This window comes from Rhizobium sp. M1 (genome assembly GCF_002531805.1).
GTDB lineage: Bacteria > Pseudomonadota > Alphaproteobacteria > Rhizobiales > Rhizobiaceae > Rhizobium > Rhizobium etli_C.
The window spans coordinates 1-115,343 of the sequence record NZ_NWSW01000010.1 but is presented as its reverse complement, the minus strand read 5'-3'; the positions used below and the strand labels follow the sequence as shown (position 1 = coordinate 115,343).

Here is a 115,343-nt window from a genome sequence, read left to right as displayed (position 1 = left end):
GACGACGATATCGGGCTGATATGCACACATAGACAAGCGCAAACGGAGGATTGCGCGGGCAATGTCCGGCTTCTATGCTCAAGCTATCGAAGCAACGGTCTCGGCCATCATGCAGCCCAAGCCTCTGCCGACGTCCGGAACACCCGTCGTCGCCATCATCGGCGGTGGCGTCTCCGGCGCGGGCGTCGCCTATCATCTCGCCCGGGCGGTGGACGACGCGCACGCCGTCATCGTCGTCTTCGAGCCGCGCGCCGAGCTCGGTCGCGGCCTGGCCTATGACACGGACGACCCGGCCCATCGCATCAATGTTCCGGCCGCCAAGATGAGCCTGCAGCCTGACGACCAGGGCGAATTCCAGACCTGGATCGACGCCCGCGACGCCGTCGCCTGCGACCCCGAGGCAAGACGTTCCGACGGCCAGATCTTTCCTCGGCGTCGGCTCTTCGGCGACTATGTCGCCTCCCTGCTGAAATCGTTCCTGGACGACGGCAGCGTGCACCATTGCCGCGCGGCCGTGACCCATGTCGAGCGCCGGGCCGGACGCTGGTCGATCCGCGACGACAAAGGCGGCGTGACGGAAGCCGATATCGTCGCGATCGCCACCAGCCATCCGCCGCCGGTCGCTCCCGGCCGGCTTACAACCCTTCTGGCCGCCCATCCCCGCTTCGTCGCCGACACCACGAAGCCGGGCGCGCTCGACGTCATCCGTCCCCACGACCGGGTGCTGGTCATCGGCAACGGCCTGACCGCCGCCGACGTCATTGCCTCGCTTGCCGGGCGCGGACATGATGGTCCGGTGACGGCGATCTCGCGCCGTGGCCTGCGCTCGCGCGGGCATGCGTCGGTGCCGCAGCCGCTCTATGGCGATTTCGTTGCCGATGCGGCTCCCACCGCCGTTTCGCTGCTGGCGGGAATCCGCGCCGCCATAGACGCGGCGAAGGCGCAGGGCATAAGCTGGCATGGGGTGATCGATCAGGTGCGGGCGCAGGGATTTGATCTCTGGCAGGCGCTGCCGATGCCCGAACGGCGCCGTGTCGTCCGCCATCTGCGTGCCTATTGGGATGTGCATCGTTTCCGCATCGCGCCGCAGGTGAAAGCCGTGCTCGACGCGGCGATCGTAGCCGGTCGTCTCGAAATCCTCGCCGGCTCCGTCGCCGATGCGCGTATCGAAGGCGAACGCATTGCGTGCACCCTGCAGCCGCGCCACCGGCGCCAGCCGTTGGAGCGCAGCTACGACGCCGTCGTCGTCACCACCGGGCCGGCCCATGGCGGCATTCTCGAAACTCAGCCCTGGCTCGCGGCGCTCGCGGCAAGCGGCCACTTGTCGCTCGATCCCGCAGGCCTCGGCCTTGCCTGCACCGAGCGCTCGGAGGCGATCGGCCCGTCGGGGACCGCGGACCCTTCGCTATTGATCTCCGGTCCCTTGGCGCGCGGCACCTTCGGTGAACTGATGGGGCTGCCGCAGGTGACCGAGCATGCTTTCTTCGTCGCGACCGAAATCGCCGCAAAGCTGCGGCTGGCCGCGCCGAATACGCATCCCGCCTGATTTTCCATTTCGATGTCGCTCATCGGCTGTCCCCGGCGGTCGACTTCTGCTACGCACTCGGCAATCAGTGGCCCGCTGCCGGTGTTCGGGCGGCGATCGGAAATATCGAGATCATGTCGCAGACCGCTTCCACCCTTTCCGAAGCCTCGCCTTCCAATCGTCTCGCTCTTGCGGCCCTCGTTCTCGGCGGCGCGGCAATCGGCGGCTCGCCGATCTTCGTGCGGCTGTCCGAGGTCGGGCCGATGGCCACCGCCTTCTGGCGCGTGGCGCTGGCGCTGATCCCGATCTTCATCGTCTCGCTGCTGAAGAAGAATGTCGGACCCAGACCGCAAAGCCTTGCCGACTCCGGCATGCTGGTTCTGCCGGGCGTCATGCTGGCGCTCGACCTTGCCGCCTGGCACCTTTCGCTCACCATGACCTCGGTCGCCAACGCGACGCTGCTTGCCAATCTCGCGCCCGTTTTCGTCACGCTGATCGCCGTCCTGTTTTTCAGGGCGAGAACCAGCGGCGTCTTCCTGTTGGGGCTGCTTCTGGCGCTTGCCGGGGTCGTTATTCTGAAAGGCGGTCCGGCAGGGCTCGGCAATGGCGATTTGAGCGGCGACGGCGCCGCGATGATCGCCGCCTTCTTCTATGCCTGCTATATCCTGGCGATCGGCAGGCTGCGCAGTCGGTTCGATACGATCCGCATCATGCTGTGGAGCACGGCATCGGCTGCCGTCTGCATCTTTCCGATAGCCTTCTTCTTCGAAGGCCAGATGCTGCCGGCCACCCTTTACGGCTGGTCGATGCTCTTCGGCCTCGCCTTCATCAGCCATGCCGGCGGCCAGGTGGCGATCACCTATGCGCTGGCCTATCTGCCGCCCGCCTTTTCATCGCTGACGCTGCTGCTTCAGCCGGTCGTCGCCGCGATCCTCGCCTGGGCGCTGCTCAATGAGGCGATCGGGACGATGCAGGCGCTCGGCGCCGCAGTGGTGCTTGCCGGCATCATGGTCGCCCGAGCGTCTCGCTCGTCGGCTTGACCGCTTGCTGCTCCAGTGGCGGGGGATCATCGCCCATACTCTGGAGCAGCCACTTCTGGATGATCGGCACATCGGCATCACCGAGGTCGTGACCGCCGGGGATGACGTCGGAATCGACAGTGGCGCCCGAGCTCTTCAGCCTCTCTTCCAGTTCGCTCGCATATTTGCCGTAAGCATCCGTCTTGCCGCTGATGACGAGCAGGTCCGTGCCCTTGAGATCGGCATGCGGATAGTCGCTGAGGACAGGCATGGAGCGCAGCAGCACCGCCTTGTGAACGAGGTTCGGATGCAGATAGAGCAGCGAGTTCAGAAGGTTCGCGCCATTCGAATAGCCGACATAGACGACCTTCTTCGGATCGAGCCCATAAGATTTGACGGCGCCTTCGATGAAGGCCGCGAAGGCCTCTGCCTCGGTCTTGATGTCGTTCTGGTCGAAGGAGAAGGGCGTGATGCGCTTGTACCAGCGCGGAAAACCCTCTTCCGTCGCACGGCCCCGTACGCCCATGAGGGTTGCGCGCGGCGCCGCCTTGTTCAGCAGCGGCATCAAGGTCGTCTCATTGCCGCCTGAGCCGTGCAGCAGCACGAAGACACTGCCGTCGGGATTCGGCGGCGTGTAGAAGCGATGGACGAAGGGCAGCTCGCGGTAATTGATGCGCGGTTGGCCGGGCATCGAAAATTGCGGCAGAATCACCTTCAGGTCGTCGAGATTAGTGATCGCTTCCGGCGGCGCGAACAGCTTGCTGCCGAGGGCCGCATGCTCTTCGTCAACAATCATGCCGGGCTTGTCGGTTGCCAGCTCCACCAGCGTGCCGCCCGGCTCGCGGGCATAGAGCGAGCGGAAATACTTGCGGTCGTGCATGTTGGTCGGCGATGCATCGGTCTTCTCCAGCGCCTTGGATACCGAACGCAGCGTCTCCTCGTCGGGGGCGCGGAAGGCGACATGATCGACGATGCCGGTGCCCGGCGCCCCCGACCAGAAGCCGCGCGCATCGCGTACGTCGATGACGTCGCCGGATTGCGAAACCAGCCTGTCGATCGTGCCGCGGCTGGCCTGGAAGCGATAACCGAAATGCCGCTCGAGAAAGCCGCGGCTGTCGGCGGGTTTTTCCGTCAACATGGTCGCGCCGCGCACGCGTTGGACGGCATGTTCGACCGGGATCGAGGCGCCGTCCCAGGCTGCCGGCGATGTGAGGTTCTTGGCGCCTGCGAGCTTGAGGATGATATTGTCGGGGTCTTTCAGCCGGAGAACAGGCTCGCCGAATTCGTCGGCCGGCCCCTCGGAGCGCAGGCCGAAGCTCATGGCGCGCGTCAGCCAGTAGCCGATGCTCGCCGGATCGATCGCCAGCGAAATCTCGCTGATCTGGCCGTAGCCTGCCCGGCCGGGGGCGCCGTCCTCCCAGACGAGGAAGCTGACGAGCGAACCCGGCGTCCCCGCCGCATCGCCGTAGAAGATATGGAGTTGCGTCGCGTCCTCGTAACCGGCCGTCTGCTTGACGAGCCGCATGCCGAGGAAGCCGGCGTAAAAGTCCACGTTTGCCTGCACCTTTCGGGTGATGGCCGTCACGTGATGTATGCCTGATACCATCGAGAGCAGTCCTGATTGAAGCGGCGTCGTCAGGAGCGCGAGTATGAAAGTTGCGAAGATCATACCGTTGCCAATGACCACCGCTTAGTTTTGTTCCGCACAAAGCGCAAGCAAATCGCCGCGCTGCAGCAGTTCCAAATGATCGACATCTTCGAGGGCCTCTTCCAGTTGCTGCAGGGTCGGCGGCTTGACCATATAGGCGCGCGCGCCGAGATTTCTGGCCCGCTGCATGTCGGTCTCGTCGCTCGAGGTGCTGAGAATGCAGACGGGAATCCGTTTCAGACGGGCGTCGGCCGACAGTGCGTTCAGCACCTCGAAGCCGTCCATGATCGGCATGTTGATGTCGAGCAGCATCAGGTCGATCTGCGGCACGTCGGCGATGCCGGCGCGCTCTTCGAGCAGCCGCATCGCCTCGCGTCCGTTGGTGGCGACATGCAGGTTGAAGGTCACCTTCTCCCGCCGCATCAGCTTGATCTTCAGAATCTGGATGTCGGCCGGGCTGTCTTCGACGAGCAGCACTTCGGCAAGCCTGCCGGAACCTTCGCCCGGCTGCTCCGCAGGCTTTGCGCTGGGCGGAACGGCCGATGCGGCCGGCGGCGCGGGCCGCGCCGCGGCGAGCGGTATTTCGACGATGAAGGTGGCGCCAGGCCCCTTGTCCGGTTCGCACCAGATCGCGCCGCCATGCAGCTGCGCGATGCGGCGGCAGATGGCAAGGCCGAGCCCGGTGCCCTCGATGCCGCGGCCGACCAGCCGCTTGAACGGCTGGAAGATCAGCTCGCGGTGCTGGGGATCGATGCCCGGTCCGTTGTCACGCACCGTCAGGCGGCAGCTATCTCCCTGCGCTTCGCCCGAGATCGTCACCTCCGGAGCTTTTTGATCGCAATAGCGGATGGCATTCGACACCAGGTTCTGCAGAAGCTGGGTCAGCAGCGTCGCATCGCCCATGACCTCCGGCAGCGCCCCGCGAATGATCGCGGCGCCGCGGCTCTCCATCTGCTGGCGCAGATTGTCCTCCACCTGGTTGAGTACATCGGACAGCGCGACCGGCGTCAGCTCCGGCCCGCCATAGGCTTCGAGCTTGGTGAAACCCGAGACCTTGACGATCAGGTCTTCCATATGGTCGGCGGCGCTCAGCACATAGTCGAGCAGTTCCCGGTCTTCGGCCGGAAGTGCCGCGGAACCGTGCAGGATGCGGCTGAAGGATTTGATCGTCCGGAGCGGCTCCTTCAGATCATGGGCCATGGCGCGCGTGAAGATCTCGAGCGATTGCCGCTTCTGCTCCAGCTGTGCTTCCAGCATGCCGTGCATGATGGCGTTCTGGATGCAGCGATGCAGCGTTTCCGGCGAAAGCGAATCTTTGGTGAGATAGTCGCGCGCGCCGGCTTTCATCACTTCGACGGCGACGGTCTCGCTGCCCTGGCCGGTCAGCATGATGACATTGGCGGCAGGGTCGTCCTCCAATAGATCGGCAAGCACGCCGAGCCCGTCGCGCCCCGGCAGCGAATAGTCGAGCAGGATGCAGTCCGGCCGCTTGCGTCCGTTCAGCGCAAGGCCCTCTTGGCCGGTCTCCGCCTCGACGACGGTGTAGGCGGTGCTGGAGACGCGGCCCAATATGCGACGATAGACCTCGCGATCGTCGATATTGTCGTCGATGATGAGAATGCAGCAGTCTTCCGCCAAAGCGTCAGTCCTCGAGCGGCAGGATCGCGATTTCGAACCAGTATTCCTTCAGCCGCTGGATCGCGGCGAAGAGGCCGTCGAGATCGACCGGCTTCTGCACATAGGTATTGGCGCCGAGCGCATAGCAGCCTTCGATGTCGCGCTCGTCATCGGAGGTCGTCAGGATCACCACCGGAATCTTGCGCCAGCCGTCATTCGACTTGATCGCCTCCAGGGTCTTGCGGCCGTCAAGGCCGGGCATGTTGAGATCGAGCAGGATCAGCCCGGGTTTCGGCACCATCGTCGCGAGCATGTCGAGCGCTTCCTGCCCGGAGGCTGCCCAGCGGATCGAGTTGCGCAGGTTGGTGCGCTTGAAGGCGCGCATCGTCGCTTCGAAATCGTCTTCGCTGTCTTCGACGATGAGGATCGGTTGCGTGTCACGCTGCTGCATTCTGCCCCTCGCGCTTTTTTCCCAGGGTGAAATAGAATGTGGTGCCGGCGCCGACTTCGGATTCCAGCCAGATATCGCCGTTGTGCCGCGCGATGATCTTGCGGACGAAGGTGAGGCCTGCTCCGGTCCCGTCGTCGGAATCCTGCGACTTTTCGAGACGTTTGAAAATGCGGAAAATATCCTCATGGAATTCCTGGGGTATGCCTTTGCCGTTATCCCTAACGAAAAACACGTTGCGGGCAACCGTGCCGTCCTGGCCGACATAGCGTTCGAGATAGCCGATCGAGACCAGCGGCGCCGACTTGTCGTTGTATTTGATCGCGTTGGTGATGAGATTGCGGAACACTTCGGTCAGCCGCGGCGCGTCGCAGACCACGTCCGGCAGCCGGCCGTCGATGACGACCTTGGCATGCCGCTCCTCCAGCAGGAGCTCCATCGTCGCGACCACATCCTTGACGATCAGGCCGATATCGGCGCGTTTGACCGCCAGCTGCTGTCGCCCGAGCCGGGAGAAGTAAAGCAGGTCGTTGACCAGTTTCTCCATGCGTTGGCTGAGGCGCACCAGACGGTTCAGCCGGCGCACGCCGTCATCGTCGAGCTTGTCCTCATAGTCCTCGAGGAGAAAGCGGGAATGGTTGTGCAGGCCGCGCAGCGGCTCCTTCAGATCATGCGAGGCGATGTAGGCGAATTCATCGAGGTCGTGGTTGCTGCGCTCGAGTTCGGCGGTATAGGCCTCGAGCTGGGCAAGCGTCGTTTTCATCCGCTCTTCCTGCCGGGCGCGCTCGCTGATGTCGCGAACGATGCCGACGAAGGTCTTGGTCTGGCCGCTGACGACGACGCTGATGGACACGTCGATCGGAAAGACGATGCCGTTCTTGCGCCGTCCGGAGACCATGCGCGTCGTGCCGATGATGCGCTCCTCGCCGGTCTGCCGGTAATGGGTGAGATAGCCGTCGTGCTCGGAATGATAGGGCTCCGGCATCAGCATCTTGATGTTCCGGCCGATCGTCTCTTGCGGGGAATAGCCGAACATGCTTTCGGCCGCCGGATTGAAACTCTTGATCGTTCCACGTGCGTCGATGACGATGACAGCATCGGGCGTGCTGCGCACCAATGCGCCGAAACGGATGCGCTCGGCCTCGAGATTGTGGTGGTTGCGCAGGAAATAGAAGACGAGGATCGCGATCAGCCACAGCGTGGCGGCGGTGATCGTGCGGTTGGCGATTTCCTGCCAGAAGCCCTCTTCGTCGTGCCGGACGGCGAGGAAGCCGAGCATCAGCAGCACGGTGCAGGCAAAGGCGAAGAAGAGCGGCGCATTCCTGTTGCCGAACCAGAGGGCCGTCAACACCAGCGGCACGTAGAGAATGCCGTTGGCAAGGCCAAGCGGCGTATAGAGATCGACAAGAAGGCCGGTGAAGCAGACCGCCGCCGGGATCCAGAGCGGGATCTGCGCCCGGTTTGCCGGCTGCAGCCACCAGGAGCGGGCAAGAAGGCCCGAGCCGAAGAGCACCAGGCCGATCGCCGTATGCAGCGCCATCGCCGCATAGGGGCCCCAGCGGTAGCCCTGTTCGGCATAGGTGACATAGCCGGCGAGCGCGATCATGCCGAGCGTGATGACGACGTAGCTGGTCAGCTCCTGTACCACCTGGCTTTTCGACGTCTCGAGGTAGAGGGAGAGCAGCAGCGAAAAATTGGCGATCAGGAAGATCAATGCCGTGTTGGGGCCCATGCCGCCGCCGATCTCGGCGATGAAGTCGGGCGGTACCAAGAGCTGCGAGATCAGCATGTCGACATTGTGGAAGCGCCGCCCGAGCGTGGCGATTTCCACGAGCCGGGCCGCCGCGATCGCCGCTGCAAACCCCGCCATAACAGTTGCCGCCATGCGAAAGCGGCGGCCTGCCAGCGTCGAGGCGGCAAGCCCGACGCCGGAAAGCACGAAACAAAGGGCGGTATTGAAAGCCATCGACGGGAAGCCGGGGATCAGCGAGGTGACGATCGCGATCTGCAACAACCAGCCGGCCAGAGCGCTGGCGCCGAGAAGCAACATCAGGCAGCCGACAGCAATCGCGAAGGCGCGGTAGCGCCGCCTTCGCTGATCCTGCAGGTCCACGTTGCCCTTATCCTGCACCCGTGTATCCTCCTTCGGTTCGCGCGGCCATTTTTTCCGAAATCGAGGAATACTCAATAGGCAGGCGAAGCCGCCGCGGCGCTTTTTGCGAAATGATTTTTCGATAAGATAGATCGAATTTTCGTGAAATCGCGATATCGTGAGGGCGAAGGACGGCGAGGTTCATCGAACAATATCCAAATCATGGTGCTGGATGCCTACCATCGTGTACGTCGACGACAGCAGGGATGATCTCTTCTATCTCGACTATATCCGCAAGAAGCAGCAGATAGACGTCGATCTGTTCTGTTTTTCGACGGCCGAGACAGCGCTCGAGGCGCTGAAGCAGCGCGTGGCCGAAGGCTGGGCTCCGCCGGAGCTGCTGATCGCCGATCTCTACATGCCGCTCGACAGCGGCATCGGTCTGGTGAGCAGGCTGCGCGGCGACAATCGGTTCAGCGCGATGCGGCTTGCGATCTGCAGCGGATCGGATGCCGATGAGGATCGCGCCCGCGCGCTCGAGGCCGGCGCCGATTTTTACCTCGAGAAGCCGCTTGACCTCGCCGCGATCGTTCTCAATCTTGAAGTGTAGGAAACGGCAAAAACCGATGGTGCGTTTCCTGGCGTTCGTCCGGGCGATATGACAAACCGCAATTGACAAGGCCGAGTGTGCATCCCAAGATGCAACCGAAACGAAGCGGACGGAATTAAAAATAAGCGCTGAGAGAACCGAATGGACCCGCGTTCGCCGCCACGAACTTCAGCCAACCCCTTAGCTAAATGGGCCTATCGGCTCTCTCGCGCTTACGTCTGGCACTGCCTTCTCGCATTCATGGATGTTGAACGCGTGAAGATTTACGATACCCAGGTAAGAACTACTGCCCCTCAGTATAACCTGCCCGTGCATCACCTGTAGTTGAGATAACTGATGATTTCCGCCTTGCGTACCGAAAGTCCCCGTTTCGATATCTCTCATCAACCGTCTCGCAATTTTTGTAGCTCTTCGCGTTTAGGACGTATATCCCAAGATTTGGGGATCGGGGGAGGAGAGGAAGATTGGGAATGAGCAATGCCGCGGCAACTCCTTTTCATGCCGGGCCGGAGCTGAGCCGGGCGATCAACCGCACCGATTTTTTCCGTCTGCTGAAAGCGGCGGCACAGCATTATCACTTCGACAATTTCGCGCTTGCCCGCATTTCCGAAGCTTCGGCTCCTTTCGGTGAACGCGATGTCGTCATCACCAATGTCCACGAGCGCCGCGTCGGCCTTTTCATCACGACGTTGAGAGAGGCGCTCGGGACTGTCCGGGCAAAGAGCGCCCAGTTTCTGGCAACGCCGGTCCATGGCAGAAGTGCCGAGCCGGTTACCTATCCCTCCGATCGCCTGTTCAACGAGTTCCGCAACGGCGTCTTCCTTTTCATTCCGCTGTTCACGCCGGAAGGGCGGCGATATTGCCTGGTGCTGAGCGGCGAGCGTGAAGAGCCGGATCAGGGCGAGATCGCCGACCTGCTTCTCGACGCCATGCGGATTTTCGATAAGCTCTACGAGGAAATCCTGACGCACGAAATGTCCGGGCGGCTGACCCAGCGCGAATCGGAAATCGTCAAATGGACGAGCGAAGGCAAAACCTCGGCGGAAATTGCCATCATTCTTGGTCTGTCTGAGCACACGGTCAATTCGCATATCACCGCGGCCGCGCGCAAACTCGACGCGGTGAATCGCGTCCACATGGTGGCGATCGCCCTGAGAAACGGTTTGGTGTCGTGAAAATGGACTTCGGGACTGGGGAAAATGAGATGACCAGCGAAACGGTCCGAAAGAATGCGGTAAAGGTTCTCTTTGTCGACGACGAGTTCATCGAATTCCGCGCGCTCAAGAAGAAGATCGCCGATCTCTCCGAGCCGCTGGTCGAAGTCGAATATTCGCCGTCGATCGGCGACGCGCTGGAAAAGATCCGCGCGGCGCGCTTCGATCTCATCCTGCTCGACAACCGCCTTCTGCCAAATGCCGATTTCCGCGAAACGGTGCCCGAGCTGCGCGGCATCGGCTATACCGGCCCGATCGGCGTCGTCTCGACCGATATATCTGGCGGCTATTTCCAGGAGTTTCCCGATTACGGCGTCGACTTCCGCATCGGCAAGGATGAAATCGACGCCCAGACGCTGCAGCACATTATCCGCGAATATGTGACCTACGACGTCCCGGATTTCTGGAAGGACGATTACAGCATTTAATGCATGTCGCCCAGAAGCGTGCAGCGGTTCCGGGACAACGACATGCATAAAAACAAAGGGCTTTAGCCTCAGGCAATCGGGAGGCGGATGGTGAAGCGGCTGCCGCTTTCGTCCGAACGTTCGAGGCTGATATCCCCGCCAAGCGCCTTCAGAAGCTCCTGCGCCGTCGTCAGGCCGAGGCCGGCGCCGGGGGCTGTCCCCGCCTTCGGCAGTTTCCAGAACGGCTCGAAGATCCGCTCCCGATAGGCGGGATCGATGCCGGTTCCGTTGTCGGAAATCCGGATCAACCAGTTTTCTCCCTGCTGTTCCGCCGCGATCGCCACATGCGGCGGCGATGAACCGCGATAGGTGAGGGCGTTGGAAATGAGCTGCCTCAGCACCAGACCGAACAGGGCAGGGTCGGTGCGGATGGAGGGCAGCCCCCGGCAGGCAAGCGTCGCGTCGTGCGCCCCTGTTTCATCGACCAGTTCGGGCCAGACATGTTCGGCCAGCGCCTGCAGGTTGACCTCTTCGGGCGTGACCTGAGGCGCTCCACCGGCAAGGCTCATCAATGCCTTGGTGAGCCGCTGCGCGGCCTGCGCCTTTTCCATGATCGTCCTGAGGCTCTGAAGCTGTTCGCCGTCGAGCGTCTCGCCGAGATCGTCGAGCAGCAGTTCGGCATACATGGCGATATGGCGTAGCGGCGATTGCAGGTCGTGCGAGGCGGTGGCGAGAAAACGCTTGATGCGCTCTTCGTTGTCGCCGGTGGTCTCAAGCGGTCGCGTCGGGTTGGGTGACATCTGGCGGTTTCCCCGATCTCTGCTGCGTCCGTCAGGCCTTTTTCAAGGGCGCGGCGGACGCTGTAATATCTTGAATTGCTGCATAATTTTATCCTGGCAATAGGCAACAATAAAAACAGGGCGCCGGTTCTGCAACCGGCGCCCTGTTCAAGGATGCGTTAACGACCCGTTTCAGCTCGCCGACTTGCGCGAGCGGCCCTCTTCCGGCGGGATGATATCGACGCCCGCATCGGTTGCCGGCGCCTTGGCGTGGCGGCGGCGCCAGTCGCCGAGGAAGAGCAGGATCGGGGCGGCGATGAAGATCGACGAGGCGCCGGCCACCAGAATGCCGAACACCATCGGGATCGCGAAGCTCGAGACGGCGCTGCCGCCCCAGATTGCCATCGGCACCAGCGCGAGGAAGGCCGTCGCATTGGTGTAAAGGCTTCGCGCCAGGGTCTCGTTGATCGACTTGTCGATGATCTCGCGCAGCGGCATCGACTTGTAGAGCCGCATGTTTTCGCGCATGCGGTCATAGACGACGACCTTGTCGTTCACCGAATAGCCGACCAGCGTCAGGATGGCGGCGATAGCCGTCAGGTTGAAGTCGAGGCCGGTGATCGCGAAGAAGCCGATCGCCTTGGTGACGTCGAGCACCAGCGTGACGATGGCGCCGACGGCAAACGGCCATTCGAACCGCACCCAGATATAGATCAGCATCGCCAAGCTTGCGATCACCACCGACAGAATGCCGGCCGAGGCAAGCTCGCCGCTGACCTTCGGACCGATGACGTCGGTGCCTTCGACAGTGGCGGTCGGATCGATCCTGGCGACTTCGGCCTTCAGCTTGGTGACCGCCGCCGTCTGCGCCTCTTCGCCGCCCTCCTGGCGCTGCGCGCGCACGAGAATGCTGTTGTTGCCGCCGAAGGACTGCAGCGTGATTTCGCCGAGGCCGAGACTGTCCAGGCCTTCGCGGAACTTCGCCAGATCGGCCGTCCCCTGGGTCTTGACGGACATCTGGATGCCGCCGCGGAAGTCGACGCCGTAGTTGAGGCCGGGATAGATGAAGAGTGCGACGGAGGCGATCGAAAGCAGCGCCGAAACGGTAACGCCGAAGAAACGCGCCTTCATGAACTGGATATGCTTGTCGTAAGGGCTGAACGGGATCAGCGGCCGGATGTTCAGCACCTTGAACTTGCGGCGGCGGGTGATCTCGATCATGGCGACGCGCACGAAGGCGACCGAGGTGAACATTGAGATGATCAGGCCGAGCGCCATGGTCACCGCAAAGCCGCGAACCGGCCCGGAACCGAAAAAGAACAGGATGCTCGCGGCGATCAGGGCCGTCATATTGCCGTCGATAATGGTCGAATAGGCACGGTTGAAACCCGTATCGATGGCGGCAAAGGCGCTCCTGCCCTTGCGGGTCTCTTCACGGATACGCTCATTGATCAGAACGTTCGCGTCGACCGCAAGGCCGATGCCGAGAACGACACCCGCAATGCCCGGCAGCGTCAGCGTTGCGCCGACCAGCGTCAGGGCCGAGAGGGTCAGGATCGTGTGGATCAATAGCGCCACATTCGCCAGGATGCCCCAGGTGCCGTAGAGCACGAAGATGAAGGCTGCGACGAGAACAAAGCCGACGATACCGGAATAGAGGCCCATCCTGATGGCGTCGGCGCCGAGGTCGGCGCCGACCGTGCGCTCTTCGATGACAGTCAGCTTGGCGGGCAAGGCGCCGGCGCGCAGCATGGCGGCAAGCGTCGTGGCGCTGTCGGCCGAGAAGTTGCCGGAGATCTGGCCGGAACCGCCGGTGATCGGCTCGCGGATGACGGGGGCGCTCAGCACCTTGTCGTCGAGGACAATGGCGAAGGGATTGCCGACGTTCTGACGGGTAATCTCGGCAAAGCGGGTGGAGCCGGCGCTGTCGAAGCGGAAGCTGACGATCGGTTCGCGCGTGTTCGGGTCGAAGCTGACGCGGGCATCCGAAAGGCGGTCGCCGGAGATTTCGACGCGGTCGAGAACAGCATGGGTTCGGCCTTCGTCGTCCTGCATCATCGTCACGCCGGGGCCGGGCTGGTTGTTCGGCGCCAGCATGTGGAACGACATCTTGGCCGTGGAGCCGAGAAGTTGGCGCAGCCGCGTCGGATCCTGTGCGCCGGGAAGCTGCACGAGCACGCGGTTGGCACCGATGCGCTGGATGGTCGGCTCGGAGACGCCGACCTGGTCGACGCGCTGGCGGATGACTTCCAGGCTCTGCTGGACGGCATTATCGACATTGGCGGAGATGCCGGCCGGCGAGAAGCCGACGGTGATGGTGGCGCCGTTGGCGGTGACGGCGAGATCCGCCTGGCCGGCGCTGAGGCCGGTGCTGATCGGGTTGGCGAGCGTCTTGAGTTCGGTGACGGCCGCATCGCTCTGCGCGGCATCGGCGAGCGTTACGACGACCTGGTTCTGGCTGCGCACGACGGCCTTCGGCTGGATGCCCTTTTCGCGCAGCACGCGGCGCGCGTCCTGAAGCAGCGATTGCAGCCGCTCCTTGGTCAGGTCGGCTTCGTCGACTTCCAGGACGAGGTGGGAACCGCCGCGAAGATCGAGGCCGAGCGACACCTGCTCATGCGGCAGCCATGCGGGGATGCGCTGGAGGACGGACTGCGGCAGGGCGTTCGGCAGGGCGATCAATAGGCCGATCACGATGATCACCGAATAGGTGAACACCAGCCAGGGTGAATTGCGCATGTTGTATTCCTTAGATAATCGAGGGCCGGCGCTCGGGCGCTGGCGGCATGTCGTCAATGCTCGGATGCGCCGCTCGGCGCAATGTCAGGCGGCGGCCGGCGGTGCGCGCGGCTGATGGGCCCTGAAAACTGAATCATGAAGCGGAGCTTCGAATGCCGGGAGAGGGGAGGCGCTGTTCCAGCCGGCGAAATCGAGAGCCGGGGCAGCGGCAAGGGCAGGCGACCCGGCGTCGTAGGCGGCCTGTTTCGGCGTAAGCTTGCGCTCGGCGGCAAGCACCCCGCGCACCGCATCGCGCGCGCTCAGTTGCGGCGGCTGCGGATCGCGGCCGGACGAGGAAAGCGTGTTGACGGCGGTGGCCGGCGCGATAATGAGATTGCCGCCGAAAAGCAGGCCGATATAGGCAAGGACGGCGAAGAGCAGGGAAGCAGCGATACGGCTCGTTAGACGGCGCTGGTCCAGCTCCATCTCCTCCGTCCCGGCGATGTCACTTCCGTATCGGCTCAAAAGCGCGCCAATCTTTCATTCTCTTTCCGGCGGAGGATCATCCGTCGGGACAATTGTATCAGGCCCATGATCGTCTTCATAGGCCACACTCTCATGATGCACTTGAGCGAGCCGGTCAACCATGCCCAGTGCGATTTCGCGTTCGCCCATGATGACGGTGTCGGCGCCATATTGCTTCAGCGCATCGACTTCGGCGTCGGAATGGGCGCGGGCGACGATGAGAATGGATGGATTGGCGCTACGCGCCTGCTCGGCGATGCGGCAGGCTTCGAAGGCATTCGGGATGGCGATGGCAATGCTGCGCGCCGCCGGCAGATTGGCGAGATCGAGCGTCTCCGTGGCCGCGGCATTGCCCATGAAAGCTTCGATGCCCTGGGCTTTCAGCTCGCCGATCGGCTTGTCGGAATCCTCGATGACGAGGAAGGGCGTGCCCGCCGATTTCAGGTTCTGCCCGACGATTCTGCCGACCCGCCCGTAACCGACGACAATGGCGTGGCCGTGAAGGCTGCTCGGATGCACCTCGTCATCTTCAGTCGGCACCGCTTCTTCAGCGGGTGCGTCAGCGGGCTCGGCTGCGCTCTCCTGACGTTTTGCCCGTTCGAGCAACGGGCGCATGCGGTCGCAGAGGAAGAACAGCAGCGGATTGAGGATGATCGAGATGATGGCGCCGGCCAGGATCAGGTCGCGGCCTTCCTCCGGCAACAGTCCGAGGTCGACGCCGAGGGCGGCGAGGATGAAGGAGAATTCGCCGATCTGGCCGAGGCTCGCCGAAATCGTCAGCGCCGTGCCGAGCGGCCTCTTGAAGGCGAGCACGATCAGCAGGGCGGCGACCGATTTGCCGATAACGATGATGAAGAGGGTAGCAAGGATCAGCAGCGGCCTGTCGATCAGGATGTTCGGATCGAACAGCATGCCGACCGAGACGAAGAAGAGCACGGCGAAGGCGTCGCGTAGCGGCAGGCTTTCCTGCGCGGCGCGATGGCTGAGCTCGCTTTCGGCCAGCACCATGCCGGCGAAGAAGGCGCCGAGCGCCAGCGACACGCCGAAGAGCTTGGCCGCGCCGAAAGCGACGCCAAGCGCGATCGCCAGCACGCCGAGCCGGAAGAGTTCGCGCGAGCCGGTATGGGCGATGCGATGCATCGCCCAGGGAATGAGCTTGCGACCGAAGACCAGCATCAGCGCCACGAACAGCGCCACCTTCACCAGCGTCATGGCGATCATGCCGCCAATGCCGAGATCGAGGCCGAACAGGCGGTTCAGCCCGGCCGAAAGCGGCTCGACCGGAGCATGACCTTCGCCGCCGATGCCGGCTGCCGCCGGGATCAGCACCAGCGCCAGAACCATGGCAAGGTCCTCGACGATCAGCCAGCCGACGGCGATCCGGCCGCGCTCCGTCTCGACGAGGCGCCGCTCCTGCAGCGCCTTCAGCAGCACGACGGTGGAGGCAACCGAAAGCGCCAGGCCGAACACCAGGCTGCCGCCGGTCGGCCACCCCATGAGGGCGCCGAGCCCCCAGCCGAGCAATGTCGCAAAGGCGATCTGTGCGATGGCGCCGGGTAGCGCGATGCCGCGCACCGACATCAGGTCTTTCAGCGAGAAATGCAGTCCGACGCCGAACATCAGCAGGATAACGCCGATTTCGGCGAGCTCCGGCGCAAGGTTCTGGTCGGCCACGTAACCCGGCGTATGCGGCCCGACCAGCACGCCGGCGATGAGATAACCGACGAGCGGCGGCATGCGCAGCCGATGGGCAAGTGCGCCGAAGATGAAAGCCAGCACAAGGCCGCCGACGATTGTCGAGATCAAGGGCGTATCGTGTGGCATCACTGTCTCCTGATCTGGAAATCCCGCGCTGAATATGACATATATGGTCTATATCAACCAATATGGGTGACTTAAAATCATGGGTCAAGGCGCAAGGGCGACAATTCTCACGCCCGCTCTCTGCCGCGCGGCGCGTGGCCTGCTCGACTGGACCCAGACCGACCTGGCCGAAAGGGCTGCCGTCTCGCGCAGCACCATTCGCGATTACGAGGGACGCCACCACGACATCCACCGCGCGACGGAGGCGCAGCTGCGCCTCGCCTTCGAAGAGGGTGGCGTCAGGTTCGTCGAAATCGAAGGCGCGGGCACCGGCCTCTGCCTTCCCGATCGGCCGGCTTGGCCGTAGGACTGGGCTACGACGCGCGCCGGCCGGTCGACCATCCGACTCCGTTTGAGCCAACAGAATGCTTCAATCTAACCAGGAAAGGCTCTAAACCGGACTCAGGGCGCCAGGCAGGTGGCCGAGACTTTGTAGATATAGAGCGTCTTGCCCTTGTAGTAGCCTGCGGTCGGCTGCCAGCTCTTCAGCACCTCGGGCGTTTCGGCCGCGCAGGCGAAGGGACCGTCCGTCAGGAAAAGCACCTTGCCGGCGGTCTCGGCGGGCAGGGCGAATTCCTGCTCGTAATAGCTCTCCGGAAGGCCTGCCGGCGCCCGCGCATAGATCCGGTAGGATGCGTCGCGCAGCGTATAGAAAAGATCGGCGACCATGTCGCGGTTGTTGGTGACGATGATGTCGGTGCCGGCCTGATCGGCGAGCGCTGCGGCCTCGCGGCTGACCTCGGCGCGGCCGAGATAACGCTTCATCAATTCGTCGCCGTTCGGCAGCAGCACCTGCTGCGGAAAGATCGTCGCCAGCGGAAAGAGCAGGCTTGCGACGCCGTTGATGGTGAGCGACAGCCTGAGCCCCTTCGGCCACAGCCGATAAAGCAGCCAGACGGCGAGGATCGTCCCCGCGACATAGGCGGTCACGGCCCAGTTGGCATAGGCCTTGGCGACCGTCGCCTGCAGGGTGATCAGCGCCACCACCGGCATCGACAGCCAGACCAGCATCTTCTCGCGGTCGTCGCTCCGGCCCTTGATCATCCGGTAGACCGCCCAGAGGATCGCGAAGAAGATGATCGGCCCGACGACGCCGAACTGCGCGGCGAAGAATTCAAGCCCGCGGCGGAAATTGATGCCGAGGTCGCTCCAATGGGCGATATCCTGCGTATGACGCACCGTCGTATTGTCGTGCTGCAGATTCCACCAGAGGTTCGGCAAGGCAACGATCGCCGCGACCGCGACGGCGATGATGAAATCCCGGATGGCGATGCGCGCCGCCGGAATAAGAAGCAGGGCGAGTGCGCCGCCCGGAACGACGAACAGCACGGCATATTTCGTCAGGAAGGCGAGGCCGACCCCGAGGCCCATGACGAGCGCCAGCCCGACCGAGCGCCGCTGCGTCAGGCCGAAATAGGCAAGCAGGGCGATGGCGATGAAGAACAGCAGGATGACGTCGGTCGAGAAGAACACCGAGGAAAGCGCCACCCCTGGCAGCGTGATATAGGTGGCGCCCGTCCAGCCTTCGATCTCCGGCCCGACGAAACGCTTCGCCACCTTCATCAGCACCAGTGCCGCCGCCATGTGGATCAATGGCCCGAGCAGCCTGATGAAGTAGATGGCGTTGGAGCCGGAAAGCTCGGTCATCGCCCGGATCACCCAGGCGATCATCGGCGGCTTGGAGTAATAGCCGAGATCGAGATTCTGCGCCCAGAACCAGTATTGCGCCTCATCGACGAAAAGGTCCGTCGCATCGAAATTGAGCGTGACGACGCGCCAGAGCGTGAAGCCGAGAACGATGAGAAGACCAGATCTGGGGGACATGAACTTAGTGTTCCGCTGACATGAAAGGCGCGAGTGCGATTACACCAAAGGCGCCGGACTGCCAACGGGGAAGGGAAGTCAGAACACGCGAAGCATGCGGATGTCGCGGTTTGCGGCGAGGGAATCGAGCCGGGCGATGGCTGCAAGCACGCCCATTGCGATCAAGCAGGAACCCAATCCGAGAACAATCATTGCTCTGTCCTTGTCGACGTCATGTCTTGGTTGTCGACCGGCATATAACACGGAGCTTGCGTGTGCCTTGTAGCAGCCGTGCAACTCTCCGGCAGTATTTCTCGCGAACTGCCTTGAATTGCTTCAAAAGCCGGCGCCTGGACAGGCTTATTAACCTTCAGGCAAGGAATTAACCATAAACATTGGGTTACACGTCGGAATGGGAAGATGCACTCGTTCCCACCAGGCATGACGCCGTACCGCCGTACCGGGTCGATCCGGTATCCATCTCTTCAGACAGCTCCGAAACATGGCTGATCAGGGGGTTTTGAGCCGCCGGTTGTACCGGAGGCCAGGGACCGTCTCCACGCTTTGCGTTCATCGGATGCAGCGAAAGTTTTAGCCGGGCATTCGCCTGGAAAAGTGGGTTGGGGACAGGCGTTGAGGCAGGACATGCCATCAGATCAGGCTCGTGGAGCGCAGGCAGGCAGCTTGCGCGACCGCCTGCGTTTTGCCGGTCTCGATGCCGAGCAGTGCGAGCTGGTGCGCCGCAACCGGCCGGCCCTCGAAGCCTATCTGAAGGCCGGGCTGCGTGACCTCTTCCACCGGTTCCAGTCATTCCCCGACGCCTCGCGCAATTTCGAGAGCGAGCGCCAGGTCGAACGCCTGCATGATCTCCAGTCCTCGCATTGGGACGTGCTGACGGATGCCCGCTTCGACAGCCTCTATGCCGAGCGCGTCAAGGTTCTCTCCGATACCGAAAACAAGATGGGTCTCGACCCGCGCTGGCACGTCGCCGGTCACGGCGTCATGCTGGAGCACGTCCTTTCCGGCCTCGCCGAGGAGATCGCCGGCCGGCCGCTGCTGCCGTCGGCCAAGCGCCGCACCCGCGAAATCTCCGAACTGATGACGGCGATCATCCGCATCGTCATGGTCGATGCGGAAATCGCCGTGTCGCTCCGCTTCAATGCGCTGCGCGCCGCCCAACACCGCGCGCTTGCCGATCAGCGCGCCGATAATGAGGCCGAGATCGTCAGGATCTTCGGCGATGTCATTGAAGGCCTGGCCGCCCGCGATCTGACCCGGCGCGCTCCCGTCGATGCCGACGGCGCCTATGCCGGGATCGCCGCCGCGCTGAACGGCGCCTTGGATGGTCTCCAGGCCGAATTCGCCGACATCACCGGACGCACGGTCAAGGCTGAAGCGGCAACGGCGTCGCTTGCCGACCTGTCGCGGCAGTTCGCCGGCAGTGCGTCCGGCCAGGCCGACCGGCTGCAGCTTTCCGCCACCGCCCTTGCCGGCATTGCCGGCAGCGTGCGTGACGGCGCCGCCGACAGCCGCGCCGCCGAACAGGCGGCCGCATCGACGCGCGCAGCCGTCGAGGAAAGCGGCGAGGTCGTCGGCCGCGCGATCAGCGCCATGGCCGATATCGAGCAGTCGGCCGAAAAGATCGGCCAGATCATCGGCGCGATCGACGAGATCGCCTTCCAGACCAATCTTCTGGCGCTGAATGCCGGCATCGAGGCGGCGCGCGCCGGTGATTCCGGCCGCGGTTTTGCCGTCGTCGCCCAGGAAGTCCGGGCACTGGCCCAGCGCTCGGCCGAAGCCGCCCGCGAGATCAAGACGCTGGTGACGACCACCAAGGCGCAGGTCGACGCCGGCGTGCAGATGGTCGGCCGTACGCAGGATTCGATCGGCAGCATCGTGCGCCAGGTCACCGACATCAATGCCGCCATCTCAGGCATCGCCACAAGGACCGGCGAACATGCCGCAAGCCTCGACGGCGTGGTCGCGGACGTCAAGGGCCTGGGCGCCGAGGTGGCCGATAGCGCCGGCCTTGCGGAGCGTTCGACGCAAGGCGCCGACCATCTCCACACCGTCATTCTCGAGCTCGGCCGCACGGTGCGCGAATTCCGCATCGCCCGCGAAAACGCCCATGCCGGTCGCCCAGTGCCGGTCCGCGTGGCGCCGTCGCGTGTCATCGACGCCGCCGCCCGCACCGCAGCGGTCGAGGACGCATATGAAAATGACGATTTTGGCCTTCCCCAGTCGCTCGCAAGCGTCGGAGGTGGGCGGAATGTTTACTAACCTATCGGATTATCGCCTCGGCTCATCTTTTCGGGCCGGGGACAAGGGGACAAGGACAAGCTGATGGTAGCAAAGAAGAGTGGCAAGACGCTGAATTTGACAGCGGTGCTCGACCTCAACGAGGCTTCCGCCTTGCGTGAAAAACTCCTCTCGTTCAGGGGCAGCGGTCTTTCGATCGACGCGTCCGGCGTTGAGCGGATCGGTGCTCTTTGCGCACAGGTCCTGATGTCCGCCGAGAAGACCTGGGCGCAGGACCAGCAGCCGTTCACCTTCTCCAAGGTGTCCGACGCATTTCAAAAAACCATGCAGCTGGTTGGCGTCAATATTGACCACCTGCTTGCCAAGGAGATTCGGCAATGAAGAAAAAAGTACTGACCGTGGATGATTCCCGCACCATCCGAAACATGCTGCTCGTGACGCTGAACAATGCCGGCTTCGAGACCATCCAGGCGGAAGACGGCGTCGAGGGCCTCGAGGTTCTCGAAGAGTCCAATCCTGACGTCATCGTCACCGACATCAACATGCCGCGCCTCGACGGTTTCGGCTTCATCGAAGGTGTCCGCCGCAACGAGAAATATCGGGCGATCCCGATCCTGGTCCTGACGACCGAGAGCGACGCGGAAAAGAAGAACCGCGCCCGCCAGGCCGGCGCCACGGGCTGGATCGTCAAGCCTTTCGACCCGGCCAAGCTGATCGATGCAATTGAGCGTGTAACCGCTTAAACCCAGGATTTGCTCCTATGGATATGAACGAAATCAAAGAGATCTTTTTCCAGGAGTGCGAGGAACAGCTCGCCGAGCTGGAATCCGGTCTTCTGAAAATGAACGATGGCGATCGCGATCCGGAAACCGTCAATGCGGTGTTCCGTGCCGTGCATTCGATCAAGGGGGGCGCCGGCGCCTTCGGCCTTGATGATCTGGTTGCCTTCGCCCATGTGTTCGAGACCACTCTCGATTGCGTTCGTTCCAACAAGCTCGAGCCGACCCAGGACGTCCTGAAGGTGATGCTGAAGTCGGCCGACGTGCTCGCCGACCTGACCAATGCCGCGCGCGACGGCGGCAGCGTCGATGAGAGCCGCAGCCGCGGCCTCGTCAAGGAGTTGGAAGCGCTGGCCAACGGTGAATTGCCGTCTCCCTCGGCCGCCGCTGAGGCACCTGCGCCGAAGGCCGCGGCAAAGGCGGCCCCGGCTGCTCCGGCGCCGACCCCCAAACCGACCGATGACAGCGGCTTCCAGCCGATCCCCTTTTCCTTCGACGATTTCGGCGGCGACGAAGCGGGCTCCGACCTGCCGGCCTATGAAGTCACCTTCAAGCCGCGTTACGAGCTCTATTCCAAGGGCAATGACGCCACCCTTCTGCTGCGCGATCTCTCGCGTCTTGGCGAGATGACCATCTATTGCAATATGGATGAGCTGCCGGGTCTCGAGGAGCTCGATCCGGAAGGCGCCTATTTCTTCTGGAACGTCACGATCAAGACGGACAAGGGCGAAGACGCCATCCGTACCGTCTTCGAATTCGCCGAATGGGATTGCGACCTGACGGTGAAGCCGGTCGAGGCAGCAAGCGCCGGCGCGGCCGGCAATGAGGAACTGCCGATGGTGCCGGTTCCCTTCGACCTGTCGATCCTCGACGAGACGGACGCCACGGAACAGGTTTCCGCTACGCGGTCCGAAGATGCGGCGGCCGCCGTTGCCGCTGCCGAGACCGCATCCAACGTCACGCAGATGGCGGCAGCCGCCGCCCGCGTCGAGAAGAAGGAATCGGCCGCTGCCGCGGCCGCCGCGGCAAATGCCGCCGCCCAGAACAATGCCGCCGGCGCCGGCCAGACGATCCGCGTCGATCTCGACCGTGTCGACCGCCTCATCAACCTCGTCGGCGAACTGGTCATCAACCAGGCGATGCTGTCGCAGAGCGTCATCGAGAACGACACGACCGGCACCTCCTCGATCAACATGGGCCTCGAGGAGCTGCAGCAGCTCACCCGCGAGATCCAGGACTCGGTGATGGCGATCCGCGCCCAGCCGGTGAAGCCGGTGTTCCAGCGCATGTCGCGCATCGTCCGCGAAATCGCCGACATGACCGGCAAGTCGATCCGCCTGATCACCGAAGGTGAAAACACCGAAGTCGACAAGACGGTCATCGACAAGCTGGCCGAGCCGCTGACCCACATGATCCGCAACGCCGTCGACCACGGCATCGAGACGCCGGAAAAGCGCGCGGCCGCCGGCAAGAACACCGAAGGCACCGTCCGCCTCACCGCCAAGCATCGTTCGGGTCGCATCCTGATCGAGCTTGCCGACGACGGCGCCGGCATCAACCGCGAGAAGGTTCGCCAGAAGGCGATCGACAACGACCTGATCCCGGCCGACGCCAACCTGTCGGACGAGGAGATCGACAACCTGATCTTCCTGCCGGGCTTCTCGACCGCCGACAAGATCTCCGACATCTCCGGCCGCGGCGTCGGCATGGACGTCGTCAAGCGTTCGATCCAGGCACTCGGCGGCCGCATCAACATCACGTCGAAGCCCGGCCACGGCTCAGTCTTCACCATGAGCCTGCCGCTGACGCTCGCCGTCCTCGACGGCATGGTGGTCACCGTTGCCGGCCAGACGCTGGTCGTGCCGCTGACCGCGATCGTCGAAACCCTGCAGCCGGAAGCTGCCGCGATCCACTCCTTCGGCGCCAACCACCGGCTGATCTCGATCCGCAACTCCTTCTGCCCGCTGGTCGATGTCGGCCGCATCCTGAACTTCCGCGCGACCCAGGCCAATCCTGTGGAAGGCGTGGCGCTTCTTGTGGAATCCGAAGGCGGCGGCCAGCGCGCCCTGATGGTCGATGCCATCCAGGGGCAGCGTCAGGTGGTCATCAAGAGCCTGGAAGCCAACTACACCCACGTGCCGGGCATTGCCGCCGCCACCATCCTCGGCGACGGCCGCGTGGCTCTGATCCTCGATGTCGACGCGGTTGTCGGCGCTTCGCGCGGCCAGTCGCTGAAAGCGGAAATGTCGTTAGCAGCGGTAGGGTAAGGCAATGTCGTACACCGTAAAAAGTCTGAGCGAAGGGGACCGCGAGCTGATCGCGTTCCGTATCGGCGATCAGGAATTTTGCGTGAACATCATGTCGGTTCGCGAAATCCGGGGCTGGACCCCGGCGACCGCGATGCCGCACTCGCCTGCCTATATGCTTGGTGTCATCAACTTGCGCGGCGCGGTGCTGCCGATCATCGATCTTGCCGCCCGCCTCGGCATGAAGCCGGCCGATCCGACCGCCCGTCATGTCATCATCGTCGCCCAGGTCCACCGCAAGGTCGTCGGCCTCCTGGTCGATGCCGTCTCCGACATTCTGACGGTGACCGACGAGATCGTTCAGCCGACACCCGAAATCTCCTCCGACCTCGAGCGCCAATTTGCCCGAGGCGTTCTCGCCATCGACAAGCGCATGATCTGCCTGATCGAACTTGAAGCCCTCTTTTCCGAGACCGAAAGCGAAGCCGCATGAGTGCAATGGGTGCAAAGGATCAGAGGCAGGGAGCCGACGAGGTGCTGGCGAGCGGAGAATATCCGCTGACGCGCCGCGACCTCACGGAAATCGCCGCCATGATCTACTCGGATGCCGGCATCTTCCTCAACGAGACGAAGGCCTCGCTGGTCTATTCGCGTCTGTCGAAGCATATCCGCAATCTCGGCCTGTCCGGCTTCCGGGAATATTGCGAACTCGTCGCCTCGCCGGCGGGTGCGGCGGAGCGCCGCGAAATGCTGTCGCATCTGACGACCAATTTCACCCGCTTCTTCCGCGAAAACCATCATTTCGAGCATCTGCGCGATCATGTGCTGCCGGAGCTTCTGCAGCGGGCGAGAGCCGGCGGCAGGGTGCGCATCTGGTCGGCCGCTTCCTCCGACGGGCAGGAACCCTATTCGATCGCGCTCACCGTGCTGTCGCTGATGCCGAATGTCGCCGATTATGACTTCAAGATCCTGGCGACCGACATCGACCCGAAGATTCTGGCGATCGCCCGCGCCGGCGCCTATGACGAAACCGCGCTCGAAACCGTGTCGCCCGCCATGCGCAAGCAATGGTTCAGCGAAGTAGAGGTGCAGGGCCGCCGGAAATTCCAGGTCGACGACCGCGTCAAGCGGCTGATCACCTATAACGAGCTGAACCTGATGGCGCAGTGGCCGTTCAAGGGCAAGTTCGACGTCATCTTCTGCCGCAACGTCGTCATCTATTTCGACGAGCCGACGCAGATGAAGATCTGGCAGCGTTTCGCCGGCCTGCTGCCGGAAGGCGGCCATCTCTATATCGGCCATTCCGAGCGCGTGTCCGGCGAGGCGAAACACGTCTTCGACAATATCGGCATCACGACCTATCGCTACACGACCAAGGGTCTCGGGAGGAAGGCATGAGCGCGCCGGCAAGGGTTCTCGTTGTTGACGACTCGCCGACGATGCGCGGTCTGATCACCGCCGTCCTGAGTTCGGATCCCGAAGTCAACGTCATCGGCCAGGCCGGCGACGCGCTGGAAGCGCGCGAGGCGATCAAGCGGCTGAACCCCGACGTCGTGACGCTCGACATCGAGATGCCGAACATGAACGGCCTCGATTTCCTTGAAAAGATCATGACGCTGCGGCCGATGCCCGTCATCATGGTGTCCACGATGACCCATCGCGGCGCCGAGGCGACGCTTGCAGCACTTGAGATCGGAGCTTTCGATTGCGTCGGCAAGCCGGGTCCCGGCGAACCCAGGCCCTTCGGCGACCTCGCCGAGAAGGTCAAGGCGGCCGCCCGCACGCAGCGCCAGTTCTCCCAGCCGGCGGCTGCCGCCGCGCCGCCGCCCTCCGTTGCCGATTTCCGCGTCGGCCGCAAGATCGTCGCGATCGGCTCGTCGACCGGCGGCGTCGAGGCGCTGATTGCCGTGCTCCAGAAATTCCCGGCCAATTGCCCGCCGACGGTCATCACCCAGCACATGCCGCCGACCTTCACCAAGAGCTTCGCCGAACGGCTGAACCGCCTCTGCGCGCCGGTGGTGCAGGAGGCGACCGACGGCGCCCGTCTGGAAATCGGCAAGATCTATCTGGCCCCCGGAGGCGAACGTCATCTCCAGGTCACCGGCGCTTCGGCGCCGTGCTGCCGCCTCGTCGACCGCGCCCCGGTCAACGGTCACCGCCCCTCGGTGGACGTGCTCTTTGATTCGGTTGCGGAACTGGCCGGCCGCAACGCCGTTGGCGTGATTCTGACCGGAATGGGCCGCGATGGCGCCGCCGGATTGTTGAAAATGCGTCACGCCGGCGCCAGAACCCTCGGCCAGAACGAAAAAACCTGTGTCGTTTACGGAATGCCAAGGGTTGCTCATGAACTTGGCGCCGTTGAGCAGCAGCTGCCACTGTCTGCCATCGGTGAGGAAATATTGAAAATGACAGCCGCCCGAAAGGAAGGGACCGAATAAAATGTCGATCGCGGAGAAAATCAAAGTTCTGATCGTCGATGATCAGGTAACAAGCCGGTTGCTGCTCAGCGACGCGCTGACACAGCTCGGTTTCAAGCAGATCACGTCGGCCGGCGACGGCGAACAGGGCATGAAGATCATGACCGAGCAGCCGCACCATCTGGTGATCTCGGACTTCAACATGCCGAAGATGGATGGCATCGGTTTCCTTCAGGCCGTGCGCACCAACCCGAACACCAAGAAGGCAGCCTTCATCATCCTCACCGCCCAGGGCGATCGCGCGCTGGTGCAGAAGGCCGCCCAGCTCGGCGCCAACAACGTGCTCGCCAAGCCGTTCACGATCGAGAAGATGAAAGCGGCCATCGAAGCCGTGTTTGGAGCCCTGAAATGATCACTGAGGGGGCAGCCCGCCGCGTGCACATCATTCAAGGCGAGTATAAGGTTCTGAGCGATCCGAATGCGGTCCTCTCGACCATTCTCGGCTCGTGCGTGGCTGCGTGCCTCAGAGATCCTGTCGCCGGCATCGGCGGCATGAACCACTTTCTGCTGCCCGGTTCGGCGACGTCGCCGACCTCAGGCGGGGATGCCACGCGCTACGGCGTGCATCTGATGGAATTGCTGATCAACGGTCTCCTGAAGCAGGGCGCCCGGCGCGACCGGCTGGAGGCAAAGATCTTCGGCGGCGCTAAGACGATCTCGACCTTCTCCAACGTCGGTGAGCAGAACGCGGCCTTCGCCATGCAGTTCCTGAGGGATGAAGGCATTCCGGTGGTCGGCTCCTCCACAGGTGGAGAGCATGGGCGCAAGCTCGAATTTTGGCCGGTCTCCGGTCGTGCCCGGCAATATCCATTGACCGGCGCCGAAACCCAGAGAACCGTCGCTCTCGAGCAGCGCCCCGCCGCTCCGCAGAAGCCCGCCGAAACCAGTATCGAATTTTTTTGATGGCGAGGATTTTGATATGACATTTACCCCGGTAATGGAGCCGCCCGCGCCTGTGGAAGCGCTGAGCGACATCCTGATGCGCATCGTGTCCGAACTGCACGATGTCGCTTACCTGATCGAGCGCATCGAACCACAGCTCCTCGACCTCGGCGGCGCCGAAGTTCTGAATTCGCCTGACGCCATGAAGGTCATGCAGGGCATCGATCTGGCGGTGCAGAAATCGCGCGGCCTTGCCGAATTCATCGACACCATCACTGGCGAAATCCCGCTCGGCTGGACCGTCGACGTCGCAACTGCGCTGAGCCTCGTCAAGCTGGCCGAGATGCAGAAGGCGCTGGGCGGCGCCACCCGCCACGGCCATTCCCAGCCGCTGAGCAAGGCGGCCGGCGACTTCGATTTCTTCTAGCGCGCGCACTCCTTCAGCGTCGCTTCTCCCGCCTTGGGCCTTCGTTTAACCGAGGTCGTTCCCGCAAAATCGCTGCATGACGGGCTTGAGTCTTTCGCTCTCGCGCGCTCTTCACGAAACGCTCGCACAAGTTTCGCCGATTATTCGTCAGATGAGGCAATAAGCCTGCTTTGTCTTTGACGGATTGTGCGAGAACAGAATGAATCTGTTAAATCAATTAGTTCAGATCTTTAAGAACTTTGGTGCCCTGGGCCGGACGCGCCTGATGATTCTGGGTGGCGTCGGCGCCGTTTCCATCGCAATCGTCCTTGCGGCTGCCCTTTTCGTCAACAAACCGGCACAGGAAACGCTCTACGTCGGTCTCGACGCTCCCGATCTCAACCAGATCAGCATGGCGCTTGCCGAAGCCAACGTCGATTTCCAGGTCGGCACGGACGGCGCCAGCATCAGCGTCCCGGCAGGCATGACGGGTAAGGCCCGCCTGTTGCTTGCCGAGCGCGGCCTGCCGAACAGCGCCAATGCCGGTTATGAACTCTTCGACAATGTCGGCTCGCTCGGCCTGACCTCCTTCATGCAGGAAGTGACGCGGGTTCGCGCGCTGGAAGGCGAAATCGCACGCACCATCCAGTCGATCTCGGGCATAACAGCCGCGCGCGTCCATATCGTCATGCCGGAGGTCGGGAACTTCCGCAAGGCGGAGCAGAAACCGACGGCTTCCGTGATGATTCGCGCCAGTGCGGCCACCGGGCGCGGCGCGGCGACTTCGATCCGCCATCTCGTCGCCTCGGCCGTGCCGGGGCTCGACGTCGATGACGTGACGATCCTCGATTCCGCCGGCCAGCTGCTTGCGTCCGGCGACGAGGCGAGCAACAGCTCGCTGAACCGCTCGCTCAACATCGTCCAGAACGTTCAGCAGGAAGTCGAATCCAACATTGACAAGGCGCTGGCGCCGTTCCTCGGCATGGACAACTTCCGCTCCAGCGTCACCGCCGACTTGAATACCGACGCCCAGCAGATCCAGGAAACGACCTACGACCCCGAATCCAAGGTCGAACGCTCGGTGCGCTCGACGAAGGAAGCCCAGCAGTCGCAGCAGAAGCAGTCCGACAACGCGACGACGGTCGAACAGAACATTCCGCAGGCAGCCCCCGACGCCGGCGGCGCCAGTGGCCCGGAATCGCAGGACAAGTCCGACAAGCGCGAAGAGCAGACCAACTACGAAATCAACAGCAAGACGACGGCGACGACCCGCAACAGCTATAAGGTCGAAAAGCTGTCGATCGCCGTGGTGGTCAACAAGGGCCGCATCGCCAAGATGGTCGGCGAGCCTGCCGATCAGGCCAAGGTCGACGCCTATCTCGCCGAAATGCAGAAGATCGTCGCTTCGGCCGCCGGCATCGACGCCAAGCGCGGCGACGTCGTCACCGTCACGGCCATGGACTTCCTCGAAAATCAGCTGCTCGAAGACGCCACCGGCGGTGTCCGGGTCATGGACATGCTGAGCCGCAATCTTGCCGGCATCATCAACTCGCTCGCCTTCGTCGCGGTCGCCTTCGTGGTGGTCTGGATGGGCCTGCGTCCCCTGGTCCGCAGCGTCAACGGCAACGGTGCAGGCGCGGTTCTCGGCGACGCCACGCCGGAAGCGGCCGGCCTCGAGCTCCCGGACTTCGCGCCGGCGGCAGGTGCGCCCGGAGGCGCTCTCATGGACGGCTTCGGATCCGACTTCGGCTTCGACAGCACCGAGGATCTGCTCAGCCTCGGCGACGACGACGGCAACTTCAACCGCCGCGTCAAGGAAGGCCCGGAACGCAAGCTCTCCCGCATGGTCGAGATCAACGAGGAACGCGCCGCGAAAATCCTCCGAAAATGGGCGATCGACGAGGCAGCATAAGAAAGGGCCGGGAAACCGGCCTTTTTCACGTTCGTGCCGGGCTTTCCCGTCAGGGGGCTTGCCGGTTCCCGCAAAGGCCGGTAAGGCGCGTTCAGCGAGGTGGATAAAGCCGCGAGCGCACTCGCGTAAAACGCGAATCAAGTTGCGGTACAGCCAGAATCACCGTAGCCTCGACCGTGTCTGGAGAGGCATGATCGGCATTCGAATCAGTGCATGGACGGCGGCGAAAGTAAATCCCCAGAAGTCGGAGATGGTACTTTACATCGGCTGGCTTACCCTTGGGTGATTCGAAATGGGATTCCCGCGGGACTTGAATTGAATCCTTTACAGAAAAATTGCCGTTGCACCGAGTGTGATCGTTTCTCAGCCGCAGGACGTTGCCAATGGATATGAACATATTTCAGGCGAGCAAAGGCGAGAGGCAGATGATAAATTTCGCAAGCGCAGTGGCGCCGGCTCTGTTGCCGCGCGATGAGCTGATCCAGCGGCTGCACAGTGTCGCCAGCACTGGCAGGTTGCAGTCCGGTTTGCGCGCCCTGACGGAATATGTCGGCGCCTCGCACTATCTCCTGGCGCGTTGTGATCTCATTCAGGAAAGCGGCCTCGATTTCGTCGTCGCCTCGGATTGGCCCTTCGACCTGGTCAAGGACATCGCCAACAATCTCGTCAGCGGCTATGCCCGCTCCACCGAGCTGGAAAAATGCATGCAGGTCTTCCAGCCGAATTTTGCGCTGCTGCCCGAGAGCGCCGACGTGCCGGAGGGCGCCAGCCGCCAATATTGTTCATTGACCTTCAATGTCGGCCGCTCGCGGCTGGCCTTGATGTTCCTGTTCGGCGAAGGGTTCATCCTGTCGCCGGAGCGGCTGCGGGATGTCGGCCTGCTTGCCGGCTATGTCGCGAGCTTCCTGCGCTGCGGCGGCGCCAGAGTCGACCGCGATTTCGAACTGACCGACCGCGAGCTGGAATGCCTGTTCTGGATCGCCGAGGGCAAGACCAGCGACGAGATCGCGATGATCCTCGGAATCTCCCGCAACACGATCAACAACTACATCACCAGCGTGATGCGCAAGACGGCGACCAAGACCCGGTCGGAGGCCATTGCCTTCGCGGTCCGCAACAATCTCGTATAGGGGGAATCCATGGGGCATCCATCAAGCAGGCTGATGAATGGCGCCGATCCGCTGCGCATGGTGCGGGTGAACAGGATTTCCAGCCGGTCCGATCTTTTTCCGCGGCTGATCGCGATGCAGAAACTCGCCGATGCTCAAGGCTTCGCCATCTATCGCGTCAGCGGCTCCGGCCTGCCGGCAAAGCAGCGCCTCGTCTGCGAGCTCGAGAACTGGGGATCTTCCAATGCCGGTTTCGGCAAGGCCTTCACGGATGCCTATGGCGATATCCTTCTCGATCATATCGAAAAGTCGCTGCTGCCGCTTTCATGGGCCGGTGCTCACGACCGGGCGGCCCCTGGCCCGGCCGACTTCGCGCCGTTCATGACGCGCCTGAAGGACGGCATCCTGCCTTTTTCCGGTCTTGCCTTTCCGGTGCGGCTCGGCGCCGTCGGCAATGGCTTCATCCTGTTTACCGGCGATGATATCGATCTTTCGAGCGACATGATCGTCGAGCTGCACGGCCGCTGCTGCCATATCATGATGGACCTGCTCTCGCTCGACGAACGCCGCACGGGCGCCGCCGAGGCGCTGAGCGAGCGCGAGATCGCCTGTCTTCAGCTTGCCGGTGATGGTCGCATCAGCGAAGAGATCGCCGAGAAGCTCGGCCTGTCCGTGCACACGGTCAACGCCTATCTCGGCTCGGCGACGATCAAGCTCGATTCCGTCAACCGCATTCAGGCGATCGCCAAGGCGATCCGGCTCGGCTACATCAGCTGAGGCAGCGCCTGCCGCCTTTCATGAAAGACAGCGCAAAGCTTGATTGATTGAGGGCGGTCAGCTGGCGAATGCGCGCGGTGGTTTCACGCTGTAGCGGGCTTGCCGAAGGCTCCTTTCCAGGAAGACGGTATTCTCGTCGGGGTCGGGAGAGGGGTCCTGGAAGGCGATGTGGTTGATTTCGATGCCGGCATGATCCTCGGCAAGGGTGAGCTGGGCATAGACGGTGACGCCGCGCGGCTTGATTTCCAGGTCGAGAACGACTTCCGGCTTGCCGCCCCATTCCAGCGTATAGTTGCCGCCCAGGCCGAAATTGACCGTGCCCGGATGAAAGAAAAGCTCCGCCGCCGACGCGACGAGATCGGAAAGATTGCCGTAATACTCGAAGCGCAGCAGTGAAATGAGGTCAGAGGCATCCAGAAGGCGCAGTTCTGTGGCGACCGGGCTGATCGCGTCTGCGAGGATCTTTTCACGCTGGGTAGAGTGGGGGCATTTTTTCATTCGGCTTATCTTACCCGTTTGTTCTTGGCGTCTGCGGCGTAAACCCTGTGGATGAGCTCCGCAACGGCCTTATAAAACACTGACGGTATGACACTATCGACCGAGACTTGCGCAAACATGGAGCGCGCAAGCGGCGGATCCTCGAACACCGGGATGCCGTTTTTCTCGGCAATCTCCCTGATTTTCAGCGCAATGAGGTCCTGGCCCTTTGCCAGCACCACCGGCGCGTCGTTTTCCTCACGCGCGTACCGCAGCGCCACGGCGTAGTGCGTCGGGTTGGCGATGACGAGTGTGGCGCGGTGCACGTTGGCGATCATGCGCCGGCGCGCGCGGTCGCGCATCAGCGAACGCTGCCGGCTTTTGACGAAGGGATCGCCCTGCGCCTGCTTGTTTTCTTCCTTCACTTCGTGGCGCGTCATCTTGAGTTCGGTGAACCAGTGATGGCGCGTCCAGAAAAAATCGGCGATCGCAACGATCGCGGTGGCGATCAGCATGACGATGATGATCTTGCGCATCGCCGTCATCATCCTGACGAGGATCGTCTGCGGATCGGAAAACATCGCGTCGATCGAGCCGAAATATTCGCTCCTCAGCACGAAGAACAGAATCACTCCGACGACGACGACCTTGAACAGCGACTTTCCGAACTCGACGAGGCCGGGCAGGCTGAAGAGCCGTGACCAGCCCTTGATCGGCGAGATGCGCGAGGCCTGTGGCCTGATGCGTTCCAGCACAGGCGTCGGCAGGTTCTGGAAGATCGAGGAGGCGACGCCGAACACCATCAGGAGGATGAAGGCAGGCGCCAGCAGCGCAGCGATTGCCCAGCCGAGCCGCACGAAGAGCGCCAGGACATCCGGCCCCGTTTCGATCTTCCATTGATCGGGCTGCTCGAAGATATCGCGCAGCATTTCGCTCATGCGCCCGACGCTTTCGGGAAGGAAGAACACCAGATAGATGAAGGTGGCAAGGATGGTCGCGAAGATCGACAGCTCGCGCGAAAACGGCACATTGCCCTTTTCCGCGGCATCGCTTTGCTTTTTCGCGGTCGGGGCTTCTGTTTTGCTGTCCTTGTCATCGTCTGCCAAGTCGCGGCCCTCCGTCAAAGTACAGGCCGCAGCGAATGCATGCCACCCAAGGGCAGCGGCTTTGGGATGACGACATGCACCAAAACAAAGAGCTGTAGCGCGTCGCGAAAACCGGGTTTTCTGCGACACGCTATAGAGCGCGGCCTATCGATGAAGGGTAGTCGCCTGTTGCACGGTGATCAACAGCCGCCTTTCGGGCGGCCGGATTTGTCAACAGTCTCGGAAGATCAGGCCGCTGCCGAAGCGTCGCCTTCCTTCTCCTTGAGCTCGATCTGGCCTGAATTGGCCAGGCGAATCGCTTCCTGCGCCACGGCGCGCCGGGCAATGGCGATCTCGCGCGGATTGACGCCGCCCATGCCGCTCTGCAGATCCGATTCGATCATGCGGCGCTGACGCGGACTGATGGCCGAGAGAACCGATTCGCGGATCTCGGGCGGCGAACCGCGCAGCGAGACGGTGAGCACATCCGTCGAGATGTCGTTGAGCAGCAGGACGCGGCTGCGCTGCGGCATGTACATGAGGTCCTCGAACAGGAAGATCTTCGGGCGGACCTTGTTGACGGATTCGCGGCTGATCGATTCGAGCGAGGTGAGCAGCGTGTCGACCTGCGGCTTGTCGAGCTCGTTCATGAGGTCGGCGACCTTCGTCGAGCCGGCTGCGTTGCGTTCCGCCTCGACCTCGGCAAGCAGCGTCATCACCTGGTTTTCGATGATCTGCGCAGCCTTCGGGCTGACGGTCTTCATGTTGACCGTGCGGTTCATGATGTCGGCGCGACGGTTGTCGGGAAGCTGCAGCAGCACCTTGGCGCCGAAGGAGGAAGGCATCATCGAAAGGATATAGGCGACGGTCTGCGGATGTTCGCGCAGCAGGAACTGTGCCACGAATGCCGGCTCGGCCTCGCTGAGGCGATCCCAGATCGAGGTCTCGTAGGCCTGGAATGCCGTGCGGCGGCCGAGCAGGCTGTCGACCTCGTCCGGCGTCAGGCCCTCTTCCAGAATGGCCTCGATCGCCTTGGCATTGTCCATCAGTCCGGCGCCCTCGGTAAAGAGGTCTTCGAATTCGCCGACGAGCATCAAAAGCTCGTCCGGCGGAATGGCGCGCAGCGACTGGGCAGATGCGATAATGGTCTGCAGCTCGGCCTGGGTGAAATATTTCAACAGCCGGCCGGCGACGCCCTTTCCCATGGCGAGAAGGACCGCCGCCGCCTTTTCAGCCTGGGTCAACGGTTTCCCGGCTAGCGCGCCGCCGAAATCGTCAAAGTCCATCATGGTCTAACCTCTCCGTCCCCACAGGGATCAGGCTTTTTTTGTACTCAAAACTTCTATCAGTTTCACGCCGAATCGGGTGTCGTCATTATCAAGCACCGTGATCTCGCCGCGTGCAATCCTGCGGCCGTTCACCATGATCTCGACAGGTTCGCCGATTTTCTTGTCGAGAGCGATCGTCGCTCCTTCGTTGAGATTCATCAGGCCGGAGACCTGCATCCGGCTGGTGCCGAGCATGATCTGGACATCGATCGGAATGTCCATGATCATTTCGAAGTTCGAAGTCAGCGCGCTGCCGAGCGGCGCCGGCTCCGCCTCGAACGAAGAGCTGCCGCCGAAATCCATGCCTGCCGCCGGGCTGGCATTGCCAGCGCCGAAATCGCCGCCGAAATCGTCGCCGCCGAAAGGGGAATCCGAAATCTCGCCGCCAAAGGCGGCCAGATCCGTTCCTGCTCCGAAGGCATCGTTCTCCAGGTCGCCGCCAAACTGCGACAGGTCGCCATCGGCATCCTGCTTCAGCACGCCGCGCAGATCGTCGATCGCCTGGTCGAGATCCGCTTCGCTGCCCGGCACATCCAGGGAGAGGTCACTGTTCTGCTGTGTTTTCTTCGTAGCCATGAAATCACTATTCCAGTTGAAACTTGCCTCAAACTGCCTTTGCAGCCCAAAAGCCAGAGAACCGACTAATTCATTAAATGACGGATGAGTTCGTCATCCGAGTTCATCGTATCCTTGACGCGGACCATGTAGTTTTCGCCTGAGCGCCCGAACTCGCAGATATACAATTCCTTGCTGTTGGCGCTGACCTCGACGCGTACCTCGCCGGTGTCGCGGAAGGGGATGACGTCGCCGACCATCAGCTTCGATATCGTACGCAGCGTCAGGTCCTGCAGCCTGATTCTGGCCTCGAGCGTGACATGCGAGCGGCGGACCTGATCGCCGAGCTGTTCGGTCCATTCCGGAGAGGCGCCGCCGGCCTGACGCTTCGGCTTCGGCGGCGTCACCTGGGTCTTCAGCAGCGCCGTTTGCGGAACGATCAACGAGAATTCCGAAACGATGCCGGCGAGCGTGATCGACATGTTGATGGCGGCGGCGAATTCGTCCGGCTTGTCTTCCGCCGGCCGGGGGCGCGTGTCATGGGCGTGCGGGGCCGAAAGGCTTGGTTCGAAACCGCCCGGCGCGTTGACCGCCGAGCGCAGCACCTTGGCGATCTTGTCGAAGACCATGACCGCCAGATCGAGCTCGATGATCGAAAGCAGCCGGTCGGCCGGTTCCTCGATCGTATCGGCGGTGGCGCCGAGCAGGTGCTCCATCAGCGTGATGACGAAACCATTGCCGCAGGCAAGCGTGACGTTCTGCGACCAGTTGCGCAAGGTCGCATCGACGAGGGTGACGTTGGCGCTGAGGTCGTCGATCAGGTGGTTCTTGTAGCCGATCTCGCAGCCGAGATAGTTGACCGTCACATCGAGGCCGGTCTCGCTTTTGATGACGTCGGGAAAGAACTCGCTGTAGACCTCTCCGAAGGCGCTGCAGATCTTGGATACTCTGCCCCTGTCGCCAAGCCCGCCGGTCAGCTTGGCGAGAAGGGCAGGATCCATTGCCGGTTTGTCATGCGAAGCATCGCTCATGGTCATTTAAGCCGCCTTGTTTTCGCCGCCTGGGTTCATCATTTCCTGTTCGACTGCGTCGATGGACGGACGCTCGTAGGCCGAGATCGTCTTGCGGCCGTATTCGAGAGCCACCTGCGGCACCGAACCGTTCATATAGGCCAGCAGAGTCTGCTTGACGATGACGTAGAGGCGGTGCTGCTTGTTGCGGACGACCTTGATCTGGGAGACCAGCGGCGAGCAGAGGCAGTAGGACAAGAGAATGCCGAGGAAGGTGCCGACGAGCGCCGAGCCGATCAGGTGGCCGAGCACTTCGGGCGAATCGTTGATGTGGGCCATCGCCTTGATGACGCCGAGAACGGCCGCGACGATACCGATCGCCGGGAAAGAGTCGCCCATGATCTGGATCGCATGGTAGGGCTTCATCTTGTCGTGCATGATGGTGTTGAGCTCTTCATCCATCAGCGCCTCGATTTCGTGGCTGCGCGCATTGCCGATGATGATCAGGCGGACGTAATCGCAGATGAACGCCGTCAGCTCCTTGTTCTTCAGAACCGTGGGTGCCTGCTGGAAGATCGTCGATTCGGCCGGATTGTCGATATGGGCTTCGATTTCGTTTCGCGACTTGGTGCGCAGGTCACGCATCAGCGAATAGAGCACGCCGAGCGTGTCGAGATAATTGCGCTCCTTCGGCACGGCGTGCTTGAAGGCCTCCCCGAGCGCCTTGCCGGAATCCTTCACCACCTTCATCGGGTTTGCCATGATGAAGCTGCCGAGACCCGCGCCGCCGATGATGACGAATTCGAACGGCTGGAACAGTGCTTCCACGTGACCGCCCATCGCCATGAAGCTGCCGATGACACAGCCGCAAGTCACTATAAATCCGATAATGATGTTCATCGTCAGCCCAATCTGAACGTTGCTTTTCTTTGAGACGGATAGGGTTTCTGCCTTGCGTGAGGCTGATGAAACGGCCGCATGCGGGCATTTCAGCGTGCCAGCTTCGCGCAAGCATCTGCCGTCAATCTGAAGGAGACGAATGGGCGTTCGCGCCCGTTTCTGAGATGCCGCCTCAGCGAAATTCCGGCCGAACCAGATCAGACGACGCCCGGCTTTTCGTTCCGTTCATCGCCAATGCTTGGAGCTTTCCGACATGCAATCCGGTCTTTACGTTTCTCTGTCGTCGCAGATGGCGCTCGAAAAGCGCCTGAACACCATCGCCGACAACATGGCCAACGTGAACACGACCGGCTTTCGCGCCACCGAGGTGAAGTTCGACGAGATGGTGGCGGCCACCAAGAACAAGCTGAACACCAAGGTTGCCTTCGTCTCCCAGGGCAATGATTATCTGAACGAGCAGAGCGGCGAGTTACAACATACCGGCAACATGCTCGATTTCGCCGTCAAGGGCGATGCCTGGTTCTCGCTCGATACGCCGGCCGGCCGCGTGCTGACGCGCGACGGCCGCTTCACGATCAAGGAGACCGGCGAGCTCGTCTCGATCCGGGGATATCCGGTTCTCGACGCTGGCGGCGCGCCGATCCAGCTCGATACGAAAGCCGGCGAGCCGGCGGTCGGCACCGACGGCGTCATCTATCAGGCCGGCCGTCAGGTCGGATCGCTCGGGCTGTTCGAGGCCGATATCAGCAAGGGTTACCTGCGCTACGAAAACAGCGGCATCATGACCACCGATCAGCCGCGCGCCGTCGTCGACCGCTTCAATGTCGGCGTCGAGCAGGGATATCTGGAAAATTCCAACGTCAACGCCATGCGCGAGATTACCCAGCTGATCGAAGTCAACCGCGCCTTTGAAAGCATCTCGTCGCTGATGCGCGACAGCGAGGATTCGTTCAAGGAAGCCGTCCAGACGCTTGGGGGCAGCCGCTAATGCATGTCGCCCAAAAGTGTGCAGCGGTTTTGGGAGGACGCCATGCATAGGAACAAAGACCGAAAATGCGTCGCATCTTCCGGTGGGATTGAAGCATGAGCACGCTACTGTCCGAGGATGGCCTCTCCCCGAAGCTGGCACATCTGGCAGGTCTCGTCGAGCAATATGCATTGCCGGAGTTCGCGATTGCCCATGGCGGTCGCGTGCAGACCATCGCCGCCGGCCACTACACCGTTCGCGGTCTTTCCCGCCATGTTCGTCTCGGCGAGTTCGTGGCGCATAAATCCGCCTCCGGCGTCCATCTCGGCGAGGTCGTTCGTGTCGAGCCGGAGCTGATCTACGTCTGCCCGATCGAACCCGGCGAGCCGATCGGCATCGATGATACCGTCATCCGCAAGGGCGCCTTCCGCATTTCGCCGTCCGACAGCTGGTGCGGGCGCACCATCAACTCGCTTTGCGAGCCGATCGACGGGCTCGGTCCGATCGTCGAGGGCCTCGATCGCCGCTCGATCTCCAATACCGCGCCGCCGTCGATGACCCGCCAGCGGGTCGGGACCGGCTTCAAGACCGGCGTGCGCGCGATCGACATCTTCTCGCCGCTCTGCCTCGGGCAGCGCCTCGGCATTTTCGCCGGATCGGGTGTCGGCAAGTCGACGCTTCTGTCCATGCTCGCCCGCGCCGACGCCTTCGACAAGGTCGTCATCGCGCTCGTCGGCGAACGCGGCCGCGAGGTGCGCGAATTCATCGAGGATACGCTCGGCAGCAATATGAAGAAGGCGATCGCCATCGTCGCGACCAGCGACGAGAGCCCGATGCTGCGCAAGATGGCGCCGCTGACGGCGATCACCATTGCCGAGCATTTCCGCGACAAGGGCGAGAATGTCCTCTTCATCGTCGACAGCGTCACCCGTTTCGCCCACGCGATCCGCGAGGTGGCAACCGCCTCCGGCGAGCCGCCGATCGCGCGCGGCTATCCCGCGTCGGTCTTCACCGAACTGCCGCGCCTGCTCGAACGCGCCGGTCCAGGCCCCGAGGGCGCCGGCACGATCACCGCGATCATCTCGATCCTCGTCGACGGCGACAACCACAACGACCCGATCGCCGATTCGACGCGCGGCATCCTCGACGGCCATATCGTCCTGCAGCGCAGCCTCGCCGAAGAAGGGCGTTATCCGCCGATCGATCCGCTCGCCTCGATCTCGCGTCTTGCCCGCAAGGCCTGGACGCCGGACCAGGAAAAGCTGGTGTCGCGGCTGAAAGTGTTGATCCACCGCTTCGAGGAAACGCGAGACCTGCGCCTGATCGGCGGTTACCGCCAGGGCGCCGATCCCGATCTCGACATGGCGGTCAAGCAGGTCCCCATCATTTACGACGTCCTGAAACAGGCGCCGGGCGATCGTCAGTCGGTCGACGCCTTTGCCGATCTCGCCGGCGCGCTGAAGGCCGCAGCCGGCATGGGCAATCCGGGCGCACCCATCCAGAGGAGATAGACGTGGCTGAATTCGACGACGAACGCATCGCTTCGCTGAAGCAGCGCAGGAAGGGCGCCATGCTGGATCGGTTTCTCACCTACACCGGCCTGGCGCTTGCCGGCGCTTCGGCCTTTTTCCCCTGGTACGTCTTCTTCAACGCCGACAAGTTCGGCATCAACGTCGCCGCCAGCAGCAATTCGCGCGAACTGCCGGATTGGCCGGCCCGCAACGTATTCAGCGTCTCGCCGCTGGCCATGGTCAACAAGAACGAGGCGGCCAAGAAGGTTCCGCCGGTCGATCCGCTGACGACGGCAACGGTCTCCGATCTCGGCAAAGCGCGTGATGGCGGCGACTTGCTGGAGGAGCAACCTTTCCCCGGCAAGTCTTCCTTCCGTCTGCTGCATGTCTCCAACGGCCGGGCGCTGATCGAGGATCCCTCGGGCATGTATGTGGTGCGCATCGGCTCGGTCCTGCCCGACGAAAGCCGCCTTGCGACGCTGGAGCAGCGGGACGGCAAGTGGGTGATCATCACCTCCAAGGGTGAGATCTACAAGAACGACTGAACCGCTTCGCAAAGGCCGAAGGCAACAGGGGCTCCGCCGCAGACCGGCAGGAGCCCTTTCTCTTATGCGGCCCCTCTTATGCGACCTCGCCGAAAGCGCCTCCAAGCCCGATTTCCGGTAAGTCCCACGCAAGATTACCGCACTAGGTTCGGGCTAGTAAAAACGGAGAGTTCTCATGCAACCGATCCAACTTTTCGACTTGGCTTCGCGACAGGCGGAATGGCTGACGATCCGTCAGCAGGTTGTTGCCGGCAATATCGCGAATGCCAATACCCCGAAATTCCGCGCCAAGGACGTCACGCCGTTTGACGCTGTCCTGGACAAGTCCGACATCGCCATGGCGCGCACCAATCCGGCGCACTTCAGCGGCAACGATCTCAGCGACAGCGCCGATATCGATGTCAAGGACGCTGCGCTCGACCAGGAGATCGGCATCCAGGAATCCGGCAACACCGTCGGACTGGCCGAGGAGCTTTCGAAGTCGGGCGACATCAAACGCCAGTACGATCTGAACACCTCGCTGGTCAGCTCCTTCAACCGCATGATGCTGATGACCGTCAGGAGGTAATTGTCATGGATCCGCTTTCCGCCGCTATGAAAATTGCCGGTTCGGGGCTCGAGGCGCAATCGACGCGTCTGCGCATCGTCTCGGAAAACATCGCCAACGCCCGTTCGACCGGCGACACGCCCGGCGCCGATCCCTATCGCCGCAAGACGATCACCTTCGGTCAGCAGATGGACCGCGCAAGCGGCGTCGAGACGGTCAACGTCAAGAAGGTCGGCGTCGACGAAGGTGATTTCAGCACCGAATTCGACCCCAGCAACCCGGCTGCGGACCAGAAGGGCGTTGTCAAGCTGCCGAACGTCAACATCCTGGTCGAGATGGCCGACATGCGTGAAGCCAACCGCTCCTACGACGCCAACCTGCAGACCATCAAGCAGACCCGCGACCTCATTTCGTCCACGATCGATCTTCTGAAGAGCCAATAATAAATGATCAGCAGCGTCCAGAATGTCAGCAACCTTTCGATGACCCGTGCGCTCGGCGCCGTCGACACCGAAAATTCCGCCTCATCGTCCGCAACGACCATGCCGGGCACCGCGGGTGCGGCCAACGGCATGAGCTTCGCCTCCGTCATGGGCAACATGGCGACCGAGGCTGTCAACAGCCTGAAGGGCGCCGAAAGCATGTCCTTTGCCGGCATCAAGGGCACGGCGACGACCCGTGAAGTCGTCGATTCCATGCTCCAGGCCGAGCAGACGCTGCAGACTGCGATTGCCATCCGCGACAAGGTCGTCTCGGCCTTTCTCGAAGTCACCAAGATGCAGATGTAACTGATTTGAGGACGAACACATGAGAGCGCTCGCCATTGCAGCAACGGGCATGGATGCCCAGCAGACCAATCTGGAAGTCATCGCGAACAACATCGCAAACATCAACACCACAGGCTTCAAGCGCGCTCGCGCCGAGTTCACGGATCTGCTCTATCAGACCGAACGCGCCAAGGGCGTCGCCAACCGCGCCAACCAGGCCGTCGTTCCCGAAGGCGCCAATATCGGTCTCGGCGTCCAGACGTCTGCGGTGCGCAATCTGCATCTCCAGGGCGAACTCACCCAGACCGGCAACGATCTCGACATAGCGCTGATCGGCAAGGGCTTCTTCCAGATCCAGTCGACCGACGGCACCACGCTCTATACCCGCGCCGGCGCCTTCAACAAGAACGACCAGGGCCAGCTCGTCACGATCGATGGCTACGAAGTCCTCCCCGGCATCACCATTCCGCAGGGTTCGACCGAGCTGACCGTCAGCCGCTCCGGCGAGGTCTCGGTCAAGCTGCCGGGCGCCACCGATACGACCGTGCTCGGCCAGCTGACCCTTGCCGACTTCGTCAACGAAGCGGGCCTGCAGCCGATCGGCGACAACCTCTTCCAGGAAACCGCCGCCTCCGGCGAGGCCGTCGTCGGCAATCCCGACGAGGAAGGCTTCGGCTACATGAAGCAGGGCTATCTGGAGTCCTCGAACGTCGATCCGGTGAAGGAAATCACCGAGCTGATATCGGCCCAGCGCGCTTACGAAATGAACTCCAAGGTGATCACCACCGCTGATGAAATGGCCTCCATCGTCAGCAAGAACCTGAAGTAAAGGGAAGGGCCGAAACATGATGTTTTGCCGGGCAGGACACATCTCGGGATGGGTGGCGGCAGCCATGATCGCAGTCGCGGGCATCGTCATGCCCGCAGGCGCCGACGCCGGCATGGGTTATGCCGTCGTCCCGACGACAATCATCTACCCCGGCGATACATTGTCGGCCAGCCAGCTCCAGGAGGTTGAGGTCACCAACCCCAACCTTGCCGGCGATTTTGCCAAATCCATCTCCCAGGTCGAAGGCCTGGTCTCCAAGCGCACGCTGCTGCCGGGCCGCACGATCGCGGTTTCGGGTCTGCGCGAACCCTATACGGTGACGCGCGGCTCTTCGATCCGCCTGGTCTTCTCGCTCGGCGCGATGACGATCTCGGCCGCCGGCACGCCGCTCGAAGACGGCGCCACCGGGCAGCTCATCCGCGCGCGCAATATGGATTCCGGCGTCATCGTCAGCGGCACGGTGCTTGCCGACGGCACGGTCCATGTGAGGGCAAAATGAGATTGTTGTTCCGTTTCCTGACCCTTGCCGCGGTTCTCGCCATGAGCATGGCCGACGTCGCGCCCGCCTGGGCGCTGACTTCGCGCATCAAGGATATTGCATCCCTCCAGGCCGGCCGCGACAATCAGCTGATCGGTTATGGCCTCATCGTCGGCCTGCAGGGCACCGGCGACGGATTCCGGTCGTCGCCCTTCACCGAGCAGTCGATGCGGGCGATGCTGCAGAATCTCGGCATCTCGACGCAGGGCGGCCAGTCCAGCGCCAAGAACACCGCCGCCGTGATGGTCACCGCCAACCTGCCGCCTTTCGCAAGCCCCGGCAGCCGTATCGACGTGACGGTGAGCTCGCTCGGCGACGCGACGTCGCTGCGCGGCGGCACGCTCGTCATGACCTCGCTTTCCGGTGCCGACGGCCAGATCTACGCCGTCGCGCAGGGCTCCGTCATCGTCTCCGGCTTTCAGGCGCAGGGCCAGGCGGCGACCGTGACCGAAGGTGTGACCACCGCCGGCCGCGTGCCGGGCGGCGCCATCATCGAACGCGAGCTGCCCTCCCGCTTCAAGGATTCGGTCAATCTCGTCCTGCAGCTGCGCAATCCCGACTTCTCGACGGCGATCCGCATCGCCGACATCGTCAACGGTTATGCCTCGGCCCGTTTTGGGGGCCCGGTCGCCGAAGCCAAGGATTCGCAGGAAGTGGTGATTCAGAAGCCGCGCCAGGCCGATCTCACCCGGCTGATGGCCGATGTCGAAAACCTCATCGTCGAAACCGATACGCCGGCCAAGGTTGTCATCAACGAGCGCACCGGAACGATCGTCATCGGCTCCGACGTCCGCGTCTCGCCGGTCGCCGTCAGCTACGGCACTCTGACGGTCCAGGTCACCGAGACGCCGCAGATCATCCAGCCGGAACCCTTCTCACGCGGTCGGACCGCGGTCCAGCCGCAGACCGATATCGCGGCTGAGCAGACCGGAGGACGCGTCGCCATCATCGACGGTCCCGACCTCAGGACCCTTGTCGCCGGCCTCAACAATATCGGCGTGAAACCGGATGGCATCATCGCCATTCTCCAGGGCATCAAATCGGCAGGCGCCCTGCAGGCGGAGCTTGTGCTGCAATGAAGATGATCCTGAACCCCGACCTGACGGTCCTGCAACTGCTGCGCCGGCTGGCGCTGCCGGCAGCAGGCCTCATCCTTCTGTCGATTCCCGGCGCCTTCGCGCAGCAGCACCCGGAGGGGGACATCACGTCCGAGGACGAGATCAAGCAATTTTGCACCAACATCGCCGATCCCGCCCGCGACCAGCGTTACCTCCTGCAGAAGCAGGAACTGGAAAGGCTTCGCGCCGACATCGACGCCCGCATGGCGGAGATGGACAAGCGCAAAGCCGAATATCAGGATTGGCTGAAGCGGCGCGACGACTTCCTCAAGCAGGCGGAAGCCGGTCTCACCGAAATCTACAGGAAGATGAAGCCGGATGCGGCCGCACTCCAGCTGCAGGATATGAAGATCGAGGTGGCCTCCGCCGTGATCATGCGGCTCGGCCCGCGCCAGTCGAGCCTCATCCTCAACGAGATGGACCCGCAGAAAGCCGCCGTCATCGCCAGCGTCATCGCCAGTGCGTCCGATCCCAATACGTCGAAGGATCCTTCATGAACATGCGTTTTTCGGCCGCGATCGCCGCCCTCGCACTCCTTGCAGGCTGCCAGTCCCCGACGGCGGTCAGCGAGATCGGCCGCGCGCCCGCCATGAGCCCGATCGGCAGCGGTCTTGCCTATGGTCAGACGCCGCAGATGGCGCTCTATCCGAAGCAGCCGCGCGCCGTCGCGCAGGGCTATTCGCTGTGGAGCGATTCGCAGGCCGCCCTGTTCAAGGATGCGCGCGCGCTCAACGTCGGCGACATCCTGACCGTCGACATCCAGATCAACGACAAGGCCTCCTTCGACAACGAGACCAACCGCAGCCGCACGAATTCGAGCGGCATGAACTGGGACATCAACGCCCAGATCTTTGGCTGGACGCCCGAATCCAAGACCGACCTGACCTACGGTTCCGACACCAGCACCGACGGCAAGGGCAAGATCGAGCGCACCGACAAGCTCACCCTTCTGGTCGCGGCCGTCGTCACCGGCATTCTCGAAAACGGCAACCTCGTCATATCGGGCTCGCAGGAGGTGCGCCTGAACCAGGAGCTGCGCATCCTGAACGTCGCCGGTATCGTGCGTCCGCAGGACGTCAACGCCGACAACCAGATCTCCTATGACAAGATCGCCGAAGCCCGCATCTCCTATGGCGGCCGCGGCCGCCTGATGGAAGTGCAGCAGCCTCCGCGCGGCCAGCAGGCCGTCGACCTTTTCTCGCCGCTTTGAGGCCGAACGACGATGGCAGACGCAGACTTAGGCGCAGGTCAACCGAAGAAGAAATCCGGCCCGCTGATGACGATCATCGGCGTCGCCATCCTGACCTTGCTCGGCGCCGGCGGCGGCTGGGCGGTCGGCACGATTGTCGCACCCGAGATCAAGGGCGCCAAGGAGGCCGAACAGGCCAAGGACGCCGAGGCCAAGAAGAAGGCCGAGGAAGGCCTGGCGCGCATCTCGACCGAGGCCAACAACGTCGTCCAGCTCGAGCCGATCACCTCGAACCTCGCCTACCCCTCGGAAAACTGGGTGCGGCTGGAAGTCGCGCTGCTGTTCAACGGGCCGCCTGACGTCAAAGTTTCGGAGGATATTCACCAGGATATCCTCGCTTATATCAGGACCGTTTCCCTGCAGCAGATCGAGGGCCCGCGGGGCTTTCAATATCTCAAGGATGACATTCAGGAACGAGTTGACCTTCGCTCGCAAGGGCGGGTATCGAAGGTCATGTTCAGGACATTTGTCATCGAATGATTCGATTTATAATTTTCCTTGCCGCCATGATGGCGGTACCGGAACTGGCGGTGGCACAGCAGCTGCCGACTGATTTGTTGAATGTGCCGGTCGATGGCTCCGTCGCCGCGTGGATCATCCGCACTTTCGGCCTGCTGACCATCCTTTCGGTCGCGCCGGGCATCCTGATCATGGTGACGAGCTTCCCGCGCTTCATCATCGCCTTCTCGATCTTGCGCTCCGGCATTGGCCTCTCCTCGACGCCTTCCAACATGATCCTCTTGTCGCTGTCGCTGTTCATGACCTTCTACGTCATGTCGCCGACCTTCGATCAGGCCTGGCAGAACGGCGTGCAGCCGCTGCTGGCCAACCAGATCAACGAGACCGAGGCGGTCCAGCGTATCGGCGAACCCTTCCGCACCTTCATGGCGGCCAATACCCGCGACAAGGACCTGGCGCTGTTCGTCGATCTGGCGCGCGAACGCGGCCAGAATATCCAGACATCAGATCCGATCGATTACCGGGTGCTGATTCCGGCCTTCATGATTTCCGAGATCCGCCGCGGCTTCGAGATCGGCTTTCTCGTCGTGCTGCCGTTCCTCGTCATCGACCTCATCGTCGCAACCATCACCATGGCGATGGGCATGATGATGCTGCCGCCGACCTCGATCTCGCTGCCGTTCAAGATTCTCTTTTTCGTGCTGATCGACGGCTGGAACCTGCTCGTCGGCAGCCTGGTGCGCTCGTTCAGCTGATACGCCGCCGCCCATCATTGGCCACAAAAACCCCGCCGGAGCGATCCGGCGGGGTTTTTCATGCAAGTCGAACCTTACTCGGAAGCGAACGGGGCGGTGCGCGGCGGCAGCGCCGGAATGTCCATGTGCTCGGGGGCGAGATGCTGTTTGGCGCGGTCGGCCATGATTTCGTAGGCCTGCTCCAGATGATTGCAGAAACGTTCGGCGTCAAAGAGCGGCGCGATATAACGCTGCTCCTTCAGGCGCGCCTTGTATTCGGCGATCCGCCCGGGATTCTGCGCCAGCTCGACGGCAAGATCCTCGTAGGCCTGCAAGTCGCCGGCGACGAGCTCGGGCAGATCGATTGCTCTCAGCAGGCTCTCGCTGACGCGTGAGGCGAAATTGGTGCCCTTGACGGTCAGAACCGGCAGGCCGCCCCAAAGCTGCTCAGAGGTGGTCGTGTGGCCGTTGACGGGGAAAGTGTCGATGCCGAGGTCAGCCGCCTGCTGGCGGTCGATGTGCTCTTCATAGGGCGCGCGCGGGCAGAAGATGATCCGCTTGGGGGAAATGCCCGCGGCCTGGAACTGCTTCAACAGGTTCGCCTGGTTGCGCGGCGTATTCGCCATCAGCCAGAGCACGCTGTTCGGCGCCCGCTTGAGAATCCGGCACCAGCTGTTGATCGTTTCCGGTGTGATTTTGCGGTTGCCGTTGAACGAGGCGAAGATGAACGCCTCTTCCGGCAGGCCGAGCTGCTCGCGGCTGACCGGACGCGGCTTCGGACGATGCGTCGGGTCGTTCGGCTGGTAGCTCTCCGGCAGCCGGCAGAATTTCTCGTGATAGAAAGGCTTTGCAACCTCGGGCAGGACGGAATGGTCGCCGATGACGTAGTCGAGGTCGATGTTGACCGTGCTGCCGGGAAAGCCGAGCCAGCCGACGTGCACGGGTGCCAGCGGCAGGTTGAAGGCTGCCGCGCGGCTGCCTGACGTATGGCCCTTCAGATCGACCATGATGTCGATATTATGCTCGCGCACGACTGCCAGCACCGCCTGGTCGGAGAAGCCGTGAATGTCGACGATCCTGCCCCAGCGGCTGCGATCGGTGTCATTGTGCTTCAGATATTCCGGGCCGGTATGGCAGAAGAGCGTCACCTCGAACCGGTCCTTGTCATGCAGCTCGAGGATGCGCTGCAACAGCTTCATCGTCGCGTGGCGATCCCAGAAGTCCGACGACATGTAGCCGATCCGGATCTTGTCTGACCATGTGTGCGGCTGGTTGCGGCGGAAAGCTATCCGTTCCTGGTTGAGCGGCGTGGTGCCGATCGTTGCATACCGGTTGAAATCCTCGTTGCCGCACCAGTGCAGATGATAGAAGGGGTTGTCCTTGCGCAGGACCTCGAGATCGCCCTTTGCCAGGGCCCCATCGATCACCGCCTGATGCTTGGCCGCCTCTTCGAAATCGTTGAATTCGCGGGCGAAAACAAGATGGAGAAAGCGGAAGGCGTGATTGCCCGGAAAACGCTTGAAGAGGTTGCGCGCAAGCGTCTGGTTGGTCGCGTCGTTGAGATCGTCGCTGAGCAGCAGGGCCGCCAGGCGCATGTGATCGGGATTCATGCTTTCCGACAGCACCGTCTTGAACGGGCGGATGATATCCCGCTGCTGGCGCTTCAGATAGATCGCGGTGATGATGAAGGCGAGTTCGGCATCTTCCTGCGCCCTGCTGAGGTTGCGCATGGCAATCAGCAGCGCTTCGTCCTCGTTGCCGGTCTCGTAATAGAGCTTGGCAGCCTGCTTCTGATATTCGTAGGCGTTCGGTCCTTCGCAATTGCCGGCCAGGCCATAGGCTTTCGCGGCATCGGCTTTGAAGCCGAGCTGCACGAGGTTCTTGGCCAGCAGCGCGTAGGTCTTGGCGTCCTGCTGGATATCCATGAGCTGGTTGAGCGTCGCCAAGGACTGTGTGTAGCGGCCCGCCTGATAATCTCTGGATGCCGCAGAGAACGAAACTTTGCTGTTCAAAACCCAACTCCGTGAAGGAAATGTTCTGGCATGGCTGTCGATCGCCCGGCGTAGGCACGGGCCCTCCTCCCCGAAAACGGGTGGATGATCCGATGGTGCTATCCCGGCACCTGCCACATTGCCATCCGAAGCTTGCTTGAAACCGGTGCGTCTGATGAAGCCGCGTCCTTTCCCAAGGGAAAACCCCTTCTTTCCCGGTCGGTTAGCATGCGAGCGAATAGATTCAGCCAGCATTAACTATGCGAGGTAAGGAGCCGGCACGGCGCCTCGATTTTTAAGAAGTTGGCAAGCATTGGCTGCGAGATTGCCCTGGACATGACGGGTTTGGGCCAAACAAGCAGGCGCCGAGTAGCATGAAGCTGGTCCGTCATCGCCGGTACTACAGTCCGGTATGTCCTCCTTTTTGTATCTAGTTTCCAGGGGACAGATTTATGACAAGCATTAACACCAATTCTTCCGCACAGGCCGCTCTCCAGACGCTGCGCAACGTCAACCAGAACCTCAACAGCACGCAGAACCACGTTTCGTCGGGTTACCGCGTCGAAAAGGCTTCAGACAATGCTGCGTACTGGTCGATCGCAACGACTATGCGTTCGGACAACAAGGCACTCTCCGCCGTTTCCGACGCTCTCGGCGTAGGCGCTGCCAAGGTCGACACCGCTTACACGGCAATGGATAGCGCCATCGACGTCGTCGGCGAAATCAAGGCCAAGCTGGTTGCCGCAACGGAAAGCGGCGTTGACAAGGCCAAGGTCCAGGAAGAAATCGGCCAGCTGCAGCAGCAGCTGCTCAGCATCGCTCAGTCGGCTTCCTTCAACGGCGAAAACTGGGTTGCCGGCGCTGCCGGCACCAAGAGCGTCGTTTCCTCCTTCGTCCGCGACGGTTCCAACGCCGTTTCTGTCAAGACGACCGACTATGTTCTCTCCAGCACCTCCATGGGTAACGTTCTGTTCGGCATGAGCGCTGGCGCGGTTGAAACCTCGTCGGGTATCCTCGGTACCTCGTCGGGTGCGACCGGTTCGATCTACTCGATGAGCATCACCAACTTCACCGCCGGCCAGATCCAGACGGCTCTGACCAACGTTGAATCTGCTCTGAAGGCCATGACCAGCGCTGGCGCTGCTCTCGGCTCGCTCTCCAAGCGTATCGACCTGCAGGACAACTTCGTCAACGCGCTCAGCGACTCGATCGACTCCGGTGTCGGCCGCCTCGTCGATGCCAACATGGAAGAAGAGTCCTCCAGGCTCAGCGCCCTGCAGACCCAGCAGCAGCTGGCGATCCAGTCGCTGTCGATCGCGAACTCCTCTTCGCAGAACATCCTGTCGCTCTTCCGTTAAGATCGGTTGGCACAAGGTTTCCAAGTTTCGCGGCCGGGTCGTCCCCGGCCGCGAAATGTTTTAAAATAAGGTTAATGAAAACTCTCCTAAGTATCAGATATTTTTAGGCTATTTTCGATTTTGGTTTAGCTTTCCTTAACCATCTTGCTGTTTTCTAGGCCCATCGAAACGGCGAGTTAACCCTAACAAAGACGGTTAACAGGCATGATGCTGATCGCTGTGGGCCGGCCAAAATCCGGAATGTCCCTTTTTAAGATCTGCCAACAAGGGGCAAGCAAATTATGACGAGCATCAACACCAATAACGCTGCAATGGCAGCCCTCCAGACTCTCCGCGGCATCAACCAGGGTCTCCAGGAAACCCAGGCTCACGTTTCGTCCGGCTACCGCGTCGGCAAGGCTTCCGACAACGCTGCTTACTGGTCGATCGCAACGACCATGCGTTCGGACAACAAGGCCCTTTCGGCCGTTTCCGACGCTCTCGGTCTCGGCGCCGCAAAGGTTGACACCGCCTACGCTGCCATGGACAGCGCCATCGACGTCGTCGGCAACATCAAGGCCAAGCTCGTTGCCGCAACGGAAAACGGCGTTGACAAGGCCAAGGTCCAGGAAGAAATCAGCCAGCTCCAGGCCCAGCTGCTCAGCATCGCTCAGTCGGCTTCCTTCTCCGGCGAAAACTGGGTTGCTGGCGCTAACGGCACCAAGAGCGTCGTCTCCACCTTCGTCCGCGACGGCTCCAACGCCGTTTCTGTCAAGATGACCGACTACGTTCTCTCCAACACTTCCATGGGTAACGTTCTGTTCGGCATGAGCGGTGGCGCGGTTGAAACCTCCACGGGTATCCTCGGTACCTCGACGGGTGCGACCGGCTCGATCTACTCGATGAGCATCACCACCTTCACGCTCGGCCAGATCCAGTCGGCTCTGACCAACGTCGAATCGGCTCTGAAGGCCATGACCAGCGCCGGCGCGGCCCTCGGCTCGGTCTCCACCCGCATCGGCCTGCAGGAAGACTTCGTCAACGCGCTCAGCGACTCGATCGACTCCGGTGTCGGCCGCCTCGTCGATGCCAACATGGAAGAAGAGTCCTCCAGGCTCAGCGCCCTGCAGACCCAGCAGCAGCTGGCGATCCAGTCGCTGTCGATCGCGAACTCCTCTTCGCAGAACATCCTGTCGCTCTTCCGCGGCTAATAACCCGCAGAAAACATCGGTCCGCCGGCCTCGGCGGACCCCCGGGATTCGAGCCGCGCTTCGATGAAGCGCGGCTTTTTAATTTCCGTTAACGGTTGATTAACCATAATGCTGTTTTCTCAGGTCAACGAGACGGCGGGTTAACCGAAATTAAGAGCCGGTTAACAGGCATGAGGCTGATCCCCGTTCCCGGTGGCTTTCCGGAATGTCCCTTTTTCCCACCTGCCGACAAGGGGCAATCATTTCATGACCAGCATTTTGACCAACGTCGCGGCGATGGCCGCTCTTCAGACGCTCCGCGGCATCAACGACAGCCTCGAAAGCACGCAGAACCGCGTATCCTCGGGTTACCGCGTCGAAAAGGCCGCCGACAACGCCGCCTACTGGTCGATCGCAACGACCATGCGTTCGGACAACAAGGCACTTTCCGCCGTTTCCGACGCTCTCGGCCTCGGCGCCGCCAAGGTCGACACCGCTTACTCCGCCATGGACAGCGCCATCGATGTGATCAGCGAAATCAAGGCGAAGATCGTCGCGGCAACAGAAAAGGGCGTCGACAAGACCAAGGTCCAGGAAGAAATCGGCCAGTTGCAGCAGCAGCTCCTGAGCATCGCGCAGTCGGCTTCCTTCTCCGGCGAAAACTGGGTTGCCGGCTCTAACGGCACCAAGAGCGTCGTGTCGACCTTCGTGCGCGACGGCAACGGCAATGTCTCGGTCAAGACGACGGACTACGTCCTGGACACGAGTTCCACGGGCAACGTTCTCTTCGGCATGACCTCGACCGGCACGATCGAGACGAGCTCCGGCATTATCGGCACATCATACGGTACGATCGGCTCGATCTACTCGATGGATATCAGCACCTTCGGTACGGTTGAGATCTCCATGGCGCTGACCTCGATCGAGGCCGGCCTCGAAGCCATGACCAAGGCTGCCTCGCAGCTCGGTTCGATCTCCACGCGTATCGAACTCCAGGAAAACTTCGTTGGAGCGCTGAGCGATTCGATCGACTCGGGCGTCGGCCGCCTCGTCGACGCCGATATGGAAGAGGAATCGAGCAAGCTGACGGCGTTGCAGACCCAGCAGCAGCTGGCGATCCAGTCGCTGTCGATCGCCAACTCCAGCGCGCAGAACATCCTCACCTTGTTCCGCAGCTAAAGCGGCCGCTGAAGCTGGACCGAATCTTGCGCCGCCATCCGGCCGCAAGCAGAAAACCATCTGGACCGCGCCCGAAATGGCGCGGTTCTTTCTTTTATATCAATGACTTGCCAGGATGCGTGCTTCGCTGGTCGCGCTTGCCGCTGCGCTCTTGCCGAACAGGTTGATATCGAGTTAACTTCACCTTGAGTTGATTTGCTTTTGCGACACCCGGTGGAAATTTCGCCGGAGGCATGACGCCACTTCAGTCGCCGCCGGCAACCCGGCCTGCCCTTTCATCTTATTCCGAGACCCTGTCGATGACCGTAAAGATTACCAGCGCGGCCGCGGTGAATGCACTTGCGGTGCTGCGCAGCATCAACAAAGAAGCCAGTCAGACCCAGCAGCAAGTTTCGTCGGGATATCGGATCGAGACGGCGGCCGATGATGCCTCTTACTGGTCGGTCGCGACTGTCATGCGCTCGGACAGCACCAATCTCGGCACGATCGGCGACGCGCTCGGTCTCGGCGCCGCCAAGGTGGATGCGACCTATACGGCGATGACTTCGGCGATCGATCTCGTCACCCAGATTCGCGCCAAGCTCGTTGCGGCAAGAGAGCCCGGCACCGACAAGGACAAGATCAACGCCGAGATCAGCGAATACAAGGACCAGCTGAGGACCGTCGTCGAATCGACGTCCTTTGCCGGGGAAAACTGGCTGCTGAATAGTGACAAGGCGGCGCCGCCGACATGGTCGGTCATTTCGGGCTTCGTGCGCGCTTCGAGCGGCGAATACCAGGCTCAGAGCATCGACTTCCCGTCGTCGCAGACCATCCTCATCGACAAGAACAATGCGAGCGGCGGCCTGTTCACCAAGGCAATTGACGCCCAGGCGATCAACAACAGCGGCACGGGACCGCGGAACTATTACCTGCTGGACGCCGATTCGACGACGCCGGCGACGGGCACGGAAGTCGCGATCAGCAAAAGCACCACCGACGCCCAACTCGCCGACATGCTTGATGTGACCGACTCTCTGCTCTCCTCGCTGACGACGACGGCCGCCTCGATCGGCGTGATGAAGGCGCGTATCGACAATCAGATCGATTACACTGCCGATCTGTCCGATTCGATCGACAAGAGTGTCGGCGCGCTCGTCGATACCGATATGGACGAGGCTTCGATCCGGCAGAAGGCGATCGAAACCCAGAAGCAGATGGCCGTCGAAGCGATTTCGATCCTGAACACGGCTGCAAGCAAGATCCTCATTCTGCTGGAATAGAGCTGGGCGCGATCGTCGATGGCGGCGGCGCCATTCATCCTCGCGCAAGTTTGACTTCCTAGTTTCCGGCATGAAGGCATCGTCCGAAATCATGCCGGCGCAAGGTCAAGCCCTTGTTCGCTGCGAAGGACATGTCGCGCGCAAGGTCATTTTGAACGGGAGGCAGCATGCCGCATGTCTCCCGGATGCTGGATGGTTTCTATGAGCATTTCGCTTTCTCGGTATTTGAAGGATTTCGGCGAACCGAAACCGTCAGCGCCGATCATCGACATCGACGATTTCCCCGGCGATGCTTTTCCCGAAACGCCGGGCGAACCGCCGGTCGATGTCGAGGCGGAGCGTCGCGATGCCTACGCGCAAGGCCATGCTGCGGCGACCGCTGATTTGACCGAGAAATACGAAAGCGAGGCGCGCGCTCTGGCCGAGGTCCATGCGCGCGAGCTGGAAGAGCTGAAGCTTCGCTATGAAGTCGAGGCGGCCGCGGTCATCGCATCCCGCGTCCGCGATATCGCCGAAGAAGTCGCGCAGCTGGTCAGCGCCGGCGCGGCCACGGCCATTGCGCCCGTCATGACGGAAGCGCTTGCGGCCAAGGCTGCTAGAGACCTCGCCGCATTGCTGCGTGACGCGATTCTCGAGGGGGCTGCCGGGCCGATCGTCGTCAGGGGGCCGACCAGGCTCTTCGACATTTTGAAGACCGAGCTCGGTGAACATGCCGCGGCCGTTCGCCACCTCGAGGCCGACGATATCGATCTTGCCGTCGAAATCGGTGAATCCGTCATCGTCACCCGTATGTCCGCCTGGGCGGCCAGCTTGAAGAAAGTTCTCGAATGAGCGAAGGCGAAAACCATCACCACGGCAGGAACGAGATCATCATCGTCAAGCGGCATGGCGGCGGTGATCACGATGGTGCCCATGGCGGTGCGTGGAAAATTGCCTATGCCGACTTCATGACGGCGATGATGGCGTTCTTCCTGGTCATGTGGCTGGTCAACGCCGCCAACGAGGAAACCAAGGCCGCAGTCGCGACCTATTTCAATCCGATCAAGCTCGCCGACGAAAAGCCGACGGAGAAGGGCCTGAAGAAGCCTGTCGACGATGCCGAGGGCGAGGAGAAGAAGGAAAAGTCGAAACAGAAGGAAGACAATCCGACCGAGGGCAAATCCGCCGCGGATGGTGACGACCAGACGTCGACTTCAGGCGACCAGACCAATTATTCCGAAGCCGACTTCTTCGAAAATCCCTATTCGGTTCTCGCCGAGATCGCACAGGAAGTCGGCCAGCAGGCCAATGTCAGCGCCAAGGGCGATGGCGGCGCGGCCGATTCCGGCCCGGCGACTGGCGCCGATGGCGGCGAAGCCTATCGCGATCCCTTCGATCCGGATTTCTGGACGAAGCAGGTCGAAGTGACAACCGCCGGAAAAGCCCTGCCGCCCGGCAAGAGCGAGCAGCAGCCGGCCGAGAACGAGGCGACCGAGGTCGCCAAGGCCGAGGATATGAAGCCGGTGCCTTTGGCGACCGACCAGAAGCCCGCCAAAGACGCCAAGGAGAGCAAGGAAACCAAGGGCGCCGCCGAGACCAAAGAGGCCAAGGCGGACGGCAAGGTGCCTGACGAGAAGAAGGCGGAAGCTCAGACGGACGCCGATCATCAGAAGGATGCCGACAAGAGCGCGGCCGGGACCGAACAGCTGAAGAAGGAAGCGGATGCGCTTCAGGCGCAGATCGCCCAACAGATCGGCGGCGTTGCCGGCAAGCTTGCCGAAGGCCTGACGGTGACGGCGGCCGAAGGCGGCCTGCTGGTCAGCATCTCCGACCAGAACGACGATTCGATGTTCAATATCGGTTCCGCGGTTCCGCGCCAGGAGATGGTGCTCGCCATGGAAAGGATCGGTACGATTCTGAAGGAGAGGGGCGGCGCCGTTGCCATCCGTGGTCATACGGACGGGCGTCAGTACAAGGGCGCGCAGAACGAGAACTGGCGGCTTTCGATGGACCGCGCCCAGAGTGCCTACTACATGCTCGTGCGCGGCGGGCTGGACGAAAAGCGCATCTCGCAGGTCTCTGGTTTCGCCGACCGTCGGTTGAAGCTGCCTGCCGATCCCTTCAACGCGGCCAACCGCCGGATCGAGATCCTGGTGCAGGCGGATTAAGGATAGTCGGATGGCGCGTCGGCAGCATCGTTACGTCGGATTTATGGCCCTCGGCCTGGTGATGCTTTCGCCTGTCGCAGGCAATGCGCAGGATCCGGACGATCTCTCGCCGTACAAGATGCTGCGGTCGCTGCAGTTCGTGCAGGATTCCGTTGTCGCCGGCGATCATTCGGCCGGCGAGATGCAGCGCTTCATGCTGGGCACGATCGACGAGCGGCTGCGCACCGCCGATACGTCGATCTACGACGACGACCGCAATGTCGATGCGGCGCTGATCTATGCGATGAGCGGCGGCAATCCCCAGACACTCGAATATCTGATCGCCCATGACGTCAACGGCTATTTCGACAACCGCGTCACCGACGTGCTGCGCAAATATCTGACCGGCAAAGGGCTCCTCGTCGCCAAGACGCTGGAGGAAACCGCCAGGGAATATCGCGACAAGAAGATCGGTCCCTACCTGGCGCTGATCGGCGGCAACGTGCTGATCGCCACGAAGCCGACAGATGCGCTGGATCTCTACGACCAGGCGCGTCTTGCCGCGCCGGGCACGATCCTCGAGGAGGCGGCTTTGCGGCGTTCCGTTGCCATCTGCGTCGACAAGGGAATGCTCGACAAGGGGCTGGCCTATTCGCAGCGTTATGCTCGCCGTTTCCTGCATTCGCCCTATGCCAGCCAGTTTGCCGATCTGTTCGTCAAGCTCGTCGTCGCCCATGATCGCGACGTGAAACCGCAGGATGTCGTCGACATCCTGTCCTTCATGGATGCGCCGCGCCAGCGTGAGGTCTATCTGCGCATCGCCCGTGCTGCCGCGATATCGGGCAAGCCGGAGCTGGCGCGCATGGCGGTCGACCGTGTGCAGGCGCTTGGCGCAGGCACCGACAACGCCTTCGGCCCGCTCGCCGATTTTTACGGCGGCATGGCCGGCCTTCCCACACAGGATATCGATCAGGCGGCGAAGAATGTCAGCGGCATCGACGGCAATGCACTGTCGCCGCGGGATCAGGCGCTGCAGGCGGCGGCGCGATCCGTCGCCGAGCAGATCCTGCGCGCGCCGGATCCGGCAAGCCTGACGCAAGCCTCCGATCCTAATACTTCTCATCAAGAAATCACTTCTGACAAGGCTGCGGCGATAGCCATGCAAGCGGGAGCGCCAGGCGCGCATCCCGAGCCTGTTCCGGGAGGTGTGGCATCGACTGGCCAGAGCCAGGATACCGACCCCTCATTCAACGCATTTGTGACGACCAGCCGATCCAAGCTCGACGAGATCGATGGTCTTCTGGCGCAGGAAGGCAACGAACAATGATGGATTTGAGCGTCTCGGGCGGAGCCTCTGGTGCGGAGGCGGCCGCGGCCGCGAAATCCGCCAAGGCGGTTGGTAAGGGTGACGCCGCCGGTCAGAAGGGCGACTTCTCCGATGTGCTTGCCAAGGCGAGCGGCAGCGCCGCCAACGACGCGCCCGACGGTGCGGAGCTGGATCAGGGCGCGGTTGCCGATGGCGACGCGGCGAAGGTCGCGCGGACGATCCGCAGCCGCGCCAAACCGTTGATCGATCTCAGCGACGCCGCGCTGAAGGCGCAGGCCGAGGTGCAGCCGGAAACGATCGCCAATGGCGAAAAGACCGCCGCAAAACCTGCAAAGGATCAGCGCAAATTGCCGGCCGATCTCGGCAAGCTCGATGCCAAGGAGCCGCCCGCCGACGAGGCAGGGCAGGTGGTCAAGGGCGTCAAGCACGCCAAGATCGATCTCTCGAAGACAGATGCGGATGCGGACAGCGAGGCCGATGACGGCGGCATTTCCGATGTACTCGGCCTGCTGAAGCAGGAGCCCGCCGGCGTGGCGGTCGCCTTGCCGGCCGCCGCAGCCGCTGCACATCTCGCCGTCGCCAAGGCCGGGGAGGCCGGGCCTGTCGACAAGAAGACCGCGGCCGACGCCAAAACGAGCGGCCACGCATCCGACGCCCTGGCCGCCGTCAGCGGCAAGGTCGAAGACGTCAAGACGGATGAGATCGGGGCTCCAGGTGCGGAGAACGCCGACGCCGCTGACGGCAGAACCTTCCGGCTCAGCCGCGCCGACGGCCGCGGTGTATCGATGGATGTTCACATCGGTGCGGATCAGGCCGGGCGGCAGGACGGCTCGAAGAAGGCCGATGTCGAAAACGTCTCGGTCCTCGAATCGCGCCGCTATATCGGCCTGGCGCAGAATACCAATTCCGCTGCCGTCACCGTAGCCCTCGCCGGCGATTCCGAATGGGCGCGCGCCATGGAGCCGAGTTCGGCGCTTTCCAACGCGGCGGAATGGACGAGCACCGGCAAGGTGGTCAATACGCTGAAGATCCAGATGAACCCGATCGATCTTGGCCTGGTGACGGCGACCATGCGCCTGTCCGGCGACGCCTTGAACGTCGACCTCAAGGTCGAAACCGGCGCAGCCTATCGGCAGCTGAAGGAAGATCACGGCAAGATTCTCGAAGCGCTGCGCAGCCAGGGCTACGCGGTCGACAATATCACCATCAGCATGGCTCCCGTCGAGCGTGCCGACGCCGGCAACCAGGCAGGCAGCCAGGGGCAGGCCTCCCAGCAGCAGTCGCTTGCCCAGCAGGGGCAGGGCGGCGAGGCGCGCGAGCGCCACAATCAGACGGCGCAGCGGACGGATGGAGGCTTCAATGGCGCAGGTGAGACCGGTATTGAAGATGCTTCTGTTGGCGGGGCTCGCAGCAGCAGCGCCGGCGGCGTTTACCTCTGAGGCGGCTGCCTCTACCGGCGCCTGCGAACGCGAAATCCAGTCGGCTGCCGCCAAATACGGGATCCCGGAAGGCATCCTCTATTCGGTCGGTCTGACGGAGACCGGCCGCAAGGGTTCACTTTATCCCTATGCCATGAACGTCGAAGGCAAGGCGATCTTCCCGCCCTCGGAAGAGGACGCGATGAGGCAGTTCGATGTCGCGCGCAGAAGCGGCGCGAAGCTCATCGACATCGGATGCATGCAGATCAACCACTATTATCACAGCGAGAATTTCGCCTCCGCCGAGGATATGTTCGATCCGCATCGCAACGTCGAATATGCGGCGAGGTTCCTCCGCAACCTGCATGACCGCCACGAGACGTGGACCATGGCGGTAGCCAGATACCATGCCGGCCCGAACAACGACCCCGCGCAGAAGCAATATGTCTGCCGCGTCATCGCCAATCTGGTGGCCACGGGGTACGGCAAGTGGACTCCCAATGCGAGTAACTTCTGCCGAAATTAATTCAACCAAAAATAGAAGAGGCATATTGTGACGAAAATGTGTCATAATATGGCAGGATTCCGGCGGGAATTGCATGCGCAAGCCATAATTAAAGGGCCGTTAACTTTTCCACGAAATTTTTGTGTGCATGATTTTGTGTGCCCACTATATATAGATCAAATCGCCACGCAGATCTTAATCAATTATTAATTTCTGCCATTAACTTTAACGAGTTGTCGCCGATTCGTGCGATTCGTACCCATAGATCATCGAAGTGCCACACTGATTCGGAGGCGGACGAATGATCGTAGTGGTTGATGAGCGTGAGCTCGTAAAAGACGGATATACATCTCTGTTTGGCCGGGAGGGCATTCCCTCTACCGGTTTTGATCCATCGGAATTCGGCGACTGGGTGCAGACCGCCGCCGATTCGGATATTGCGGCTGTCGAGGCCTTCCTGATCGGTCAGGGCCAGCGCAGCTTGGAGCTGCCCCGGGCGATCCGGGATCGCTCGATGGCGCCGGTGATCGCGGTCAGCGACCAGCCCTCGCTGGAAAACACGCTTGCGCTTTTCGATTGCGGCGTCGATGACGTGGTGCGCAAGCCGGTCCACCCCCGCGAAATCCTCGCCAGGGCGGCTGCGATCCGACGCCGGCTGAAGGCGATCGCCAACTACACCGATATCGGCGGCATTCGCGTCTTCTCGGATGGTCGCGACCCCGAGATCAACGGCGAAGTCTTCGCACTGCCCCGGCGCGAGCGCCGCATCCTCGAATATTTGATCGCCAATCGCGGTCGCCGGGTCACCAAGACCCAGATCTTCAACGCCATCTACGGCATCTTCGATGAAGAGGTCGAGGAAAACGTCGTCGAAAGCCACATCTCGAAGCTGCGCAAGAAGCTGCGCAAGAAGCTCGGCGTCGATCCGGTCGATTCCAAGCGCTTCCTTGGCTACTGCATCGATTGGACCTGATTTTCTCGGCCGGGTGGCGGCGCCCGGCTGGACCTCGATATTGACCTCGCCTCGCCACGACAGACAGCTTCACGCAAGGCCCGACAAATACTCTCGAGTTTAACAGGTAAAACGAGGTTTTCAGATGAGCATTTTCGGCAGCATGAAGACGGCAGTATCGGGGATGAACGCGCAGGCGAACCGCCTCAGCACCGTCGCCGACAACATCGCCAATGTTAACACGTCCGGCTACAAGGCCGTGTCGACGAGCTTCTCGTCGCTGGTTCTGCCTTCCTCGGGCGGCAACTACAATTCCGGCGGCGTTCAGACCTCGGTCCGCCAGGCCGTCTCCGACCAGGGCGATATTTCCTACACCACATCCACCACCGATCTTGCGATCTCGGGCGACGGCTTCTTCATCGTTCAGGGCGCCGACGGCACGCCGGTCCTGACCCGCGCCGGCGACTTCCAAAAGGACGACGAGGGCAACCTCGTCAATTCCGCCGGTTTCCAACTGATGGGTTATTCCTACGACTCCGGCGCTCCGGCAGTCGTCGTCAACGGTTTTGATGGCCTAGTTCCCGTCAACGTCAACCAGGAAGGCCTGACCGCCATCGCCTCGACATCCGGGGTCTTCAAGGGCAATCTCGATTCCGGCGCCAACGTCGTTGCGACCGCCGCGACGCGGCCGAGCGCCAACCCCGCCACCCCGACAGCCGACACCAAGAAGTTCTCGATGGTCGCCTACGACCATCTGGGCAACAAGGTGATGTACGACTTCTACTTCACAAAAACCTCGGTCGTGACACCGGTGCCGGTCGCCGACGGTGTTACGGCCAGCAGCTGGGAGGTTGCGGTCTTCCGCAACGCCGATGCGGCGGTAGGCGGCACGACCTCCTTCCCATACACCGGCGGTGCCGGCGCCGTTGTGGGCTCCGGAGCGCTCACCTTCGACCGCACCGGCAAGATGCTCACGGGCGGCGCCGTCACGATCGGCGATACGAGGAACGCTCTGTCGATCAGCATGGATCTCTCTGGCTTCACGCAGCTTGGCGCCGACTTTGCCGGCACCGGTACGCCGAACGGCCAGGCTGCGAGCCCGGTCAAGGACGTCACGATCGACGGCGACGGCACCGTCTACGCCAAGTACGAAGATGGCTCCACCAAGCCGCTTTATCGCATTCCGCTGGCAAACGTCGCCAGCCCCGACAAGCTGACGCTGATGAGCGGCAACGTCTACAGCGCCAACGGCCAGTCGGGCGTCACCGTCACCGGCTTCCCGCAGACCAACGGCCTCGGCACGATCAAGTCAGGCGCTCTCGAAGGTTCGAACGTCGACCTCGCCGGCGAACTGACCGAGATGATCGAATCGCAGCGCAGCTATACCGCCAATTCGAAAGTATTCCAGACGGGTTCCGACATCATGGACGTACTCGTCAACCTCAAGAGATAAGTAAGGTAACGGGTAAGCCATGTCGCTCACGTCCGCACTTAATACCGCGCAGAGCATATTCAACAATACCGGCACGCAGAGCAGTGTCGTATCGAACAATATCTCGAATGCCGGCAACAAAGATTACGTGCGCCGGCAGGCAATGCTTACCACGTCCCTGAACGGCGCCCAGGTTGTGCAGATCAACCGGGCGCAGGAAGATGCCCTGCTGCGGCAATATCTCAAGACGTCCTCTCAGGACAGCGCCCAGCAGACCTTGCTGGGCGGTCTCGAGGACCTCAAATCGATCATGGGTGGCAACGACTACGAAACGTCGCCATCCACCTATCTCGGGGTGTTTCAGCAGAAGCTTCAGTCCTTCCGCACCACGCCTGGCAGCACGGTCGCCGCCCAGGGCGCCATTACCGCCGCCCAGGACGTCGCCAACTCGCTGAACAATGCCTCGCAATCCGTCCAGGATGTTCGCGCCAACGCCGACAAAGAAATCGCCACCGCCGTCGATACGCTGAACACGCTGCTCAGCCAGTTCGAAAAGGCCAACAATGCGGTCAAGACTGCCACGGCCTCCGGCACGGACGCATCCGGCGCCCTCGATGAGCGCGAGAAAGTCCTGAAGCAGATTTCGCAGATCGTCGGCGTCAGCGCAACGACGCGCGACAACAACGACATGGTGCTGAGCACGCCCGATGGGACGATCCTCTTCGAGACGATCCCGCGCAAGGTGACGTTCAAGTCCCAGGATGTCTATACCGCCTCCACCGTCGGCAATTCGGTCTATATCGACGGCGTTGCGCTGCCGCTCGGCAAGGGCTCGACCACGACGGGGCAGGGGAGCCTCCAGTCGCTTCTCCAGATCCGCGACGAGATCGCCCCCAACTTCCAGAAGCAGCTCGACGAAATCGCCCGCGGCCTTGTCTCGCTCTTCAAGGAGCAGAATACCGCTGCGCCCCCGGCCTATGTGCCCGGCCTCTTCACGTGGAGCGGAGGCACGATCGATACCGGCGCCACCGCGGTTGCCGGCATGGCCTCGACCATTACGGTCAGCGCCCGCGTGATCACCTCGCAGGGCGGCGACCCGATGCGCCTGCGCGATGGCGGCGTCAACGCCACCGGCGTCGTCCTGAACACGTCAGGCGTCAGCGGTTACACGGCTGAACTCGACCGACTCTATACCGCGATGAGCGCCGACATCGATTTCGATCCGGCAGCCGGAGCGCCGGTCGGTTTCGACGCGACGACGGGCATCGATTCGAATGTCAGCATCATGGAATACGCCACGAATTCCCTCGGCTGGCTCGAGCAGTATCGCAGCAACGCCACGACGGCGGCGGAAAATACCGCGGCGGCGCTGTCGCGCTCCGACGAAGCCTATTCCAATGAGACGGGCGTCAACCTCGACGAGGAGCTGACGCTGCTCCTCGATATCGAGCAGTCCTACAAGGCGGCGACCAAGATTTTGAACGCCGTCGATGAAATGTTGAAGTCATTGCTGGATATCGCGAGTTAAGCCATGAAGAGCTCATTTATTTCAAGTTCGGCCATTCAGAATGCGATGCGGTTGACGATCCGTCAGGCGCAGAACCAGATGACCAAGGCGACGATGGAAGCAACGACGGGAGTCTATGCGGATATCGGTGTCTCGCTCGGCGGCAATGCTGCCAGAAGCGTCGACTTCACCCGCGAGACCGACAGAATAGAGTCGATCAAATCAAGCAATTCGCTCGTCACTGCTCGGATGGAATCCTCGCAGCTCGGTCTGTCCAAGATGAAGGACGTCGGCGATGGCCTCGTTTCGAAGCTGACGGCACTCCAGGGCAGCAAGGACCCCGGCAGCATCACCGTCGCCATTCAGTCGGCGACCAGCGCGTTGTCCACCATGATGGATACGGCCAATACCATGGTGAACGGCGAATATCTGTTCTCCGGCATCAATACCGACGTGCAGCCGCTGACCGACAAGACGACCGCCACGAGTGCGGCCATTGTTACGGCGCTGAACAGTTACGCCGCGGGTATCCCGAAGGCCGTCAGCGATCTCACCGGCGCCGAAATGCAAACCTTCATCACGACGACGGTCGAGCCGATGTTCAGCCAGGCCAATTGGACCAACGCAGCGACCGGATGGTCGCAGGCATCGAGCCAGAACATGACGAGCCGCATCAGCAACTCGGAAGTGATCGAATCCTCGACCAACGCCAATTCCGAAGGCATGCGTTATTTTGCGCTCGCCTCGGTCATGACCTCCGCGTTGCTCGGCCAGAACCTCAGCACGGATGCAATGACGACTGTCTCCAAGCAGGCAATCAGCTACACGGCCAAGGCGACCAGCGGCCTGGTGACACAGGCAAGCCAGCTTGGCCTCTCCCAGGAGCGTGTCAAGAAGTCGAACGACGCACTCGACGCCCAGTCGAACATCATCAAGAACAAGCTGGTCGATCTCCAGGGCGTCGACCCGTACGAGGCCTCGACACTCGTCAAGACTTTGGAAACGCAGCTTGAAACCGCTTACACGATCGTTTCGAAGATCCAGCAGTTGAGTCTCGTAAACTACCTTTGATGAGCAAAGGCGCGCATTATAAAGAAGGATGCATGAATGTATCAGTTCTCATATGCCGAAGTCATGCAGGACTCGGTGGCTGACGCGAAAGAGCGGGAATGGCAGGTTCTTGACCGGTCCATAGAACTGCTGTCGTTGGCGCGCGACAAGGAAAAATACGGTCGGGAAGCCATTGAAGCCCTGTTTTATACGCGTCGGGTGTGGATCAGCTTCATCGAGGATCTGAAACATCCTGATAATCAGCTGGATGTTCAGCTCAGGGCCAATCTCATCTCGATCGCAATCTGGATTTTGAAGGAATGCGACAGGATCAGAAAACGTCTGTCGAATAACTACCAGGGCATCATCGACGTTACCACCATCATCAGGGATGGACTTAAATGAAAAGTACACTTCGCATTTCTCTGAAAGCCGGAGAAAGAATCTTCATCAACGGCGCCGTCCTGCGTGTCGACCGCAAGGTCGCGCTGGAATTCCTGAATGATGTGACGTTCCTTCTCGAAAATCACGTCCTCCAGCCGGAAGGCGCGACGACGCCTCTGCGCCAGCTCTATTTCATCGCGCAGATGATCCTCATCAACCCCGAGGGCAAGGACCACTCGACGGCGATGTTCCGCAAGTCGATCACCATGCTGCTCACCTGCTTCAAGAACGAGGAAATCCTCGCCGAACTGAAGCGTATCGATGCGCTCGTCTCGACCGGCCGTGCTTTCGACGCGTTGAAAGCGATCCGCGGTCTCTACGCGATCGAAGACAATATCCTCAACAACCACGAGCTGCCGCCGACGATGGTCGAGCAGATTCGCAGGGAAATCGCACCATGGCGGTAGATGCAACATCGAGCGTGAGCACGTCGACGACGAGTTCAACGAATTCGGCCCAGAAAAAAGCGACGTTGAATTACGACAATTTCCTTCAGCTGCTCATCGCGCAGATGAAGAACCAGGATCCGACCGATCCGATGGATGCCAGCGAGCAGATGTCGCAGCTGGCAAGCTTCTCGCAGGTTGAGCAGACGATCCAGACGAACACCAAGCTCGATACGCTTCTGTCAAGCTCGAGCCTCACCCAGGCGAGCAGCTACGTCGGCAAATATATGGAAAGCGCCGACGGCACCGTCAAAGGCACCGTCGAATCCGTCAAGGTTTATTCCGACGGCATCATTGCGACGACCACGGATGGCGGTAAGATACTCGTGCAGGCGGGAATCACCGTTGCTGACAAGGCGCCGACCAGCGACAGCAGCGATACCTGATACCGCGGCGCCGACGCGTCGGGTGATACAAATCAACAGCGGCCCGGCTATGGCGGGGCTGCTTCGAGGCGATATGAGGTTGCCTTCAGATGAATGAAGCTGATGCATTGGATCTGTTCCAGGCCGCGATCTGGACCGTCCTGATTGCCGCCGGTCCCGCCGTCATCGCCGCGATGGTGGTGGGTCTCGTCATCGCCCTGATCCAGGCATTGACCCAGGTGCAGGAGGCGACGCTGACCTTCGTGCCGAAGATCGTCGCAGTGCTCATCACGGTCGGCGTCACCGCGCCCTTTGTCGGCTCGCAGATCTCGATTTTCACCAATCTGGTCTTCTCCCGCATTCAATCCGGCTTTTGAGCAATTCCAGCAAAAGTGCGCAGCGGTTTTGCGTCCGGGATTGCGTAGAAACAAAAGGGTAGAGCGGTTCGACGCTTCCATGAAAAGCTGAACCGCTCTCAGCCACCTTCGCGCAAGCTTCGCCATTTAACTGTCGGTCCGAATTGGGCGGACTTCAGGTCCGCCTCCTCTCATGAAGAGACGGAACTGTCATGGCGCAACCACCTGCACTCCCCCTTCCGAAAGTCGCCCCGAGCCTGCGGGATGTCGGTTTTGCCCTCGGCATTATCGGCATCATCTGCATTCTTTTCCTGCCGATCCCGCCATTCCTGATCGACATGGGACTGGCCTTCTCGATCGCCTTCTCGGTGCTGATCCTGATGGTCGCGCTGTGGATCCAAAAGCCGCTCGATTTCTCGTCCTTCCCGACCATTCTGCTGATCGCGACGATGACGCGGTTGGCGCTGAACATCGCGACGACGCGCGTCATCCTGTCCCACGGCAATGAAGGCCACGACGCGGCCGGCGGCGTCATTGCCGGTTTCGCCAGTCTTGTCATGTCCGGTGACTTCGTCATCGGTCTGATCGTCTTCCTGATCCTCATCACCATCAACTTCATCGTCATCACCAAGGGCGCGACGCGTATCGCCGAAGTCGGCGCGCGTTTCACCCTCGATGCCATCCCGGGCAAGCAGATGTCGATCGACGCCGATCTTTCGGCCGGCATCATCGATGAAAGGGAAGCCCAGCGCCGGCGCAGAGAGCTCGAAGAGGAAAGCTCGTTCTTCGGTGCGATGGACGGTGCCTCGAAGTTCGTGCGCGGCGATGCCGTCGCCGGCCTCATCATCACCGCCATCAACGTCTTCGGCGGCATCATCATCGGTTATTTCCGTCATGGCATGCCGATCGGCGAAGCGGCCGACGTCTTCGTCAAGCTCTCCGTCGGCGACGGCCTCGTCTCGCAGATGCCGGCCCTCATCGTCTCGCTCGCTGCCGGCCTGCTCGTCTCGCGCGGCGGCACCACCGGCTCCACCGACCAGGCGGTCGTCAACCAGCTGAGCGGCTATCCCCGCGCGCTCTCCGTCTCGGCGGTGCTGATGTTCGTCCTGGCGCTGATGCCGGGCCTGCCGTTTGTCCCGTTCGTGATCCTCGGCAGTCTTCTCGCCTTCGGCGCCTGGTTCATCCCGCGTCAGGTCGAGGTTGAAAACAAGCTGCGCCGCGAGCAGGAGGAAAAGAAGGTCGTCCAGAACAAGGAATTGGAGAAGGATTCGGTCAAGTCGGTGCTGCGCACCTCCGAGATCGAGCTCGCACTCGGCAAGATGGTCTCGACGCGCCTGCTCGGCGCCCATCAGGAGCTGGCTTTCCGCGTCGGCAAGATGCGCAAGAAGTTCGCCACGCAATACGGTTTCGTCGTGCCCGAGATCAAGGTCACCGACGATATCGCCATCGCCGAGAAATCCTACCAGATCCGCATCCACGGCACGACGGTCGCCTCCAACCTCTTGCGCGTCGGCGAAGTTCTGGTCGTCACCGGCGCCGGCCGGCGCCCGAGCATTCCCGGCGACGAAATCCGCGAACCGGCTTTCGGCATGCCGGCTGTCTCGATCCTCGAAAATTTCGCCGACGATCTGAAGCGCGAGGGCTTCCAGCCGATCGACAACGTCTCCGTCGTGCTCACCCATATGAGCGAGGTCATTCGCAACAACCTGCCGCAGCTTCTGTCCTATAAGGACGTCAAGGTGCTGATCGACCGCCTCGATCCGGAATATAAGAAGCTCGCCGACGAGATCTGCTCGTCGCACATGTCCTATTCGGGCCTGCAGGCGGTGCTCAAGCTCCTGCTTGCCGAGCGCGTTTCGATCCGCAACCTGCATCTCATTCTCGAGGCGGTGGCCGAGCTCGCCCCGCATGTCAGGAAGACCGAGCAGATCGTCGAGCATGTCCGCATCCGCATGGCCCAGCAGCTGTGCGGCGATCTTGCCGACAACGGCGTGCTGCGTGTGCTGAGATTGGGCAGCAAGTGGGATCTCGCCTTCCACCAGGCGCTGAAGCGCGACGCCAAGGGCGAGGTGGTCGAGTTCGACATCGATCCCAGAAGCCTGGAGGAGTTCAGCGAGCAGGCCAGCAAAGTTATCCGTGAGTTTATGGATCGCGGCCTGCCATTCGCCCTTGTCACGTCGCCGGAAACACGCTCCTATGTGCGCATGATCATCGAACGGTTGTTCGCCACGCTGCCGGTCCTGTCGCATGTCGAACTGGCCAAGGGCATCGAGATAAAGATTTTGGGCTCGATTTCATGATAACAGACCCGCAAGGGACCGTTCTCGCGCTGTTTCTGGTTTTCTGCCGGATCGGCGGCTGTGTGCTGGCTCTTCCGGGTTTTTCCTCGGCGCGCGTGCCCGAGCAGCTGCGCGTCTTCATTGCCGGCGCGCTGTCGATCGCCGTCTTGCCGCTGCTCTGGGACACGGTCTATCCGGCTGTCCACACGGGATCTGCAACCTATATCGGCCTGATTTTCAGCGAATCACTGGTCGGCGTGATGTACGGAATGCTGGCGAGAATCTATACGCTCGGCATACAGTTCGCCGCGACGATCATCGCCATGATGGTCGGTTATACCCAGCCGGGCTCCGCCGACGTCATCGAAGACGCGCCGGAGACCAGCCTTTCCGGCTTCATCACCTTTGCCGGCATCATGATTCTGTTCATCATGGATTTCCATCACATCGTCTTCCGCGCGCTGGTCGATTCCTACACGACCATGCCCTTCGGCGGATTGACGCAGATGCGCGCGACGCTGATCTCTTTTACCGACACGCTGGAGCAGACCACCTATATCATGCTGCGGCTGTCGAGCCCCTTTCTGATCTACGGCATGATCTTCAACGTCTCGATCGGCTTCATCAACAAGCTGGCGCCGCAGATCCCGGTCTATTTCATTTCCACGCCCTATCTGCTGATGGGCGGGCTCTTCCTGTTCTATGTCTCGGTCGCGGCGCTGGTCAGCCAGCTCGGCCAGGCCTTCAGTTCGATCTATATCGGGCGATGAGGCTGATATGATCGAGAAGAGCCGCTCCCAAAAACTCAAGCGTCTGCTGTCGGTGCAGCGGCATATCGAAAGGATGGCGGAGAACGACCTGGCCGAAACCAGCCGTCAGCGCATCGAGGTCAATGCGGCGATGGACGATGTCATCGTCGCTCTCGGTTCGATGGACCCGGTCCACCACGCCTTCTCGCAGAATTATGCCGACCGATTCGGCAGGCTGACGATCAAGGATCAGCAGCTGACCGGCATGCAGCAGATCCACGAGATGCGGCTGACGCGCGAACGCGCCAAGGCCGATCGCCTGGAAGAGGGCATGAAGGAGGCCTTGGACGCCGAGCGTCGCGAGGCCGACGACAATGCCGTCTACGATGTGATCGATCAGCAATTCGCAACGCCAGCCTCCAGCAAGCTTCAAAAACCATAATCGTTACGATCTTAATTTAGAGGATTGTAACGTGGCTATTTCGCCCCCCAGTGATCTGGTCCTGGACGTTGTCAAAGCTGCCGACCCCATGGAGGTTCAGGTAGCCCAGGAAAAGTTGAAGGCAAATCGTGCGGCCTTTGCCGCAACGAGCCTCGCCGAGAACGGCAAGGGCTTCTCCAATACGGTCGACGTTCTCGATCATGTCGGCCAGAAGAGCGGCCTCTCCAACATCCAGAACCGCACCAAGACCGAAGAGGTTCCGGAAAGCTACCGGAAGTTCGAGGCCATGGTGCTGCAGAACTTCGTCAAGTCGATGCTGCCGAGCGAAAGTGAAGACGTTTACGGCAAGGGCGCGACCGGCGATATCTGGAAGGGCATGATGGCCGAGCAGCTCGGCAACACCATGGCCAAGGGCGACGGCATCGGCATTGCCAAGCAGATGTACAGCGAGCAGCTGCGCCGGCAGGAAGGCAAGATCGTCAATGCCTCGACCGATGATCGTGACCGCAACACCGCGCTCAGCATGATCGACGACTTCCAGCGCAAGACCTTTGGCACGCCGACGGCGGACGCCAAGGCCGATAGAACAGGATGATTTAGGCCCGTTGGCCTGAAATCTGAATCCTGTTCTAAATTAAATAGTTAGAGCATGATGTCGTCCGAAAACCGCACACACTTTTCGGCATCATGCTCTAAGCGACGCATAATCGAGGGTACAATGGAAATAATTTCGAACGAATACAGGATCAAATCCGTTCTCGGACGCCTCGAAATGATCATCGACAATGAGAATACCCGGATCGGCAACGATCCGCAGTTCGATCTCAAGGTCTCCAACGCGCATAAGAGCCGCTGCCTCTACGAGCTGTCGATGCTCTTCCGCGATACCGATCCGGCCGAGCTTGCCGCTGCCCATCTCGATCAGCTGCACGGCCTGAAGAAGAAGCTGGTTCTCAACGCCCGGCGCGTCGAGGCGCATCTCGAAGCGGTTCGCGCCGTCGCCGACCTCCTGAAGAATGCCGTCCAGGACGCCGACGCCGACGGCACCTATTCCCAGGAACAATTCGCCGCGCGTGGAAACTGATGATCAAGCTCGTCCTCACCGGCATCTGGGTTTGCGCCATCACCTTGGCCTCGGTCTATTTTTCGGTGTATCTGGCGACGGCGCCGGCGCCCGCGATATCCGATTCCAAGCAGAACGCGCTCGAACTGGTGAAGGGTGAAACGATCACGGTGCCGGTCATCGGCAACGGCGCGATCACCGGTTATTTCCTCGGCCGCATTTCCTTCATGATGAACAAGGACATGCTGAAGGGCGTGACCTTGCCGCTGACCGAGATGACGACCGACGAACTTTTTAGCCTGCTCGTCGGCAACAAGATGGTCGATCTCGCGCACATCAAATCCTTCGATCCGAAAGCCTTCCGCGAGGAGATCAAGAAGGGCATGAACGAGCGCCTCGGCGGCGAATATGTCGCCGAAGTGATGCTGGAGCAGCTCGACTATCTCTCGAAGGAAGAGGTCAAGCAAAACGCATCGGGTGAGCCGAAGAAGCTCGGCGCTCCGGTCAAGATCATCGAAGGCGCCTCGGCCGGGGAAACGCCGGCAGCCGCCGCCCATTGAAACAACGGATCATCGATGCACGAGCGGCGCCTTCGGGCGCCGTTTGTCGTTGCGGCTGATGTGGTTAATAAACCACTTATACGAGCATCAAAATCCAAGGAATTTTCCTAAGGGTTGTTTGAAAGCCTCCTGTTATATCAGCTGTCACAGCTTGGCATGCGCCGTTTTCCGCGATCGGGACGACGCCGTCCATGCCTGACGCGACCGGTTCTTTCGAGACCTCCGGGTGCGGAAAAATGTGGGCTTGTTTTCCGGGATGTCGGGCGCATGACGCACCCTCGGCAGGAGGTAGGAATGAATTTGATTGCAAACTTCGCGGTGCTTGCGTCGCGGCGGACGATCTTCGATCTGCCGGTCTGCGATCTCGGCTGGGACGATGCCCTCGTTTTTATCAACGAGCTGGCCTCCATTCCCGTCGGTCAGACCGTGGTTTGCTTCGTCAACGCCCACAATATGCTGACGGCTTTGCGCGACGACGAGTATTACCGGATCATGTCGCACAATCTGGTGCTGCCTGATGGCATCGGCCTCAACATTGCATCGCAGATCGCCCATGGCTCGCCGTTTCCCGCCAATCTGAACGGCACCGATTTCGTGCCGGCCTTTCTTACCTTCATGGAGGCTCCGCGCCGCATCGGCCTGATCGGCGGCACGCGCCCGGTCGTCGAGGCGGCGGCGGAAAATTTCCGCAGGCACACGCCCTGGCATGAATTTGTCGTCATTTCCGACGGCTTTTTCGACAAGGTCGATTCCACGGATGTCACCGAAGAGATCGAGCGCCAGAAGCTCGACATTCTGATCGTCGGCATGGGGACGCCGCTGCAGGAGAAATGGGTCCACGACAACATCCGCGCCGACCATGCGCGGCTGGTGCTGACGGTGGGCGCACTCTTCGACTTCGTCTCCGGCGCCGTTCCGCGGGCGCCGAAGACGGTGCGGATGATGCGTCTCGAATGGGCCTATCGGCTGATACAGGAGCCCGCGCGCCTCTGGCGGCGCTACGTCATCGGCATTCCGGTCTTCCTCTTCCACGTCCTGCGCTACCGCTTCCGCCGCCGCGAAAGAATTCTCAACCAGCCGGAAGAGTCTCGCAGCGTCTCGCAGCCGGCTGCCGAGCGCAGGAAGGCGAGCTGAACGGGCAACGCCCGGTTCAAATTTTGAGACGTCGGACCGCAATTCTTGCCAGTCGCGGTTAACCATTTCTTTGCCATGAATATTTAGGGTGGCTTAATCATCTGCTTCGCGTGCGGATGATTGAACTCGGCCATCATGTGCATGAGATGTGGCGCAAATGTACGATATCAGGGCGAGAAACAGCTTCCAGGATCGCGCAGCCGCGGGGCCGCGCACCTCCGACGTCGCCTATCGCCGGCGGTCGAAGGGGGCTGATATCGCCCTGCCCGAGGCCGAATTGCTGCGCGCGATCGGCCGCGCGCTCGAAGAGCAGCGCGCAATGGCGGCGCGTCCGGCGCCGCTGGTCGACCGCATCGAAACCATCCTCGGCAACCGCCTTTGGGCTGCCAACGATGCCGGCGGCGCTCTTCTGCCGGCGCCGGCCGGTCATGAGGAGCCGAACGCTGCGGTCGAACGGCCTGCGCTCCCGCCCGAACCGCTGGCCGTCATCCGTGAGGAACCCGCCAGATCCCGGCCGGCAACGCCCAGCCACCGCGCCGGCCGCTTCGGCCTTGCCATGACGGTCGCCGCCGCCACGATCCTCGGCGCAGGCCTGCCGGCCCTGATGCCGGTCTCGCCCGCCCTCTACCGTGCCGAGACGACGCTTTCGGTAAGAACGGATGCGGCAAGCCGCGCCGCCTTCACCCAGGCTGCGGCGAAAGGCCTGTTGTCGGCGCGCGTGATGGCATCGACGGTCGCTGCGCTGAAACTCGATCACGATCCGGAATTTGCCGGCTCCAGTGCCAATGCGCTCGGCGTTGCGCTCGATCTCCTCTCGGCCACCGGTGCTGCCGCCGATCCGGCCTCGCGCGCCGAGGCGGCGCTGAAACATGCGGTCGAGATCATGCCCGATGTCGCCGCCGGTACGATCCTTGTCAGGGTGACGACCGGCGACAGCGGCAAATCCATGCGCATCGCCGCACGGCTTGGCGAAGCGGTGTCCGCCGGCAGCGGTCCCGGCCGGAGCGCCGAAACCGACACCGCGCTGCGCAAGGCCTATGACGAGGCAAAGGCGGAGCTTGCCGCCTTCACGGCCAAAAGCGGCGAGGGCAACGTCAAGGTGGCGATCGATCTTCGCCGTCAGATCGACGGGCTCGATGCCGATCTGAAACAGGCCGACCAGGATATCCTCGAAGCCAAGGCGCGCGCCGACGGGCTGAAGGCGGCAAAACTTGCGGGCGTGCTGGATGGATCGCTCCCCTCCGATATGCTCTCGCCGGCGCTGCAGGATTGGCGCGACAAATATGCCGTCGCCAGGACGACGCTGGCGCAGCTTTCGGCCGAGCTTGGCCCGCGCCATCCGCGCCTGCTGCAGCAGCAGGCCGAAACCGATGGACTCAAGGAGAACATGGGCAAGGAGCTTGCCCGTCAGTCCCAGCTCGCCAATGCCGCCGCCAAGGCTGCGGTCGATGCGCGCAAGGGCTTGAACGATCGCCGCAACACGCTGATCGCCCAGAGCCGGGATACCGGCGTCGATCTGTCCCGGCTGATCGAGCTGCGCGAAAAGGTGAATGCCGCGCGTTCGCGCCTGGAGGAGACGGCGCCGACATCGGGAGGCGATGACGGCCATTTGACCGTCCTGAAACCGCCGCTTGCGGCGGCGGTGCCGGGAACGAATGGTCTAATCGGCCGCGTGCTGGCCGGGGCCGCGACAGGCCTTGCGCTCGGTCTTGGCCTCGCCCTTCTGCTGTTCTGGCGCAGATCCGCCGCGGCTTCCGCAAGCGAGGAAATGCCGGCGCCGCCTTCGCTCGCCTCTCCGCCGGCGCCCGCGCCGACCCCGGCGGCGGCCGACGAGATGGAGGTTCTGCGCTCCGAGATCTCGGGCCTGCGCAACCGGCTTCGACGTCACGTGATGGAAGCACGGCAGCCGCTACGCTGAACCCGACATTTCCTTGCAAGTTTGATATTGCCTTGCCGCTTTCCGACAGGATAGGGCGTTAGCGGGCATTTGACGCTCGTCAACTATCAATAGATTGGCGCGAAACAGGGCGGAGAGACGCGTGGCGACAGTAATCGACGGCAAGAACGTAGCTGCATCAGTCATTCAGACGGTCAAGAGTGCGACGGCGGCGCTGGAAAAGAGCAGCGGCGTCACCACCGGCCTGGCCGTCATCATCGTCGGCGACGATCCGGCAAGCCACGCCTATGTCGGCTCCAAGGGCCGCATGGCCAAGGAATGCGGCTTCAAGTCCGTCCAGCACACGTTGCCGGCCGAGACCAGGCAGGAGGAGCTGGCAGCGCTCGTTGCCACCCTCAACGCCGATCCGTCGATCCACGGCATCCTGGTGCAGCTGCCCCTGCCGAAGCCGCTCGCCAGCGAGCCGATCATCCAGTCGATCCTGCCGGAAAAGGATGTCGATGGCCTGAGCGTCGTCAATGCCGGCAAGCTCGCCACCGGCGACCTGAAGACCGGACTGGTCTCCTGCACGCCGGCCGGCGCCATGGTCTTCGTCCGCCGCACCCATGGCGAGGATCTCTCGGGCCTCAATGCCGTCGTCATCGGCCGCTCCAACCTGTTCGGCAAGCCGATGGCGCAATTGCTGCTCAACGCCAATGCGACGGTGACGATGGCCCATTCGAGAACGAAGAACCTCGCCGAGGTCTGCCGCAACGCCGATATCCTGGTGGCCGCCGTCGGCCGGCCGGAGATGGTCAAGGCCGATTGGGTCAAGCCGGGTGCGACGGTCATCGACGTCGGCATCAATCGTGTGCCGGCTCCCGACAGGGGCGAGGGCAAGACCCGGCTTGTCGGCGACGTCGCCTTCGCCGAGGTCTCTGCTGTTGCCAGCACCATCACCCCGGTTCCCGGCGGGGTCGGGCCGATGACCATCGCCATGCTGATGGCCAATACGGTCATCGCCGCCCACCGCGCCGCAGGGCAGACGCCGCCGCAGTTTTGAGGCTGGGCTTAAGCTTCGTGGGACTGCGGGGCCGGGCCGGTCGAGGCCCTGACGATCAGTTCGGTCTTCCAGAGTTCCTGCTCGGGGAAGGGGCCGGTCTGTTTCACGGTGCCGATCAGCCGCTGGGCGATGCGGGCGCCGGCGGCCCTGAGCGAGGAGCGTGTGGTCGTCAGCGGCACGGAGAAGCTTTCCGGCTTCAAGAGCGGCAGCACGTCGTCGTGGGCGATCAGCGAAATGTCCTCGCCGAGCCGCAATCCCGCCTGGTTGACCGCACGGATCGCCCCCAGCGCCATGACCGTGCTGGAGCATAGGATCGCCGTCGGCCGCTGCGGCAGTTGCAGGAAGCGTTCCATCGCCAGAAGGCCCTGTTCGTCGGTCATCAGCGCGTGGCTCATGCAATCCTCCTCGAGCGTCAGACCGCGTTCGCCAAGGGCCGAGATGACGCCGTTCCTTCTGCGGATGGCGAAATCGAGATGCGTCGGCCCGTTCATCAGTGCAAAGCGCGTATGGCCGAGCTGCAGCAGCAGCCGGGTCGCGTCGTAGAAGGCGCCTTCATTGTCGATGTCGAGATAGGGATAATCCGGCTCCGCGCCGAAGGAGCGGCCATGCACGACATAGGGCATGGAGAGCGATTTCAGCATGGGAAGCCGCGGATCGTGGCCGCGCATATAGGCGACGAACAGTGCGTCGACATTGCCGCTGATCGCAAGCCGCCGGAGTGCTGCCACCTCGTCGTCAGGATCGGCCGGCATGATGACGAAATGGAAATCGTGACGCACGGCTTCCTCGCCGAGCCCGGCCAGGAATTCGCCGAAATGCACGTCGGACTGGTGGCCGGGCGCCGTCGGCATGACCAGGCCGATCGAGCCTGCCTTGCCGGTCGCAAGCCGCTGGGCAGCCTTGTTCGGCCGGTATCCGGTTTCCTTGACGGCCTGGAGCACGCGCTCCCGGGTCGCTTCATTGACCTCGGGATAGCCGTTGAGCGCCCGGCTCACCGTCGTCTGCGACAGCCCGAGCAATTCCGATAGCTGTTTGAGATTCACCTGTTATGCTTCCTCCCGGCCCGCCCGTCGGCCGCTCTAAAAGGCCTGCCGCCTCCCAATGGCATCCAAAGCGCTTTCAATTATGTAGCATCTCGCGCGCTTGACTCAAGAAAAATCGCTCCATATTCCCCGATAGGCGCCGTTGCGCTGCGATATCCCGCGTGTTTATGGCGAGTTTTCGCGAATTGACTTGACTCCATTCCACTGGAAGTGAAATGAGTTGGGTGTCAAAGCGCTTTGAAATTTCTTTTTGCGGGGAATTCGGCGCGGGTTGGGATTGTGATGGGAGGTTGATCACATGAAAAAGTCATTTTTGGTGGGCGTTGCCGTTGCGGCGCTTTTTGCCGGTGCTGCGTCCGCGGCCGATCTGAAATTTGCCCCTGGACAGGATTCCAAGTTCAACTGGAAAAGCTATGACGAATTCAAGGCCGCGCATGCCGATCTGAAGGGTCAGCCGCTGACGATCTTCGGGCCGTGGCGCGGCGAAGACGAGGCGTTCTTCATGAGCGTTCTTGCCTATTTCACCGAAGCGACCGGCATCGAGGCGAAATATTCCTCTTCCGAAAACTACGAGCAGCAGATCGTCATCGACACACAGGCGGGCTCGCCGCCGAACATCGCCATTCTGCCGCAGCCGGGCCTCCTCGCCGACCTCGCCGGCAAGGGGTTCCTGACGCCGCTCGGCGATGACAACTCCAAGTGGCTCAAGGACAATTACGGTGCCGGCGACAGCTGGGTCGGTTACGGCACCTACAAGGGCAAGGACGGCAAGGAAGCCTTCTACGCCTTTCCTTACAAGGCCGATGTGAAATCGCTGGTCTGGTACGTTCCGGAGAATTTCGAGGAAGCCGGCTACAAGATCCCGACGACCATGGAAGAGCTGCATGCCCTGACCGACCAGATCGTCAAGGACGGCGGCGTTCCCTGGTGCATCGGTCTCGGTTCCGGCGGCGCCACCGGCTGGCCGGCGACCGACTGGGTCGAGGACATCATGCTGCGCATGCAGCCGCCGGAAGCCTATGACAAGTGGACGACCAACGAGCTGAAGTTCACCGATCCGGCCGTCGTTGCCGCGATCGACGAATTCGGCAAGTTCGCCAAGAACGCGAAATACGTCGATGGCGGCGTCGCGGCCGTGGCTTCGACCGATTTCCGCGACAGCCCGAAGGGCCTCTTCGCCGTTCCGCCGAAGTGCTACATGCACCACCAGGCCTCGTTCATTCCGTCCTTCTTCCCCGAGGGCACGAAGCTCGGCCAGGATGCCGACTTCTTCTACATGCCGACCTATGCTTCGCATCCCGAACTCGGCAAGCCGGTGCTCGGTGCCGGCACGCTGGTTTCGATCGCCAAGGACTCGAAGACGGCCCGCGCCTTCATCGACTTCCTGAAGACCCCGATCGCACATGAAGTCTGGATGGCGCAGTCGAGCTTCCTGACGCCGTATAAGGGCGTCAGCGTCGACGCCTATGCCAATCCGCAGATGAAGAAGGAAGGCGAGATCCTGACCTCCGCCACCACCTTCCGCTTCGACGGTTCCGACCTGATGCCGGGCAAGATCGGTGCCGGCGCCTTCTGGACCGGCATGGTCGATTTCGTCGGCGGCAAGTCCGCCGAGGAAGCTGCCGGCGAAATCCAGAGCGCCTGGGACGGCATCAAGTAATCTTCCAAAATTATGCCGCCGGCTTGCCGGCGGCATGACCTGCCTGAGTGGCCGGGCTCATGCACGCCCGGCCATCGCAGGATATATTGTGATTGAACGATACAAGTGGATTGACGGTGACCGGCGTTGCCCCGTCAGAATGAAAGCCGGTCGGAATAAGATCAGGGGAAGCAGGGGAGGGACGAAATGCTGTCGCAGATAGTGTCCGCTTTGGGCGTCGTGGTCGTCGCCGTTTTTGCGTGCTCGGCCTATTTCTATTTTTCCAACAAGCTTCTGGATCTGGCCCTGCCGGTGAAGGATGGCGACATTCGCGCCGCATCGCGCAATCTCAATCGCCGCGCGGTCATCAGGCCCTGGCTGTTCCTCGGGCCGGCGCTCTTCCTGCTCTTCGTCTACCTCGTCTATCCGGTCGTTGCGACCTTCATCCTTTCCTTCTACGACCGCGCCGGTCTGCAGTTCGTCGGCCTCGCCAACTATAAATGGGCGATCGGCGACCGCGAATTCCGCCAGTCGATCTTCAACAACATCCTCTGGCTCGCCGTCGTGCCGGCCGCCTGCACCTTCTTCGGCCTGGTCATCGCTGTCATGACCGATCGCATCTGGTGGGGCAATATCGCCAAGAGCATCGTCTTCATGCCGATGGCGATCTCCTTCGTCGGCGCCTCGGTCATCTGGAAATTCATCTATGAATATCGCGGCGGCAACGATGTCCAGATCGGCCTCCTGAACGCCATCGTCCAGCTCTTCGGCGGCACGCCGGAGGTGTGGATCTCGGTTCCCTTCTGGAACAATTTCTTCCTGATGGTCATCCTGATCTGGATCCAGACCGGTTTTGCCATGGTCATCCTGTCGGCGGCCCTGCGCGGCATCCCCGAGGAGACGATCGAAGCCGCCGTCATCGATGGCGCCAACGGCTGGCAGATCTTCTGGCGGATCATGGTGCCGCAGGTCTGGGGCACCATCGCCGTCGTCTGGACGACGATCACCATCCTCGTCCTCAAGGTCTTCGATATCGTGCTGACCATGACCAACGGCCAGTGGCAGACGATGGTCCTGGCGAACCTGATGTTCGACTGGATGTTCCGCGGCGGCGGCGATTCCGGCCGAAGTGCCGTCATCGCCATCATCATCATGCTCGCCGTCACGCCGATCATGGTTTGGAACGTGCGCCGCGCCAACCGCGAACTGAAGGGCCACTGAGATGACCGCTGTCGGAAGCTACTTCAAGATCGGGCCCGCCCGCCTCTTCGTTCACCTTGCGGTTCTCCTGATCGTCATCATCTGGCTCATCCCGACGCTCGGTATCTTCGTCAGCGCCCTGCGCGACAAGGACCAGATCGTTGTGTCCGGCTGGTGGACGTCCTTCGTCGGCTCGACGCAGACGGTCGCCGTGCGCCTGGGCACGCCGGACCAGCAAAAGCAGGAAGGCGCCACCTACGTCATTTCGGGCAATGTGCTGGAAGGACAGACCGGCCGCTCGGTAAAGGCCTTCGGCAACCGCGTGCAGCAGCCGGCGGCCTTCGAGGCCGGCCAGACGGCCGATCTCGGCGACGGCGAAAGCCTGCAGATCAACAGCGACGGCAGCTATCGCTATATGAAGAACGCTGCCTTCTCGCCCGACGAGCGGCCGCGGCGCATCTATGTCTCCGTTTCCGCGCCGCCGGAATTCACGACGCAGAACTATAACACCGTTCTAACAGGCGAGGGCATCGGCCAGTCCTTCATCAATTCGCTGACCGTGACGATCCCGGCGACGATCATCCCGATCCTCATTGCCGCTTTCGCCGCCTATGCTTTGAGCTGGATGGACTTTCCCGGCCGCGCGCTGTTGATCGCGCTCGTCGTCGGCCTCATCGTCGTGCCGCTGCAGATGTCGCTGATCCCGCTTCTGCGCCTCTATAACGAGATCGGCACCATGCTCGGCCAGCCGTCGAAGACCTATCCCGGCATCTGGCTTGCCCATACCGCCTTCGGCATGCCGCTCGCCATCTTTCTGCTGCGGGCCTATATTGCCGGCCTGCCGAAGGAGATCATCGAATCCGCCCGTGTCGACGGTGCGAGCGACTTCGAGATCTTTACCCGCATCGTTTTGCCTCTGTCCTTCCCGGCACTCGCCTCTTTCGCCATCTTCCAGTTCCTGTGGGTGTGGAACGACCTGCTCGTCGCCATGGTCTTCCTCGGCACCGACAAGGATCACATCGTGCTGACTGGCAGTCTCAACGCGCTGCTCGGCTCGCGCGGCGGCAATTGGGAGATTTTGACGGCGTCGGCCTTCGTCACCATCGTCGTGCCGCTGCTCGTCTTCTTCGGGCTGCAGCGCTACCTGGTGCGCGGTCTGCTGGCGGGTTCGGTCAAGGGAGGCTGACCATTTTCGAACGTGACTTCAGACAGGATATTCCATGAACATGGCTCCCCAATCGATCTTGACCGCCGATAAGGACTGGTGGCGCGGCGCGGTGATCTATCAGATCTATCCGCGCTCCTACCAGGATTCCAACGGCGACGGTATCGGCGACCTCAAGGGCATCACCGCCCGGCTGCCGCATGTGGCAAGCCTCGGCGTCGATGCGATCTGGATCTCGCCCTTCTTCACCTCGCCGATGCGCGATTTCGGTTACGACGTTTCCGATTATGAAAATGTCGATTCGATCTTCGGCACGCTGGTGGACTTCGACACGATGATCGCCGAGGCGCATCGCCTCGGCATCCGCGTGATGATCGACCTGGTCATCTCGCACAGCTCCGATCAGCATCCCTGGTTCGTGCAGAGCCGCTCCAGCAAGACCAACGCCAAAGCCGACTGGTATGTCTGGGCCGACGCCAAGCCGGACGGCACGCCGCCGAACAACTGGCTGTCGATCTTCGGCGGCTCGGCATGGGCGTGGGATCCGACGCGCATGCAATATTACCTGCACAACTTCCTGACCTCGCAGCCGGACATGAACCTGCATAACCCGGAAGTGCAGGACCGTCTGCTCGATGTCGTGCGCTTCTGGCTCAATCGCGGCGTCGACGGCTTCCGCCTCGACACCATCAACTTCTATTTCCACGACCCGCTGTTGCGCGACAATCCGGCATTGGCGCCCGAGCGCCGCAACGCCTCGACGGCGCCGGCGGTCAATCCCTATAACTTCCAGGAGCATGTTTACGACAAGAACCGGCCGGAGAACCTCGCCTTCCTGAAGCGCTTCCGCGCCGTTCTCGAGGAATATCCGGCAATCGCCGCGGTCGGCGAGGTGGGTGACAGCCAGCGCGGCCTGGAAATCGTCGGCGAATATACCTCCGGCAACGACAAGATGCACATGTGCTACGCCTTCGAGTTCCTGGCGCCCGATCCGCTGACGCCGGAGCGCGTCGAGGAGGTGATGGAGGATTTCGAAGCCGCAGCCCCCGACGGCTGGGCCTGCTGGGCCTTCTCCAATCACGACGTCATGCGCCATGTCAGCCGCTGGGGTGGGCTGGTCGCCGATCACGACGCTTTCGCCAAGCTCTATGCCTCGCTGCTGATGACGCTGCGCGGTTCCGTCTGCCTCTATCAGGGCGAGGAACTGGCGCTGACCGAAGCCGATCTCGCCTATCAGGATCTGCAGGATCCCTATGGCATCCAGTTCTGGCCGGAGTTCAAAGGCCGTGACGGCTGCCGTACGCCGATGGTCTGGGACAGCCACGTCGCCCAGGGCGGCTTTTCGACAGTCAAGCCCTGGCTGCCGGTGCCGGTCGAACATATTCTGCGCGCCGTCAATGTCCAGCAGGGCGACGAGACGTCCGTGCTCGAGCACTATCGCCGCTTCATCGCCTTCCGCAAGCTGCACCCGGCCTTTGCCAAGGGCGAGATCGAATTCGAGGAGACTGAGGGCGATATCCTGGTCTTCACCCGCGACTACAGTGACGAGAAGCTGCTCTGCATTTTCAACATGAGCCCGGCCGAAGCAGGCGTTACCCTGCCTGCAGGAGAATGGCAGGCGTTGACGGGGCACGGCTTTATCAGCAACAACTATGGCGACAAGATCGATATTCCGGCCTGGGGGGCGTATTTCGCCCGTCTCGCTTAAGGATCAGGAGGGGAGAGAGACATGACTGGACTGACGCTGAAGGATATTCGCAAATCCTACGGTTCCGTGGACGTTCTCCACGGCATCGACCTCGATATCAAGCAGGGCGAATTCATCGTCTTTGTCGGTCCGTCCGGCTGCGGCAAATCCACGCTTCTGCGCATGATCGCCGGTCTCGAGGCGATTACCGGCGGCGAGATGTATATCGACGGTCAACTCGTCAATGACGTGCCGCCGTCGAAGCGCGGCATTGCCATGGTCTTCCAGTCCTACGCGCTCTATCCCCACATGACCGTCTACGACAACATGGCCTTCGGCATGAAGATCGCCGGCGAAAGCAAGCAGGAGATCGACCGGCGCGTGCGGGCGGCGGCCGACAGCCTGCAACTGGGCAAATATCTCGACCGCCTGCCGAAGGCGCTTTCGGGCGGCCAGCGTCAGCGCGTGGCGATCGGCCGCGCCATCTGCCGCGACCCCAAGGTCTTCCTGTTCGACGAGCCGCTGTCCAACCTCGATGCTGCGCTGCGCGTCGCGACCCGCATCGAGATCGCTCGCCTCAACGAGCAGATGGCCGATACGACGATGATCTACGTCACCCACGACCAGGTCGAGGCGATGACGCTTGCCGACCGCATCGTCGTGCTTTCCGCCGGCAATATCGAGCAGGTCGGCGCGCCGCTGGAGCTTTACGAGCGCCCCGCCAACCTCTTCGTGGCGAAATTCATCGGCTCGCCGGCCATGAACATCATCCCCGCGACGATATCAGGCACCGGCAGCCAGACGACTGTTACGCTGACCGGCGGCATGTCGGTCACGCTCGATGTGGCGACCGACGCATCGGAGAAGGGCAAGGAGGCAAGCTTCGGTGTTCGCCCGGAAGATCTGAGGATCGCCGACGGCGCCGACTATGTTTTCGAGGGCGAAGTCTCGATCGTCGAAGCGCTCGGCGAAGTGACGCTGCTTTACATCGAAGGCCTGGTCCCCGGCGAGCCGATCGTCGTCAAACTGCCCGGCATTTACGATGTCCATAAGGGCCAGAGGATGCGCTTTGCCGCCGACCGGCAGAAGCTGCATCTCTTCGATGCGAGCGGCCACACCTACCGGAAATGAGATCGCCATTTTTGGGGTAATCATCCCCAGAATTATACTTGGCGGACCGAATTCTCACTTTCTGTTAAAGATCGGCTGCTACTTTTTCCTCGTCAATTTATGAGGGGGATAAGCAAGTGGCCGCTTCCAATCCGTCACAGCCAAGATCTCATTTCCTGAGCAAGGAAGAATCCTTCATGTATGACCGCGAGGCGCGGTTCAAAATGGAGGACACGATGAATGCCGCGCGCATCGAATATACGGAAAAGGGCGTCATGCACGCGGCGTCGCGCCGCTGCGACATCGTCCGGATCTCGATGAGCAGCGCGACGCTCGCAATTCTCACCCAGTTCAGCCTGCCGAAGCAGTTCTATCTGGACATTCCGGATGCCCGCATCACCAAGGTCGGCTGCCTGCTGATGAAGGTCAACGCCAACAACACGATCGAAGTCCGCTTCCTGCGCCTGCTGACGCAGAAGGAGCTGAACAAGATTTTTGTCTACAGCACGCATCCGGCGCACAAGGATTACGTTCTCGACATCCGCGCCTGACGGATAGATCGGGACTGCCAATAGCAAAACCCGCGGGACGCTGCGCGCGCCCCGCGGGTTTTTGCTTGTTTGCGTTGGTTACGTTCAGTGGAAGAGGACGCTCGCACCCTGGTCCGAAGCGCCGACGGCGCGGCGGAACGGCGCGAAGAGCTCGCGGCCCATGCCGAATTCATTGTCGGAGAGATCGACGGTCACCGGCTCGCGCTCGGCCATGTCGGCCGCATCGACGAGCACTTCCAGCGTGCCCTTGATCGCGTCCAGGCGAATGATGTCGCCGTTCTTGATGCGGGCGATCGGGCCGCCGTCGACCGCTTCCGGCGTGACGTGGATCGCCGCCGGCACCTTGCCGGATGCGCCGGACATGCGCCCGTCGGTCAGAAGCGCCACGCGGAAGCCGCGATCCTGCAGCACGCCGAGCGGCGGCGTCAGCTTGTGCAGTTCCGGCATGCCGTTCGCCTTCGGCCCCTGGAAGCGCACGACGGCGACGAAATCGCGGTTGAGCTTGCCTTCCTTGAAGGCGTCCTGCAGTTCCTGCTGGCTGTGGAAGACGATCGCCGGCGCCTCGATGATGTGACGCTCCGGCTTGACGGCGGAGATCTTGATGACCGCCTTGCCGAGATTGCCGCGCAGCATCTTCAGCCCGCCATTGGCCTGGAATGGCGTCTCGATGCTGGAGAGCACCTTCGGATCATGGCTCTTTTCCGGCGACGGCTCGCGCAACACGCCGCGGTTTTCGCCGAGCCGGGCATCGACCGTATAGGCCTGGAGACCCTGGCCGAAGACCGTGCGCACATCGTCATGCACCAGGCCGTGCTTCAGGAGTTCCTTGATCAGGAAGCCCATGCCGCCGGCCGCCTGGAAATGGTTTACGTCGGCAAGGCCGTTCGGGTAGACGCGGGCCAGCAGCGGCACGATTTCCGAAAGCTCGGCGATGTCCTGCCAGGTGAGCTGGATGCCGGCTGCCCGCGCCATGGCGACGAGGTGCAGCGTGTGGTTGGTCGAGCCGCCGGTCGCATGCAGGCCGACGACGCCGTTGACGACCGAACGTTCGTCGATCATCTCGCCGGCCGGCGTGAATTCGTTGCCGAGCGCGGTGATCGCCAGCGCCCGCTTGGCGGCCTCGCGCGTCAGCGCTTCGCGCAGCGGCGTGCCGGGATTGATGAAGGAGGAGCCCGGCATATGGAAGCCCATGATCTCCATCAGCATCTGGTTGGAGTTGGCCGTGCCGTAGAAGGTGCAGGTGCCGGGGCCGTGATAGGATTTCGATTCCGCCTCCAGGAGCTCGGCGCGCCCGACCTTGCCCTCGGCAAAGAGCTGACGCACCCGCGACTTCTCGTCGTTCGGCAGGCCTGTCGTCATCGGCCCGGCCGGAACGAAGATCGACGGCAGATGCCCGAAGGAGAGCGCCGCGATGACGAGGCCCGGCACGATCTTGTCGCAGACGCCGAGGAAGAGGGCGGCATCGAACATATTGTGCGACAGGCCGACGCCTGCGGCCATGGCGATCAGGTCGCGCGAAAAGAGCGACAGCTCCATGCCCGGCTGACCCTGGGTGACGCCGTCGCACATGGCAGGCACGCCGCCGGCCACCTGGGCGACGCCGCCTGCTTCGGCGGCCGCCTCACGGATGATTGCGGGATAGGTCTCGAACGGCTGGTGGGCCGAGAGCATGTCGTTATAGGCAGTGATGATGCCGAGATTCGGAATGCGGTCGCCGGCAAGCGCGTCCTTCTCGGCGGGGGAACAGACCGCAAAGCCATGGGCGAGGTTGGCGCAGCCGAGCACCGAGCGTTGCACGCCCTGGGAGGCGGCGGCGCGCAGCCGTTCCAGATAGCGCTCGCGGGTCGGCTTCGAGCGTTCGACGATGCGGTTGGTGATCGCAGCAATGCGTGCGTGAGCGGACATGGAAGATCCCTGCCTTGTTCTGGTTCGTCTCAATGTGTTCGCCGGCTCCGGCGGCTGTCAGGCCGTATCAGGGAGCCCAGTAGATCTCGACCGGGGAAGTGGCCCGGCGCAGAACGGCGCGGATCGGCATGTCTGCCTCGTCACCGCTGCCTTCCGCCTTGGCGAGAACGTCTTTTTTGCCTTCGCCCTCGATATGGAGAACCAGCAGTGCCGCATCCTGAAGACTGGAGAAGGTGAAAGTCAGGCGCGGCTCGCCGGCTCCTTCTGCCTCCATGGTGATGACGCCGCGCGGCGTCGAGGCATCGAGCGCCTCGGCAAGATTGCTGCCGCCGGGAAAGAACGAGGCCGTGTGGCCGTCGCCGCCCATGCCGAGGATGACCACATCGAAGGGGATGCCGATCTCGGCGCTTTTTTCCGTCGCCAGCCTTGCGGCCTCCTCGACCGAGGCTGCCGGCTGGTAAAGCGGCACGAACCGCGCTGCCTTTGCCTTGTCCTGCAAGAGGTTGGCATCGACCAGCAGATGGTTCGAGCGGGTATTGTCGGCCGGCACGAAGCGTTCGTCAACCAGCGTGATCGTCACCTTGTCCCAGGCGATGTCGCGTGTCGACAGCGCCTGGAAGAAGGCCTTTGGTGTCGAGCCGCCGGAAACGGCGATGGAGGCGGCGCCGCGGGCGGCGATCGCCGCCGAAAGCGTATCGGCGACCTTGTCGGCAAGGCTGCCGGCGAGATCTGCGGGGCTGGCGAAGGAATGCAGGGTCGATGCCATCGGTTTCGTCCTAGATATCGTCATGCCAGGTGCGGCCGTCGCGCTCGATCAGCGCGATGGCCTGGCTCGGGCCCCAGGTGCCGGCCGTATAGCCCTGCACCTGCTGGCCGGTGGTTTCCCAACCTTTCAGGATCGGGTCGACCCATTTCCATGCGGCTTCGACTTCATCGCGGCGCATGAACAATGTCTGGTTGGAGCGGATCACGTCCATCAGCAGGCGTTCGTAGGCGTCGGGATTGCGGACGTTGAAGGCCTGGGCAAAGCTCATGTCGAGCGAGACGTTGCGCAGGCGCATGCCGCCCGGACCCGGATCCTTGATCATCAGCGACTGCTTGACGCCCTCGTCCGGCTGCAGGCGGATGATCAGCTGGTTCTGGCTGATGCGGCCGGCGGCCTGATCGAAGATCGCATGCGGGATCGACTTGAAGGTGATGACGATCTCGGACATGCGCCCGGCAAGCCGCTTGCCGGTTCTGATGTAGAAGGGAACGCCGGCCCAGCGCCAGTTGTTGATCTCGGCCTTGATGGCGACGAAGGTCTCGGTGTTGGAGACGCCGCCTTCGAGCTCTTCGAGATAGCCCTTGACCGGGCCGCTGCCCGAGGCGCCGGCGCGATACTGGCCGCGCACCGTCGCCTGCTCGACATTCGAGGCATCGAGCGGCTTCAGTGCCCGCAGCACCTTCAGCTTCTCGTCGCGAACGGCTTCCGAATCCATCGACGAGGGCACTTCCATCGCCGTCAGGCAGAGCAGTTGCAGAATGTGGTTCTGCACCATGTCGCGCAGCGCGCCCGCCGTATCGTAATAGCCGGCGCGGCCTTCGAGGCCGACCGCTTCGGCCACGGTGATCTGCACGTGATCGATGTAATTGGCATTCCACAGCGGCTCGTAGAGCGCATTGGCAAAGCGCAGCGCCATCAGGTTCTGCACCGTTTCCTTGCCGAGATAGTGGTCGATGCGGAAAATCTGCTCTTCCTTGAAGGCGCGGCCGATCATGTCGTTGAGCTGCAGCGCCGAGGCGAGGTCGCGGCCGATCGGCTTCTCGACGACGATGCGGGTCGATTTGGTGATCAGCTTATGGTCATGGATCTTCTGCGAAATGTCGCCGAAGATGCCGGGTGCGACCGCCAGATAGAAGGCGCGCACCCGCTCCTTGCTCTCGTCGAGCAGCCTCTTCAGCTGATCCCAGCCGCCGTCGGAGCGGGCATCGACCGAGACGTAATAGAGGCGGGCGCAGAACTTTTCGACTTCGTTCTCGTCATATTCGCCCTTCTTCAGGTGTTCCTTCAGCGCATCGCGGGCGAATTTGCGGTATTCCTCGTTCGTCAGCGGGCTGCGCGAAGCGCCGATCACCCGGGTCGGTTCGCCGAACTGGCCTTCGATCTGGCGATGATAGAGGGCCGGCAGCAACTTGCGTTCGGCAAGGTCGCCGCTGCCGCCGAAGACGACGTAATCAAAAGGCTCAACGGGAATGATCTGGCTGCTCATGAGCTTGTCTCTCAATCAGGCTTGGTTGACGGCCCTTTTAATCTAATCGATTTAAAAAAGCCAGTGTGCAGTGCAATGAATCTGTCGGGCACCGGTTTTAGAGCGAATTTCCATGAGAGGAAATCCGCAGGCGGACTAAAACTTGTCGCGAAGCGCAAACCACGACAAGGCGAGGAAAAGCAGCGGCGCCCGCATCCAGGCCCCGCCGGGAAAGGCGGGAATATCGAGCGATTTGAACAGATCCAGATCGCCGGATTTCCCAAGCACCGTTTCCGCATAGAGCTTGCCACAGTAGTTTGACAACATGACGCCATGGCCGGAATAACCGCCGATCGAGGTGACGCCGGGCATCACCTCGCGCACGAAGAGCTGGCGCGGCATGGTGATGCCGACGCTGCCGCCCCAGGCATGGGTGATCTCGATGTCTTTCAGATCAGGATAGATTTCGCCGATCTGCCGGCGGATGTGCTGCGAAATGTCTCGCGGATTGTCGGCCGTATAGGCCTCGCGCCCGCCGAACAGCAGACGGTCTTCGAATCGGCGGAAATAACGCACGACGAAGCGCGAATCGGCGACGGCCTCACCGCCCGGCAGCACTTCGGGATGCTGATCGAGCGGAGCGGTGGCGCCGATGAAGGAGCGGATCGGCATGACATGGCTTGCCGTCACCGGTTCGAGGCCGTCGATATGCCCGTCGCAGGCGATCAGCACCCGGTCGGCGGTGATCGTGCCCCGTTCCGTTTCGATCGTCACCTTGCCGCCGCCCTGGCGGATCGCCGTCGCCTTGGTCATCTCGAAGATATCAGCACCCGCGTCGGCGGCGACACGGGCGAGCCCGATGAGCAGCTTCAGCGGATGGATATGGCCTGTGCCGACATCGCGCACGCCGCAGTGGAAGCGCTTCGAACCGAGCCTTTCCTGCGTCTCTTTCTTGTCCATGAAGCTGATGTGCGGATAGTCATAGCGCTGCGCGGCGATCTCGGCATTCTCGCGATAGTCGCGTTCGTAGCTCGCCTTGTGGGCGACATTGAGCTGGCCGGGCACGAAGTCGATCTCGATCTGGTGCTCGCTTGCAAAATCGAGGAGATGGCGCTTGGCTGCCTCGGCAACGTCGAACAGCGCCTTCGAGCGTTGATAGCCGATTTTTTCCTCGAGCTCTTCCGGCCACCATCGCTGGCCGGTGCCGAGCTGGCCGCCATTGCGCCCGGACGCTCCGTCGCCGAACCGGCAGGCCTCGATCAGGACGACCGAAACGCCTGACTTGGCGAGGTGATAGGCGGCCTGCAGGCCGGTATAGCCACCGCCGATGATGGCGACGTCGCATGGTCTCGCTCCGTCGAGAGCGGCATAGGTGGGCCGCTCGCCGACGGTTGCCTGATACCAGGATAGGCCCGGGGAGATCGGGCTCTGCCACATCTCTTGTGGTGCCATGACGATCCCCTCACACGTTGAGCAGAAGGAATTCCCGCTCCCAGGGGCTGATCACCTGCATGAAGGTCTCGAACTCGCCGCGCTTGACGCCGGCATAAAGGCCGATGAACTGCGTGCCGAACACCTCTTCGAAGGCAGGCTCATCCTCCATCAGCGCCACGGCTTCCAAGAGGCCGCGCGGCAGGTCGATCGAGCCCTCATTGGCCGAATCCTCCGTCGGCGCCGTCGGCTCGATCTGCTTCATAATGCCGAGCAGACCGGAAGCGAGCGAGGCGGCAAGCGCGAGATACGGATTGGCGTCCGAACTCGGCAGCCGGTTTTCCACGCGCCGCGCCTGCGGATCGGACACCGGGACGCGGAAAGCGGTGGTCCTGTTGTCGTAGCCCCAGGCATTGTTGACAGGGCAGGACATGTCCGGCTGCAGGCGGCGGTAGGAATTCACGTAAGGGGCAAGCATCGCCATCGCGCTCGGCACGAATTTCTGCATGCCGCCGATGAAGTGGAAGAATTCCTTCGAGGCCGATCCATCGGCATTGGAGAAGACGTTCTTGCCCGTCTCGATATTGACCACCGACTGGTGGATATGCATCGCCGACCCCGGCTGGCCCTGCATCGGCTTGGCCATGAAGGTCGCGTAGATGTCATGCTTCAGCGCCGCCTCACGGATCGTTCGCTTGAACAGGAACACCTGGTCGGCAAGCTCGATCGGATTGCCGTGGCGCAGGTTGATTTCGAGCTGGGCCGGTCCCTCTTCATGGATCAGCGTGTCGATCTCCAGCCCCTGTTTCTCCGAGAAATGGTAGATGTCGTCGATCAACTCGTCGAATTCGTTGATGCCGGCGATCGAATAACCCTGGCCGCCGAGGATCGAGCGGCCGGAGCGGCCCTTCGGCGGGTGCAGCGGATAGTCGGGATCGTCATTCTTGGCGACCAGGTAGAATTCGATCTCCGGCGCGACGATCGGTTTCCAGCCGCGGTCGTGATAGAGGCTCATGATCCGCTTCAGCACGTTGCGCGGCGTGTAGGGCACTTCGCCGCCGTCCGAATCGACAATGTCGCAGATCACCTGCGCCGTCGGATCGCTCTCCCAGGGCACGACCGACAGTGTCGAAAGATCCGGCATCAGCTTCAGGTCGCTGTCGCGCGGCTCGTAGCGGAAGCTCTCCGTCTCCTCGGGATATTCGCCTGATATCGTGTGCCGGTAGATCGCCGAAGGCAGTGCCAGCGAGGTGTTCGAGGTGAATTTCGAGCTCGGCATCATCTTGCCGCGCGGCACGCCGGCAAGGTCGGGCGTGATGCATTCGATGTCTTCGATGCCCCTGGCTCTCAGCCACTGCGCCGCTTCCTTCCAGTTCGCAACGCCGCGCAGGGATCCGGGGTCCGGAGGAGTTTTCGTCGAGGCGGGTACGGTTCTGGCAGGCTTCAGCGTCGTCTTTTTTGGGGACATGACACACCGGGTTGGTTGATCGTGGCGCCATCATAGCCAGACTTTGCCAATTGGCGAGGGGGCGAGAACGTTGACTTTCGCCCTTCGATGGAAAAAGAAGACACCGATTTGATTGGGGAAACGGGTTTGCAGCGCAAAAGCGACGTCATCGTCATCGGCGCCGGGGCGGCGGGCATGATGGCGGCCATCCGCGCCGGAAAACGCGGTCGCTCGGTCGTCGTTCTTGACCATGCGCGCGCGCCCGGCGAGAAGATCCGCATCTCCGGCGGCGGCCGCTGCAATTTCACCAATATCCATGCCGGGCCGAAGAATTTTCTGTCCACCAATCCGCATTTCTGCAAGTCGGCGCTTGCCCGTTTCACGCCTGCCGATTTCATCGCCATGGTCGAGCGGCACGGCATTGCCTGGCATGAAAAGACGCTGGGCCAGCTGTTCTGCGACGACAGCGCCAAGGACATCATCCGCATGCTCCTGGACGAGATGCGCGCCGCCGGCGCGGCACTCGATCTCGCTACCGAGATAACAGGCGTCGAAAGGACCGATGCGGGCTTCCGCGTCTCGACCGGGCAGGGCGGCTATGAAGCCTCCGCGCTGATCGTCGCGACCGGCGGCAAATCGATCCCGAAGATGGGCGCCACCGGCTTTGCCTATCGCCTCGCCGAGCAGTTCGGCCTGGCCGTGCTCGAAACCCGCCCGGCCCTGGTGCCGTTGACGCTCGATCCCGGCCTGCTCGCAAGCATTGGCCCGCTTGCCGGCATTTCCGCGCCGGCCGAAATCCGCCATGGCAAGACCGCCTTCCGCGAAGCGCTGCTGTTTACCCATCGGGGCCTCAGCGGACCTGCCATCCTGCAGATCTCCTCCTATTGGCGCGAAGGGGACGAGATCGTCCTTGCCATCGAACCGGATATCGACATCGCCGCGCAGCTGAAGGCGGCAAAGCAGCTGAACGGCCGCCAGTCGGCCCAGACCGCGCTTGGCGAGATCCTGCCGAAGCGGCTGGCGCAGTTTCTCGTCGAGCGCGAAAAGATCTCCGGCAATATGGCCGACCTACCCGACAAGACGCTGCTCAGCCTTGCCGCGAGCGCCCAGAGCTTTGCAATCAAGCCTTCCGGCTCTGAAGGCTATCGCACAGCCGAAGTGACGCTCGGCGGCATCGACACGGCCGCGCTCGATTCACGCAGCATGGAGGCCAAGGCCGTGCCCGGTCTCTATTTCATCGGCGAATGCGTCGACGTCACCGGCTGGCTTGGCGGCTATAATTTCCAATGGGCCTGGGCCTCGGGATTTGCCGCGGGCGAATGCGCCTGAAGCTTTCGCTTTCTGCATATCGGCGGAACCCGTATATTAGAAATGCCGATTCAAGACTTCTTAAGAGAGGTGCGCCATCCTGTCTCAATTGGCGGTTTGCAAAGCTCTTCCTAGATTAAGCTTTACCGGCAAGCCGTTTTGTTGGATTGTTGTGTCAGAAGAGTGAGGTTTCGAGCATGACCAGACACGCACGACGCGCCCGCGCCATCGCAATCACCCAGGCAAAGCCTGACATCAGGATGGCGGTCCTGCGATATTTGATGCTCACAGCCGGCGCCACAGCCGCCAGCCTGGCGCTGTTGCTCGCGCACGTCCTCTGACCTGTCCTTTCATCCTGAAGTAACCTTGCCGCCTTGCGATCGCGACATCGCGGTCCTGTGTGGCATAAATTGCAACTATTTCACCGCCTTGGCTTTTAACCACCATCACCGCTTATCCGAAAATTAATATCTAATCTGACACAATTGCCCGCGATTATTTGGGCATCTCCAACTTGCTTGGACATGAACCGGCAATGACTGCCGCCTGGCTTCCGGGTTCCCCGATGTAAAGAGAATAGTTGATGTGCACTCGGCTGGCGCGCCTGATGGCTGCCCGCGGGAGGAGTAGTGTATGAAAGGCCCGGAACGCCATGTTGATTGACAAGATTCTTTCCCGCTTCAGGATCAAGACGAAAGTCCTGATCTTCGTTCTGCCCTTCGTTGTGACCATTTCGGCGGTGGGCCTGACGGGCCTTTATGCTTCCGGACTTCTGCAGGGCCGCATGGAAATCTCCAACAGCGTGCTGCAGTCGCTGAGCGGGTTCAAGGATCTCTACGGTTCGATGGACGACTTCCTGCGCATCACCAGTCAGCCGGCGCGCGACAAGCTGCTCACCGATCTGAAGACCCAGCAGGGTGTGCTCGACCAGACGCTGAACCAGGTGGGCGAACAGGCTGCCGGCCGCGACAGCCTTGCGGAAGCCTCGAGCCGCACCAAGGACATTTCAGGCGTCGTCGACAAGCTCTGGGCGCTGCATGAGCAGGAAGTCGCGCTGCACGAGCAGATCGACGCGGCGCAGAAGAGCCTGATCAGCACCCGCTTCACCGTCTCCTACCAGGCCGAGGAATTGCAGACCGCGCTGCAGCGCGACGAGAGTGCCGCCACCGTCACCCTTCGCACCGCCGACCGCCTGCTGAAGGGCGGCGATTTCCTCGGCACCGTCGCCAGCGGCTTCAGCAAGCCGCCGACGCCGCAGGAGAAGATCGCCTTCATCAACGAACAGATGCCGGAGATCATCAAGGCCCAGCGCCTGATCGCCATTTCGGTTCCGACCAATCAGAAAAACGTCATCGACGCCCTGGCGGCGACCATCGACAGCATCAAGGCGATCGCCCAGATGCCCGCGCCGACCGACGAGAACGTCGCCGAACTCGGCCGTCTCGTGTCCCGCTTCCGCCAGACCTCGACCTATACGCAGCTGACCGCGACGCAGAAAATGCGCGAGGCGACCCAGCGCTTTGCCGAGCTCGAAGGCCGCATCGCCCAGACCAACTCCGTCCTGCAGGATACGCGGCGCCTGGAAAATTCCGTCTATGCGCTGCAGATCGTGCTGTCAGACTTCCTCTCCAATTCGAGCAAGGACAACCTCGTGCGCCTGCAGCAGCAGGCCGGCACGCTCGGCAAGGACATGCAGGTACTGACCACCAGCGCCAAGGGCATGGGCTTTGCCGAAGGCATCTCCGGCGCGATCCAGCCGGCGCTGGACGCCATTTCCGGCGGCGGCTCGAAGATCGTCGATACGATCGGTGAGCGCGTCACGGCCTATGCCGCCGCCCGCCAGGAACTCGACCAGATCTGGACGAAGCTGACCGATTTCGCCGAGCTGCAGAAACAAACGGCCGGCACCGAGCGCACCCAGGCAAACAGCATCTCGGTGCTCACCACCGGTCTCGGCATCCTGCTGTCGATCCTCGGCGGTATCGCCCTGGTGCTGACGCTGCAGCGCCCGATCAGCCAGATCACGGCCGCCATGCGCCGTATCGCCGAAGGGTCGCTGGAAACCAGCATTTCAGGCGAGCAGCGCTACGACGAAATCGGCGACATGGCCCGCGCCCTCGGCATCTTCAAGGAGAATGCCATCTCGAAGATCCGCATCGAGGAGCAGAGCGACGAGGAACGCGCCGCCGCCGAACACGAGCGCCAGCGCAACGACGCCGAAAAGCGCGAGATGGACCGGCAGATCGAATTTGCCGTCAACGCGCTTGCCGCCGGCCTCGAACGCATGTCGCAGGGCGATATCTCGACGACGATCGAAACGCCCTTCATCGGCCGCCTCGAACAGCTGCGTCAGGATTTCAACGGTTCGATGCTGCGCCTGCAGGCGACGATGAGCCAGATCCGCGACAATGTCGAACTGATCCAGGGCAACGGCAACCAGATGGCCCAGTCGGCCGAGGATCTCTCCAAGCGCACCGAACAACAGGCGGCTTCGCTCGAAGAGACGGCGGCTGCCGTCGATCAGATCACCGTCACGGTGCGCTCGTCGGCCGAACGCGCCAAGGATGCCGACCAGATCGTCCGTCAGGCCAAGCGCAGCGCCGACGATTCCGCCGTCGTCGTCAGCAATGCGATCGACGCCATGGGCCGCATCGAGGATGCCGCGCGCCAGATCGAGCAGATCATCGGCGTTATCGACGAGATCGCCTTCCAGACCAACTTGCTGGCGCTCAACGCCGGCATCGAGGCGGCGCGCGCCGGCGAGGCCGGCAAGGGGTTCGCCGTCGTCGCCATGGAAGTCCGCGAACTCGCCCAGCGCTCCGCCGCCGCGGCGCAGGAGATCAAGGGACTGATCAACAAGTCGACCAACGAGGTCAGCTCCGGCTCGCAATTCGTGCAGGAGACCGGCACGGTGCTCGCCAAGATCAGCGCCCAGATCGTCACGATCAGCCAGCATGTCGAGATGATCGCCCGCGCCAGCCACGACCAGTCCAACGCGCTGCAGAGCGTCAACTCGACCGTCAACCAGATGGACCAGATGACGCAGAAGAACGCCGCCATGGTCGAGGAGACGACCGCCGCCAGCCGCGAACTGGCCGACGAGGCCGATGCGCTGCGCCGCCTCATCCAGCAGTTCAAGATTGACGGCGGGGTGGGTGAAGCGCGGGTCTACCGCGCCGCCTGATCAGCGCTTGATTTCCATTGTTTCGACGGCCCCGGTTTTCCGGGGCCGTTTGCGTATTGGTAAGGCGCTATCGGCCGCCTTGGCAGGCCGATCGGAATGTCCGAAAACGGGGCGGTTGATTATCCCGGCCAATTCAGATTTACGGAAAATTTTCCTTAACGCTTTTCCTCTAATTTAGCTCTTGTTGTGCCGCCGGGGGTTCTGATGCTGCGCCTTTTCTCTACATCCATCGTCCGCCAGATCGTTGCGATCACGCTGTTTCTGCTGGCGATCAGCACGGCGGCCATTGTCGGCGTGACCTATTACAATCTGAGTGGCCATGTGATGGATGGCGCCGTCTCCGACGCGAGGGACGCCGCCCGCGCCATGGCCGTCCTCTACGGCGCGGCCGATCAGGCCGCCAAGGTCGAGGTCAAGGACAACCAGCTCACCGCCGTCACCGAAGAGGCCATTCCGGCCCTTGCCGATCATTCGCTGGTCGACCGCACCGCCCAGTCGATCGCCGGCGTTGCGACGATCTTCCAGAAGCAGGGCGGCGACTACGTCCGCATATCCACCAACGTCAAGAAGGAAAACGGCGACCGCGCCGTCGGCACCAAGCTTGTGGCCGAACATCCGGCCCAACCGGTTCTCGCCCGGGGCGAAGCCTATTTCGGCCCGGCCGAACTGTTCGGCCGCAAGTTCATGACCGGTTATTTCCCGATCAAGAACGCATCGAACGCCAATGTCGGCATTCTCTTCATCGGCATTCCGATGGAATTCTATTATCAGCGCATGAATGAGCTGCTGATCCTGGTCCTCGGCATCGGCGCCGTCGTCATGCTGCTCGTCGGCGTTCTCGCCTTCTATGCGATCCGCCAGTCGGTGAAGCCTTTGCAGGCGCTGACCGCCAGCGTTCACTCGATCTCCTCGGGCGATCTCGACGAGGCAATCCCATGTCTTGAGAAGAAAAACGAGTTCGGCGAGATCGGCCGCGCCCTCTCGCTCTTCCGCGACAGCGCCCGCGCCCGCCGCGACCTGGAAACCGAGGCGGCCGAACAGCGCGCCTTGAGCGATGCCGAACGCGCCAGGAACGATGCCGACAAGCGCTCGCTCGACGGCCAGATCGATTTTGCCGTCAACCAGCTTGCGGCCGGCCTCGGCCGCCTGTCCCAGGGCGACGTCTCGCAGACGATCGGCACACCTTTCGTCGGCCGGCTGGAGCAGCTGCGCGTCGATTTCAACGCCTCGCTTCTGCGGCTGCAGGATACGCTCTCCGGCATCCGCGACAGCGCCTCGACGATCCAGCGCAACAGCGGCGCCGTCTCGGCTTCCGCCGACGAACTTTCGAAACGCACCGAAGCGCAGGCGGCAAACCTCGAGGAGACCGCCGCCGCGGTCGAAGAGATCACCGTCACGGTTCGCTCTTCCGCCGAGCGCGCCCGTGAAGCCAACAGCGTCGTCGCCGCCACCAAGAAGACCGCCGACAATTCCGGCGCCGTCGTCGGCGATGCCGTCGCTGCCATGGAACGCATCGAAGAGGCCTCGCAGCGGATCGAGCAGATCATCGAGGTGATTGACGATATCGCCTTCCAGACCAATCTTCTGGCGCTCAATGCCGGCATCGAGGCGGCGCGGGCCGGCGAGGCGGGCAAGGGTTTTGCCGTCGTCGCCCAGGAGGTGCGCGAGCTCGCCCAGCGTTCGGCCGATGCTGCGCGCGAGATCAAGTCGCTGATCGAGACGTCGAGCCGCGAAGTGACGGCCGGCTCCGAACTCGTCCAGAAGACCGGCAGCGTCCTTGCCTCGATCAGCCACGAGATCATCGCGATCAGCGGTCATGTCGAGACCATCGCCACCGCCAGCCGCGATCAGTCGGCGGCGCTGCAGGAGGTCAACGGTTCCGTCAACGCCATGGACCAGATGACCCAGAAGAACGCCTCGATGGTTGCCGAGACGACGCAGGCCAGCCGTCTGCTTGCCGGCGAAGCCGATACGCTGATGGCGCTCATCGAGCGTTTCCGCATCGGCGCAGAACCGGTAGCCGCTCACCTCGGCGCAAGGAAAGTCGCCTGAGGAGCACGGCCGTGACGGCCGCAGGATTGCGCCGCAACGCCGCGGCGTTTTCCGTTCGCTGCGACCCGCTTTAACATGAGGTCGAGCGAGGTCAGCCAGGCGGCGAAGCGGATGATGCTGCTGTCTCCGTACTCGGCATAGAACCGCTCTTCATCCGCTTTGGAACCGCTTGGCTGGGAGAAATGCCGGTATCCGTGGACGCCGGCGATGGTGGTCATGTCGATCATGGTGATGTCCTTTCTCATGTTTAGACATCACTTCATTTAGGCGTCAAAATTCGCTTCATAAACAGGGAAAATCCCACTATGTTTTTCATCGATGAAAAACGCGAATTGGGATTCCTATCAACTTTTCCTGCAGGTCGCCCGGCTCGGCGGCCTGACGGGAGCGAGCGCTGCCAGCGGACTCAGCCCCGCCACGGTCGGCCGGCGCATGCTCGAGCTCGAGCAGGAGGTCGGCCGCGCCCTGTTTTCGCGCAGCCAGACCGGTTATCGGCTGACGCAGGATGGCCAGGCGCTGCTCGATCATCTTCAGGAGATGGAAGCCGCCGCCCGCAAGGTGGAAGCCTGGCGGCAATCCGGTGAGGGCGGCACCACCGTCAGGATCACCGCCGGCACCTGGGTCGCCTGGCTGCTGACGGAGAATTTCACTGCAATCCGCATGCCGGGCGATGCCTTCGCCATTGCGCTCAGCATCGGCGAGGCGCGGGCAAGCCTTGCCTATCGCGAGAGCGATATCGGCATTCGCGCTTTCGAGCCGGCGGAAGCCAACCTGGCCGCACGCCTGCTCGGGGAGGTGGCCTATGCCGTCTATGCCAGACGCAACGCCGCCGAGACCGACGAGCGCTGGATCGCCGTCGGCGAGGAGGAAGCGATCTCGGCCTATCTGCGCTGGCCGCACGCCCATGCCGCATCCGGGATCGTCGCCACCGTCAACCGGCCGCGTTCGCTGCCGGATCTGGTGCGCGCCGGCGCCGGCAAGACCGTGCTTCCCTGTTTCGTCGGCGATCTTCATCCGGAATTGCAGCGCCAGGGCGGCGAATTGTCGGAACTGCGTCACCGCCAATGGATCGTCATGAATGCCGAGGACCGCCATCGCCCCGAAATCCGCACGGTCGCCGACCGAATGACCAAGCTTATCCGAAGCTATGCCGATCTCTTCGCCGGAAAACGGCCGAGCCGCGGTTGAAGTTTACGATGAAGCGCCCGCGCATCTCCGGGACACGCGGGCGTTCAGATGAAGGGCGGCGACCCGAGGTCGCCAGGCTATGCTTGTCAATGCCGGTTGGTGACGACGACCGGAATGAGCAGGTCGCCCCAGTTGCCGTCGCCGCCGTGATGACGGGCCGAGCGCACCAGCTCGACCGAGACGCCGGCCTCGACGGCTTTCATGACCGACTGGTTCAGCCGGTGCAGGTCATTGGCGAGCATGCGGATCGTCGTCTGCTGATCCTCGCTCATGCTGGACGTCTGCTCTTCGGCCCGTTCCCGGACGCGTGAAATGGATGCCATGGTCTTGTCCTCCTGTTCGCCTTATTCCGCAGCCGGTTTGAACTGCGCATGTTCGGTTGAATCGTGCATGGCGGTGGTCGACGACCGGCCGCCGGTGATGGCGAGCGACACGGCGTCGAAATAGCCCGTGCCGACCTCGCGCTGATGTTTGGTGGCGGTATAGCCGTGGTCCTCTGCGGCGAATTCCGCCTCCTGCAGCTCGGAATAGGCCGACATCTGCCGCTGCCGATAGCCGCGCGCCAGTTCGTACATGCCGTAGTTCAGCTGGTGGAAGCCGGCGAGCGTGATGAACTGGAACTTGTAGCCCATCGCCCCGAGTTCGCGCTGGAACTTGGCAATCGTCGCCTCGTCGAGGTTCTTCTTCCAATTGAACGAAGGCGAGCAATTATAGGCGAGCAGCTTGCCGGGATGGACCTTGTGCACACCCTCGGCAAAGCGGCGCGCCTGCTCGAGATCCGGTTTGGAAGTCTCGCACCAGATCAGATCGCAATGCGGCGCATAGGCGACGGCCCGGGCGATGCACGGCTCGATGCCGTTCTTGACCTGGTAGAAGCCTTCGACGGTTCGCCCGGCATCATAGTCGACGAAGGGCTGGTCGCGCTCGTCGATATCGGAGGTCAGCAGCTTTGCCGCTTCCGCGTCGGTGCGGGCGATTACCAGCGTCGCCACGCCCATGACGTCGGCGGCAAGCCGTGCGGCGTCGAGATTGCGGATGTGGGCGGCCGTCGGGATCAGCACCTTGCCGCCGAGATGGCCGCATTTCTTTTCCGAGGCGAGCTGGTCCTCGAAATGGACGCCGGCAGCGCCTGCTTCGATATAGGCCTTCATGATCTCGAAGGCGTTGAGCGGCCCGCCGAAACCGGCTTCCGCATCGGCGACGATCGGCGCGAACCAGGTCTCGACCGAAAGCCCGTTGCCTTCTGATGTCTCGATCTGATCGGCGCGCTGCAGCGTGCGGTTGATGCGCTTGGCAAGCTCCGGCCCGGCATTGGCGGGATAGAGCGACTGGTCGGGATACATCGCCGATGCCGTATTGGCGTCGGCCGCCACCTGCCAGCCGGAGAGATAGATCGCCTTCAATCCGGCGCGCACCATCTGCATGGCCTGGTTGCCGGAAAGGGCGCCGAGCGCATTGACGAAATCCTCCTGGCGCAGCAGCCGCCACAACCGGTCCGCCCCCATTTCGGCCAGCGTGTGGGTCAGCGCCACCGAGCCTCTGAGCCGCTGCACGTCGGCGGCCGAATAGGGCCTTTCGATGCCGTCGAAACGGCCCGCCGGTGCATTGGGAACGAGTTTGTAAAAATCGGTCATGCTGATCTCCTCACTAAAAACCGATATCAGGGTGTTGATGACAAGATTGACAATATCGCGTGCAATGGCCAGAAAAACCTTTGATTTCCTGGGTAGAAAGAGGTTAAGATGACGAGGATTGACAGAGCGACGCTGTGAATTTGTAAAGTTTTGTAAATGTTAGCGCCGCTTGCCTGTCAAAGGGTGTGACAATGGCGGAACGGAAGATATTCGCAGGCCCGAAATTGCGGCGCATCCGCAATGCGCTGGCGCTGACGCAGACCGCCATGGCCGAGGCGCTCGAAATATCGCCCTCTTACCTGAACCTGATCGAGCGCAACCAGCGGCCGTTGACGGTGCAGCTGCTCTTGAAGCTTGCGGCCGTCTATCGGGTCGATCTGGAGGAGTTGCGCGGCCAGACCGGCGGCAGCCTCGGCCAGCTCAAGGAGGTCTTTGCCGATCCGCTGCTTGCAGGCGAATTGCCCGGCGACCAGGAACTGGTGGAAGTGGCCGAGGCCGCACCCAATGCCGCGGCCGGCATGATCAAGCTCTATCGCGCCTATCGCGAACAGGCCGCCCGGCTGTCGGACCTGACGGCGCTGATGGCGGCCGAAGGGCACGCACCCGTCGCCGCCGGCCGGTTGCCGCTCGACGAGCTGCGCGAGACGCTGGAGCGCAGATCGGCCTATTTCGGACGGATCGAGACGGCGGCGGAAGCCTTTGCCGCGACGCTTCCCGGCGGCGCCGACCTTGCCGCCGGGCTGAAGGACTGGCTGCGCGCCGAGCGCGGCATTGCGGTGCGCGTCCTGCCGGTGCATGTCATGCCGGATCTGCGTCGCCGTTTCGACCGGCATTCGATGCGGCTTTTCATTTCCGAGCGCCTGTCGCCGGCCGACCGTGCGCATGAGATCGCTATCGAGGCGGCCAACCTCGCTTTGCTGTCGGCGATCGATGCCGAGCTCGACGATCTCTCGCTCTCTTCCGCCGAGGCGCGCCGCATTGCCCGCTTCGAGCTGGCCCGCATCGCGGCCCTGGCGCTCGCCATGCCCTATGAGGCCTTCCTGGCGGCGGCGAAGGCGACGCGCTACGATATCGACATTCTGCGCGCCCGCTTCGGCGTCTCCTTCGGGCATGCCGCGACGCGTCTGACCATGCTGCAGCGGCCGGGGGCGGCAGCCATCCCCTTCTTCATGATGGAGATCGATGCCGCCGGCCACCGGCTGCGGCGCGGCGGCGCCCAGGGCTTTCCGCAGGCCCGCTTCGGCGGCGGCTGTCCGAAGCTCAATATCCACGCCGCCTTCCTGCAGCCGGGCCAGATTCTCGCCGAGACGGTGGTCATGCCGGATGGAGCATCCTTCCTGACGGTCGCCCGCACGCTCGAAGGGCCGAGCGTCGAGTTCGGCGAAAGGGTCAGGCGCACGGCGATCCTGATCGGCTGTGATGCCGCCCTTGCAGACGGCCTGGCCTACGGGCAGATGACGGCGGTCGATCCGGTCGCGATCGGCCCGGCCTGTCGCCTCTGCGAGCGGCGCGGCTGCCTTTCCCGCGCCGAGCCGCCGGTGACGAGACCGCTCGGGCTCGACGAGATGGTGGCGGGCCTCAGCGCCTTCGACTTCCAGTGATTGTGAAATCGTCGACAGCGCAGTTTTTGCGCTTGTGGGCTTAGAAATTCCTTCTTAGTCTGCGGGCAAACCAGAGGGAAAAGACGTCCGGGGATGCGGGCGCTTTGAACAAACAGGAGAAGTCATGAGGTCAACCATCGCAAGTGTGACGGCCGCCGCCATCGCCGCGCTCTTTGCCGCCGCTCCGGCCTTTGCCCAGGAGCGCGTGGTCAATGTCTACAACTGGTCGGATTATATCGACGACAGCATCCTGACCGACTTCACCAAGGAAACCGGCATCAAGGTCGTCTACGACACCTTCGATTCGAACGAGACCGTCGAAACCAAGCTGCTTGCCGGCGGCACCGGTTATGACGTCGTCGTTCCCACCGCCGACTTCCTGCAGCGCCAGATCCAGGCCGGCGTCTTCCAGAAGCTCGACAAGTCGAAGCTGCCGAACCTTTCCAACATGTGGGACGTGATCCAGCAGCGCACCGCTGCATACGATCCGGGCAATGAATATGCCGTCGATTACATGTGGGGAACCGACGGCATCGGCTACAACGTCAAAAAGGTCGCTGAAATCCTCGGTCCCGATGCCAAACCCGGCCTCGAAGTGATCTTCGATCCGAAGGTCGCCGAAAAATTCAAGGACTGCGGCATCTACGTGCTCGACACGCCGAAGGACGTCATGACCACGGCGCTGCGCTATCTCGGCCTCGATCCGAACTCCACCAAGGCCGAGGATTTCAAGAAGGTCGAAGAACTGCTGACGGCGGTCCGCCCCTATATCCGCAAGTTCCATTCGTCCGAATATATCAACGCCCTTGCCAACGGCGATATCTGCATCGCCTTCGGCTATTCCGGCGACATGCTGCAGGCGCGCGACCGCGCGGCCGAAGCCAAGAACGGCGTCGAGGTCAACTATTCGATCCCCGCACAGGGCGCCCAGATGTGGTTCGATATGATGGCGATCCCCGCCGATGCCAAGCACGTGGCCGAAGCGCATGAGTTCCTGAACTACATGATGAAGCCCGAGGTCATCGCAAAGGCGAGCGATCACACCTTCTATGCCAACGGCAACAAGGCCTCGCAGCAGTTCGTCAGCAAGGACGTGCTGAACGATCCGGCTGTCTATCCGACCGAAGAGGTGATGAAGAACCTGTTCACCGTCAAGCCGTGGGATCCGAAGACCCAGCGCACGGCGACGCGGATCTGGACGAAGGTCGTCACCGGCCAGTAAGTCAATGCCAGGCCCGGACGGCAACGTCCGGGCCTTTCAATTGGCGGCCGAATACGCATATTTTTCGGGGAATAATATGAAATCCTTAGGCAATATCCGCCGCGCTTTCGCGCCTTGGACCGACCCGTCCGCAAAACCTTTCATTGCCTTCAAGAATGTCACCAAGCGCTTCGGCGATTTCACCGCCGTCAATGATCTGTCGCTGAACATCTATCACCGCGAGTTTTTCGCGCTGCTCGGCGCGTCCGGCTGCGGCAAGTCGACGCTCCTGCGCATGCTCGCCGGCTTCGAGCAGCCGACATCAGGCGAAATCGTTCTCGACGGCACCGATCTCGCCGGCACGCCGCCCTACAGGCGGCCGGTCAATATGATGTTCCAGTCCTACGCGCTTTTCCCGCACATGACCGTCGAGAAGAACATCGCCTTCGGCCTGAAGCAGGACGGCATGCCGAAGGACGAAATGGCCGAGCGCGTCGCGCAGATGCTGAAGCTCGTCAAGCTCGAGCAATTTGCCTCCCGCAAGCCGAACCAGCTCTCCGGCGGCCAGCGTCAGCGCGTGGCGCTCGCCCGTTCGCTCGCCAAGCGCCCGAAAGTGCTGCTGCTCGACGAACCGCTCGGCGCGCTCGACAAGAAGCTGCGCGAGGAAACCCAGTTCGAACTGATGGACCTGCAGCAAAGCCTCGGCCTCACCTTCGTCGTCGTCACCCACGACCAGGAAGAGGCGATGACCATGGCCGACCGTATTGCCGTCATGAGCCACGGCAAGGTCGTGCAGGTGGCGACACCGGCCGAAATCTACGAGGCGCCGAATTCCCGCTTCGTGGCGGATTTCATCGGCGACGTGAACATCTTCGACGGCAAGGTGACGACATCGGGGAGCGGGCCAACCGAGATCGCCGTCGACAGCGGTTTCACCATCCGCATCGCCGCCGCAGGCGCCGCTCCGGCGATCGGCAGCACGGCCGGTTTCGCCATCCGCCCCGAGAAGATCCGCGTCAGCCGCGCGGCCCCCGCGAACGCCTCGGTCAACGCGGCCAAGGGCGAGATCTGGGATATCGGCTATCTCGGCGACATGACCGTCTTCCACATCAAGCTGCCGAGCGGCAAATTCGTCAGAGCCTCTTCCCTCAACGCGCAGCGCTCCGTCGAAGACCCCTTCACCTATGATCAGGACGTCTGGGTCTCCTTCGATGAAGACGGCGGCGTGCTGCTGAAGGATTGAGATCATGGGAACGCTGGCATCACGCTTCTATAACCGCCTCGTCATCGTCATTCCCTATGCCTGGCTGCTGCTCTTCTTTCTGGCGCCGTTCTTCATCGTCTTCCGCATCTCGCTGTCGACGACGGCGATCGCCATACCGCCCTATGAGCCGGTCTTCTCTTTTGACGATGGCTGGAGCGGTTTCTGGAGCAAGGTCGCGACCTTCTCCTTCGACAATTACGGCTATCTCACCGACGATCCTCTCTACTTCAACGCTTATCTGTCGAGTGTCACCATCGCCGGTATCTCTACCCTGCTGATGTTGCTGATCGCCTATCCGATCGCCTATGGCATGGCGCAGGCGCCGCGCACCATCCGCCCGACGCTGCTGATGCTCGTCATCCTGCCATTCTGGACGAGCTTCCTGATCCGTGTCTATGCGTGGATTGCCATCCTGAAGCCGGAAGGATTGCTGAACCAGCTCCTCTTGTCGCTGCATATCATCGACACGCCGCTGATCATTCTCAACACCCCGACGGCCGTCTATATCGGTATCGTCTATTCCTATCTGCCCTTCATGGTGCTGCCGCTCTATTCGGCGCTCGAAAAGATGGACGGCACGCTGATCGAGGCGGCCCAGGATCTCGGCTGCACGCCGATCCGGGCCTTCTGGCGCGTCACGTTCCCGCTGTCGATCCCCGGCGTGGTGGCCGGCTGCATGCTGGTCTTCATCCCCGCCGTCGGCGAGTTCGTCATCCCCGATCTTCTCGGCGGGTCGCAGACGCTGATGATCGGCAAGACGCTCTGGAACGAGTTCAATGCCAATCGCGACTGGCCGGTCTCCTCGGCGGTCGCAACCATCCTGCTCATGATCCTGGTGATCCCGATCGTCTTCTTTCAGAATGCACAGGCCAAGGCCGAAGAGCGGGGGAGATAAGCATGCTGCGATGGACCCGTTTCAACGTCATCTCCGTCGTGCTCGGCTTTGCCTTCCTCTATCTGCCGATCGCGCTGCTGGTGATCTTTTCCTTCAACGAGTCGAAGCTCGTTACCGTCTGGGGCGGCTTCTCGACCAAATGGTACGTCTCGCTGCTGTCGAACCAGGCCCTGCTCGATGCCGCCTGGGTGACGATCCGCGTCGGTCTGCTGTCGGCCACCTTCGCCACCGTGCTCGGCACCATGGCGGCGCTGACGCTGGTGCGTTACACCCGCTTCCGCGGCCGCATGCTTTTCTCGGGCATGGTCTATGCGCCGCTCGTCATGCCGGAGGTCATCACCGGCCTGTCGCTGCTGCTGCTTTTCGTGGCGATCGGCTTCGACCGCGGCTTCTGGACGATCACGCTGGCGCATACGACGCTGACCATGTGCTTCGTCGCCGTCGTCGTGCAGTCACGGCTCCTAAGCTTCGATCAGTCGATCGAGGAAGCGGCGCAGGATCTGGGGGCGCCGCCGGTGCGCACCTTCTTCGAAATTACCCTGCCGATCATCTCGCCGGCCGTGTTTTCGGGGTGGATCCTGGCGTTCACGCTGTCGCTGGATGACCTGGTGATCGCAAGCTTCACCTCGGGCCCGGGCGCAACCACGCTGCCGATGAAGATCTACAGCCAGGTGCGCCTCGGCGTGACGCCGGAGATCAATGCGGTCTGCACCATCCTGATCGGCATCGTCGCGATCGGTGTCGTCTGCGCCTCGATCATCACCAAGCGCCGCGAAATCCAGCGTGATCGGGACGAGCGCGCGGCCGCCGCCGGGGCCTGATTTACTGCGCGTGAGGCGTATTGCCGAACAGCGGAACCGGCGAAATGACAGGGTTTGGCCATGAGCCGCCGATGAAGAACGGCAAAAGCGGCAGCTCGGCCGCCTTGGCCGGATCGGTTGCCTCCAGCGAGCCGGAAAGCGCCAGCCCGTTCGACTGGTAGGTGATGACGCCGGAAAGTGTCAGCGTCTGTGCAGGCCCGGCGATATCGGCGTCGTGGATTTCGGCCGAACCATTGGCGAAATCGGCCCGGAGATCCAGCCGGCTGAAGGCAAAGGCGCCGTTCGCCGCAGCACTCAGCGGAAAGAACGGCTTTTCGGCGGCCTGGCTCCGCAGCGCTGCGGCGTCGATGCCGGGGATCGTGCCCTCCTTGGTCCAGAAGTGCAGCCTGCCGGTGACGTCGGCAAGGCCGGTCGTCCAGATCGCCTTTGGCGACTGCAGGTCGAGATCGAGCGATGCCGTCGCAAGCGGCAGCGGCCCTTTGAGCTGCAGGCGCTCGGCAAGAGCGGCGAAGTCGGCATCGCGGATCGACAGCTGCAGTTTGCCGCCGCCGTCGAAATCACGCTGCGTCGCTTCCAGATGCGCGGTCAGCTCGCCGCCTTCGAAGGCGCTGTCGCCGATATCGAATTTCGCCTCGCCGCCGGTCACGATCATGCTGGCGCCGACATCGGAAAGCTCGAAGAGGCCCATCTGCGCGCGGCGCGCCGAAAGCCTGACGTCGATGTCAAGCAGTTGCAGCGGTTCGCGCATGCCTTTGGAGATTTCCTTTGCCTCGCCGGCGGCGAGCCTCAGCGCAAAGGCATCGAGGAAAGGTTTGAGGTTCATCTGGTCGAATGCAAGCGTGCCGCCGATCTTCGGCCGTCTGCCGGGCACGGTCGAAAGATCCATCACGCCGGTGGCGCTTGCCTCGTTCAGCGACAGGCTGAGATCGTTGAAGCGCAGCCCGCTGCCCGACGACATGATGTCGGATTCCAGCGATGCGCTCTTCAGTGTCCCGATGCCGGGAATCGATTTGCCCGACCATGTGAGAAGCGCCGGCACATCGGGAATGCTGGCGGCGATATTGCCGGAAACGGCCGAAAGGCGGGCGATGCTGGCAATTCCCTGGAAACGCGCCGTCAGCAGGTTCGACGTCAGCGATGTCCGCGTCTCGGCGCTCTTGCCGGCAAAAACGAGCAGCGGCTGGCGCGAGGCGAAATCGACCTTCAGGTCCTCGCCGTTGATGCGGGCGATGACGACGGCCGAGATCGCGCCTGAGAGCCGCGGCCAGGCGATGTCGGCCGTGACGTTGTCGAAATTGTAGGTCTTGGCGCTCCCGATGTCGGTGACGGCAAGCGTGCCGTCCTCGACGGTCACCGCGCCGATCTCGGCATCGAGATCAGGATCGAGCACCTCGGCTCCGTTTTCGTAGCGCACGCCGCTGATCGCACGGGCAAGCAGGCCGGCATAACTCCAGTCGATCAGGCCTTTTTCGTCACGCGTCAGCGCCAGCTTGGGGCGCAGCAGATGGAATTCGTGGAAACTCGTCCGGCCTCTCAGCGCATCGATGAGGCTGAAATCGGCCGACAGGCTTTCGATGCTGCCGAGCAGCTTATCGCCGCTTTCGCGCGGCTGGCGGATCGTGACCTCGTTCAGCGTGATGCGTGGCGTCGGCCAGAATTCGAGAACCGGACTGCCTTCGATCTCGGCCTGATAGCCCGTCCATTTCGACAGCGCGTCCTCGATGCCGGAGCGCACGAAACCGGTCGTGATGAGATAGGGCGCCGCCACCCTCAGCGCCACGAAAAGCCCAAGCGCAATCAGCAGCAGCACGGTCGAAACACGCGCGAAGGCCGGCAGCCAGCGCGAAACGGGTCCGATCTTCCTGCGCCACCTGCGATGTCTTGACGTACCCATGATCTCCGCCGGTCATTCAGCCGGTTAAGCCGTTAAGCGCTGATTTCGCCGGATATAGGAAATATCGGGCAGATGCAAATCCCTCCAGCGCCGCGTGTGCGCGGGTATTTTGAACTGACGCTGAGATCGGTTGCGCTTTCCGTCCTGTTCGCCGGACGTCGGATGCGCTCGGGTTCTGCCCTTTATAATGCAATGCAGCATGATATAAAGGCGAGATTGGGGAGGAGGATTGAATGCAGGACAACAGACCACTTTGGGTGCCATCGGACGAAGCCGTCGCAAAAAGCCCGATCCATGCCTTCATGGCGCGCTGCAATAGAGACTTCGGGCTATCGCTTTCGGGCTTTGAGGACCTGCATGCATGGTCTGTCGCCGAGCGGGAGAAATTCTGGTCGACCGTCTGGGATTTCTGCGGCGTGAAGGGAAAACGCGGCGCGGAAGTGCTGATCGACGGCGACAGCATGCTCGGCGCCCGCTTCTTTCCCGAGGCGACGCTGAACTTCGCCGAAAACCTGCTGCCCGGCCGCGGCGAGGCCGACGCCATCCTCTTCTGCGGCGAGGATAAGGTTGCGGATCGCTGGTCATGGGATCGGCTGCGCGCGCTGGTGTCGAGGCTGCAGCAGGCCTTCAAGGCGCAGGGTATCGGCGAAGGCGATCGCATCGCCGCCATGATGCCGAACATGCCGGAGACTGTCGCCGCCATGCTGGCGGCCGCCTCGATCGGCGCCATCTGGTCGTCCTGCTCCCCCGATTTCGGCGAACAGGGCGTGCTCGACCGTTTCGGCCAGATCGGCCCCAGGCTGTTCATCGCCTGCGATGCCTATTGGTATTCCGGTAAGCTGCAGGATGTCGGCGCCAAGGTCGCAACCGTCGCCAAGAGCTTGGGCGTGCCGACGATCGTCGTCCACTATGCCGGCGATGCCGAGGCGGTGGCGCGCGCAACGCCCGGCGCTTCGACGCTGGAGGCCTTCGTCGCGCCCTATGCGGCCAAAGAGGTGGAGTTCACGCCGCTCGCCTTTTCCCATCCGCTCTACATTCTCTTCTCCTCCGGCACTACCGGGGTGCCGAAATGCATCGTCCATTCGGCCGGCGGCACGCTGTTGCAGCACCTCAAGGAGCAGCGGCTGCATTGCGGCCTCGAGGCCGGCGAGAAGCTGTTCTACTTCACCACCTGCGGCTGGATGATGTGGAACTGGCTGGTCAGCGGCCTTGCCAGCGGCGCCACGCTCTGCCTGTTCGACGGTTCGCCCTTTGCGCCCGACGGCAACGTGCTGTTCGACTATGCCGCGGCCGAGAACTTTGCGATCTTCGGCACCTCGGCCAAATATATCGATGCGGTGCGCAAGAGCGGGCTGACGCCGCGCAAAAGCCACGATCTCTCCAGCCTGCGGCTGATGACCTCGACCGGTTCGCCGCTGTCGCCCGAGGGTTTTACCTTCGTCTATGAGGGCATCAAGCAAGATGTGCAGCTCGCCTCGATCTCCGGCGGCACCGATATCGTCTCCTGTTTCGTGCTCGGCAATCCGCTGCAGCCGGTCTGGCGCGGCGAGATCCAGGGGGCCGGCCTCGGCCTTGCCGTCGACGTCTGGAACGATGACGGCAGACCGGTGCGCGGCGAGAAGGGCGAACTCGTCTGCACCAAGGCCTTTCCCTCGATGCCGGTCATGTTCTGGAACGATCCCGACGGCGCCAAATATCGCGCCGCTTATTTCGAGCGCTTCGACAATGTCTGGTGCCACGGCGATTTTGCCGAATGGACGGAGCATGGCGGCCTGATCATCCATGGCCGTTCGGATGCGACGCTCAACCCCGGCGGCGTGCGCATCGGCACGGCGGAGATCTACAATCAGGTGGAGCAGATGGCGGAGGTGGCCGAGGCGCTGTGCATCGGCCAGGAGTGGGAGGACGACGTGCGCGTCATCCTGTTCGTTCGCCTGGCAGCGGGCGTGACGCTGACCGAGGATCTCGTCAAGGCGATCAAGACACGGATACGCACCGGCGCTTCGCCGCGGCATGTGCCGGCCAAGGTCATCGCGGTCGCCGATATTCCCCGCACCAAGTCCGGCAAGATCGTCGAGCTTGCGGTGCGCGAGGTCGTGCATGGCCGGCCGGTGAAAAACCAGGAAGCGCTCGCCAATCCCGAGGCGCTGCGGCTCTTTGCGGGCTTGAGCGAACTGAAGGACTGATAAGGAATCGTAAACCACAAGCTTTCACCATTCAGCAATCCCCTGTCATGGAAACCTTTCGTTAAGAAAGGTTAGGCAAAGGTTTGGAGTAACTTGGGGGACGCACATGAACGAGGCGGCCTGAAGCCCTACAGCGCCGCGTGTCTCAGACGCGCAAAGGACGCTGTAGCACTTTAAGTTGCTGCATGATCCCTAAATCGATTCCGATTTAGGGATCATGCAGGCGGGCTTACGAAACATGACGTTGATCGACTGAGCTCTTGTTGAACAGCACCAAATTTAAAGGCAGCCTCTGGCTGCCTTTTTTTCGCTGCGCCAGAGATTAAGGATCAGCCGGCCAGCACGCGCTGCGACGGGAAGGTGATCTCGACGAGCGTGCCTTCGTTCGGCGCCGAATTGATCGAGAATGTCGCCCGGTTGGCATCGACCATCGCCTTGGTCAGCGGCAGGCCAAGCCCGGTGCCGTCGCCGCGATGGCGCGACTGGGTCGAGGAGACCTGCCGGAACGGCTTCATCGCATGGTCGAGCTCGGCGCGCGTCATGCCGATGCCGGTATCGCGGACCCTCAAGACGACGCTGCCATTCGCCTCGTAGGAGGTGGAGACGACGATCTGCCCGCCCGACGGGGTGAAGCGGATGGCGTTCGACAGGATGTTGAGCGCAATCTGCTTGATCGAGCGCAGATCGGCCACGACATCGGGCACCGCATGCGACAGCGCCGTGCGGATGATGACGCGCTGGCCATTCGCCTGCGGCTGGACCAGCGCCACCGCCTCCGAGACCGCCTCGTTGAGGCCGACGGCGGCAAAATCGAGATCCATCTCGCCCGCCTCGATCTTCGAAATGTCGAGCAGGTCGTTGACGATGTCGAGGACGTGCCGGCCGGAGCGGCCGATATCGTTGGCATATTCGATATAACGGGGATGGCCGATCGGACCGAAACGCTCGCCGGCCATCATATCGGAAAAGCCGATAATGGCGTTGAGCGGTGTGCGGATTTCGTGGCTGACGCGGGCGAGGAAGTCGGTCTTGTGGGCATTGGCGGTTTCGGCCGCCCCCTTGGCATTGCGCAACTCGTCCTCGGTGCGCTTCCATTGGGTGATATCGCGGATGACGGCGCAATAGCCATTCGAGGAGGTGAGCCGGCCCATCGTCATGAACAGCGGCACGAAGCCGCCCGCGGCCTCGCGTCCGATCACCTCGCGCCCGTCGTTCAAGACGCTGGCGACGCCATGGCCGGAGAGGCCGTTCAGATAGTCGAGAACGGCTTTCTGGCTCTCATGGGCAAACAGCATGACGAAGGGTTTGCCGCGGGTCTCCTGTTCGTCATAATTGAAAAGCGCGCTGGCCGACCGGTTCATCGAGCGGATGTCGCCCTCCGTGCCGATGACGACGACGCCGTCGGTCGCCGTTTCCAGGATCGAGCGCAATTCCTCCACTTCGACCTGAAGCTTGGCCACCTTCTCGACCATCCGCTCGGGGCGGGCTTCGGACCGGCCGGCGTCAGCGCGGGCCTCTTCCTTACCTGCCACCGGCATCAGCGCCAGCATCAGCGCGTTGGCATCTTCCCAGCGCACCGATTGCAGTCGCGCGGTGACCGGCGTCAGCGTGTCGTCGGCCTTGACCAGCATCATGGTGCCGGAGCCCGTGGCATTCTCCTCGAGTTCGCGGCGCTGCAGCAGCGCTTCGATGCCGCCCACCTCGCGCAGCGCATCGAGGGAGGCATAGCCCGTCAGCCGCATGAATTCGGGATTGGCATGCATCAGCGCGTCGCCGACATGGATGAGCACGGCGACAGGCAGCTGGTCGACCGTTCCGGCCGACAGCCCGTCGGTCATCTTGACCCGTGGCGGGATGAAGCTTGTGAGAACCTCGATCTGGCTCACCGTCTCCTCGAGCCCTTCCGTCGCCTCGTCCTCTTCTATGGCGGCGGGCTCTTCAGCCTCCTCTCGCAGCGCCTCCGCCGCGTTCTCGAAGATCGCTTCCTGCGGCGCCGGCTCCTCGGCCGAAGCGAAGTCGGCCGTATCGGCGAGCGGCGTTTCGTCCTTGAAAGTTTCCGGTTCCAAGCTCTCTTCGAAAGCCGCCGTTTCCGTGGCGCTGGCGTCCCTCGGCGCCGGAGCGGCAGGCTCTTCGTTACGGGCGCCGAAGGCTTCCAGGCGCTTGGCGATTTCGCGGAAATTCGCCTGTTCGGCGGCCGTCAGTGCGGCGCCCGTGCTGTGAAGCTGAACGACCTTGTCGGTGAAACGGCGATTGGGTGTTTCGACGATGCGAAGCGCCGGCGGTTCGTCTGCAGCATTTTCCCGGGCGGGTGTCTCGAAGCTTGTCTCTACATTGGTCACCGCTTCCGGGACCGTCTCTTCGGCTTGCGGCGCGGCTGCTGTCGGCGTCTCAATCCCGTTCTCGTCCGCCATGGGCGGTTCCGCTACGGCCTCCTCGGACGCGACTTGCATGTCAGGCGCCGGTTCGGCGAAAGGCTCGGCGATCGGGCCGAGGCTTGCCGCATCATGGCCGACGCCATCCGGGCCGAGCGTCAGGCCAAGCGCCAGCGGATCCTCCTGCGCGTCGGAGAGCCTGACGACGCCGAAGCCGCGGAAACCGTCGAAGTCGCGGTTGCGGGTATAGGTCGGCAGTGCCGCGAGATCGACCGGAACGACGAGGCTGGTGCCTTCGACCGGCCAGAGGATCGTCTTGCCCGACCATGTGTCGCGGCGCGCGAGCGCCTCGGACAGCTTGCCGTCCGGATCAAGGTTGAAAAGAGCGGCAATATCGCTGAAGGCGGAGCCGATGATGGCGGATGCATGCGGACCGACGGCCTCGGCAAATTCGTGGCTGACCTCGTTGAACCGGCCTTCCGCATCGATCTTCCAGACGAAGCGCGTGGCGCGGCTGTTCGGCCGGAAGACGAAGCCGGATTCCCGCGCAAGCGCCGGGGCAGGGGGCGTGTCGGAAATCAAGGGCGCCGCAGTGGCCGGCGCTTCATTGGCCATGGCCGGCGTCTCTTCCGCGGGCGTCTGGCTGGCTTCGGCCGGTTCTGCCGTCCCGTTCGTTTCAGCGGTCTCACCAGCGGAATGGGACGCGTCGTCGTCGACGAGCGCGGCAGGCGCGTCGGCTTCATCCACACCGCTGTCGATTACGCCGTCGCCGTTTTCCGGCGCCGCGTCTTCACCCCGGTGCATCTCCGCAATCGTTTCGTCGGCGGATGCGGCGGCCGCCTCTGCCGGCTGTTCGCTTTCGACGGCGATCTCTTCGAGGGTCTCCTCGACCTCTTCGATATCAGACACCGCGTCGACGATCTCGGTGAAGCCGGTTGCTGCGACCGGCTCTTCCGGGGGAAGTTCGGCCGGCGCGCTTGCTTCCCTCGCGGGCGCGTCAGCCACCTGCGACGGTGCATCGACTGCGTCGAGCACGGATGCATCGACTGGGTCGAGCACGGGCGCATCGACCGGGTCGAGATGACCGATCGGGGTCTCCACGGCAAACAGCAGATTGAGCGGCGGTTCGTCGCTGAGTTTGCCGACAGCAGCCGGCAGGTAACCCCGGCCGGTGGCAACCGGGCGCTTGACCAATCGGTCGGGATGCGCGCCGGCAAGATTGATCAGGGTCTTGGCGGTTTCGCCGGAGATGGCAAGCGAGGCAAAGCCCGGCGAGGCGGCGATGACCTCGCCATTGGCGCCGATGACGGCCATATGCGTGTCGGGATCGTCGAGCCCCTGCAGCATCTGGGCGGCCGAGGCGTCCGATGCAAGCGGCCTTGCCGAAACCGGCACCGAAAACAAAATGGCCTTTTCGCCCTGGGAAAGCCGGATCAGTTCGGCCGCCGCCTGCACCTGCGCGCGCTGGAAGCCTTTGGCGACGCGGATCATCAGGCTTCTGAAGTCGCCGATATCGGCGAGCTGGCGCGCCGCCGTCTCCAGCTGGCGAAAGGTGATGTCGGTACGGTCGACACCTTGATCGAGCAGGTCATAGACTGCCGAATGACCGAAAAGCTCGGCCCCGGCGCCGTTCGCCCAGAGCAGCCGGGCAAGATCGGCCGAAAACAGCACCATCGCTTCGCCGCGTGAAAAGCGTTCCCGCACCCGCGCATGCACGGCGATATCGATGAACGGATATTGGACTGCGGGCATGATCGAACCTTGTCGCTGTCGGCCTTCTAAATTAACGGCTTATTAATAACTGCAGGTCGCATGCCGGTCCAGAACAGCGGGGTAGTTTCGGCCCACAGGGTTAACGACTTGTGCGCTGCACAATAATTGTTGCAATGCACAATGAAATGCCCTATATAGACGTCATTCGATGATCACAGGCAGCGACTGCCTCAACCCAAAGGAATGCGACATGGCTACCATAAAGACCGATGACGTTTTTTCAATCGCTTCTTTCGACCCCTCCAAGCTCGCGGAATCCTTCCGCGAATTCGCTGAAAAGGGCGCACTGCAGTCGAAAGACGCCTATGCCAAGCTGAAGACCGCCGGCGAAGAAGCCGGCAAGACGCTTGAAGCCACCGTCCAGACGGCCCAGGCCGGCACCGTCGAGATCGGCCTGAAGGCAATCGACGTCCTGCGCGTCAATGCCGAGAGCTCGCTCTCGCACATGGAAGCCCTGCTCGGCGTCAAGTCCCCCGCCGAATTTTTCGAGCTGCAGACCTCGTTCCTGCGCAAGCAGGCCGAGCTCGCCGTCGACCAGGCGAAGTCGATGCAGGAAACCACCAAGCAGGTGGCCGAAAAGCTCGCAAAGCCTTCCAAGGAAGCCGCCGAAAAGGCCATGGCCTCCTTCAAGGTTGCCTGATCGGTCTTTACCGATTGCAAACAAAAGGCTGGACCCCGCGTCCAGCCTTTTTGTATATTGACGAGGAATGGGGCTTGAATTCATCGCCAAGTCCCCGTATGTGACCCCCATCGCGCCCGGCGCGGTTTATGCGGTTGTAGCTCAGTTGGTTAGAGCGCAGGTTTGTGGCACCTGAGGTCGGAGGTTCGAGACCCCCCAACCGTACCATTCTTCTCTACGTTGACTCTCCATAAACAGATCAGTTTAGCCGAGGTGATCTTGACCTTCGGCCCTCAAGAGGCGGCCTTTGACTTCTCACGCCCGGGAGAGCCGACGGAAAACGGTTGATCACAATTCCCTGAATAGTCCGCTGCAGTGTCTCAGATCGGTCCCTTAAGACGACAATGGGATTCTATCGTCCGATATCGTTACCTGTTGTTCCCATCGAGCCTCTCTAGCTGCTCCAAGCATACGGTTTTCACCAGGCCAAGCAGCAGGACGGCTTGCTCTGCAAGCCAGCTAAGAGCCTCCTCGCTGATCTCAAAATGCTTAGAATACCGCGCCTTAACATAGGCCTCGTTTAGCGTATTGAACCACGCCCGCTCTCGATGTTGGTCGCGAGGAAAGGCCTCTGCCAGACGCCGGTCCTGTTCCTCTGCAAGAGAGCGAAGGAATTTGATGTTGTGGGAAGGTGGGCCGTAATTGGTAAGCGTTAGCAGGACGCAAGAATAGGCCTGCTCTATCGATTGGTGGAGCTCGAAGGCTGCGTTTTCAATATAGTGCCGATCAATCGCTAACATTGCCATCTGCAGAAAGCGCGTCGCTGCCCGAAACCTCTGCTCGAAATGATCGTCCGCAACCTTAAAAAGATCTGCCGGAGAGAGAGACTTGGGTTCCGCTAGTGGCTCATCATCGAGTTCGTATAGGACGATGCCTTCTTTGCGGACGTCCGAGAAGAAGTATTGCCCCTCCTTCAGATAGGTGTTCACCTCACGCCTGGAGTGGACGATGAAGCTCACCGGCGTTTCGATCGACTTGTCGTGGATTAATCGGTCGGCGGCCTTGTGCCAGTACTCGGCGAAGTCGCAGAGCTTGCGGTTGTTGACAATGATCAGGAGATCGAAATCCGAGCGATAACCCTTCATCGTGAACGGCTCATCCACCCAGCCGCCCTTGGCGTAGGAGCCGAACAGGATGATCTTCAGGATGCGTCCGCGCTTCTTGAATTCCGCCGTGCCGTCCTTCAGCGCGTCTTCGAACTCCTCGTGCAGGATTTCCAGAACCCGGCTAAGTTCTCGCTGTTTGCGAAGCGGCATATTATCGAGCGACGACTTCATGAGCAATCCGATAGGCGAAAGATCCTATACCGTCCACCGGGATTTTTAACACCGCCCGATTTTAAGACCCTTATATCGCATCCGGTTGGTTGCCACCCCGCGCTAGAGATTGATGAAAAGCTTCAAGCTTGAGCACCAGCCTCATCCGATCCGGTGGCTTGGAACACCGTCCAATACTGGATGTGGGACAAAATTCCATTATACTGACTTGTATAAAATAGTATAATGGCCTATTTGTCGAAATTGATGAGATTCGGCACGAAAACGATTGGGCAACGCGAGAGGGCGTCTGTCGTTCGATCCGACACTTTCTAAGTGCGGTACTGCCGGTTGCTGTACGAGGACAATCATGGCGATCATGTTCGTCAGAGCGCAGGTGATCAGCAGGGGAGCCGGGCGCAACATCGTCGCAGCCGCCGCCTATCGCCATCGCACGAGGATGATGGACGAGCAGGCCGGCACGTCGTTCAGCTACAGGGACGGAGCTTCCGAACTCGTTCATGAAGAACTGGCTCTTCCGGACCAGGCGCCGGCCTGGCTGAGGGCGGCGAACGAAGGGCGTTCCGTCGCTCGTGCCTCCGAAGCGCTGTGGAATGCCGTTGAGACTTTCGAGAAACGGGCGGATGCGCGGCTGGCGCGCGAACTGATCATCGCGCTGCCGGAAGAGCTGTCGCGAGCCGAGAACGTCGCGCTGGTGCGCGACTTTGTCCGCGACAATCTGACTGCGAAAGGAATGATTGCCGACTGGGTTTATCACGACAAGGACGGCAACCCGCACATACACCTGATGACGACGCTGCGGCCGCTGACCGAGGAGG

106 protein-coding genes and 1 tRNA gene (1 of these 107 running past the window's edge) are annotated in these 115,343 nt (G+C 62.1%); 79 read left to right on the top strand and 28 right to left on the bottom strand.

Features of this window, described 5'->3' with window-relative positions:
- The 3 genes from CO655_RS11545 to CO655_RS11535 form a co-directional block, all read left to right on the top strand.
- Positions 1-19 carry the final stretch of an OsmC family protein gene (locus tag CO655_RS11545; protein WP_097664797.1) on the top strand. 410 nt of this gene lie to the left of the window's left edge, so 19 of the gene's 429 nt are visible here — the last part of the coding sequence; the start codon falls outside the window, past its left edge; its stop codon occupies positions 17-19.
- Between the two features lie 42 nt (positions 20-61).
- On the top strand, positions 62-1,546 hold the full coding sequence (locus CO655_RS11540) for an FAD/NAD(P)-binding protein (RefSeq protein ID WP_097664745.1): 1,485 nt from the start codon (positions 62-64) through the stop codon (positions 1,544-1,546).
- A 113-nt stretch (positions 1,547-1,659) separates the two neighbouring features.
- On the top strand, positions 1,660-2,565 hold the full coding sequence (locus CO655_RS11535) for a DMT family transporter (protein ID WP_097664744.1): 906 nt from the start codon (positions 1,660-1,662) through the stop codon (positions 2,563-2,565).
- On the opposite strand, the gene CO655_RS11530 is transcribed toward CO655_RS11535, so the two are convergent.
- The 4 genes from CO655_RS11530 to CO655_RS11515 are packed head-to-tail and all read right to left on the bottom strand — an operon-like array spanning position 2,531 to position 8,388.
- Positions 2,531-4,213 carry a VOC family protein gene (locus CO655_RS11530; RefSeq protein ID WP_245423785.1) on the bottom strand — a complete coding sequence of 561 codons (1,683 nt, stop codon included), beginning with the start codon at positions 4,211-4,213 and terminating at the stop codon, positions 2,531-2,533. The genes CO655_RS11535 and CO655_RS11530 overlap by 35 nt on opposite strands.
- Positions 4,214-4,234: 21 nt before the next feature.
- Positions 4,235-5,830 (bottom strand): response regulator, encoded by a 1,596-nt coding sequence (locus CO655_RS11525; RefSeq protein ID WP_097605664.1) that lies wholly within the window; start codon positions 5,828-5,830, stop codon positions 4,235-4,237.
- 4 nt (positions 5,831-5,834) lie between these two features.
- A complete protein-coding gene (locus CO655_RS11520; protein WP_064681164.1) occupies positions 5,835-6,260 on the bottom strand; it encodes a response regulator in 426 nt (141 codons plus the stop codon).
- A complete protein-coding gene (locus CO655_RS11515) occupies positions 6,247-8,388 on the bottom strand; it encodes a PAS domain-containing sensor histidine kinase (RefSeq protein WP_097664743.1) in 2,142 nt (713 codons plus the stop codon). Before CO655_RS11515 ends, CO655_RS11520 begins: the two co-directional genes overlap by 14 nt.
- 193 nt (positions 8,389-8,581) lie before the next feature.
- Here CO655_RS11515 and CO655_RS11510 point away from each other — a divergent pair, with 193 nt between their 5' ends.
- From CO655_RS11510 to CO655_RS11500, 3 genes are all read left to right on the top strand, one after another.
- Entirely contained in the window at positions 8,582-8,959 is a 378-nt protein-coding gene (locus tag CO655_RS11510; protein ID WP_097664742.1) for a response regulator, read from the top strand.
- Between the two features lie 470 nt (positions 8,960-9,429).
- On the top strand, positions 9,430-10,134 hold the full coding sequence (locus CO655_RS11505; protein ID WP_097664741.1) for a LuxR C-terminal-related transcriptional regulator: 705 nt from the start codon (positions 9,430-9,432) through the stop codon (positions 10,132-10,134).
- A gap of 29 nt (positions 10,135-10,163) precedes the next feature.
- The gene (locus tag CO655_RS11500) at positions 10,164-10,601 is read left to right on the top strand and encodes a response regulator (RefSeq protein ID WP_010022093.1); all 438 of its coding nucleotides are present in this window, start codon (positions 10,164-10,166) and stop codon (positions 10,599-10,601) included.
- Between the two features lie 68 nt (positions 10,602-10,669).
- Here CO655_RS11500 and CO655_RS11495 read toward each other — a convergent pair whose 3' ends face one another.
- The 4 genes from CO655_RS11495 to ybaL form a co-directional block, all read right to left on the bottom strand.
- Positions 10,670-11,380, bottom strand: coding sequence for a HAMP domain-containing sensor histidine kinase (locus CO655_RS11495; RefSeq protein ID WP_097664740.1), 711 nt, complete (start codon positions 11,378-11,380; stop codon positions 10,670-10,672).
- Between the two features lie 171 nt (positions 11,381-11,551).
- Positions 11,552-14,098, bottom strand: coding sequence for a protein translocase subunit SecD (secD, locus tag CO655_RS11490; protein WP_097664739.1), 2,547 nt, complete (start codon positions 14,096-14,098; stop codon positions 11,552-11,554).
- Positions 14,099-14,182: 84 nt separating this feature from the next.
- On the bottom strand, positions 14,183-14,563 hold the full coding sequence (locus CO655_RS11485; protein WP_097664738.1) for a hypothetical protein: 381 nt from the start codon (positions 14,561-14,563) through the stop codon (positions 14,183-14,185).
- 54 nt (positions 14,564-14,617) lie between these two features.
- Positions 14,618-16,426 (bottom strand): YbaL family putative K(+) efflux transporter, encoded by a 1,809-nt coding sequence (ybaL, locus tag CO655_RS11480; RefSeq protein WP_097664737.1) that lies wholly within the window; start codon positions 16,424-16,426, stop codon positions 14,618-14,620.
- 79 nt (positions 16,427-16,505) lie between these two features.
- Between ybaL and CO655_RS11475 the strand changes: the two genes are divergently transcribed.
- Complete coding sequence (locus CO655_RS11475) at positions 16,506-16,772, top strand: helix-turn-helix transcriptional regulator (protein ID WP_097664736.1); 267 nt, start codon at positions 16,506-16,508, stop codon at positions 16,770-16,772.
- A gap of 95 nt (positions 16,773-16,867) precedes the next feature.
- Here CO655_RS11475 and CO655_RS11465 read toward each other — a convergent pair whose 3' ends face one another.
- The gene (locus CO655_RS11465) at positions 16,868-18,289 is read right to left on the bottom strand and encodes a glycosyltransferase family 39 protein (RefSeq protein ID WP_097664735.1); all 1,422 of its coding nucleotides are present in this window, start codon (positions 18,287-18,289) and stop codon (positions 16,868-16,870) included.
- A 624-nt stretch (positions 18,290-18,913) separates the two neighbouring features.
- Between CO655_RS11465 and CO655_RS11460 the strand changes: the two genes are divergently transcribed.
- The 13 genes from CO655_RS11460 (at position 18,914) to CO655_RS11400 (ending at position 31,115) form a co-directional block, all read left to right on the top strand.
- The gene (locus CO655_RS11460; RefSeq protein ID WP_097664734.1) at positions 18,914-20,548 is read left to right on the top strand and encodes a globin-coupled sensor protein; all 1,635 of its coding nucleotides are present in this window, start codon (positions 18,914-18,916) and stop codon (positions 20,546-20,548) included.
- A 63-nt stretch (positions 20,549-20,611) separates the two neighbouring features.
- The gene (locus CO655_RS11455; RefSeq protein ID WP_097605655.1) at positions 20,612-20,908 is read left to right on the top strand and encodes an STAS domain-containing protein; all 297 of its coding nucleotides are present in this window, start codon (positions 20,612-20,614) and stop codon (positions 20,906-20,908) included.
- A complete protein-coding gene (cheY1, locus tag CO655_RS11450; protein WP_003570362.1) occupies positions 20,905-21,270 on the top strand; it encodes a chemotaxis response regulator CheY1 in 366 nt (121 codons plus the stop codon). Before CO655_RS11455 ends, cheY1 begins: the two co-directional genes overlap by 4 nt.
- Positions 21,271-21,287: 17 nt before the next feature.
- A complete protein-coding gene (locus tag CO655_RS11445) occupies positions 21,288-23,573 on the top strand; it encodes a chemotaxis protein CheA (RefSeq protein WP_097664733.1) in 2,286 nt (761 codons plus the stop codon).
- Between the two features lie 4 nt (positions 23,574-23,577).
- Complete coding sequence (locus CO655_RS11440; RefSeq protein WP_097664732.1) at positions 23,578-24,045, top strand: chemotaxis protein CheW; 468 nt, start codon at positions 23,578-23,580, stop codon at positions 24,043-24,045.
- Positions 24,042-24,950, top strand: coding sequence for a protein-glutamate O-methyltransferase CheR (gene cheR / locus CO655_RS11435; protein ID WP_064681149.1), 909 nt, complete (start codon positions 24,042-24,044; stop codon positions 24,948-24,950). Before CO655_RS11440 ends, cheR begins: the two co-directional genes overlap by 4 nt.
- Positions 24,947-25,990 (top strand): protein-glutamate O-methylesterase CheB, encoded by a 1,044-nt coding sequence (gene cheB, locus CO655_RS11430; RefSeq protein ID WP_097605651.1) that lies wholly within the window; start codon positions 24,947-24,949, stop codon positions 25,988-25,990. Before cheR ends, cheB begins: the two co-directional genes overlap by 4 nt.
- A 1-nt stretch (position 25,991) precedes the next feature.
- A complete protein-coding gene (locus CO655_RS11425) occupies positions 25,992-26,381 on the top strand; it encodes a response regulator (protein WP_004672258.1) in 390 nt (129 codons plus the stop codon).
- Positions 26,378-26,932 carry a chemoreceptor glutamine deamidase CheD gene (gene cheD / locus CO655_RS11420; protein ID WP_097605650.1) on the top strand — a complete coding sequence of 185 codons (555 nt, stop codon included), beginning with the start codon at positions 26,378-26,380 and terminating at the stop codon, positions 26,930-26,932. The genes CO655_RS11425 and cheD overlap by 4 nt, the downstream gene beginning before the upstream one ends.
- Positions 26,933-26,948: 16 nt before the next feature.
- A complete protein-coding gene (locus CO655_RS11415) occupies positions 26,949-27,338 on the top strand; it encodes a hypothetical protein (RefSeq protein ID WP_097582510.1) in 390 nt (129 codons plus the stop codon).
- Positions 27,339-27,537: 199 nt separating this feature from the next.
- The gene (gene fliF / locus CO655_RS11410; protein ID WP_097605649.1) at positions 27,538-29,229 is read left to right on the top strand and encodes a flagellar basal-body MS-ring/collar protein FliF; all 1,692 of its coding nucleotides are present in this window, start codon (positions 27,538-27,540) and stop codon (positions 29,227-29,229) included.
- Between the two features lie 383 nt (positions 29,230-29,612).
- A complete protein-coding gene (locus CO655_RS11405) occupies positions 29,613-30,359 on the top strand; it encodes a helix-turn-helix transcriptional regulator (protein WP_097605648.1) in 747 nt (248 codons plus the stop codon).
- A 9-nt stretch (positions 30,360-30,368) separates the two neighbouring features.
- The gene (locus CO655_RS11400) at positions 30,369-31,115 is read left to right on the top strand and encodes a helix-turn-helix transcriptional regulator (RefSeq protein WP_097605647.1); all 747 of its coding nucleotides are present in this window, start codon (positions 30,369-30,371) and stop codon (positions 31,113-31,115) included.
- A 57-nt stretch (positions 31,116-31,172) separates the two neighbouring features.
- Here CO655_RS11400 and CO655_RS11395 read toward each other — a convergent pair whose 3' ends face one another.
- The 6 genes from CO655_RS11395 to motA form a co-directional block, all read right to left on the bottom strand.
- Positions 31,173-31,613 carry a hypothetical protein gene (locus tag CO655_RS11395; protein ID WP_097664731.1) on the bottom strand — a complete coding sequence of 147 codons (441 nt, stop codon included), beginning with the start codon at positions 31,611-31,613 and terminating at the stop codon, positions 31,173-31,175.
- A 5-nt stretch (positions 31,614-31,618) separates the two neighbouring features.
- Positions 31,619-32,698, bottom strand: a complete 1,080-nt coding sequence (flhB, locus tag CO655_RS11390) for a flagellar biosynthesis protein FlhB (RefSeq protein WP_097664729.1) — start codon at positions 32,696-32,698, stop codon at positions 31,619-31,621.
- A 227-nt stretch (positions 32,699-32,925) separates the two neighbouring features.
- Positions 32,926-33,966 carry a flagellar motor switch protein FliG gene (gene fliG / locus CO655_RS11385; RefSeq protein ID WP_097664727.1) on the bottom strand — a complete coding sequence of 347 codons (1,041 nt, stop codon included), beginning with the start codon at positions 33,964-33,966 and terminating at the stop codon, positions 32,926-32,928.
- A 27-nt stretch (positions 33,967-33,993) separates the two neighbouring features.
- Positions 33,994-34,581 (bottom strand): flagellar motor switch protein FliN, encoded by a 588-nt coding sequence (gene fliN / locus CO655_RS11380; RefSeq protein ID WP_097664725.1) that lies wholly within the window; start codon positions 34,579-34,581, stop codon positions 33,994-33,996.
- A gap of 65 nt (positions 34,582-34,646) precedes the next feature.
- On the bottom strand, positions 34,647-35,597 hold the full coding sequence (locus CO655_RS11375) for a FliM/FliN family flagellar motor switch protein (RefSeq protein ID WP_097605644.1): 951 nt from the start codon (positions 35,595-35,597) through the stop codon (positions 34,647-34,649).
- Entirely contained in the window at positions 35,598-36,470 is an 873-nt protein-coding gene (motA, locus tag CO655_RS11370) for a flagellar motor stator protein MotA (RefSeq protein ID WP_009993223.1), read from the bottom strand.
- Between the two features lie 253 nt (positions 36,471-36,723).
- Here motA and flgF point away from each other — a divergent pair, with 253 nt between their 5' ends.
- The 13 genes from flgF (at position 36,724) to fliP (ending at position 45,755) form a co-directional block, all read left to right on the top strand.
- The gene (gene flgF, locus CO655_RS11365) at positions 36,724-37,458 is read left to right on the top strand and encodes a flagellar basal-body rod protein FlgF (RefSeq protein WP_010030152.1); all 735 of its coding nucleotides are present in this window, start codon (positions 36,724-36,726) and stop codon (positions 37,456-37,458) included.
- Positions 37,459-37,553: 95 nt separating this feature from the next.
- On the top strand, positions 37,554-38,948 hold the full coding sequence (gene fliI, locus CO655_RS11360) for a flagellar protein export ATPase FliI (RefSeq protein ID WP_097664723.1): 1,395 nt from the start codon (positions 37,554-37,556) through the stop codon (positions 38,946-38,948).
- A gap of 2 nt (positions 38,949-38,950) precedes the next feature.
- Positions 38,951-39,493 carry a hypothetical protein gene (locus CO655_RS11355; RefSeq protein ID WP_064681137.1) on the top strand — a complete coding sequence of 181 codons (543 nt, stop codon included), beginning with the start codon at positions 38,951-38,953 and terminating at the stop codon, positions 39,491-39,493.
- 175 nt (positions 39,494-39,668) lie between these two features.
- Complete coding sequence (flgB, locus tag CO655_RS11350; RefSeq protein WP_097605642.1) at positions 39,669-40,061, top strand: flagellar basal body rod protein FlgB; 393 nt, start codon at positions 39,669-39,671, stop codon at positions 40,059-40,061.
- Positions 40,062-40,066: 5 nt separating this feature from the next.
- Positions 40,067-40,483: a flagellar basal body rod protein FlgC gene (gene flgC / locus CO655_RS11345; protein ID WP_010029463.1), complete on the top strand. Its 417-nt coding sequence runs from the start codon at positions 40,067-40,069 to the stop codon at positions 40,481-40,483.
- Positions 40,484-40,486: 3 nt separating this feature from the next.
- Positions 40,487-40,828: a flagellar hook-basal body complex protein FliE gene (locus tag CO655_RS11340; protein ID WP_010029464.1), complete on the top strand. Its 342-nt coding sequence runs from the start codon at positions 40,487-40,489 to the stop codon at positions 40,826-40,828.
- 19 nt (positions 40,829-40,847) lie between these two features.
- Complete coding sequence (gene flgG / locus CO655_RS11335) at positions 40,848-41,636, top strand: flagellar basal-body rod protein FlgG (protein WP_064681134.1); 789 nt, start codon at positions 40,848-40,850, stop codon at positions 41,634-41,636.
- A gap of 16 nt (positions 41,637-41,652) precedes the next feature.
- Positions 41,653-42,135: a flagellar basal body P-ring formation chaperone FlgA gene (gene flgA, locus CO655_RS11330; RefSeq protein WP_097664721.1), complete on the top strand. Its 483-nt coding sequence runs from the start codon at positions 41,653-41,655 to the stop codon at positions 42,133-42,135.
- Positions 42,132-43,253: a flagellar basal body P-ring protein FlgI gene (locus CO655_RS11325; RefSeq protein WP_097605640.1), complete on the top strand. Its 1,122-nt coding sequence runs from the start codon at positions 42,132-42,134 to the stop codon at positions 43,251-43,253. Before flgA ends, CO655_RS11325 begins: the two co-directional genes overlap by 4 nt.
- On the top strand, positions 43,250-43,789 hold the full coding sequence (locus CO655_RS11320) for a MotE family protein (RefSeq protein WP_097605639.1): 540 nt from the start codon (positions 43,250-43,252) through the stop codon (positions 43,787-43,789). Before CO655_RS11325 ends, CO655_RS11320 begins: the two co-directional genes overlap by 4 nt.
- Positions 43,786-44,502, top strand: coding sequence for a flagellar basal body L-ring protein FlgH (gene flgH / locus CO655_RS11315; protein ID WP_097605638.1), 717 nt, complete (start codon positions 43,786-43,788; stop codon positions 44,500-44,502). Before CO655_RS11320 ends, flgH begins: the two co-directional genes overlap by 4 nt.
- Before the next feature lie 12 nt (positions 44,503-44,514).
- Positions 44,515-45,021 carry a flagellar basal body-associated FliL family protein gene (locus CO655_RS11310; RefSeq protein WP_097605637.1) on the top strand — a complete coding sequence of 169 codons (507 nt, stop codon included), beginning with the start codon at positions 44,515-44,517 and terminating at the stop codon, positions 45,019-45,021.
- Positions 45,018-45,755 (top strand): flagellar type III secretion system pore protein FliP, encoded by a 738-nt coding sequence (fliP, locus tag CO655_RS11305; protein ID WP_097605636.1) that lies wholly within the window; start codon positions 45,018-45,020, stop codon positions 45,753-45,755. Before CO655_RS11310 ends, fliP begins: the two co-directional genes overlap by 4 nt.
- A gap of 74 nt (positions 45,756-45,829) precedes the next feature.
- On the opposite strand, the gene CO655_RS11300 is transcribed toward fliP, so the two are convergent.
- Positions 45,830-47,746 (bottom strand): glycosyltransferase family 41 protein, encoded by a 1,917-nt coding sequence (locus tag CO655_RS11300; RefSeq protein WP_097605635.1) that lies wholly within the window; start codon positions 47,744-47,746, stop codon positions 45,830-45,832.
- 431 nt (positions 47,747-48,177) lie between these two features.
- On the opposite strand from CO655_RS11300, the gene CO655_RS11290 reads away from it, so the two are divergent.
- The 26 genes from CO655_RS11290 to folD all read left to right on the top strand — a co-directional run bounded on the left by CO655_RS11290 (position 48,178) and on the right by folD (position 73,787).
- A complete protein-coding gene (locus tag CO655_RS11290; protein ID WP_097605634.1) occupies positions 48,178-49,083 on the top strand; it encodes a flagellin in 906 nt (301 codons plus the stop codon).
- Between the two features lie 281 nt (positions 49,084-49,364).
- Positions 49,365-50,273: a flagellin gene (locus CO655_RS11285; RefSeq protein WP_097664719.1), complete on the top strand. Its 909-nt coding sequence runs from the start codon at positions 49,365-49,367 to the stop codon at positions 50,271-50,273.
- Between the two features lie 246 nt (positions 50,274-50,519).
- Positions 50,520-51,431: a flagellin gene (locus CO655_RS11280; RefSeq protein ID WP_097605633.1), complete on the top strand. Its 912-nt coding sequence runs from the start codon at positions 50,520-50,522 to the stop codon at positions 51,429-51,431.
- A 299-nt stretch (positions 51,432-51,730) separates the two neighbouring features.
- Positions 51,731-52,693, top strand: coding sequence for a flagellin (locus CO655_RS11275; protein WP_097605740.1), 963 nt, complete (start codon positions 51,731-51,733; stop codon positions 52,691-52,693).
- A 201-nt stretch (positions 52,694-52,894) separates the two neighbouring features.
- Positions 52,895-53,524 (top strand): hypothetical protein, encoded by a 630-nt coding sequence (locus CO655_RS11270; RefSeq protein ID WP_097664717.1) that lies wholly within the window; start codon positions 52,895-52,897, stop codon positions 53,522-53,524.
- A complete protein-coding gene (locus tag CO655_RS11265) occupies positions 53,521-54,840 on the top strand; it encodes a MotB family protein (RefSeq protein WP_097664715.1) in 1,320 nt (439 codons plus the stop codon). Before CO655_RS11270 ends, CO655_RS11265 begins: the two co-directional genes overlap by 4 nt.
- Before the next feature lie 10 nt (positions 54,841-54,850).
- Positions 54,851-56,146, top strand: coding sequence for a chemotaxis protein MotC (motC, locus tag CO655_RS11260; RefSeq protein WP_097605631.1), 1,296 nt, complete (start codon positions 54,851-54,853; stop codon positions 56,144-56,146).
- Positions 56,143-57,585 carry a flagellar hook-length control protein FliK gene (locus CO655_RS11255; RefSeq protein WP_097664713.1) on the top strand — a complete coding sequence of 481 codons (1,443 nt, stop codon included), beginning with the start codon at positions 56,143-56,145 and terminating at the stop codon, positions 57,583-57,585. Before motC ends, CO655_RS11255 begins: the two co-directional genes overlap by 4 nt.
- Positions 57,527-58,090 carry a lytic transglycosylase domain-containing protein gene (locus CO655_RS11250; RefSeq protein WP_097605629.1) on the top strand — a complete coding sequence of 188 codons (564 nt, stop codon included), beginning with the start codon at positions 57,527-57,529 and terminating at the stop codon, positions 58,088-58,090. The genes CO655_RS11255 and CO655_RS11250 overlap by 59 nt, the downstream gene beginning before the upstream one ends.
- Positions 58,091-58,370: 280 nt before the next feature.
- Entirely contained in the window at positions 58,371-59,042 is a 672-nt protein-coding gene (locus tag CO655_RS11245) for a winged helix-turn-helix domain-containing protein (RefSeq protein WP_097664711.1), read from the top strand.
- 124 nt (positions 59,043-59,166) lie between these two features.
- Positions 59,167-60,474, top strand: a complete 1,308-nt coding sequence (locus tag CO655_RS11240) for a flagellar hook protein FlgE (RefSeq protein WP_097664709.1) — start codon at positions 59,167-59,169, stop codon at positions 60,472-60,474.
- 19 nt (positions 60,475-60,493) lie between these two features.
- The gene (gene flgK / locus CO655_RS11235) at positions 60,494-61,981 is read left to right on the top strand and encodes a flagellar hook-associated protein FlgK (RefSeq protein ID WP_097664708.1); all 1,488 of its coding nucleotides are present in this window, start codon (positions 60,494-60,496) and stop codon (positions 61,979-61,981) included.
- 3 nt (positions 61,982-61,984) lie between these two features.
- The gene (locus CO655_RS11230) at positions 61,985-63,031 is read left to right on the top strand and encodes a flagellar hook-associated family protein (protein ID WP_097664706.1); all 1,047 of its coding nucleotides are present in this window, start codon (positions 61,985-61,987) and stop codon (positions 63,029-63,031) included.
- A gap of 36 nt (positions 63,032-63,067) precedes the next feature.
- The gene (gene flaF / locus CO655_RS11225) at positions 63,068-63,415 is read left to right on the top strand and encodes a flagellar biosynthesis regulator FlaF (RefSeq protein ID WP_010028573.1); all 348 of its coding nucleotides are present in this window, start codon (positions 63,068-63,070) and stop codon (positions 63,413-63,415) included.
- Positions 63,412-63,861: a flagellar biosynthesis repressor FlbT gene (gene flbT, locus CO655_RS11220; RefSeq protein ID WP_012482697.1), complete on the top strand. Its 450-nt coding sequence runs from the start codon at positions 63,412-63,414 to the stop codon at positions 63,859-63,861. Before flaF ends, flbT begins: the two co-directional genes overlap by 4 nt.
- Positions 63,852-64,286 (top strand): flagellar hook assembly protein FlgD, encoded by a 435-nt coding sequence (flgD, locus tag CO655_RS11215; protein ID WP_097664705.1) that lies wholly within the window; start codon positions 63,852-63,854, stop codon positions 64,284-64,286. Before flbT ends, flgD begins: the two co-directional genes overlap by 10 nt.
- Positions 64,287-64,375: 89 nt before the next feature.
- Positions 64,376-64,642 (top strand): flagellar biosynthesis protein FliQ, encoded by a 267-nt coding sequence (gene fliQ / locus CO655_RS11210; RefSeq protein ID WP_009992823.1) that lies wholly within the window; start codon positions 64,376-64,378, stop codon positions 64,640-64,642.
- A gap of 191 nt (positions 64,643-64,833) precedes the next feature.
- The gene (gene flhA / locus CO655_RS11205) at positions 64,834-66,921 is read left to right on the top strand and encodes a flagellar biosynthesis protein FlhA (protein ID WP_097664704.1); all 2,088 of its coding nucleotides are present in this window, start codon (positions 64,834-64,836) and stop codon (positions 66,919-66,921) included.
- Positions 66,918-67,670 (top strand): flagellar biosynthetic protein FliR, encoded by a 753-nt coding sequence (gene fliR / locus CO655_RS11200; RefSeq protein ID WP_097605625.1) that lies wholly within the window; start codon positions 66,918-66,920, stop codon positions 67,668-67,670. Before flhA ends, fliR begins: the two co-directional genes overlap by 4 nt.
- 7 nt (positions 67,671-67,677) lie before the next feature.
- Positions 67,678-68,091 carry a hypothetical protein gene (locus tag CO655_RS11195; protein ID WP_037114486.1) on the top strand — a complete coding sequence of 138 codons (414 nt, stop codon included), beginning with the start codon at positions 67,678-67,680 and terminating at the stop codon, positions 68,089-68,091.
- Positions 68,092-68,122: 31 nt separating this feature from the next.
- Positions 68,123-68,686, top strand: a complete 564-nt coding sequence (locus tag CO655_RS11190; RefSeq protein WP_097582579.1) for a rod-binding protein — start codon at positions 68,123-68,125, stop codon at positions 68,684-68,686.
- A 123-nt stretch (positions 68,687-68,809) separates the two neighbouring features.
- On the top strand, positions 68,810-69,175 hold the full coding sequence (locus CO655_RS11185) for a hypothetical protein (protein WP_003545575.1): 366 nt from the start codon (positions 68,810-68,812) through the stop codon (positions 69,173-69,175).
- Entirely contained in the window at positions 69,175-69,714 is a 540-nt protein-coding gene (locus tag CO655_RS11180; RefSeq protein ID WP_097664703.1) for a hypothetical protein, read from the top strand. The genes CO655_RS11185 and CO655_RS11180 overlap by 1 nt, the downstream gene beginning before the upstream one ends.
- A gap of 294 nt (positions 69,715-70,008) precedes the next feature.
- Positions 70,009-70,848, top strand: a complete 840-nt coding sequence (locus CO655_RS11175; RefSeq protein ID WP_097664702.1) for a WecB/TagA/CpsF family glycosyltransferase — start codon at positions 70,009-70,011, stop codon at positions 70,846-70,848.
- Positions 70,849-71,005: 157 nt separating this feature from the next.
- Positions 71,006-72,766 carry a succinoglycan biosynthesis protein exop gene (locus tag CO655_RS11170; protein WP_097664701.1) on the top strand — a complete coding sequence of 587 codons (1,761 nt, stop codon included), beginning with the start codon at positions 71,006-71,008 and terminating at the stop codon, positions 72,764-72,766.
- Between the two features lie 121 nt (positions 72,767-72,887).
- A complete protein-coding gene (folD, locus tag CO655_RS11165; RefSeq protein WP_097605621.1) occupies positions 72,888-73,787 on the top strand; it encodes a bifunctional methylenetetrahydrofolate dehydrogenase/methenyltetrahydrofolate cyclohydrolase FolD in 900 nt (299 codons plus the stop codon).
- 8 nt (positions 73,788-73,795) lie between these two features.
- Here folD and CO655_RS11160 read toward each other — a convergent pair whose 3' ends face one another.
- The gene (locus CO655_RS11160) at positions 73,796-74,830 is read right to left on the bottom strand and encodes a substrate-binding domain-containing protein (protein ID WP_097605620.1); all 1,035 of its coding nucleotides are present in this window, start codon (positions 74,828-74,830) and stop codon (positions 73,796-73,798) included.
- Between the two features lie 298 nt (positions 74,831-75,128).
- On the opposite strand from CO655_RS11160, the gene CO655_RS11155 reads away from it, so the two are divergent.
- From CO655_RS11155 to CO655_RS11130, 6 genes are all read left to right on the top strand, one after another.
- The gene (locus tag CO655_RS11155) at positions 75,129-76,490 is read left to right on the top strand and encodes an ABC transporter substrate-binding protein (protein WP_097664700.1); all 1,362 of its coding nucleotides are present in this window, start codon (positions 75,129-75,131) and stop codon (positions 76,488-76,490) included.
- Between the two features lie 186 nt (positions 76,491-76,676).
- Positions 76,677-77,690, top strand: a complete 1,014-nt coding sequence (locus CO655_RS11150) for a sugar ABC transporter permease (RefSeq protein ID WP_064681102.1) — start codon at positions 76,677-76,679, stop codon at positions 77,688-77,690.
- Between the two features lies 1 nt (position 77,691).
- The gene (locus CO655_RS11145; protein ID WP_097664699.1) at positions 77,692-78,855 is read left to right on the top strand and encodes a carbohydrate ABC transporter permease; all 1,164 of its coding nucleotides are present in this window, start codon (positions 77,692-77,694) and stop codon (positions 78,853-78,855) included.
- A gap of 34 nt (positions 78,856-78,889) precedes the next feature.
- Positions 78,890-80,542: an alpha-glucosidase gene (locus CO655_RS11140; RefSeq protein WP_097664698.1), complete on the top strand. Its 1,653-nt coding sequence runs from the start codon at positions 78,890-78,892 to the stop codon at positions 80,540-80,542.
- A gap of 21 nt (positions 80,543-80,563) precedes the next feature.
- A complete protein-coding gene (gene ugpC / locus CO655_RS11135; protein ID WP_097584623.1) occupies positions 80,564-81,652 on the top strand; it encodes a sn-glycerol-3-phosphate ABC transporter ATP-binding protein UgpC in 1,089 nt (362 codons plus the stop codon).
- 176 nt (positions 81,653-81,828) lie between these two features.
- Positions 81,829-82,182, top strand: coding sequence for a hypothetical protein (locus CO655_RS11130; protein ID WP_020920408.1), 354 nt, complete (start codon positions 81,829-81,831; stop codon positions 82,180-82,182).
- An 84-nt stretch (positions 82,183-82,266) separates the two neighbouring features.
- Here CO655_RS11130 and edd read toward each other — a convergent pair whose 3' ends face one another.
- From edd to CO655_RS11105, 5 genes are all read right to left on the bottom strand, one after another.
- Positions 82,267-84,087, bottom strand: a complete 1,821-nt coding sequence (gene edd, locus CO655_RS11125; protein ID WP_097605616.1) for a phosphogluconate dehydratase — start codon at positions 84,085-84,087, stop codon at positions 82,267-82,269.
- Positions 84,088-84,154: 67 nt separating this feature from the next.
- Positions 84,155-84,853 carry a 6-phosphogluconolactonase gene (gene pgl / locus CO655_RS11120; RefSeq protein WP_097584619.1) on the bottom strand — a complete coding sequence of 233 codons (699 nt, stop codon included), beginning with the start codon at positions 84,851-84,853 and terminating at the stop codon, positions 84,155-84,157.
- Positions 84,854-84,863: 10 nt separating this feature from the next.
- A complete protein-coding gene (gene zwf, locus CO655_RS11115; protein ID WP_097605614.1) occupies positions 84,864-86,339 on the bottom strand; it encodes a glucose-6-phosphate dehydrogenase in 1,476 nt (491 codons plus the stop codon).
- A gap of 135 nt (positions 86,340-86,474) precedes the next feature.
- Entirely contained in the window at positions 86,475-87,770 is a 1,296-nt protein-coding gene (locus CO655_RS11110) for an FAD-binding oxidoreductase (protein WP_097664697.1), read from the bottom strand.
- Positions 87,771-87,780: 10 nt separating this feature from the next.
- A complete protein-coding gene (locus tag CO655_RS11105) occupies positions 87,781-89,217 on the bottom strand; it encodes a glutamine synthetase family protein (RefSeq protein ID WP_097605612.1) in 1,437 nt (478 codons plus the stop codon).
- 87 nt (positions 89,218-89,304) lie between these two features.
- Here CO655_RS11105 and CO655_RS11100 point away from each other — a divergent pair, with 87 nt between their 5' ends.
- The 4 genes from CO655_RS11100 to CO655_RS11090 all read left to right on the top strand — a co-directional run bounded on the left by CO655_RS11100 (position 89,305) and on the right by CO655_RS11090 (position 95,740).
- Positions 89,305-90,525: an NAD(P)/FAD-dependent oxidoreductase gene (locus tag CO655_RS11100; protein WP_097664696.1), complete on the top strand. Its 1,221-nt coding sequence runs from the start codon at positions 89,305-89,307 to the stop codon at positions 90,523-90,525.
- A 176-nt stretch (positions 90,526-90,701) separates the two neighbouring features.
- Positions 90,702-90,845 (top strand): hypothetical protein, encoded by a 144-nt coding sequence (locus tag CO655_RS33815; protein ID WP_170964951.1) that lies wholly within the window; start codon positions 90,702-90,704, stop codon positions 90,843-90,845.
- 311 nt (positions 90,846-91,156) lie between these two features.
- Positions 91,157-93,688, top strand: a complete 2,532-nt coding sequence (locus CO655_RS11095) for a HAMP domain-containing methyl-accepting chemotaxis protein (protein ID WP_097664695.1) — start codon at positions 91,157-91,159, stop codon at positions 93,686-93,688.
- A 204-nt stretch (positions 93,689-93,892) separates the two neighbouring features.
- Positions 93,893-95,740 carry a methyl-accepting chemotaxis protein gene (locus tag CO655_RS11090; RefSeq protein WP_097605609.1) on the top strand — a complete coding sequence of 616 codons (1,848 nt, stop codon included), beginning with the start codon at positions 93,893-93,895 and terminating at the stop codon, positions 95,738-95,740.
- Here CO655_RS11090 and CO655_RS11085 read toward each other — a convergent pair.
- Complete coding sequence (locus CO655_RS11085) at positions 95,713-95,967, bottom strand: hypothetical protein (protein ID WP_097664795.1); 255 nt, start codon at positions 95,965-95,967, stop codon at positions 95,713-95,715. The genes CO655_RS11090 and CO655_RS11085 overlap by 28 nt on opposite strands.
- Before the next feature lie 91 nt (positions 95,968-96,058).
- Between CO655_RS11085 and CO655_RS11080 the strand changes: the two genes are divergently transcribed.
- Positions 96,059-96,928, top strand: coding sequence for a LysR family transcriptional regulator (locus CO655_RS11080; protein WP_097664693.1), 870 nt, complete (start codon positions 96,059-96,061; stop codon positions 96,926-96,928).
- 86 nt (positions 96,929-97,014) lie between these two features.
- On the opposite strand, the gene CO655_RS11075 is transcribed toward CO655_RS11080, so the two are convergent.
- Both CO655_RS11075 and aceA read right to left on the bottom strand, forming a co-directional pair.
- Entirely contained in the window at positions 97,015-97,251 is a 237-nt protein-coding gene (locus CO655_RS11075) for a hypothetical protein (RefSeq protein ID WP_039617955.1), read from the bottom strand.
- A gap of 21 nt (positions 97,252-97,272) precedes the next feature.
- Positions 97,273-98,562 (bottom strand): isocitrate lyase, encoded by a 1,290-nt coding sequence (gene aceA, locus CO655_RS11070; RefSeq protein ID WP_097664691.1) that lies wholly within the window; start codon positions 98,560-98,562, stop codon positions 97,273-97,275.
- Positions 98,563-98,753: 191 nt separating this feature from the next.
- On the opposite strand from aceA, the gene CO655_RS11065 reads away from it, so the two are divergent.
- From CO655_RS11065 to CO655_RS11045, 5 genes are all read left to right on the top strand, one after another.
- Positions 98,754-100,163, top strand: a complete 1,410-nt coding sequence (locus CO655_RS11065) for an XRE family transcriptional regulator (RefSeq protein WP_097664690.1) — start codon at positions 98,754-98,756, stop codon at positions 100,161-100,163.
- Positions 100,164-100,287: 124 nt separating this feature from the next.
- On the top strand, positions 100,288-101,385 hold the full coding sequence (locus CO655_RS11060; protein WP_097605605.1) for a polyamine ABC transporter substrate-binding protein: 1,098 nt from the start codon (positions 100,288-100,290) through the stop codon (positions 101,383-101,385).
- Between the two features lie 76 nt (positions 101,386-101,461).
- Complete coding sequence (locus CO655_RS11055) at positions 101,462-102,607, top strand: ABC transporter ATP-binding protein (protein ID WP_097605738.1); 1,146 nt, start codon at positions 101,462-101,464, stop codon at positions 102,605-102,607.
- Between the two features lie 4 nt (positions 102,608-102,611).
- Positions 102,612-103,523 (top strand): ABC transporter permease subunit, encoded by a 912-nt coding sequence (locus tag CO655_RS11050; protein WP_097664689.1) that lies wholly within the window; start codon positions 102,612-102,614, stop codon positions 103,521-103,523.
- 2 nt (positions 103,524-103,525) lie between these two features.
- The gene (locus tag CO655_RS11045; RefSeq protein ID WP_097664688.1) at positions 103,526-104,344 is read left to right on the top strand and encodes an ABC transporter permease subunit; all 819 of its coding nucleotides are present in this window, start codon (positions 103,526-103,528) and stop codon (positions 104,342-104,344) included.
- A gap of 1 nt (position 104,345) precedes the next feature.
- On the opposite strand, the gene CO655_RS11040 is transcribed toward CO655_RS11045, so the two are convergent.
- Positions 104,346-106,238, bottom strand: a complete 1,893-nt coding sequence (locus CO655_RS11040) for an AsmA-like C-terminal region-containing protein (protein WP_097605602.1) — start codon at positions 106,236-106,238, stop codon at positions 104,346-104,348.
- A 233-nt stretch (positions 106,239-106,471) separates the two neighbouring features.
- Here CO655_RS11040 and CO655_RS11035 point away from each other — a divergent pair, with 233 nt between their 5' ends.
- Entirely contained in the window at positions 106,472-108,424 is a 1,953-nt protein-coding gene (locus CO655_RS11035; RefSeq protein ID WP_097664687.1) for an acetoacetate--CoA ligase, read from the top strand.
- Positions 108,425-108,753: 329 nt separating this feature from the next.
- Here CO655_RS11035 and CO655_RS11030 read toward each other — a convergent pair whose 3' ends face one another.
- Positions 108,754-112,548, bottom strand: coding sequence for an ATP-binding protein (locus tag CO655_RS11030; RefSeq protein ID WP_097664686.1), 3,795 nt, complete (start codon positions 112,546-112,548; stop codon positions 108,754-108,756).
- Positions 112,549-112,759: 211 nt separating this feature from the next.
- Here CO655_RS11030 and CO655_RS11025 point away from each other — a divergent pair, with 211 nt between their 5' ends.
- Entirely contained in the window at positions 112,760-113,209 is a 450-nt protein-coding gene (locus CO655_RS11025) for a phasin (RefSeq protein WP_097664794.1), read from the top strand.
- A 130-nt stretch (positions 113,210-113,339) separates the two neighbouring features.
- Positions 113,340-113,416 (top strand) — tRNA-His (locus CO655_RS11020).
- A gap of 200 nt (positions 113,417-113,616) precedes the next feature.
- Here CO655_RS11020 and CO655_RS11015 read toward each other — a convergent pair.
- Entirely contained in the window at positions 113,617-114,525 is a 909-nt protein-coding gene (locus CO655_RS11015) for a nucleotidyltransferase and HEPN domain-containing protein (RefSeq protein WP_097664685.1), read from the bottom strand.
- 349 nt (positions 114,526-114,874) lie between these two features.
- On the opposite strand from CO655_RS11015, the gene CO655_RS11010 reads away from it, so the two are divergent.
- The coding region (locus tag CO655_RS11010; protein WP_176539236.1) for a MobA/MobL family protein at positions 114,875-115,343 on the top strand (469 nt) is incomplete at its 3' end.

Bases quoted from the DNA above. Each gene is read 5' to 3' on its own strand.
- CO655_RS11540 (WP_097664745.1), top strand. From the start codon at position 62: ATGTCCGGCTTCTATGCTCAAGCTATCGAAGCAACGGTCTCGGCCATC.
- CO655_RS11535 (WP_097664744.1), top strand. From the start codon at position 1,660: ATGTCGCAGACCGCTTCCACCCTTTCCGAAGCCTCGCCTTCCAATCGT.
- CO655_RS11530 (WP_245423785.1), bottom strand. From the start codon at position 4,213: ATGATCTTCGCAACTTTCATACTCGCGCTCCTGACGACGCCGCTTCAA.
- CO655_RS11520 (WP_064681164.1), bottom strand. From the start codon at position 6,260: ATGCAGCAGCGTGACACGCAACCGATCCTCATCGTCGAAGACAGCGAA.
- CO655_RS11510 (WP_097664742.1), top strand. From the start codon at position 8,582: ATGCCTACCATCGTGTACGTCGACGACAGCAGGGATGATCTCTTCTAT.
- CO655_RS11505 (WP_097664741.1), top strand. From the start codon at position 9,430: ATGAGCAATGCCGCGGCAACTCCTTTTCATGCCGGGCCGGAGCTGAGC.
- CO655_RS11500 (WP_010022093.1), top strand. From the start codon at position 10,164: ATGACCAGCGAAACGGTCCGAAAGAATGCGGTAAAGGTTCTCTTTGTC.
- CO655_RS11495 (WP_097664740.1), bottom strand. From the start codon at position 11,380: ATGTCACCCAACCCGACGCGACCGCTTGAGACCACCGGCGACAACGAA.
- secD (WP_097664739.1), bottom strand. From the start codon at position 14,098: ATGCGCAATTCACCCTGGCTGGTGTTCACCTATTCGGTGATCATCGTG.
- CO655_RS11485 (WP_097664738.1), bottom strand. From the start codon at position 14,563: ATGGAGCTGGACCAGCGCCGTCTAACGAGCCGTATCGCTGCTTCCCTG.
- ybaL (WP_097664737.1), bottom strand. From the start codon at position 16,426: ATGCCACACGATACGCCCTTGATCTCGACAATCGTCGGCGGCCTTGTG.
- CO655_RS11475 (WP_097664736.1), top strand. From the start codon at position 16,506: ATGGGTCAAGGCGCAAGGGCGACAATTCTCACGCCCGCTCTCTGCCGC.
- CO655_RS11465 (WP_097664735.1), bottom strand. From the start codon at position 18,289: ATGTCCCCCAGATCTGGTCTTCTCATCGTTCTCGGCTTCACGCTCTGG.
- CO655_RS11460 (WP_097664734.1), top strand. From the start codon at position 18,914: ATGCCATCAGATCAGGCTCGTGGAGCGCAGGCAGGCAGCTTGCGCGAC.
- CO655_RS11455 (WP_097605655.1), top strand. From the start codon at position 20,612: ATGGTAGCAAAGAAGAGTGGCAAGACGCTGAATTTGACAGCGGTGCTC.
- cheY1 (WP_003570362.1), top strand. From the start codon at position 20,905: ATGAAGAAAAAAGTACTGACCGTGGATGATTCCCGCACCATCCGAAAC.
- CO655_RS11445 (WP_097664733.1), top strand. From the start codon at position 21,288: ATGGATATGAACGAAATCAAAGAGATCTTTTTCCAGGAGTGCGAGGAA.
- CO655_RS11440 (WP_097664732.1), top strand. From the start codon at position 23,578: ATGTCGTACACCGTAAAAAGTCTGAGCGAAGGGGACCGCGAGCTGATC.
- cheR (WP_064681149.1), top strand. From the start codon at position 24,042: ATGAGTGCAATGGGTGCAAAGGATCAGAGGCAGGGAGCCGACGAGGTG.
- cheB (WP_097605651.1), top strand. From the start codon at position 24,947: ATGAGCGCGCCGGCAAGGGTTCTCGTTGTTGACGACTCGCCGACGATG.
- CO655_RS11425 (WP_004672258.1), top strand. From the start codon at position 25,992: ATGTCGATCGCGGAGAAAATCAAAGTTCTGATCGTCGATGATCAGGTA.
- cheD (WP_097605650.1), top strand. From the start codon at position 26,378: ATGATCACTGAGGGGGCAGCCCGCCGCGTGCACATCATTCAAGGCGAG.
- CO655_RS11415 (WP_097582510.1), top strand. From the start codon at position 26,949: ATGACATTTACCCCGGTAATGGAGCCGCCCGCGCCTGTGGAAGCGCTG.
- fliF (WP_097605649.1), top strand. From the start codon at position 27,538: ATGAATCTGTTAAATCAATTAGTTCAGATCTTTAAGAACTTTGGTGCC.
- CO655_RS11405 (WP_097605648.1), top strand. From the start codon at position 29,613: ATGGATATGAACATATTTCAGGCGAGCAAAGGCGAGAGGCAGATGATA.
- CO655_RS11400 (WP_097605647.1), top strand. From the start codon at position 30,369: ATGGGGCATCCATCAAGCAGGCTGATGAATGGCGCCGATCCGCTGCGC.
- CO655_RS11395 (WP_097664731.1), bottom strand. From the start codon at position 31,613: ATGAAAAAATGCCCCCACTCTACCCAGCGTGAAAAGATCCTCGCAGAC.
- fliG (WP_097664727.1), bottom strand. From the start codon at position 33,966: ATGATGGACTTTGACGATTTCGGCGGCGCGCTAGCCGGGAAACCGTTG.
- fliN (WP_097664725.1), bottom strand. From the start codon at position 34,581: ATGGCTACGAAGAAAACACAGCAGAACAGTGACCTCTCCCTGGATGTG.
- CO655_RS11375 (WP_097605644.1), bottom strand. From the start codon at position 35,597: ATGACCATGAGCGATGCTTCGCATGACAAACCGGCAATGGATCCTGCC.
- motA (WP_009993223.1), bottom strand. From the start codon at position 36,470: ATGAACATCATTATCGGATTTATAGTGACTTGCGGCTGTGTCATCGGC.
- flgF (WP_010030152.1), top strand. From the start codon at position 36,724: ATGCAATCCGGTCTTTACGTTTCTCTGTCGTCGCAGATGGCGCTCGAA.
- fliI (WP_097664723.1), top strand. From the start codon at position 37,554: ATGAGCACGCTACTGTCCGAGGATGGCCTCTCCCCGAAGCTGGCACAT.
- flgB (WP_097605642.1), top strand. From the start codon at position 39,669: ATGCAACCGATCCAACTTTTCGACTTGGCTTCGCGACAGGCGGAATGG.
- flgC (WP_010029463.1), top strand. From the start codon at position 40,067: ATGGATCCGCTTTCCGCCGCTATGAAAATTGCCGGTTCGGGGCTCGAG.
- CO655_RS11340 (WP_010029464.1), top strand. From the start codon at position 40,487: ATGATCAGCAGCGTCCAGAATGTCAGCAACCTTTCGATGACCCGTGCG.
- flgG (WP_064681134.1), top strand. From the start codon at position 40,848: ATGAGAGCGCTCGCCATTGCAGCAACGGGCATGGATGCCCAGCAGACC.
- flgA (WP_097664721.1), top strand. From the start codon at position 41,653: ATGATGTTTTGCCGGGCAGGACACATCTCGGGATGGGTGGCGGCAGCC.
- CO655_RS11325 (WP_097605640.1), top strand. From the start codon at position 42,132: ATGAGATTGTTGTTCCGTTTCCTGACCCTTGCCGCGGTTCTCGCCATG.
- CO655_RS11320 (WP_097605639.1), top strand. From the start codon at position 43,250: ATGAAGATGATCCTGAACCCCGACCTGACGGTCCTGCAACTGCTGCGC.
- flgH (WP_097605638.1), top strand. From the start codon at position 43,786: ATGAACATGCGTTTTTCGGCCGCGATCGCCGCCCTCGCACTCCTTGCA.
- CO655_RS11310 (WP_097605637.1), top strand. From the start codon at position 44,515: ATGGCAGACGCAGACTTAGGCGCAGGTCAACCGAAGAAGAAATCCGGC.
- fliP (WP_097605636.1), top strand. From the start codon at position 45,018: ATGATTCGATTTATAATTTTCCTTGCCGCCATGATGGCGGTACCGGAA.
- CO655_RS11290 (WP_097605634.1), top strand. From the start codon at position 48,178: ATGACAAGCATTAACACCAATTCTTCCGCACAGGCCGCTCTCCAGACG.
- CO655_RS11285 (WP_097664719.1), top strand. From the start codon at position 49,365: ATGACGAGCATCAACACCAATAACGCTGCAATGGCAGCCCTCCAGACT.
- CO655_RS11280 (WP_097605633.1), top strand. From the start codon at position 50,520: ATGACCAGCATTTTGACCAACGTCGCGGCGATGGCCGCTCTTCAGACG.
- CO655_RS11275 (WP_097605740.1), top strand. From the start codon at position 51,731: ATGACCGTAAAGATTACCAGCGCGGCCGCGGTGAATGCACTTGCGGTG.
- CO655_RS11270 (WP_097664717.1), top strand. From the start codon at position 52,895: ATGAGCATTTCGCTTTCTCGGTATTTGAAGGATTTCGGCGAACCGAAA.
- CO655_RS11265 (WP_097664715.1), top strand. From the start codon at position 53,521: ATGAGCGAAGGCGAAAACCATCACCACGGCAGGAACGAGATCATCATC.
- motC (WP_097605631.1), top strand. From the start codon at position 54,851: ATGGCGCGTCGGCAGCATCGTTACGTCGGATTTATGGCCCTCGGCCTG.
- CO655_RS11255 (WP_097664713.1), top strand. From the start codon at position 56,143: ATGATGGATTTGAGCGTCTCGGGCGGAGCCTCTGGTGCGGAGGCGGCC.
- CO655_RS11245 (WP_097664711.1), top strand. From the start codon at position 58,371: ATGATCGTAGTGGTTGATGAGCGTGAGCTCGTAAAAGACGGATATACA.
- CO655_RS11240 (WP_097664709.1), top strand. From the start codon at position 59,167: ATGAGCATTTTCGGCAGCATGAAGACGGCAGTATCGGGGATGAACGCG.
- flgK (WP_097664708.1), top strand. From the start codon at position 60,494: ATGTCGCTCACGTCCGCACTTAATACCGCGCAGAGCATATTCAACAAT.
- CO655_RS11230 (WP_097664706.1), top strand. From the start codon at position 61,985: ATGAAGAGCTCATTTATTTCAAGTTCGGCCATTCAGAATGCGATGCGG.
- flaF (WP_010028573.1), top strand. From the start codon at position 63,068: ATGTATCAGTTCTCATATGCCGAAGTCATGCAGGACTCGGTGGCTGAC.
- flbT (WP_012482697.1), top strand. From the start codon at position 63,412: ATGAAAAGTACACTTCGCATTTCTCTGAAAGCCGGAGAAAGAATCTTC.
- flgD (WP_097664705.1), top strand. From the start codon at position 63,852: ATGGCGGTAGATGCAACATCGAGCGTGAGCACGTCGACGACGAGTTCA.
- fliQ (WP_009992823.1), top strand. From the start codon at position 64,376: ATGAATGAAGCTGATGCATTGGATCTGTTCCAGGCCGCGATCTGGACC.
- flhA (WP_097664704.1), top strand. From the start codon at position 64,834: ATGGCGCAACCACCTGCACTCCCCCTTCCGAAAGTCGCCCCGAGCCTG.
- fliR (WP_097605625.1), top strand. From the start codon at position 66,918: ATGATAACAGACCCGCAAGGGACCGTTCTCGCGCTGTTTCTGGTTTTC.
- CO655_RS11195 (WP_037114486.1), top strand. From the start codon at position 67,678: ATGATCGAGAAGAGCCGCTCCCAAAAACTCAAGCGTCTGCTGTCGGTG.
- CO655_RS11185 (WP_003545575.1), top strand. From the start codon at position 68,810: ATGGAAATAATTTCGAACGAATACAGGATCAAATCCGTTCTCGGACGC.
- CO655_RS11180 (WP_097664703.1), top strand. From the start codon at position 69,175: ATGATCAAGCTCGTCCTCACCGGCATCTGGGTTTGCGCCATCACCTTG.
- CO655_RS11175 (WP_097664702.1), top strand. From the start codon at position 70,009: ATGAATTTGATTGCAAACTTCGCGGTGCTTGCGTCGCGGCGGACGATC.
- CO655_RS11170 (WP_097664701.1), top strand. From the start codon at position 71,006: ATGTACGATATCAGGGCGAGAAACAGCTTCCAGGATCGCGCAGCCGCG.
- CO655_RS11155 (WP_097664700.1), top strand. From the start codon at position 75,129: ATGAAAAAGTCATTTTTGGTGGGCGTTGCCGTTGCGGCGCTTTTTGCC.
- CO655_RS11150 (WP_064681102.1), top strand. From the start codon at position 76,677: ATGCTGTCGCAGATAGTGTCCGCTTTGGGCGTCGTGGTCGTCGCCGTT.
- CO655_RS11145 (WP_097664699.1), top strand. From the start codon at position 77,692: ATGACCGCTGTCGGAAGCTACTTCAAGATCGGGCCCGCCCGCCTCTTC.
- CO655_RS11140 (WP_097664698.1), top strand. From the start codon at position 78,890: ATGAACATGGCTCCCCAATCGATCTTGACCGCCGATAAGGACTGGTGG.
- ugpC (WP_097584623.1), top strand. From the start codon at position 80,564: ATGACTGGACTGACGCTGAAGGATATTCGCAAATCCTACGGTTCCGTG.
- CO655_RS11130 (WP_020920408.1), top strand. From the start codon at position 81,829: ATGTATGACCGCGAGGCGCGGTTCAAAATGGAGGACACGATGAATGCC.
- edd (WP_097605616.1), bottom strand. From the start codon at position 84,087: ATGTCCGCTCACGCACGCATTGCTGCGATCACCAACCGCATCGTCGAA.
- pgl (WP_097584619.1), bottom strand. From the start codon at position 84,853: ATGGCATCGACCCTGCATTCCTTCGCCAGCCCCGCAGATCTCGCCGGC.
- zwf (WP_097605614.1), bottom strand. From the start codon at position 86,339: ATGAGCAGCCAGATCATTCCCGTTGAGCCTTTTGATTACGTCGTCTTC.
- CO655_RS11110 (WP_097664697.1), bottom strand. From the start codon at position 87,770: ATGGCACCACAAGAGATGTGGCAGAGCCCGATCTCCCCGGGCCTATCC.
- CO655_RS11105 (WP_097605612.1), bottom strand. From the start codon at position 89,217: ATGTCCCCAAAAAAGACGACGCTGAAGCCTGCCAGAACCGTACCCGCC.
- CO655_RS11100 (WP_097664696.1), top strand. From the start codon at position 89,305: ATGGAAAAAGAAGACACCGATTTGATTGGGGAAACGGGTTTGCAGCGC.
- CO655_RS33815 (WP_170964951.1), top strand. From the start codon at position 90,702: ATGACCAGACACGCACGACGCGCCCGCGCCATCGCAATCACCCAGGCA.
- CO655_RS11095 (WP_097664695.1), top strand. From the start codon at position 91,157: ATGTTGATTGACAAGATTCTTTCCCGCTTCAGGATCAAGACGAAAGTC.
- CO655_RS11090 (WP_097605609.1), top strand. From the start codon at position 93,893: ATGCTGCGCCTTTTCTCTACATCCATCGTCCGCCAGATCGTTGCGATC.
- CO655_RS11085 (WP_097664795.1), bottom strand. From the start codon at position 95,967: ATGATCGACATGACCACCATCGCCGGCGTCCACGGATACCGGCATTTC.
- CO655_RS11080 (WP_097664693.1), top strand. From the start codon at position 96,059: ATGAAAAACGCGAATTGGGATTCCTATCAACTTTTCCTGCAGGTCGCC.
- CO655_RS11075 (WP_039617955.1), bottom strand. From the start codon at position 97,251: ATGGCATCCATTTCACGCGTCCGGGAACGGGCCGAAGAGCAGACGTCC.
- aceA (WP_097664691.1), bottom strand. From the start codon at position 98,562: ATGACCGATTTTTACAAACTCGTTCCCAATGCACCGGCGGGCCGTTTC.
- CO655_RS11065 (WP_097664690.1), top strand. From the start codon at position 98,754: ATGGCGGAACGGAAGATATTCGCAGGCCCGAAATTGCGGCGCATCCGC.
- CO655_RS11060 (WP_097605605.1), top strand. From the start codon at position 100,288: ATGAGGTCAACCATCGCAAGTGTGACGGCCGCCGCCATCGCCGCGCTC.
- CO655_RS11055 (WP_097605738.1), top strand. From the start codon at position 101,462: ATGAAATCCTTAGGCAATATCCGCCGCGCTTTCGCGCCTTGGACCGAC.
- CO655_RS11050 (WP_097664689.1), top strand. From the start codon at position 102,612: ATGGGAACGCTGGCATCACGCTTCTATAACCGCCTCGTCATCGTCATT.
- CO655_RS11045 (WP_097664688.1), top strand. From the start codon at position 103,526: ATGCTGCGATGGACCCGTTTCAACGTCATCTCCGTCGTGCTCGGCTTT.
- CO655_RS11040 (WP_097605602.1), bottom strand. From the start codon at position 106,238: ATGGGTACGTCAAGACATCGCAGGTGGCGCAGGAAGATCGGACCCGTT.
- CO655_RS11035 (WP_097664687.1), top strand. From the start codon at position 106,472: ATGCAGGACAACAGACCACTTTGGGTGCCATCGGACGAAGCCGTCGCA.
- CO655_RS11030 (WP_097664686.1), bottom strand. From the start codon at position 112,548: ATGCCCGCAGTCCAATATCCGTTCATCGATATCGCCGTGCATGCGCGG.
- CO655_RS11025 (WP_097664794.1), top strand. From the start codon at position 112,760: ATGGCTACCATAAAGACCGATGACGTTTTTTCAATCGCTTCTTTCGAC.
- CO655_RS11015 (WP_097664685.1), bottom strand. From the start codon at position 114,525: ATGAAGTCGTCGCTCGATAATATGCCGCTTCGCAAACAGCGAGAACTT.